At 72.2% G+C, this 98,698-nt stretch carries 96 protein-coding genes and 1 riboswitch (1 of these 97 only partly in view); of the genes, 48 read left to right on the forward strand and 48 right to left on the reverse strand.

Features of this window, described 5'->3' with window-relative positions; genetic code table 11:
* Positions 1–258 carry the beginning of a response regulator gene (locus J2Z30_RS25925; protein WP_044580121.1) on the reverse strand. 435 nt of this gene lie to the left of the window's left edge, so 258 of the gene's 693 nt are visible here — the first part of the coding sequence; the start codon lies at positions 256–258; its stop codon lies off the left edge, out of view.
* On the reverse strand, positions 255–1,940 hold the full coding sequence (locus J2Z30_RS25930; RefSeq protein WP_044580122.1) for a sensor histidine kinase: 1,686 nt from the start codon (positions 1,938–1,940) through the stop codon (positions 255–257). The genes J2Z30_RS25925 and J2Z30_RS25930 overlap by 4 nt, the downstream gene beginning before the upstream one ends.
* Positions 1,941–2,180: 240 nt before the next feature.
* Between J2Z30_RS25930 and J2Z30_RS25935 the strand changes: the two genes are divergently transcribed.
* The 4 genes from J2Z30_RS25935 (at position 2,181) to J2Z30_RS51035 (ending at position 5,785) form a co-directional block, all read left to right on the forward strand.
* Positions 2,181–2,993, forward strand: a complete 813-nt coding sequence (locus J2Z30_RS25935; RefSeq protein WP_044580123.1) for an ABC transporter ATP-binding protein — start codon at positions 2,181–2,183, stop codon at positions 2,991–2,993.
* Positions 2,986–3,861, forward strand: coding sequence for an ABC transporter permease (locus J2Z30_RS25940; protein WP_044580124.1), 876 nt, complete (start codon positions 2,986–2,988; stop codon positions 3,859–3,861). The genes J2Z30_RS25935 and J2Z30_RS25940 overlap by 8 nt, the downstream gene beginning before the upstream one ends.
* An 80-nt stretch (positions 3,862–3,941) precedes the next feature.
* Positions 3,942–4,973, forward strand: coding sequence for an ABC transporter substrate-binding protein (locus J2Z30_RS25945; RefSeq protein ID WP_044580125.1), 1,032 nt, complete (start codon positions 3,942–3,944; stop codon positions 4,971–4,973).
* A 266-nt stretch (positions 4,974–5,239) separates the two neighbouring features.
* A complete protein-coding gene (locus tag J2Z30_RS51035; RefSeq protein WP_044580126.1) occupies positions 5,240–5,785 on the forward strand; it encodes a calcium-binding protein in 546 nt (181 codons plus the stop codon).
* Between the two features lie 72 nt (positions 5,786–5,857).
* Here J2Z30_RS51035 and J2Z30_RS25955 read toward each other — a convergent pair whose 3' ends face one another.
* The gene (locus tag J2Z30_RS25955; protein ID WP_044580127.1) at positions 5,858–7,063 is read right to left on the reverse strand and encodes a PucR family transcriptional regulator; all 1,206 of its coding nucleotides are present in this window, start codon (positions 7,061–7,063) and stop codon (positions 5,858–5,860) included.
* A 243-nt stretch (positions 7,064–7,306) separates the two neighbouring features.
* Positions 7,307–8,416 (reverse strand): MGDG synthase family glycosyltransferase, encoded by a 1,110-nt coding sequence (locus tag J2Z30_RS25960; RefSeq protein ID WP_044580128.1) that lies wholly within the window; start codon positions 8,414–8,416, stop codon positions 7,307–7,309.
* Between the two features lie 135 nt (positions 8,417–8,551).
* Here J2Z30_RS25960 and J2Z30_RS25965 point away from each other — a divergent pair, with 135 nt between their 5' ends.
* Genes J2Z30_RS25965 through J2Z30_RS25975 form a run of 3 tightly spaced genes read left to right on the forward strand, consistent with a single transcriptional unit; the run spans position 8,552 to position 11,058 of the window.
* Positions 8,552–9,370 (forward strand): SDR family NAD(P)-dependent oxidoreductase, encoded by an 819-nt coding sequence (locus J2Z30_RS25965; protein WP_052701854.1) that lies wholly within the window; start codon positions 8,552–8,554, stop codon positions 9,368–9,370.
* A 6-nt stretch (positions 9,371–9,376) separates the two neighbouring features.
* Positions 9,377–10,330 carry a DMT family transporter gene (locus J2Z30_RS25970; RefSeq protein ID WP_044580129.1) on the forward strand — a complete coding sequence of 318 codons (954 nt, stop codon included), beginning with the start codon at positions 9,377–9,379 and terminating at the stop codon, positions 10,328–10,330.
* Positions 10,327–11,058, forward strand: a complete 732-nt coding sequence (locus J2Z30_RS25975) for a polysaccharide deacetylase family protein (RefSeq protein WP_044580130.1) — start codon at positions 10,327–10,329, stop codon at positions 11,056–11,058. The genes J2Z30_RS25970 and J2Z30_RS25975 overlap by 4 nt, the downstream gene beginning before the upstream one ends.
* Before the next feature lie 2 nt (positions 11,059–11,060).
* On the opposite strand, the gene J2Z30_RS25980 is transcribed toward J2Z30_RS25975, so the two are convergent.
* Positions 11,061–12,533: a class II fumarate hydratase gene (locus tag J2Z30_RS25980; RefSeq protein ID WP_044580131.1), complete on the reverse strand. Its 1,473-nt coding sequence runs from the start codon at positions 12,531–12,533 to the stop codon at positions 11,061–11,063.
* A 237-nt stretch (positions 12,534–12,770) separates the two neighbouring features.
* Positions 12,771–13,721 carry an anti-sigma factor RsbA family regulatory protein gene (locus tag J2Z30_RS25985; protein ID WP_044580132.1) on the reverse strand — a complete coding sequence of 317 codons (951 nt, stop codon included), beginning with the start codon at positions 13,719–13,721 and terminating at the stop codon, positions 12,771–12,773.
* 152 nt (positions 13,722–13,873) lie between these two features.
* Between J2Z30_RS25985 and J2Z30_RS25990 the strand changes: the two genes are divergently transcribed.
* The 3 genes from J2Z30_RS25990 (at position 13,874) to J2Z30_RS26000 (ending at position 16,186) form a co-directional block, all read left to right on the forward strand.
* Complete coding sequence (locus J2Z30_RS25990; RefSeq protein ID WP_044580133.1) at positions 13,874–14,755, forward strand: alpha/beta fold hydrolase; 882 nt, start codon at positions 13,874–13,876, stop codon at positions 14,753–14,755.
* A gap of 221 nt (positions 14,756–14,976) precedes the next feature.
* Complete coding sequence (locus tag J2Z30_RS25995) at positions 14,977–15,300, forward strand: hypothetical protein (RefSeq protein WP_044580134.1); 324 nt, start codon at positions 14,977–14,979, stop codon at positions 15,298–15,300.
* A gap of 52 nt (positions 15,301–15,352) precedes the next feature.
* Positions 15,353–16,186, forward strand: a complete 834-nt coding sequence (locus tag J2Z30_RS26000) for an SAM-dependent methyltransferase (RefSeq protein ID WP_052701856.1) — start codon at positions 15,353–15,355, stop codon at positions 16,184–16,186.
* Between the two features lie 89 nt (positions 16,187–16,275).
* On the opposite strand, the gene J2Z30_RS51040 is transcribed toward J2Z30_RS26000, so the two are convergent.
* The 3 genes from J2Z30_RS51040 to J2Z30_RS26015 form a co-directional block, all read right to left on the reverse strand.
* Positions 16,276–19,053, reverse strand: coding sequence for an AfsR/SARP family transcriptional regulator (locus J2Z30_RS51040; RefSeq protein WP_044580135.1), 2,778 nt, complete (start codon positions 19,051–19,053; stop codon positions 16,276–16,278).
* Positions 19,054–19,221: 168 nt separating this feature from the next.
* On the reverse strand, positions 19,222–20,157 hold the full coding sequence (locus J2Z30_RS26010) for a TauD/TfdA dioxygenase family protein (protein WP_107073436.1): 936 nt from the start codon (positions 20,155–20,157) through the stop codon (positions 19,222–19,224).
* Positions 20,158–20,558: 401 nt separating this feature from the next.
* Positions 20,559–21,452 carry a LysR family transcriptional regulator gene (locus J2Z30_RS26015; RefSeq protein ID WP_044580136.1) on the reverse strand — a complete coding sequence of 298 codons (894 nt, stop codon included), beginning with the start codon at positions 21,450–21,452 and terminating at the stop codon, positions 20,559–20,561.
* Positions 21,453–21,540: 88 nt separating this feature from the next.
* Here J2Z30_RS26015 and J2Z30_RS26020 point away from each other — a divergent pair, with 88 nt between their 5' ends.
* From J2Z30_RS26020 to J2Z30_RS26045, 6 genes are all read left to right on the forward strand, one after another.
* Positions 21,541–21,966: a YybH family protein gene (locus J2Z30_RS26020; RefSeq protein WP_044580137.1), complete on the forward strand. Its 426-nt coding sequence runs from the start codon at positions 21,541–21,543 to the stop codon at positions 21,964–21,966.
* Positions 21,966–23,156 carry a flavin-dependent oxidoreductase gene (locus J2Z30_RS26025; protein WP_044580138.1) on the forward strand — a complete coding sequence of 397 codons (1,191 nt, stop codon included), beginning with the start codon at positions 21,966–21,968 and terminating at the stop codon, positions 23,154–23,156. The genes J2Z30_RS26020 and J2Z30_RS26025 overlap by 1 nt, the downstream gene beginning before the upstream one ends.
* Positions 23,157–23,359: 203 nt before the next feature.
* On the forward strand, positions 23,360–24,502 hold the full coding sequence (locus J2Z30_RS26030; protein ID WP_044580139.1) for an inorganic phosphate transporter: 1,143 nt from the start codon (positions 23,360–23,362) through the stop codon (positions 24,500–24,502).
* A 199-nt stretch (positions 24,503–24,701) separates the two neighbouring features.
* A complete protein-coding gene (locus J2Z30_RS26035) occupies positions 24,702–24,941 on the forward strand; it encodes a hypothetical protein (RefSeq protein ID WP_044580140.1) in 240 nt (79 codons plus the stop codon).
* Positions 24,942–25,019: 78 nt separating this feature from the next.
* On the forward strand, positions 25,020–25,859 hold the full coding sequence (locus tag J2Z30_RS26040) for a pentapeptide repeat-containing protein (RefSeq protein ID WP_044580141.1): 840 nt from the start codon (positions 25,020–25,022) through the stop codon (positions 25,857–25,859).
* A 39-nt stretch (positions 25,860–25,898) separates the two neighbouring features.
* Entirely contained in the window at positions 25,899–27,074 is a 1,176-nt protein-coding gene (locus tag J2Z30_RS26045; protein WP_044580142.1) for a damage-control phosphatase ARMT1 family protein, read from the forward strand.
* Between the two features lie 79 nt (positions 27,075–27,153).
* Here the strand turns inward: J2Z30_RS26045 and J2Z30_RS26050 are convergent, their stop codons facing one another.
* From J2Z30_RS26050 to J2Z30_RS26060, 3 genes are all read right to left on the reverse strand, one after another.
* Entirely contained in the window at positions 27,154–27,417 is a 264-nt protein-coding gene (locus tag J2Z30_RS26050; protein WP_044580143.1) for a hypothetical protein, read from the reverse strand.
* A 207-nt stretch (positions 27,418–27,624) separates the two neighbouring features.
* Positions 27,625–27,888 carry a hypothetical protein gene (locus J2Z30_RS26055; protein ID WP_052701858.1) on the reverse strand — a complete coding sequence of 88 codons (264 nt, stop codon included), beginning with the start codon at positions 27,886–27,888 and terminating at the stop codon, positions 27,625–27,627.
* A gap of 125 nt (positions 27,889–28,013) precedes the next feature.
* Positions 28,014–29,024, reverse strand: a complete 1,011-nt coding sequence (locus J2Z30_RS26060) for a hypothetical protein (protein ID WP_209468844.1) — start codon at positions 29,022–29,024, stop codon at positions 28,014–28,016.
* 383 nt (positions 29,025–29,407) lie between these two features.
* On the opposite strand from J2Z30_RS26060, the gene J2Z30_RS26065 reads away from it, so the two are divergent.
* Positions 29,408–30,076: a pentapeptide repeat-containing protein gene (locus tag J2Z30_RS26065; RefSeq protein WP_044580145.1), complete on the forward strand. Its 669-nt coding sequence runs from the start codon at positions 29,408–29,410 to the stop codon at positions 30,074–30,076.
* 27 nt (positions 30,077–30,103) lie between these two features.
* Here the strand turns inward: J2Z30_RS26065 and J2Z30_RS26070 are convergent, their stop codons facing one another.
* The 3 genes from J2Z30_RS26070 to J2Z30_RS26080 form a co-directional block, all read right to left on the reverse strand.
* Positions 30,104–30,865: an ArsR/SmtB family transcription factor gene (locus tag J2Z30_RS26070; protein WP_044580146.1), complete on the reverse strand. Its 762-nt coding sequence runs from the start codon at positions 30,863–30,865 to the stop codon at positions 30,104–30,106.
* Between the two features lie 87 nt (positions 30,866–30,952).
* Positions 30,953–31,459, reverse strand: coding sequence for a mycothiol transferase (locus J2Z30_RS26075; RefSeq protein WP_044580147.1), 507 nt, complete (start codon positions 31,457–31,459; stop codon positions 30,953–30,955).
* A gap of 87 nt (positions 31,460–31,546) precedes the next feature.
* Entirely contained in the window at positions 31,547–32,368 is an 822-nt protein-coding gene (locus J2Z30_RS26080; protein WP_044580148.1) for a maleylpyruvate isomerase family mycothiol-dependent enzyme, read from the reverse strand.
* A gap of 220 nt (positions 32,369–32,588) precedes the next feature.
* Here J2Z30_RS26080 and J2Z30_RS26085 point away from each other — a divergent pair, with 220 nt between their 5' ends.
* The 6 genes from J2Z30_RS26085 to J2Z30_RS26110 all read left to right on the forward strand — a co-directional run bounded on the left by J2Z30_RS26085 (position 32,589) and on the right by J2Z30_RS26110 (position 38,460).
* Entirely contained in the window at positions 32,589–33,320 is a 732-nt protein-coding gene (locus J2Z30_RS26085; RefSeq protein WP_044580149.1) for a dienelactone hydrolase family protein, read from the forward strand.
* A 29-nt stretch (positions 33,321–33,349) separates the two neighbouring features.
* The gene (locus J2Z30_RS26090; protein WP_209468845.1) at positions 33,350–34,333 is read left to right on the forward strand and encodes an ABC transporter substrate-binding protein; all 984 of its coding nucleotides are present in this window, start codon (positions 33,350–33,352) and stop codon (positions 34,331–34,333) included.
* Entirely contained in the window at positions 34,330–35,139 is an 810-nt protein-coding gene (locus tag J2Z30_RS26095; protein WP_044580151.1) for an ABC transporter permease, read from the forward strand. Before J2Z30_RS26090 ends, J2Z30_RS26095 begins: the two co-directional genes overlap by 4 nt.
* Complete coding sequence (locus tag J2Z30_RS26100; protein WP_044580152.1) at positions 35,136–35,960, forward strand: ABC transporter permease; 825 nt, start codon at positions 35,136–35,138, stop codon at positions 35,958–35,960. Before J2Z30_RS26095 ends, J2Z30_RS26100 begins: the two co-directional genes overlap by 4 nt.
* A gap of 81 nt (positions 35,961–36,041) precedes the next feature.
* Positions 36,042–37,676: a benzoylformate decarboxylase gene (gene mdlC, locus J2Z30_RS26105; protein ID WP_044580153.1), complete on the forward strand. Its 1,635-nt coding sequence runs from the start codon at positions 36,042–36,044 to the stop codon at positions 37,674–37,676.
* A 7-nt stretch (positions 37,677–37,683) separates the two neighbouring features.
* Positions 37,684–38,460 carry an ABC transporter ATP-binding protein gene (locus J2Z30_RS26110; RefSeq protein WP_044580154.1) on the forward strand — a complete coding sequence of 259 codons (777 nt, stop codon included), beginning with the start codon at positions 37,684–37,686 and terminating at the stop codon, positions 38,458–38,460.
* Here J2Z30_RS26110 and J2Z30_RS26115 read toward each other — a convergent pair.
* On the reverse strand, positions 38,457–41,150 hold the full coding sequence (locus J2Z30_RS26115) for a carbohydrate-binding protein (protein ID WP_044580155.1): 2,694 nt from the start codon (positions 41,148–41,150) through the stop codon (positions 38,457–38,459). The two genes, J2Z30_RS26110 and J2Z30_RS26115, sit on opposite strands and share 4 nt — an antisense overlap.
* 290 nt (positions 41,151–41,440) lie before the next feature.
* A complete protein-coding gene (locus J2Z30_RS26120; protein ID WP_044580156.1) occupies positions 41,441–41,656 on the reverse strand; it encodes a DeoR/GlpR family DNA-binding transcription regulator in 216 nt (71 codons plus the stop codon).
* A gap of 66 nt (positions 41,657–41,722) precedes the next feature.
* Here J2Z30_RS26120 and J2Z30_RS26125 point away from each other — a divergent pair, with 66 nt between their 5' ends.
* The 4 genes from J2Z30_RS26125 (at position 41,723) to J2Z30_RS26140 (ending at position 44,392) form a co-directional block, all read left to right on the forward strand.
* A complete protein-coding gene (locus tag J2Z30_RS26125) occupies positions 41,723–42,130 on the forward strand; it encodes a hypothetical protein (protein WP_107073437.1) in 408 nt (135 codons plus the stop codon).
* A 167-nt stretch (positions 42,131–42,297) separates the two neighbouring features.
* The gene (locus J2Z30_RS26130; RefSeq protein ID WP_044582473.1) at positions 42,298–42,915 is read left to right on the forward strand and encodes a TetR/AcrR family transcriptional regulator; all 618 of its coding nucleotides are present in this window, start codon (positions 42,298–42,300) and stop codon (positions 42,913–42,915) included.
* Positions 42,912–43,115: a ferredoxin gene (locus J2Z30_RS26135; protein WP_044580157.1), complete on the forward strand. Its 204-nt coding sequence runs from the start codon at positions 42,912–42,914 to the stop codon at positions 43,113–43,115. The genes J2Z30_RS26130 and J2Z30_RS26135 overlap by 4 nt, the downstream gene beginning before the upstream one ends.
* A gap of 41 nt (positions 43,116–43,156) precedes the next feature.
* Positions 43,157–44,392: a cytochrome P450 gene (locus J2Z30_RS26140; RefSeq protein WP_044580158.1), complete on the forward strand. Its 1,236-nt coding sequence runs from the start codon at positions 43,157–43,159 to the stop codon at positions 44,390–44,392.
* Here J2Z30_RS26140 and J2Z30_RS26145 read toward each other — a convergent pair.
* The 3 genes from J2Z30_RS26145 to J2Z30_RS26155 are packed head-to-tail and all read right to left on the reverse strand — an operon-like array spanning position 44,359 to position 46,753.
* Positions 44,359–44,661 carry a non-oxidative hydroxyarylic acid decarboxylases subunit D gene (locus tag J2Z30_RS26145; RefSeq protein WP_044580159.1) on the reverse strand — a complete coding sequence of 101 codons (303 nt, stop codon included), beginning with the start codon at positions 44,659–44,661 and terminating at the stop codon, positions 44,359–44,361. The two genes, J2Z30_RS26140 and J2Z30_RS26145, sit on opposite strands and share 34 nt — an antisense overlap.
* Before the next feature lie 42 nt (positions 44,662–44,703).
* The gene (locus tag J2Z30_RS26150; protein ID WP_044580160.1) at positions 44,704–46,128 is read right to left on the reverse strand and encodes a non-oxidative hydroxyarylic acid decarboxylases subunit C; all 1,425 of its coding nucleotides are present in this window, start codon (positions 46,126–46,128) and stop codon (positions 44,704–44,706) included.
* A gap of 31 nt (positions 46,129–46,159) precedes the next feature.
* Positions 46,160–46,753 (reverse strand): non-oxidative hydroxyarylic acid decarboxylases subunit B, encoded by a 594-nt coding sequence (locus J2Z30_RS26155; protein ID WP_044580161.1) that lies wholly within the window; start codon positions 46,751–46,753, stop codon positions 46,160–46,162.
* Positions 46,754–46,904: 151 nt separating this feature from the next.
* Here J2Z30_RS26155 and J2Z30_RS26160 point away from each other — a divergent pair, with 151 nt between their 5' ends.
* Positions 46,905–47,795 carry a helix-turn-helix transcriptional regulator gene (locus J2Z30_RS26160; RefSeq protein WP_044580162.1) on the forward strand — a complete coding sequence of 297 codons (891 nt, stop codon included), beginning with the start codon at positions 46,905–46,907 and terminating at the stop codon, positions 47,793–47,795.
* 120 nt (positions 47,796–47,915) lie between these two features.
* Here J2Z30_RS26160 and J2Z30_RS26165 read toward each other — a convergent pair whose 3' ends face one another.
* Positions 47,916–49,976 carry a phosphocholine-specific phospholipase C gene (locus tag J2Z30_RS26165; RefSeq protein WP_044580163.1) on the reverse strand — a complete coding sequence of 687 codons (2,061 nt, stop codon included), beginning with the start codon at positions 49,974–49,976 and terminating at the stop codon, positions 47,916–47,918.
* Between the two features lie 391 nt (positions 49,977–50,367).
* On the opposite strand from J2Z30_RS26165, the gene J2Z30_RS26170 reads away from it, so the two are divergent.
* The gene (locus J2Z30_RS26170) at positions 50,368–51,174 is read left to right on the forward strand and encodes a SigB/SigF/SigG family RNA polymerase sigma factor (protein ID WP_044580164.1); all 807 of its coding nucleotides are present in this window, start codon (positions 50,368–50,370) and stop codon (positions 51,172–51,174) included.
* Positions 51,175–51,273: 99 nt separating this feature from the next.
* Here the strand turns inward: J2Z30_RS26170 and J2Z30_RS26175 are convergent, their stop codons facing one another.
* A complete protein-coding gene (locus J2Z30_RS26175) occupies positions 51,274–51,672 on the reverse strand; it encodes a TraR/DksA family transcriptional regulator (protein ID WP_044580165.1) in 399 nt (132 codons plus the stop codon).
* An 85-nt stretch (positions 51,673–51,757) separates the two neighbouring features.
* Here J2Z30_RS26175 and J2Z30_RS26180 point away from each other — a divergent pair, with 85 nt between their 5' ends.
* On the forward strand, positions 51,758–52,870 hold the full coding sequence (locus tag J2Z30_RS26180) for a CapA family protein (RefSeq protein WP_044580166.1): 1,113 nt from the start codon (positions 51,758–51,760) through the stop codon (positions 52,868–52,870).
* A 228-nt stretch (positions 52,871–53,098) separates the two neighbouring features.
* On the opposite strand, the gene J2Z30_RS26185 is transcribed toward J2Z30_RS26180, so the two are convergent.
* Genes J2Z30_RS26185 through J2Z30_RS26205 form a run of 5 tightly spaced genes read right to left on the reverse strand, consistent with a single transcriptional unit; the run spans position 53,099 to position 58,289 of the window.
* The gene (locus tag J2Z30_RS26185) at positions 53,099–54,106 is read right to left on the reverse strand and encodes a lysylphosphatidylglycerol synthase transmembrane domain-containing protein (RefSeq protein WP_078957160.1); all 1,008 of its coding nucleotides are present in this window, start codon (positions 54,104–54,106) and stop codon (positions 53,099–53,101) included.
* 21 nt (positions 54,107–54,127) lie between these two features.
* Positions 54,128–55,345, reverse strand: a complete 1,218-nt coding sequence (locus J2Z30_RS26190) for a glycosyltransferase 87 family protein (protein WP_044580167.1) — start codon at positions 55,343–55,345, stop codon at positions 54,128–54,130.
* A complete protein-coding gene (gene mptB, locus J2Z30_RS26195; RefSeq protein WP_209468846.1) occupies positions 55,342–56,832 on the reverse strand; it encodes a polyprenol phosphomannose-dependent alpha 1,6 mannosyltransferase MptB in 1,491 nt (496 codons plus the stop codon). The genes J2Z30_RS26190 and mptB overlap by 4 nt, the downstream gene beginning before the upstream one ends.
* A 21-nt stretch (positions 56,833–56,853) precedes the next feature.
* Positions 56,854–58,095, reverse strand: a complete 1,242-nt coding sequence (locus J2Z30_RS26200; RefSeq protein WP_209468847.1) for an NAD(P)/FAD-dependent oxidoreductase — start codon at positions 58,093–58,095, stop codon at positions 56,854–56,856.
* Positions 58,092–58,289 (reverse strand): ferredoxin, encoded by a 198-nt coding sequence (locus J2Z30_RS26205; protein WP_020874380.1) that lies wholly within the window; start codon positions 58,287–58,289, stop codon positions 58,092–58,094. The genes J2Z30_RS26200 and J2Z30_RS26205 overlap by 4 nt, the downstream gene beginning before the upstream one ends.
* A gap of 349 nt (positions 58,290–58,638) precedes the next feature.
* On the opposite strand from J2Z30_RS26205, the gene J2Z30_RS26210 reads away from it, so the two are divergent.
* Positions 58,639–60,567 carry an FUSC family protein gene (locus tag J2Z30_RS26210; RefSeq protein WP_044580168.1) on the forward strand — a complete coding sequence of 643 codons (1,929 nt, stop codon included), beginning with the start codon at positions 58,639–58,641 and terminating at the stop codon, positions 60,565–60,567.
* Positions 60,568–60,724: 157 nt separating this feature from the next.
* On the opposite strand, the gene J2Z30_RS26215 is transcribed toward J2Z30_RS26210, so the two are convergent.
* The 4 genes from J2Z30_RS26215 to J2Z30_RS26230 form a co-directional block, all read right to left on the reverse strand.
* Positions 60,725–60,883: a hypothetical protein gene (locus J2Z30_RS26215; RefSeq protein WP_209468848.1), complete on the reverse strand. Its 159-nt coding sequence runs from the start codon at positions 60,881–60,883 to the stop codon at positions 60,725–60,727.
* A gap of 153 nt (positions 60,884–61,036) precedes the next feature.
* Positions 61,037–62,554 carry an AlkA N-terminal domain-containing protein gene (locus J2Z30_RS26220; RefSeq protein WP_044580169.1) on the reverse strand — a complete coding sequence of 506 codons (1,518 nt, stop codon included), beginning with the start codon at positions 62,552–62,554 and terminating at the stop codon, positions 61,037–61,039.
* A 141-nt stretch (positions 62,555–62,695) separates the two neighbouring features.
* The gene (locus J2Z30_RS26225; RefSeq protein WP_044580170.1) at positions 62,696–63,709 is read right to left on the reverse strand and encodes an ADP-ribosylation family protein; all 1,014 of its coding nucleotides are present in this window, start codon (positions 63,707–63,709) and stop codon (positions 62,696–62,698) included.
* A 313-nt stretch (positions 63,710–64,022) separates the two neighbouring features.
* Entirely contained in the window at positions 64,023–64,901 is an 879-nt protein-coding gene (locus tag J2Z30_RS26230; protein ID WP_281062755.1) for a bifunctional 5,10-methylenetetrahydrofolate dehydrogenase/5,10-methenyltetrahydrofolate cyclohydrolase, read from the reverse strand.
* Positions 64,902–64,923: 22 nt separating this feature from the next.
* Positions 64,924–65,010: riboswitch (ZMP/ZTP riboswitch) on the reverse strand.
* A 166-nt stretch (positions 65,011–65,176) separates the two neighbouring features.
* Here J2Z30_RS26230 and J2Z30_RS26235 point away from each other — a divergent pair.
* Complete coding sequence (locus tag J2Z30_RS26235) at positions 65,177–65,413, forward strand: hypothetical protein (protein WP_044580172.1); 237 nt, start codon at positions 65,177–65,179, stop codon at positions 65,411–65,413.
* Here J2Z30_RS26235 and J2Z30_RS26240 read toward each other — a convergent pair.
* The gene (locus tag J2Z30_RS26240) at positions 65,410–66,453 is read right to left on the reverse strand and encodes a LysR family transcriptional regulator (RefSeq protein WP_078957161.1); all 1,044 of its coding nucleotides are present in this window, start codon (positions 66,451–66,453) and stop codon (positions 65,410–65,412) included. The two genes, J2Z30_RS26235 and J2Z30_RS26240, sit on opposite strands and share 4 nt — an antisense overlap.
* Before the next feature lie 112 nt (positions 66,454–66,565).
* Here J2Z30_RS26240 and J2Z30_RS26245 point away from each other — a divergent pair, with 112 nt between their 5' ends.
* Genes J2Z30_RS26245 through J2Z30_RS51045 form a run of 3 tightly spaced genes read left to right on the forward strand, consistent with a single transcriptional unit; the run spans position 66,566 to position 68,585 of the window.
* Complete coding sequence (locus tag J2Z30_RS26245) at positions 66,566–67,690, forward strand: diaminopropionate ammonia-lyase (protein ID WP_044580173.1); 1,125 nt, start codon at positions 66,566–66,568, stop codon at positions 67,688–67,690.
* 33 nt (positions 67,691–67,723) lie between these two features.
* Positions 67,724–68,470, forward strand: a complete 747-nt coding sequence (locus J2Z30_RS26250) for a peptidase dimerization domain-containing protein (protein ID WP_209468849.1) — start codon at positions 67,724–67,726, stop codon at positions 68,468–68,470.
* A complete protein-coding gene (locus tag J2Z30_RS51045; RefSeq protein WP_281062756.1) occupies positions 68,451–68,585 on the forward strand; it encodes a hypothetical protein in 135 nt (44 codons plus the stop codon). The genes J2Z30_RS26250 and J2Z30_RS51045 overlap by 20 nt, the downstream gene beginning before the upstream one ends.
* A gap of 12 nt (positions 68,586–68,597) precedes the next feature.
* On the opposite strand, the gene J2Z30_RS26255 is transcribed toward J2Z30_RS51045, so the two are convergent.
* A complete protein-coding gene (locus tag J2Z30_RS26255) occupies positions 68,598–69,338 on the reverse strand; it encodes a type 1 glutamine amidotransferase domain-containing protein (RefSeq protein WP_044580175.1) in 741 nt (246 codons plus the stop codon).
* Between the two features lie 81 nt (positions 69,339–69,419).
* Complete coding sequence (locus J2Z30_RS26260) at positions 69,420–70,247, reverse strand: endonuclease I family protein (protein ID WP_044580176.1); 828 nt, start codon at positions 70,245–70,247, stop codon at positions 69,420–69,422.
* Positions 70,248–70,473: 226 nt separating this feature from the next.
* Between J2Z30_RS26260 and J2Z30_RS26265 the strand changes: the two genes are divergently transcribed.
* Positions 70,474–71,187, forward strand: coding sequence for a ribonuclease H family protein (locus J2Z30_RS26265; RefSeq protein WP_044580177.1), 714 nt, complete (start codon positions 70,474–70,476; stop codon positions 71,185–71,187).
* 13 nt (positions 71,188–71,200) lie between these two features.
* Here J2Z30_RS26265 and J2Z30_RS26270 read toward each other — a convergent pair whose 3' ends face one another.
* On the reverse strand, positions 71,201–72,031 hold the full coding sequence (locus J2Z30_RS26270) for a maleylpyruvate isomerase family mycothiol-dependent enzyme (protein WP_044580178.1): 831 nt from the start codon (positions 72,029–72,031) through the stop codon (positions 71,201–71,203).
* Between the two features lie 85 nt (positions 72,032–72,116).
* A complete protein-coding gene (locus J2Z30_RS26275) occupies positions 72,117–73,079 on the reverse strand; it encodes a zinc-dependent alcohol dehydrogenase family protein (RefSeq protein ID WP_044580179.1) in 963 nt (320 codons plus the stop codon).
* Positions 73,080–73,264: 185 nt separating this feature from the next.
* Between J2Z30_RS26275 and J2Z30_RS26280 the strand changes: the two genes are divergently transcribed.
* Positions 73,265–73,927 carry a TetR/AcrR family transcriptional regulator gene (locus J2Z30_RS26280; RefSeq protein WP_209468850.1) on the forward strand — a complete coding sequence of 221 codons (663 nt, stop codon included), beginning with the start codon at positions 73,265–73,267 and terminating at the stop codon, positions 73,925–73,927.
* Positions 73,928–74,008: 81 nt separating this feature from the next.
* Positions 74,009–74,917 carry a squalene/phytoene synthase family protein gene (locus J2Z30_RS26285; protein WP_044580181.1) on the forward strand — a complete coding sequence of 303 codons (909 nt, stop codon included), beginning with the start codon at positions 74,009–74,011 and terminating at the stop codon, positions 74,915–74,917.
* A gap of 43 nt (positions 74,918–74,960) precedes the next feature.
* On the opposite strand, the gene J2Z30_RS26290 is transcribed toward J2Z30_RS26285, so the two are convergent.
* Positions 74,961–75,611, reverse strand: a complete 651-nt coding sequence (locus J2Z30_RS26290; RefSeq protein WP_044580182.1) for a hypothetical protein — start codon at positions 75,609–75,611, stop codon at positions 74,961–74,963.
* Positions 75,612–75,938: 327 nt separating this feature from the next.
* Between J2Z30_RS26290 and J2Z30_RS26295 the strand changes: the two genes are divergently transcribed.
* Positions 75,939–77,048 carry a zinc-binding dehydrogenase gene (locus J2Z30_RS26295; RefSeq protein ID WP_078957162.1) on the forward strand — a complete coding sequence of 370 codons (1,110 nt, stop codon included), beginning with the start codon at positions 75,939–75,941 and terminating at the stop codon, positions 77,046–77,048.
* Positions 77,049–77,297: 249 nt separating this feature from the next.
* Here J2Z30_RS26295 and J2Z30_RS26300 read toward each other — a convergent pair whose 3' ends face one another.
* Complete coding sequence (locus J2Z30_RS26300; RefSeq protein WP_044580183.1) at positions 77,298–78,098, reverse strand: aminoglycoside adenylyltransferase domain-containing protein; 801 nt, start codon at positions 78,096–78,098, stop codon at positions 77,298–77,300.
* Between the two features lie 42 nt (positions 78,099–78,140).
* Positions 78,141–78,305: a hypothetical protein gene (locus J2Z30_RS26305; RefSeq protein ID WP_209468851.1), complete on the reverse strand. Its 165-nt coding sequence runs from the start codon at positions 78,303–78,305 to the stop codon at positions 78,141–78,143.
* A gap of 112 nt (positions 78,306–78,417) precedes the next feature.
* On the opposite strand from J2Z30_RS26305, the gene J2Z30_RS26310 reads away from it, so the two are divergent.
* Positions 78,418–79,794 (forward strand): MFS transporter, encoded by a 1,377-nt coding sequence (locus J2Z30_RS26310; RefSeq protein ID WP_245388466.1) that lies wholly within the window; start codon positions 78,418–78,420, stop codon positions 79,792–79,794.
* Positions 79,795–79,816: 22 nt separating this feature from the next.
* Here J2Z30_RS26310 and J2Z30_RS26315 read toward each other — a convergent pair whose 3' ends face one another.
* Genes J2Z30_RS26315 through J2Z30_RS26335 form a run of 5 tightly spaced genes read right to left on the reverse strand, consistent with a single transcriptional unit; the run spans position 79,817 to position 84,963 of the window.
* Positions 79,817–80,323, reverse strand: coding sequence for a hypothetical protein (locus tag J2Z30_RS26315; protein WP_044580184.1), 507 nt, complete (start codon positions 80,321–80,323; stop codon positions 79,817–79,819).
* Between the two features lie 29 nt (positions 80,324–80,352).
* Entirely contained in the window at positions 80,353–81,120 is a 768-nt protein-coding gene (locus J2Z30_RS26320; protein WP_044580185.1) for a hypothetical protein, read from the reverse strand.
* Between the two features lie 52 nt (positions 81,121–81,172).
* Positions 81,173–83,404 (reverse strand): xanthine dehydrogenase family protein molybdopterin-binding subunit, encoded by a 2,232-nt coding sequence (locus J2Z30_RS26325; protein ID WP_044580186.1) that lies wholly within the window; start codon positions 83,402–83,404, stop codon positions 81,173–81,175.
* Positions 83,405–83,413: 9 nt separating this feature from the next.
* Positions 83,414–84,397 (reverse strand): FAD binding domain-containing protein, encoded by a 984-nt coding sequence (locus J2Z30_RS26330; protein WP_044580187.1) that lies wholly within the window; start codon positions 84,395–84,397, stop codon positions 83,414–83,416.
* Positions 84,394–84,963 (reverse strand): 2Fe-2S iron-sulfur cluster-binding protein, encoded by a 570-nt coding sequence (locus J2Z30_RS26335; protein WP_044580188.1) that lies wholly within the window; start codon positions 84,961–84,963, stop codon positions 84,394–84,396. The genes J2Z30_RS26330 and J2Z30_RS26335 overlap by 4 nt, the downstream gene beginning before the upstream one ends.
* A 314-nt stretch (positions 84,964–85,277) precedes the next feature.
* Between J2Z30_RS26335 and J2Z30_RS26340 the strand changes: the two genes are divergently transcribed.
* The 5 genes from J2Z30_RS26340 (at position 85,278) to J2Z30_RS26360 (ending at position 91,654) form a co-directional block, all read left to right on the forward strand.
* A complete protein-coding gene (locus tag J2Z30_RS26340) occupies positions 85,278–87,827 on the forward strand; it encodes an ATP-dependent Clp protease ATP-binding subunit (protein WP_044580189.1) in 2,550 nt (849 codons plus the stop codon).
* Positions 87,828–88,124: 297 nt separating this feature from the next.
* Positions 88,125–88,301 (forward strand): DUF6480 family protein, encoded by a 177-nt coding sequence (locus tag J2Z30_RS51410; protein ID WP_191062898.1) that lies wholly within the window; start codon positions 88,125–88,127, stop codon positions 88,299–88,301.
* 104 nt (positions 88,302–88,405) lie between these two features.
* Complete coding sequence (locus J2Z30_RS26350; RefSeq protein WP_044582480.1) at positions 88,406–88,921, forward strand: DUF6328 family protein; 516 nt, start codon at positions 88,406–88,408, stop codon at positions 88,919–88,921.
* Positions 88,922–89,066: 145 nt separating this feature from the next.
* Complete coding sequence (locus J2Z30_RS26355; RefSeq protein ID WP_044580190.1) at positions 89,067–90,545, forward strand: aminotransferase class I/II-fold pyridoxal phosphate-dependent enzyme; 1,479 nt, start codon at positions 89,067–89,069, stop codon at positions 90,543–90,545.
* Positions 90,546–90,622: 77 nt separating this feature from the next.
* On the forward strand, positions 90,623–91,654 hold the full coding sequence (locus J2Z30_RS26360; protein WP_372453302.1) for an iron-containing redox enzyme family protein: 1,032 nt from the start codon (positions 90,623–90,625) through the stop codon (positions 91,652–91,654).
* Here J2Z30_RS26360 and J2Z30_RS26365 read toward each other — a convergent pair.
* Positions 91,634–93,175, reverse strand: a complete 1,542-nt coding sequence (locus J2Z30_RS26365; protein WP_052701861.1) for an MFS transporter — start codon at positions 93,173–93,175, stop codon at positions 91,634–91,636. The genes J2Z30_RS26360 and J2Z30_RS26365 overlap by 21 nt on opposite strands.
* Positions 93,176–93,265: 90 nt before the next feature.
* On the opposite strand from J2Z30_RS26365, the gene J2Z30_RS26370 reads away from it, so the two are divergent.
* Together J2Z30_RS26370 and J2Z30_RS26375 are read left to right on the forward strand one after the other, a co-directional pair.
* Positions 93,266–94,018: a TetR/AcrR family transcriptional regulator gene (locus tag J2Z30_RS26370; protein ID WP_078957163.1), complete on the forward strand. Its 753-nt coding sequence runs from the start codon at positions 93,266–93,268 to the stop codon at positions 94,016–94,018.
* Positions 94,015–95,067, forward strand: a complete 1,053-nt coding sequence (locus tag J2Z30_RS26375) for an acyl-CoA dehydrogenase family protein (RefSeq protein ID WP_044580193.1) — start codon at positions 94,015–94,017, stop codon at positions 95,065–95,067. The genes J2Z30_RS26370 and J2Z30_RS26375 overlap by 4 nt, the downstream gene beginning before the upstream one ends.
* A gap of 8 nt (positions 95,068–95,075) precedes the next feature.
* Here J2Z30_RS26375 and J2Z30_RS26380 read toward each other — a convergent pair whose 3' ends face one another.
* The 3 genes from J2Z30_RS26380 to J2Z30_RS26390 all read right to left on the reverse strand — a co-directional run bounded on the left by J2Z30_RS26380 (position 95,076) and on the right by J2Z30_RS26390 (position 97,377).
* A complete protein-coding gene (locus J2Z30_RS26380; protein ID WP_052701863.1) occupies positions 95,076–95,600 on the reverse strand; it encodes a hypothetical protein in 525 nt (174 codons plus the stop codon).
* A gap of 104 nt (positions 95,601–95,704) precedes the next feature.
* Positions 95,705–96,571 carry a sugar phosphate isomerase/epimerase family protein gene (locus J2Z30_RS26385; RefSeq protein WP_044580195.1) on the reverse strand — a complete coding sequence of 289 codons (867 nt, stop codon included), beginning with the start codon at positions 96,569–96,571 and terminating at the stop codon, positions 95,705–95,707.
* Positions 96,568–97,377 (reverse strand): TIM barrel protein, encoded by an 810-nt coding sequence (locus J2Z30_RS26390; RefSeq protein WP_078957164.1) that lies wholly within the window; start codon positions 97,375–97,377, stop codon positions 96,568–96,570. The genes J2Z30_RS26385 and J2Z30_RS26390 overlap by 4 nt, the downstream gene beginning before the upstream one ends.
* Positions 97,378–97,595: 218 nt before the next feature.
* On the opposite strand from J2Z30_RS26390, the gene J2Z30_RS26395 reads away from it, so the two are divergent.
* Complete coding sequence (locus tag J2Z30_RS26395; RefSeq protein ID WP_044580196.1) at positions 97,596–98,591, forward strand: LacI family DNA-binding transcriptional regulator; 996 nt, start codon at positions 97,596–97,598, stop codon at positions 98,589–98,591.
* Positions 98,592–98,698 lie beyond the last annotated feature (107 nt).

Below are 98,698 nucleotides of genomic sequence, written 5' to 3' on the forward strand. Positions count from 1 at the left end.
GTCACACGCCGCCGTCACCATGATGACGTCGGCGTGGTGGCCGAGCTGGCGCATCCGGCGCACCAGGGTCAGCCCGGTCTCGTCCGGCAGGTAGTGGTCGAGCAGAACGAGGTCGACCGGGTTGCGTTCGAGGGTCGCGAGGGCCTGGGCGGCGGTATGGGCGCGGGCGGTCACCCGGTAGCCGGGCACCTGGGCCACATACGCAGCGTTGATCTCGGCGACGTGGAAGTCGTCGTCCACGACAAGAACGTCGATCATCGTGACTCTCCTGCTGCGGTGAACTCATGAATGGGTGTGTCGTCCCCGGTGAGGGCCTCGGGCAGGACGACGGTGAACACCGCCCCGCCACCCGCCCGAGCGGTGACCCGGGCCATCCCTCCGTATCGCTCGGCCAGCCGCCGTACCAGGGCCAGTCCGATGCCCCGGCCGCGCGGCGACACCGCGGCGGACCCGTCGTGGGCGTCGGGGCCGTCCGGGGAGCCGGGAGGGGCGGGCCGTTTGGTGGACCAGCCCTCGGTGAAGATCTGTTCGCGCATCCCCGGTGGCACCCCCGGACCGGTGTCGCTCACCCGCAGCACGGCGGTGGTGCCCTCGGCCCTCAGTTCGACCTCGACGAGCGGGGTGGGCGAGCGGTGTGCGGCCACCGCGTCCAGCGCGTTGTCGATGAGGTTGCCGAGCACGGTCACCAGATCGCGCGGATCGACCACCCGCCCCGGCAGCAGGGTCGCGGGGGAGATCCGCAGGGCGACCCCGCGCTCGGCCACGATGGCCGACTTGCCGACCAGCAGCGCCGACAGCATGGGATCGTGCACCCGTTCGGAGATCTGCTCGGCCGAGGCGCGCCGGGCGTTGGTCAGCTCGGCCACGAACTGCGCCGCCCGCTCGTGCAGTCCGAGCTCCAGCAGCCCCAGCAGAGTGTGCAGCCGGTTGGCGTGTTCGTGGTCCTGGGCGCGCAGCGCGTCCAGCAGCCCGCGGGTGCTGTCCAGCTCGCGGCCCAGCAACTCCAGCTCGGTGCGGTCCCGCAGCGTCGCCACCGCCCCGCCGTCCTTGGTCGGCATGCGGTTGGCCACCAGCACCCGGCCGCCGCTGACGGTCAGCAGATCCGCCCCGTCCACCCGCCCCGCCAGCACATCGGTGGTGCGGCCAGGGGGCAGTGACTCCTCCAGGGTGCGGCCGGTGGCGTCCGGATGGATCCCCAGCAGCCGTCCGGCCTCGTCGTTGACCAGGCGGATCCGGCCCCGCCGGTCGAAGGCCACCACCCCTTCGCGGATGCCGTGCAGCATCGCCTCCCGCTCGTCGAGCAGCGCCGAGATGTCCGCGAACGCCACACCGTGGGTACGGCGGCGCAGTTGGCGCGAGACGGCGATCGCCGCGAGGACACCCACCGCGAGCGCCGCCCCCGCGTACAGCAGCAGCCGGGGGACCGCCGCCAGCAGCTGGTCGCGCACGCTGCCGTAGCCGATGCCCACCGACACCGCCCCGATGATCCGTCCGTCCCTGGCCCGCAGCGGCACCTTGGCGCGGGCCGAGCGGCCGAGCGTCCCCACGTCGATCTGCAGGACCTCCCGGCCGGAGAGCGCCTCGCGCGGATCGGTGGAGACGTGTTCGCCGATCCGGGCGGTGGTGGTGTGCGACCAGCGCACCCCCCGGGAGTCCATCACCACGATGTACAGCGCCCCGGTGGACCGGCGGATCCGCTCCGCCGCCCGCTGCACCGGACCCGACGGGGTGGGCTTCGTGGCGGCGAGGTCCCGGGCGATGTCCGGATCGGCCGCGGTGGTCTGGGCGATGGCGAGCGCCTGGTGCATCGCCTGGTTGTCGATCTCGGAGCTGAGCGGGGCCAGGAAGAGCGCGGTCGCCAGCACCATCACTCCGGCGGTGATGGACAGCTGCGCGGCGAGTACCTGACCGGAGACGCGCCGGGGCCATCGGATACGCATGATGGGCCCCCTGTCTCCCGTCTCGGGGTCCCGTGTGGTCCCGAACGCGAGCGGTAGTGCTTCGTCCGTTTATGGTGCTGTGAAGGCACCGTAAAGGCGCCCGGGGCGTATGCCCAGTCTCCGTAGCGTTTTCGTTGCGCGGGCGCGAGCAAAACGAGCAGAACGCGGTTTGTGAGCGCAAGGGCGCGTTGTGCTCACAAGACTGCCGCTGTGGCGCGGGTCACTCCTACTCTCCCGGCCATGAGCAGCCACACCAGCCCCGCCATCGAGCTGCGGGGAACGAGCAAGGCGTTCCGGACTCCGTCCGGGGCCCTCCACACCGCGGTCAGGGATCTGGACCTGACCGTCGGGCACGGTGAGTTCGTCGCCGTCGTCGGGCCCACCGGCTGCGGCAAGTCCACGACACTGACGCTGGTCAGTGGGTTGGAGGAGCCCACCGAGGGCGATGTGCTGGTGGCCGGTGAGCCGGTCCGCGGCATCGCATCCAACGTCGGCTTCGTCTTCCAGCAGGACGCGGTGTTCCCCTGGCGCAGCGTGCTGTCGAATGTGATGGCCGGCCCGCGCTTCCGCGGTGTGCCCAAGGCGGAGGCGAAGGAGCGGGCCCGTGAGTGGCTGGCCCGGGTCGGCCTCTCCTCCTTCGAGGACCGCTATCCGCACCAGCTGTCGGGCGGCCAGCGCAAGCGCGTGGCGCTCGCGTCCACCTTCGTCAACGACCCCGAGATCCTGCTGATGGACGAGCCGTTCTCGGCGCTCGACGTCCAGACCCGCGCGCTGATGTCGGACGAACTCCTGGAGCTGTGGGCGGGGACCGGCGCGTGCGTCGTCTTCGTCACCCACGACCTGGAGGAATCCATCGCCCTGGCCGACAAGGTCGTGGTGATGACGGCCGGACCGGCCACCGTCAAGGAGGTCTTCGAGATCGATCTGCCCCGGCCCCGCAAGGTGGAGTCGGTGCGGCTGGAGCCGCGGTTCGTGGAGATCTACCGGGAGATCTGGTCCTCGCTCGGCGAAGAGGTCCGCATCACCCGCGAGAGGGGTGCCGTCGATGCCTGAGACCATCTCCGCCAAGGCCGCCCCAGCACTCGGCAAAACACCCGGTACGAACCGCTCCAGGGCTCGGGCGCGCGCCGCCCGCAAGCGCGCCGTCCTCGTCCAGAGCACCCGCGCCCTGGTGCTCGTCGGCGTCATCGGGCTGTGGGAATGGATGTCCCGCGCCGCCGTCATCGACCCCTTCAACTTCTCGATGCCCTCGAAGATCTGGGAGCAGCTCAAGCAGTGGGCGCTGCACGGCACCGCGCAGGGCTCGCTGTGGGAGCAGATCTGGTACACGCTCTACGAGGCGCTCCTGGGCTGGGGCATCGGCGTCGTGGCCGGTGTGGTCCTGGGGATCGCGTTCGGCCGGATCGCCTTCCTCGCCGATGTGCTCGGCCCGTACATCAAGGTGCTCAACGCGCTGCCGCGCATCGTCCTCGCGCCCATCTTCCTCATCTGGTTCGGCCTCGGCCCGGCCTCGAAGGTGGCCTCGGCCGTCGTCCTGGTCTTCTTCCCCGTCTTCTTCAACGCCTTCCAGGGCGCCCGGGAGGTCGACCGCAATCTGGTGGCCAACTCCCGGATCCTCGGCGCGAGCAACCGTCAGGTGACCCTCCAGGTGGTGATTCCCTCCGCCACCTCATGGATCTTCACCAGCCTCCATGTCAGCTTCGGCTTCGCCCTCATCGGCGCCATCGTCGGCGAGTACATCGGCGCCACCAAGGGGCTCGGCCTGCTGGTGTCCTCCTCGCAGGGCACCTTCAACGCCGCCGGTGTGTACGCCGCCATGGTGATCCTCGCCGTGGTGGCCCTGCTCGCCGAGGGGCTGCTGACCTTCCTGGAGAAGCGGCTCTTCCGCTGGAAGCCCGCCCAGCCCGGCGAGGACCGCTGAGCCCCGCCTCCTTCTTCCCGGCTCCCGCCGAGCCCGCCCTCCCTCTCCCCGCTCATCACCGTTCACAAGGACGTGACCTCATGCGCAGCAGTGCCAAGTTCTCCGCGGCCGCCGTCGCCGCGGCGCTCGCTCTGACCACCCTCACCGCCTGCGGCGGCGACTCCAGCGCCTCCGGCGGCGAGGACGGCAAGGTCAAGATCATGGTGGGTGGCCTGGACAAGGTCATCTACATGCCCGCGATGCTCACCCAGCGGCTCGGCTACTTCAAGGCGGAGGGCCTCAAGGTTCAACTGCTCACCGAGCCCGCCGGGGTGCAGGCCACCACCTCGCTGGTCGCGGGCGATGTCCAGGGCGTCGTCGGCTTCTACGACCACACCCTCGATCTGCAGGTCAAGGGCAAGCAGGTGGAGTCCGTGGTCCAGCTCGCCCAGGCCCCCGGCGAGGTCGAGGTGGTCTCCAACAAGGCGGCGGGTGAGCTGAAGTCGCCCGAGGACTTCAAGGGCAAGAAGCTCGGTGTCACCGGGCTGGGCTCGTCCACGGACTTCCTGACGAAGTACCTCGCGGTCGACAGCGGCGTGCAGACCAGCGAGTTCACCCCGGTGGCGGTCGGAGCGGGGCAGACCTTCATCTCGGCCCTCAAGCAGGGCTCCATCCAGGGCGGTATGACCACTGATCCGACGGTCGCCCAGATCGTGGAGCAGAAGATCGGCAAGGTCCTGATCGACATGCGCACACCGGAGGGTTCCAAGCAGGCCCTCGGTGGCCTGTACCCCTCCTCCTCGCTCTACATGAACACCGACTGGGCGAACGGCCACAAGGACACGGTGCAGAAGCTGGCCAACGCCTTCGTGAAGACCCTGAAGTGGATGTCCACCCACTCGGCCGAGGACATCGCCGCCAAGATGCCGAGCGACTACGCGCAGGGCGGCGCCAAGCTCTACGCGGAGGCCATCAAGAGCACCCTGCCGATGTTCACCAAGGACGGGGTGATGCCGGCGGACGGCCCGGCGACCGTCGAGCGCGTCCTCAAGGCGTTCAACCCCAACCTGAAGAACGCCACGGTGGATCTGAAGAAGACCTACACCACCGAGTTCGTCAAGAAGGCGGGCTAGTCCAGGGAGCATCCGGCGGATCTTGACGCCTGTGGCGGGCTGCTCCCCGCCCTTTCCCGCTGCCAGGGGCTTCGCCCCTGGACCCCCGGGTCCGGGGCGGAGCCCCATCCGCCGGACACCGGTAGGTCCCGGGGCCGGTTGCGCGGATTGACAGTCCCGCGCCCGTGGCGGGCGGTGTTTTCTCCCTGGTTCACGAAGACGTGCCGGGTGGCCGGGCGCAAGGCTGTGCGATGTCACTCCGCATCCCTTCCGAGGAGGAACACCGCATGACCCGACACGGAAGCAGACGCGTCACCGCGCTGCTGGCCTGTACCGCGGCCCTCACCGGTGCCGCCCTCAGCACCGGTGGGGCCGCTCAGGCGGCGGCCCCGGCGAAGGCGCCGACGGCGACCACCTGCACCGACCCCAAGACCGGCGTCCCGCTCACCGCCACGATCGAGGGGGACAGGAACGCCAATGCCATCTGGGGCACACCGGGCAGTGTCGTCAACGCCTTCTCCGGGGACGACTGGGTCTTCTCCGACCTGATCAGCACCTCCGCCGTGGTCTGCCTCGGCGACGGCTCGGACAACTTCAACCCCAGCGACCCGACCAATGTGTCGGTGGGGACGTACTTCGGCGTGAGCGGTCAGAACGGCAACGACAACATCACGGGGGGCACCGGCAACGACTACCTCTTCGGCGACAGCCCCGACAACGCGTCCCACTCCGGCAACGACACCCTGATCGGCGGCCCCGGCTACGACGTGGCCAACGGCGGCCCGGGGATCGACCGGTGTGACGCCGAGGTCGAGATCAACTGCGAGCTCTGAGGACGGGCGGCGGGGGGCCTCGTAGGCCGCCGGGGATTCCCGGGCGGCCTACGTCCCGTCGGCGGACCCGGCTCACGCCGTCCAGGCGCCGGAGGCGGCCCTGGCGACCACGGTGCTCAGGATGCGTACGCCACGGGCGGATCCGGGGTCGACGTCGGTGAGCCGCCGCACCCGCTGGAGACGGTAGTCCAGGGTCCGCGGATGGATGTTCAGCGCGGCGGCGGTGTTCCTGCGGTGCATGTCATGGGCGTAGTACGTCTCCAGGGTGGCGAGCAGCTCGGGGCCCCGGGCGAGGGTCCGGGCCATGCCGGACAGCCAGGTGTCGATGTCGCGGTCCTCGGCGACGGCCAGTTCGACGAAGACATCGGCCAGGGTGTGCGGGCGGCGGGGCACGGGCTGGAGCGGGGCCGCCAGACTGATGCGCCGGGCGCGGGCGTACGCATCGGCCAGCGCACGGACGCGGCCCGTACTGCTGCCGACCGCGCAGGGCCGCGCCACCGCCTCGCCCGCGTCGCGGACGAAGGCGAGCGCCCGGTCCCGGGCCGGCCAACCGCGGCCCGGCCGGGCCGTATCAGAGGCGTGGTCCTGGTCGGCGGGCACCAGGGCCACCAGCTCCTCCGCCCGGGGCCAGGCGATCGGCATCCGGTGGTGGGTCAGGAGGGCTTCGACGATCCCCTCGCGCCCTCCGGCGGCCGGGGCGGGCCGTCCGGGGACGCGGACGACCACCACCTCGTACGACGCGGCCGGGCTCATGCCGACGGCGCGGGCGAGGCCCGGGGCCAGGGTGTCGTCGGCGAGGAGGGCCGTGGTGAGGGCGCGCACCCGGGCGACGAAGGGGAGGCGGCGCTTCTGCTCCGCCGCATGGCCGCGGGTGTAGGCGTCGATGCCACGGGTGCCCTGTGCGGTGAACCAGACCATGACCCGCATCAGTTCATCGGTGTTCTCCGGGCCGGCCGCCTCCTGGATCTCCCGGAGCATGAGGTTGGTGTGCAGTCCGAGGACCCGCCGCCGGGACGCGGCGGACATCCCCGTCCTGGCCCGCGACGCGCCCATCGACGCGATGTGGTCGAGGTCCTCCTGGGTGAGGGGGGCTCCCTCGGGGGCTAATTCCAGGGTGCGGCGTCTGAGCCAGACCGCGTAGTCCAGCGCCTCGGCCCGTCGCCGGCCGTCGTGCTCCACGAACCGGTACTCGGGGATCTGCTGTCCGTAGACCTCCACTTCGTGGTGCGCGTCGTCCAGGGTGCGCCGGGCCAGTTCGGCGAAGAGATGACTTCCCATCGGGCGGTGCCTCCGTCAGTCGTTCGGAAACTCCCGCGGGGCCGCACGGGGACAACTCACGCGCGGGGGCGGTGCTCCACGAGGCGTTCCCGAGGTCGGATGGGTCGGGGCCGAGCATGCCACCACTCGCCGTCGGCCGGTCGGCACGGGCGGCATCGCGTGTGCGGAATTTCACCTCGCGGCCGTCCGGGCGACTCACCTCGAGGCGGTCTGGGCGACCCACCTCGAGGCGGTCCGGGCGGCTCACCTCGCGGCCGTCCGGGCGACCGCGTCGGTCAGCCGGACGGCGGCGTCGTCGGCGAACAGCCGGCGGCCCGCCGCGATACGGCGCTCCCGCCACGCGGAGGGCTCGGTGAGCGCGTCGAGCAGCCGCACCAGCTCCCACGAGTCCCGCGCGTGGTCCGAGAGCCCCAGCGCGGCCATCCGCCGGACGCCCTCGCGGCCATGGCCCGGGATGGGGCGGTAGCCGATCACGGGCACCCCGGTGGCCAGCGCCTCCAGCGCGGTCTGACCGGCCGCGTTGTCCACCACGGCCCGTACGGCGGCCAGCAGACCCGGCATGTCCGGCTCCCAGCCGAGGGCCGCCACCTCCGGGCGGCGCGACAGCTCGGCGCGCAGCCGTTCGTCCCGGCCGCACAGCACCACCGGCAGATACCCCGCCCCGGACACCAACCGCGCGGTGTCCGCCACGCGTGTGCCCGCGCCCCACGCCCCCACGGACAGCAGCACCGGCGGCCTCCCGGGCGCGAGCGCGCCCAGGAGCCGCCGCCACCGCGCCGCCCCCCGAGCCGGGCCGAAGAAGCGCGCCGCCACCACCGGTCCGGTGGCCACCGACGGGCGGCCCAGCGCCCGGCGCACCGTGTCCGCGGCGTCCGGGGTGACACACAGATGCAGATCGTTGCCCGGGTGCAGCCACTGGCGGTGCACCGCGAAATCGGTCACCACGACCGCGCTGGGCACCCCCAGGGCCCCGCGCGCCCGCAGCCTGCCGGTCAGCTGCGCGGCCAGATGGAACACCGGGACGACGACGTCCGGCCGCTCCCGTTCCACCAGCGCCAGCAGCCGGTCCTCGGCGAGCGCGGCCAGCGGGGCACTGCCCGGCCGGGGGCCCTTGCCGGGGCGGAAGAACGCCCGGTAGATGCCCTCGTACAGCAGCGGGGCGCGGCGGATGGTCGTCCGATAGAACGAACGCAGCCCCGCCCCGATGCGGTGCGGCAACAACTCCAGCACATCCACCCGGCCCGCCCCCTGACCCCGGTCCTCCAGCCTGCGGACAAGCTCGGCGGCGACCGCGTCATGTCCGGCTCCCATTCCGGCGCTGACAACGAGAAAGCGTGCCGACGGCGGGTGCATGACCACCTCCGATGGTGCGAGGCGCGGCTCCTCATGGCTCACTGGAGGTATCCGCTCCGCATGCCGTCAAACCGCGCGCTCGACGGCCGGTGACCCAGGACCAGCGGCCGGTCGGCGGCGAGACAGGGAGATGCCATGATCCGCCCCCTCCCGGACACACCCCTGGATCACGGCCGGATGCGGGACACCGGGCATCCGGCAGACACCGGGACGCGGGTCGCGCTGGTGACCGGCGCCTCCTCGGGCATCGGGGCCGCCATCGCCGACCGGATCGCGGCCGAGGGCGGATGGCGGCTGCTGGTCAGCGGCCGCCACCGGGAACGGCTCGACCGCGTGGCCGCCAGGACGTCGGCCCTCGCCCTCCCCGTCGACCTGGCCGCGCCGGAGGGCCCGGAGGTGCTCTTCCGAGACGCCCTCCGGGCCGCCGGACGGGTGGATCTGCTGGTCGCGGGGGCGGGCGTGGGCTGGGCGGGACCCTTCGCCACCATGCCGCCCGCCGCCATCGACCAGGTGGTCCGCGTCGATCTGCTCGCCGCGATGCGCCTGGTCCGCATGGTCGTCCCCCGGATGGAGGCCGAGCGGCGCGGGCACATCGTGCTGATCGGTTCGGTGGCCGGGACCGTCGGGGTGCGCGGCGAGGCGGTGTACTCCGCGGCCAAGGCCGCGCTCGGCGTCTTCGCCGACGCCCTCCGCCACGAGCTGGGCCGGGCCGGTGTGCGCGTCACCCATGTGGTCCCCGGCGTGGTGGACACCCCGTTCTTCGCCCGGCGCGGCGCCCCGTACACCCGTCGGCTGCCCCGCCCGCTGCCGCCCGAGCGGATCGCCGACGCGGTCTGGGACGCGGTCGAGCGCGGGCGGGACGAGGTGTACGTACCGGCCTGGATGCGGCTGCCGGCGGTGGTCCGGGCCCTGGCACCCCGGCTGTACCACCGGTTGGCCACACGCTTCGGGTGACCCCCGATGAGCGCCCTGACCGTCGTACTGGCCCTGCTGTCCGCCCTGGGCAACGGCGCGGCCTCGGTACTGCAGCGGCGGGCCGCGATGGACCAGGTCCGGGAGGAGCGGGGCGACGGCGGTCCGATGCGGAACCTGCTGCGGCTGGCGCGGCTGCTGCGCCGCCCGTTCTGGCTGGCCGGTCTCGCCGCGATGATGGTGTCCGCGGTGGCGCAGGTGGGCGCGCTGGCGGTCGGGAGGCTCTCGGTGGTCCAGCCGCTGCTGGTCAGCGAGCTGCTGTTCACCCTGGTGGTCGGCAGTCTGGTGTTCCGCCACCGCCCGGACGGCCGGACCTGGCTGTCGTTCGTGATGCTCGCCGCCGGGCTCGCGCTCTTCCTGGTGGCGGCCGACCCCTCCAGCGGCTCGCCCACCGCACGCAACGGCCGCTGGGTGCCCGTGAGCGTGGTGGTGGCCATCGCCGTGGGCGTCCTGATCGCGGTGGCCCGGGTGCTGCGTGGGGCCGCGCGCGCCGTCGCCCTGGGCAGCGCCACCGCCGCCTGCTTCGCCTGCACCGCGGCGCTGATCAAGGAGCTGACCGGGCGGTTCGCCGGTGGGGTGGTGGCGGTGCTCACCGACTGGCCGCTGTACGCGGTGTGCGCCGTGGGGCTGCTGAGCTTCCTGCTGCTGCAGAGCACCCTGCGCGCGGGCACTCTGGCCGCCTCGCAGCCCGCGCTCACCCTCGGCGACGCCCTGGTCAGCATCGCGCTGGGCTGGGTGCTGTTCGGCGAGCGCGTCGAGCTGGGGCTGCGCATCGTGCCCGAGGTGGCCGGGATCCTGCTGATGGCGGCCGGAATCGTGGGCCTGACCCGCTCGCCCGCCATGTGCGGCGGCTGGGACCAGGCCGTCCCCGAACCGCCGCGGAACGCGGGGACACCACTCCCCGGAGGACGGAGCGGCCCCGGCGGCGGGGGAACACCATGAGCGTGCGCCACCGCGCCGGACTCCTGGTGCGCGACGCCGCGCTGCTCGCGGCGGCCGCGCACCTCGCCCCCGCCGGTACCTGGCCGGCCGGGCCCCGGCGCGCCCTGTTCCCCGCCCTGGCGGGCCGTGGCCGGCGCGACCATGTGGCCCTCACCTTCGACGACGGACCCGATCCACGCACCACCCCGCGCTTCCTCCAGGTGCTCGACGAGCTCGGTGTCCGCGCCACCTTCTTCGTCCTGGGGGACGGCGTGACGCGCTTCCCGCACACCACCCTGGAGATCGTCCGCCGGGGCCATGAACTCGCCGTCCACGGCTGGACCCACAGCCGCCCCTGGCTGCCCACGGTGTACCGGGACGCCCACGAGGTGGCCCGAGCAGCCCGCGCGATCCGGCTGGCCACCGGCGCGGTGCCGCGGTGGTACCGGCCGCCGTACGGCATCCTCACCGGCGGCCGCTGGCTGGCGGCGGTCCGGGCCGGACTCACCCCGGTCCTCTGGTCGGCCTGGGGGCGCGACTGGACCGCGGACGCCACCCCGGCATCGGTGGCCGCCGCCGTACGGCGCGATCTGCGCGGCGGGGCCACCGTTCTGCTGCACGACACCGACCGCGCCGCGGCCATGGGCTGCTGGCGCGCCACGCTGGCCGCGCTGCCCGTGGTGGTGGCGGAGTGCCGGGACGCGGGTCTGCAGGTGGGGCCGCTGGCCGAGCACGGGATACGCCGATGAGCTCAGCCGTCGCGCAGGCGGGCCATCTTCCGGGGGTCCACGATCCGGTCGAAGTCCTCGGCGCCGATGTGGCCGCTGGCGATGGCCGCCTCGCGCAAGGTGGTTCCCTCGGCGGCGGCCTTACGGGCGATCTCGGCGGCCTTGTCGTGGCCGATCCGCGGGGACAGCGCGGTGACCAGCATCAGCGAGTGGGCCAGATACTCGTCGATCCGCTCGCGGTTCAGCTCGATGCCCTCGACGCAGTACGCGCGCAGCTTCTCGCAGGCGTCGGCGAGGATGCGGGCGGAGTGCAGGAAGTCTCTGATGACCAGCGGCCGTGCCGCGTTGAGCTGGAAGTTGCCCCGGGTGCCCGCGTGTGCGACGGCGGCGTCGTCGGAGAGCACCTGGGTGCACACCATCATCATGGCCTCGCACTGCGTCGGGTTGACCTTGCCGGGCATGCTGGAGCTGCCGGGCTCGTTCGCGGGCAGCGTCAGCTCCCCGATCCCGCCGTGCGGGCCGGAGGCGAGCCAGCGGATATCGTCGGCGATCTTCATCAGGGGGACGGCGAGCCCCCGCAGCCCGGCGGAGGCGGCCACCATGGCGTCCACACCGCTCTGCGCCGCGAAGGAGTTGGACGCCACCTTGAACGGATGGCCGGTGGCCACGGCGATCTCCCGGGCCACCGCCGGTCCGAAGCCCTCGGGGGCGCCCAGCCCGGTGCCGACCGCCGTGCCGCCGATGGCGAGCTGGTACAGATCCGGCAGCGTGGCCCGCAGCCGCTCCAGCGCGTCGGAGAGCTGGGCGGCGTAGCCGGACCACTCCTGCCCCACGGAGAGCGGGACCGCGTCCCGCAGATGGGTGCGGCCGGTCTTGACGATGTCGTACCAGGTCCGGGACTTGGCGGCGAGGGCCTCCTGGAGCAGGCTGACCCGCGGCAGCAGCGGGTCGTGCAGGACGCGCACCGCGGCGATGTGCATGGCCGTGGGGAAGGTGTCGTTGGAGGACTGGCCCAGATTGACGTGGTCATTGGGGTGCACCGGCTCCTTGCTGCCCACGACGCCGCCGACCAGCTGGATCGCGCGATTGCTGATGACCTCGTTGACGTTCATGTTGGTCTGGGTGCCGGAGCCGGCCTGCCATACGTACAGCGGGAAGTGGTCGTCCAGCGCGCCGGAGACCACCTCGTCGGCCACATGCGCGATCAGATCCGCCTGCCACCCCGCCAGCCGCCCCTCCCGGCCGTTGACCAGCGCGGCGGCCTTCTTCACATAGCCGTACGCGTGGTAGACCGCCTTGGGCATACGGTCGTCACCGATCGCGAAGTGGACCAGGGCCCGCTGGGTCTGGGCGCCCCAGTACCGGTCGGCCGGGACCTCGACGGTCCCCAGCGCGTCCGTCTCGCGCCGGGCGCCGGTCGCGTCGATGCGGGTGGGCAGGTCCCGCCGCACCCTCGGGGTGCCCCGGGCGCCCCGGCGCCGGTGGGGCGTGTTCATCGGGTGCTCTCCCTGACGGATGGCAGCCCATCCATACGCACACTCCGCATCACGGCTGTGGCCCTCCCCGCCAGTGTCGCTCCGCACCGCCCCGGCCGCATCCGGCCGGGGCGGGCGGCCGTACTCGGGCCGATACGTGCGTCGGGTGGGAGTCGGCCATCGCCGTGGCACGGGGCCATCGCCGTGACCCGGCCTCGGCCGTCGGGGGATCCCCCAGGGGCGTCAGATCCAGGGGCGTCAGATCCGGGTGCGCAGCCGGATGAGGGTGCCGTCCGCGTCGGCCTGCATCTGCACCACGTCGCACAGCATGCGGACGCCCCACAGCCCGAACCCGGGCTCGGAGTCGGCCGGCGGGGCGAAGCCCCACAGCGCGTCCGGGTACCAGTGGCCGGGCCCGGAGATCTCGCAGACCAGATCGCCGTCGTGGACCCAGGTGCCCAGCCGCGCCGGGGCCCCGCCGTGCCGGATCGCGGTGGTGGACACCTCGCTCACGGCCGCGACCATGTTGCGTAGCGCGTCATGGCCCATGCCGTGCCGGCTCGCCCGCTCGGCCACGAAGGTGCGCACGGCGTCCAGGTCGGTCGAGACGATCGACACGGACTCGGCCGTGCGCGGGGCGGACGGCAGGGGGCGCCGGTCGCAGGTGGCGCTGAACGGGCCGGGGTCGGTGTAGGCGTCGCTCTTCTCCGGCCCGTGGCCGTCGATGATCTCGGGGTGGGTCTGGCGCGCGTAGGCGATGATCTCCGGGTGCAGCAGACGCCGGTCGTAGCAGCAGATGGCGCGGGCGCCGGAGTGGGCGAAGGCCGCGTTGACGATCGACTCGTAGCGTGCCCACTCCACCACCTCGAGCGGGGTGCGGCCCTGCCACACCGGTTCGGCGATCACCCGGACCCGGCGCGGCTTCTCGGCCTTCACGAAGGAGTCATAGGCGGCGATGGTCTTGACCGGGTGCTGGTACCAGCTGAGCGCCTCCTCGAACTGCACCGCCTTGGCGTCCTGCCCGAGCGCGTCCCGCAGCGCGTCGATGTTGGAGGTGGCCGCGACGACGGCCACGGCGTCGTCCGCCTCCAGGCCCTCGCGGAGGAACGGGACGCAGATATCGACCACTTCATCCTCGTCGCGGTAGAGGAATCCGCGGTGCATCATCGCATCGCGGTGGTCCGCGACGGGGCTGCTCGGGCTGGTCATCGGGCCTCCCTGGGGCTCGGCCGGCGAAAACACGCGGTGCGTCATCGAATTTCCGGACGGTATAGCGCAGTCTGCCACTTCCCCGGCCCGGTGCGCAGCCCGTTCCGGCCATACATGGACGGCATCCTGACGGTGCATTAGCATCCTCGGGCGTGACAGAGCTGAAGAACATCAACGCAAATGGACTTGATTTCGGGTATTTCGAAGCGGGCCCGGCCGACGCCCCATTGGCGCTCTGCTTGCACGGCTTCCCGGACTCCGCGCACTCCTGGCGCCATCTGCTTCCCGCGCTCGCGGACGCGGGCTACCACGCCGTGGCGCCCTTCATGAGGGGCTACGCGCCCAGCGGTATACCCGCCGACGGCGCCTACCAGGCGGGTGCGATCGCCGCGGACGCCAACGCGCTCCACGAGGCGTTCGGCGGCGACGGCGACGCCGTGCTCATCGGCCACGACTGGGGCGCCATCGCCGCGTACGGCGCCACCGGCAGCGCCCCCGAGCGCTGGCGGCGCGCGGTCACGATGTCGGTGCCCCCGCTGGGCGGGGTGCTGGCCGACTTCTTCAACTATGACTACGGCCAGTTCAAGCGTTCCTTCTACATCTTCCTGTTCCAGACGCCGCTGGCCGAGGCCGGTGCGGCGGCGCACGACATGGCCCTGATCGACGGTCTGTGGCGCGACTGGTCGCCCGGGTACAAGGACGCCGCCGAGGACATCGCGCACGTCAAGGAGAGCCTGCGGGACCCGGACCACCTCGCCGCCGCGATCGGCTACTACCGGGCGCTGTTCGACCCCTCGCGCCATGTGGAGGCGTACGCGGCCGAGCAGGAGGCCATCACCCGGACCGGGGAGGTCCCCATCCTCTATCTGCACGGCACCGACGACGGCTGCATCGGCGCCGATGTCGTCCAGGGGGCCCGGGACCACCTGCCCGCGGGCTCGCGGATGGAACTGGTCGACGGCACCGGGCACTTCCTCCACCTGGAGCGGCCCGAGCGGATCAACCGGGAGGTCCTGGCCTGGCTCGGCGGGTGACCGGGCGGCCCTGGGCGCGTGCCATGCCGCCATATGGCGTGTGACCAGGGCCTTTTTCAACGCGGAACGCGATGCGGCCGCGGCGGGACCCCGACCGGGGCGGACCCGGTCGAGCCGCCGCGGCCGTCGCTTTACCGCCGGTATACCGCCGCTGATCCGCCCTCTTCCATGCTGGACGCATCGCTACAGCCGCCCGGTAGGGACGCGTCTGGAGAGGGCCTGTGAACGTCGACCAGCAGCATCAGCCTCATGTCGGGGACGAACCCCTCTACGCCTGGAGCACCTTTCAGCTCTGCGGCGGGGTGGAGGGGTCCGGCCCGAGCGGCACCTGCCGGGCCGAACGCACCGCCCGTGCCTGTCTCGAAGCGGCACTCCAGGCCACCGCGGCCCACTCCAAGGCGTACTCCTGGGGCCAGCTCAGCCGGGTGTCCGCGGATGTCGAGCTGCCCTTCCATCTGTGGGCGCGAGATCCGGTCGCCTGGGCCGAGCCGGGGCCGAGGAAGACGGTCACGTGGCGTCCGGGCGCGGCTCCGCACCCGCAGTGATCCGGAACCGTCGGTGGTGAGGCGAGGCAGTGCTAGTGGTAAGGGAATCACGATGAAGAGCAGCGGACCCGGCATCGGGCTCAGGACGAGGGAGTGGCGGCCGGCCGACCACGGCCGTCTTGCGGTCAGCGAGGCGAACCCGGCCAGGGTCTACAACTATCTCGTCGGCGGCAAGGACAATTACCTCGCCGATTACGAGCAGGCTCAGCGATTTCTCGGTGTCGCACCGGAAGTCCGCGACACCGCGCTCTCCAATCGGAGATTTCTGCACCGTGCCGTCCGTCATCTCGCCGCCAATGGAATCAGCCAATTCCTGGATATCGGCGCGGGATTGCCGGCGACCCCGAATGTGCATGAAATCGCCCAGGCCGTGAATCCCCGGGTCCGGGTGGTCTACGCCGACAACGACCCCATCGTGGCGAGCCACGGCCAGGCCCGGCTCTCCGTCTCCGGCACCACGATGGTCAAGGCCGACATCCGCTCGCCCGAGGATCTCCTGGGCCATGAGGAGCTGCGGCGGCTGCTCGACCCCGCACAGCCGGTCGCGATCCTGCTGACGCTCGTCCTCGACTACATAGAGGACCTGGCGAACCCCGTCGGCATCGTCCGCCGGCTCATGGACTGGGCCGCGCCGGGCAGCTGTCTGGTCCTCTCGCACGCCACCGGTGACTTCACGCTCGACACCGACCGGGACTGGGAGGTCATCAGCTTCGAGGGCCCGGTGTCCCTGGTCGCCCGCGACCACGCCGGGATCATGGAGTTCTTCGCCGGGCTCGACCTGCTCGCCCCGGGCCTGGTGCAACTGCCCTCGTGGCGTCCGGGCATCGGCGCCGAATCCGATCCGACCCGGGTGTGGGCCTACGGCGGGGTGGCCCGCAAGCCGTAGCCCCGGCAGCCCCTTCACCCTTCGCCCTTCACCCGACGTCCGCCCCGGACCCCCGTGCCCTGCCCCCGGCCCCCGCCCCGGACCCCGCCTCAGCGCGGGCCGGGGCCGATCTGCAGGGTCATACAGGCGGGGAAGAGCCCGCTCCAGGTGTGCCCGCGCCAACTCTCGTACGTACCGGGGCGCTTCCATACGGGCAGGGCCTGGTCCATATGGGCCCGGCCCTCGGGGAACCTGCCCTGTTCCATATAGGTGATCCCGATCTCGTAGAGGGCGAAGCCCTCATGGTGGATGTTGCCCGTGCGGCGGGCGTACTCCAGGCTCTCCTTGAAACAGGTCAGGGCGTCCTCGGGGCGGCCCAGGCCGCGGTGGGCCCGGCCGAGGTTGCCCAGGCCGACCACCTCGGCCGGCAGATCCCCGGCCTCCCGGGCGAGGGCGAGCTGCCGCTCCTGCACCGTGATGGCCTCCTCGTACAGGCCCAGTTCGCACAGCGCGTCCGCGAGATTGCACGCGGTGCGCAGCTCGCCCTCCCGATGGTCCAGTTCGCGCCAGATCTCCAGCGCCGACTCCAGGGTGGTCCGTACCTCGTCATAGCTGTGCTGCAGCCAGTACGCGGCGGAGAGGCCGTCCAGCGCCCATGCCTCGCTCTCCGGGTCGTCCAGGCGGCGGGCGGTCTCGACGGCCAGCTCGTTGACCGTCTGGAGATCCTGGGCGTGGGCCCGGGGGAAGAGGAACCACTGGAGCGCCCGCGCCAGCCGCAGCCCCAGGCGCGCGATCACCTCGGGCTGGGCGGGCCCGGCCGCGTGGACGACGGCGGCCAGCAGATTGGGCAGCTCGTCCTTCAGCCAGCTCTCCGCCTCGTCCTGGCCGCTCAGCGGCACCGCCGGGTCCTCGGCCGGGTGCCGGGGCCAGGGGCGGAGCGGGTCGAGCAGGGTGACCGCCTGCTGGGCGGTGGCCGCGTAGCAGGACAGCGCCCGCTCCAGCGCCGCCGAGCGCTCCGCCTCGGGCTCCTCCTGCTCCGCCTGCTCCGACGCGAACAGCCGCAGCAGATCGTGCATGTGGTAGCGGACGGAGTCCCGGCTTTCCAGGAGCTGGGCGTCGACCAGCCGCTCCAGCGCGTTCTCGGTGCGGTCGGCGGGCAGGTCCAGCAGCGCGGCGGCCACCGGCAGGCTCACATCTTGCCCGTGCACCACACTGAGCAGCCGGAAGGCGCGGACCGCGTCCAGGTCGTCGGAGCGGCGGCCGAGCCGGAAGCCCTCGTAGCTCACCTGGAAGCTGACACGGACGGCCAGATCGCCGAAGCGCAACTCGTCCAGCCGGCCCCGGGCGTCGGTCAGCTTGGTCACCAGGGTGCGCAGCGGCCACGCGGGGCGGGCGGCCAGCCGGGCACCGGCGATCCGCAGTGCCAGCGGCAGCCAGCCGCACAGCCGGGTGATCTCCTCCGCCTCGGCGGGCTCGGCCCGCACCCGCTCCGCGCCGACGACCCGCTCCAGCAGCGCCACCGCCTGGTCCTGCGGGAGCACATCCAGATGCAGATGGGTGGCGCCCTCCAGGGTGGTCAGCATTTCGCGGCTGGTGACCAGCGCGGCGCAGCCCGGCCCGCCGGGGATCAGCGGCCGCACCTGGTCCACACTTGCGGCGTTGTCGAGGATCACCAGCAGTCTCCGGCCCGCCGCCAGTGAACGGAACTGCGCGGACGCCTCGTCGGTGTCGCTCGGCACGTTGGAGCCGTCCACGCCGAGGGCGCGCAGAAACCGGCCGAGCACCTCACCGGGGTCCAGGGCCGACTGTCCGGCGGTCGCCCCGTACAGATCCACATAGAGCTGGCCGTCGGGGAAGCGGTCGGCGAGCCGGTGCGCGGCGTGGATGGCCAGGGTCGACTTGCCGACCCCGCCGGTGCCGTCGATGGCCGCGAGCACCACCGACCGGCCGCCCTCGCCCGCCTCCGGGTCCCCGGCCGCGTCCATCAGCGCCTGGATCACCGCGACCTCGCCGTGGCGGCCGGTGAACGCGGGACTGGCGGGCGGCAGTTGGCGGGGCCCCCGGTTGGCCTTGTGGGCAGCGGCGGCGGGGTCGGGCCGGTCCGCCCCCGGGACGGGCGCGGCCATCAGGGAGGCGTCGGCGTTCAGGATCCGCTCGTGGAGGTCGCGCAGCGGCGGGGTCGGCTCGACCCCGAGTTCCTCGCTCAGCAGCCGGTGCAGATCGCGGTAGGCGGCCAGGGCGTCGGCCTGCCGCCCGGACCGGTACAGCGCCAGCATCAGCCGGCCGCGCAGCTCCTCGCGGAACGGATACTCGGCGGTCAGCGCCTCCAGCTCGCCCAGGACGGCCGTATGGCGCCCGCATCGCAGGTCCGCGTCGATCCGGGCGTCCACGGCCTGCAGCCGGCACTCCTCGAGCCGGGTGGCCTCCGCCGTCACCGCCGGGGTCGGGGGCACATCGGCGAACGGGGTGCCGCGCCACATCGCCAACGCCTCGCGCAGCCGCTCCGCCGCGGTCTCGGGCGCCTCCCGGTCGAGCGCCCGCCGCCCCTCCTCGACCAGCTGCTCGAAGCGGTGGGCGTCGAACTCGGCGGCCTCCACCGCCAGCCGGTAGCCCTGTGCCTTGTAGCCCTGTTTCTCGGTGATCAGGGTCTGCCCGGCCTCGTCGCCCAGGGTCTGGCGGAGCCGGGAGACATAGGTCTGCAGCAGCTTGGTGGCGCTCCGGGGCGCCCGGTCCTCGCCCCAGAGCTCGTCCAGGAGCCGTTCGGTGGAGACGGTCTGGTTGGCGTGGCACAGCAGCACCGCGAGCAGCGTCCGCCACTTGGCCGGCCCCAGGGAGGCCCACCCCTCGCCGGCGCGCAGCTCAAGCGCCCCCAGGACCCGGTATCGCACCCGTCCCCTTCCATCGGCTCGCCAACTGACCACTCCGCAATGGTTATACCTCCGATGTGGCCGCTGCCGTGCATCGTTCCATCCGCCGGGAACAAGCCCGCGCCGGGTACCGGCTCGTGCGGATGGCCGAAAATCGCCGCACCAGGGGTCGTGGCGGAACGGCCGAGGTCAGAACGGCCGGTCGCCCTCGATGGCGACGCGTTCGGCGACCCGGCGGTGCGGGGCGTAGTCGTTGACCGCGTAGTGCTGTGTGGCGCGGTTGTCCCAGAACGCGATGTCGCCCGGCTGCCAGTGGAAGCGCACCTGGTACTCGGGGACATGCGCCTGCCGGCACAGGAAGCTCAGTAGCCGGTCGCTCTCCTCGCGCTCCATCCCGGTGATCCGGGTGGTGAAGGAGGTGTTGACGAACAGCGTCCGCCGGCCGGTCTCCGGATGGGTGCGCACCACCGGGTGCTCCACCGGCGGGAACATCTTCTGGAACGGGGCCAGCCGCTCCGGTCCGTAGAAGCGGACGAAGCCGGGGATGACGTCGTGGACGGCGGTGGCGCCGTCGATGCGCTCCTTCACCTCCGCCGGGAGGTTGTCGTACGCCGCCGCCATGTCGGCCCACATGGTGTCCCCGCCCACCGGCGGCACCTCGCGCAGCTGGAGCACGGCGCCGAGCGCGGGCCGGGTGCGGAAGGTGACGTCGGTGTGCCAGACGTTCTCGAAGGTCGGCGTGGCGCCGGAGGCCTTGTCGAAGCGGACCACATCCTCGCTTGACCCGGCGGCGAGCAGCGGATTGGTCTCCAGCTCGCCCCAGTGCCGGGCGAATCCGCGCTGCTGCTCCGAGGTGAGGTGCTGACCGCGGAAGAAGAGCACCTTCCACTCCAGCAGGGCGCGGTTCAGCTCCTCGCGCAGCGCGGGCTCCAGCGGCCGGGACAGGTTCAGGCCGCGGATCTCGGCGCCGATGACGCGTCCGAGGGGCACGATCTCGAACCGCTCGTACGGACGCTCCTCCCACCCCTCGGGCAGCCGCCGCAGAACGCGCGCGCCCTCGTACATGCCGTCCGGCGGGATGGTGGCCTCGCGCAGAGCCGTGGGTGGAGTGTCGACGACGGTCATGGCGTCTCCTCATGCGTGACAGCGGACAGGGGGCAGGCGGGGGGTGGGGAGGTGCCCTCGTGCCGCGGGGGAGACCACGGGAGTGTCGTCCTGAACGTCGCGATGTCCGGATCGTCAGGGGGATGACCGGCGATCGCGAGAGGAATGACCGGCGTGGCTTCGGGGGCGCGGGGGCGGTGGCCGCGGGATGCGGAGAGTCCCGGTTAGAGGCCCGAGCGCTCACACCCGGTCCGGTCCGGGGCGCGTAGAAGTCCCGTCGCGTCGAACCGGTGCCTGATCATGAGCGCAATTGTGGGATCCGCCCTGGTGTGCTGTCAACGGGGAGTGCGGTGTGCGGGTACGGAAGACGTGTGCTCACCCGGCGGCGCGCTCAGGAGACGTGTGCTCACCCGGCGGCGCGCTCAGGTGGCCGAGGTGGCCGCCAGGGCGGTCCGGGCGCGCTCGACCAGGGCCCGGCCGGCCGGACCGCTCGGGCCGTCCGCCCGCCAGGCGAAGGCCAGCCGCCCCCGCAGGGCCGGCCGGTCGATGCGGACCGACCGCAGCCGGTCCGCCCGCGCCTCGGCGAACGCGCCGGGCAGGATCGCCGCGCCCAGCCCCCGCTCGGCGAGCTGCGCCAACACCTCCGGATCGCTGGCCTCGAAGGCGATGTGCGGGGTGAAACCGGCGGCCGCGCACGCCTCGTCGATCCGGGTGCGCAGCCCCGTACCGCGCGGCAGGCTGATCAGCGCACGGCCCCGCAGGGTGTCCAGCGAGATGGCCGAGTGCACGGCGAGCTCATGGTCGGGGCCGACCGCGGCCACGATCGGCTGATCCGTGATCACTTCCAGCTCGACCCCGGCCGGGGTCGTGGCGCCCACGCTGACGATCGCCGCGTCGAGCCGTCCCGTGCGCAGACCCTCCAGCAGCTCGTCCGAAGTGGCCTCGGTGAGGGTGATCTCCACCGCCGGATGGGCGTCGTGGAACTCCGCCAGCAGCCCCGGCAGATCCACGCTGTGCGAGGTGACCGTCCCGACCGCCACATGCCCGCGCAGCAGCCCGGTCAGCTCGTCCACCGCGAGCCGGGCGCCCTCCACCGCCGCGAGCGCGGCCCGCGCGTACGGGAGCACCGCCGCGCCCGCCTCGGTCAGCCGCACCGAGCGGCCCGAGCGGTCCAGCAGCTGCTCGCCCAGCTCGCGCTCCAGCCGGCGGATCTGTGCGCTGACGCCCGGCTGGGCCACATGCACCTTCGCCGCGGCCCGGGTGAAGTTCCGTTCCTCGGCCACCGCCACGAAGTACTCAAGCTGCCGTAGCTCCATAAGCAATGATTCTAGCAACCAGACCAATCATCTCTTGGACTTCTGCTCGCGCTCGCCGGAGGGTGGAGGCGGAGACAAGGAGTCGACCATGACCGAGACCCGTGCCCGCGCCACCACCCCCGAGGATCTGGCCCGGCTGTTCGTGGAGCGTGCCAACGCCGGGGACGCCGAGGGGCTGGCCGAGCTCTACGAGCCCGACGCGGTGCTCGCCTACCCGCCGGGTGCCACGACCGTCGGCCGCGAGGCGATCCGCGCCGTCTGCGAACGGATGCTGGCGCACGCCCCGCGCCCCTTCCAGGTGGAGGAGGCGCTGCCGACCGTCCGCTACGGCGATCTGGCCCTCACCTCGACCCGCCCCGCCGACAACACCGGCGGCCGGGTGCAGGTGGCCCGCCGCCAGCCGGACGGCACCTGGCTGCGCATCATCGACCGCCCCGAGATCCGCCCCGAGATCCGCCCCGAGATCCGCCCCGAGATCCGCTCCGGGGCCCGCCCCGAGGCCGGAGCCGAGTGATGCGTGTGCTGATCGCCGGGGGCGGGATCGGCGGACCGGCCACCGCCCTGAGCCTGCACGCCGCCGGGGTCGAGACGGCGGTCGTCGAGAGCGCCCGCGAGGTCCGGCCGCTCGGCGTCGGGATCAATCTGCTGCCGCACGCCGTGCGCGAGCTCATCGAACTCGGCCTCGGCGACGAGCTCGCCGCCATCGGCGTGGCCACCGCCGAGAACGTGTACTGCGACCGGTTCGGCACGCGGCTCTTCACCGAGCCGCGTGGCCTGGCCCAGGGCTACCGCTGGCCGCAGTACTCGGTCCACCGCGGGGAGCTCCAGCGGCTGCTCCTCGCGGCGGTCCGCGAGCGCCTGGGCGCGGACGCGGTCCGCACGGGGGCGCGGGTGGTGGGATTCGACGACTCGGGGCAGCGGGACAGTGTGCGCGTACGCGTCCTCGACCGGGCGACGGGGACGGTCGGGGAGACGGCCGCGCGGGCGCTGATCGGCGCCGATGGGCTGCACTCCGCGGTCCGCGCCGCGCTGCACCCAAGGGACGGCACGCTGCTGTGGTCGGGCATCCGGATGTGGCGGGGCACCACACGAGCCGAGCCATTTCTGACCGGGCGCTCAATGGTGATCGTGCGCGACGGGGACGCCGAGCTGGTCGCGTATCCGATCGGTGGCGGCCGGGTCAATTGGGTCTGCCAGGTGCGGATGTCCGAGCCGGGGCCGCTCACCGGCGAAGCGGTCTGGAACCGGGCGGGGCGGCTCGCCGATGTGCTGCCGTACTTCGAGGACTGGCGGCTCGGCTGGCTCGATGTGCCCGGTCTGCTGACCGGCTGCGACGAGATCCTCGAATACCCGATGGTCGACCGGGAGCCGCTGCCGTGGTGGGGGAGTGGCCGGGTGACCCTGCTCGGCGACGCCGCACATCCGATGTATCCGGTGGGGGCCAACGGCGCGTCCCAGGCCGTCGTGGACGCCCGCGTCCTCGCCCGTGAGTTCGCGCGGGCGGACGATGTGCCCACCGCGCTGTCCCGCTACGAGACCGAGCGCCGCGCGGCGACGGCGGCCGTCGTACGGGCGAACCGGGCCATGAACCGGGCCGGTGCGCGGACCCCCGAGGAGCTCGCCCGCGTCACCGACACCTACCGGGACACCACGGGAGGCGATGTGCGCAACGTCAACGCCCGCCCCTCCCTGAGCTGCCGGTGAGCCTCCGACCGGCGGGGAGCGGTACGGCACCGGAGCCCGGCGGGGCCGTATTCCACGGCGCCGATCCGGCCCGGCCGTTGGGCCGGACATCAGCGTTGGCGCCCGTCTGACACCGCGCTTAGCGTGGACATCAGACAGCGGTCTTCACGAGACGGTCCGACGCGATCGATGTGCCGGACCACTCCTGGTGCGGGAGGTCGGGAATGGACTCCGTCTCCTTCCTTCTGGTGGCCGTCATCCTCACGGCACTGGCCTTCGACTTCACCAACGGCTTCCACGACACGGCCAATTCGATGGCCACGTCCATCGCCACGGGGGCGCTGTCGCCCCGGCTCGCCGTCCTCGTCGCCGCGGTGCTCAATCTGGCCGGGGCGTTCCTCTCCACGGAAGTGGCCAAGACGATCTCCAACGGCATCGTCGACGACGTCAAGGTCTCCCCGGTCATGATTTTCGCGGGGCTGATCGGGGCGATCCTGTGGAACATGATCACCTGGCTCGCCGGGCTGCCGTCGAGCTCCTCGCACGCCCTGTTCGGCGGGCTGATCGGCGCGGTGTGGGTGGGCGCCGGGGAATCCGCGGTGCGCTTCACCGCGATCGTCCGGAAGATCGTGATTCCGGCGGTCGCCTCACCGGTGGTGGCCTGTGTGGTGGCCATGCTGGCGACCTATCTCGCGTATGTGATCACCCATCGCGCGGCCGCCCCCGCGGCGCGGAAGGGCTTCCGCGCGGGCCAGGTGGGATCCGCGTCCCTGGTGGCCCTCGCCCACGGCACCAACGACGCCCAGAAGACGATGGGGGTCATCACCCTCACCCTCATCGCCGGTGGTGTGCTCGGCCATGGCTCCGGGCCGCCGTGGTGGGTGGTGCTCAGCGCCGGTCTGGCGATCTCACTCGGCACCTATGCCGGCGGGTGGCGGGTCATCCGGACCATGGGCAAGGGGCTGACCGACATCCAGCCCCCGCAGGGCTTCGCCGCCGAGACCAGCGCCACCGCGGTGATCCTGGCCTCCTCGCACCTGGGCTTCCCGCTGTCCACCACCCAGGTGTGCACGGGCAGCATCCTGGGCGCCGGGCTCGGCCGCCGGCTGGCCCATGTGCGCTGGGGGATCGCCGGACGGATCGCGGTGTCCTGGCTGCTGACCCTGCCCGCGGCGGCGGCCGTGGGAGGGGTGGCGGCCTGGGTGGCGGGCCAGGGCAACACGGGGGTGGCCCTCGTGGCGGGCGTCGCCGTCGCGGCGGCGGTCGGCTTCTACGTGCTCTCGCGCCGGCGCCCGGTGAACCCGGACAACGTCAACGAGCCGGGTGCCCCCGAGCCCGCCGGGCGCACCCTGGACACGACCGTCTGACCCGGCTAGGGGGCTTCTGATGGATTTCCGTGGAGGAAGGAGCGGCGTTCGGTGCGTGCTCTCGGCGTGCCGGGCGGGAGCCCTCGTAGCGGAGCTACTAGGGGTTTTGTCCGGTGCGGCGAGAGGGCGTGCCGGGCGTCGCGACGCCGCGGAGATCCATCAGAAGCCCCCTAGGACCCCCGAGAAGGAGGTGATCCGTATGGGCACCACCTGGGGCACGATCGGCGGGGTCTTCGGGGTCAGCCTCGGGGTCACCGTCCTGGTGGTCGTGTTGTTCTCCCTCGGCGTCACCGCCTGGGCCCGCGCCGGTGGCGGCACCCCGCGCCACGGGGCTCGCCGCGGCCGCCTCGACACGGTGGCGGCGGCCGCGGCGGTGGTGTGCTTCGCCGCGTGCCTGGCGATCGCCGCCTACGGAATCGAGCTGATCATTCCCGGCTGACTCCACTTGCGACAATGGAACGCCACCGAGCACCGCCCCGCACCGCGGTGCTCTTGTCCACGCGGGAGACCACGCACCGTGTCAGATACGACCGAACCCCCCTCCGCCGGCCCGGCCGCGCACCGCCCCGCCCTGCGGGCCGACTGCGCCAACTGCTTCGGGCTGTGCTGTGTCGCCCTGCCCTTCGCGGCCTCCACGGACTTCGCGATCAGAAAGGACGCGGGCGAGCCCTGCCGCAACCTCCGGGCCGACTTCCGCTGCGGAATCCACTCCCGGCTGCGCGAGGAGGGCTTCCCGGGCTGCACGGTCTACGACTGCTTCGGCGCCGGGCAGAAGGTCTCCCGGCTCACCTTCGGGGGCCGCGACTGGCGGCGGCACCCCGGGACGGCCTCCGAGATGTTCGCCGCCTTCCCCGTCATGCGCCACCTGCACGAACTGCTCTGGTACCTCACCGAGGCGCTGGCCCTGCCGCCCGCCCGGCCCGTCCACGGTGCGTTGCGCGAGGCGCTGCGGGAGACCGAGCGCCTCACCCTCGGCAGCGCCTCCGAGCTGAGGGAGCTCGATGTGGCGGCCCACCGCGACCGGGTCAATCAGCTGCTGCTGCGCACGAGCGAGCTGGTGCGGGCCCGGATCCCGGGCAAGAAGAAGAACCGCAGGGGCGCCGATCTCATCGGCGCCGACCTGAGCGGAGCCGATCTGCGGGGCGCCAACCTCCGTGGCGCCTGTCTCATCGCGGCGAATCTCACCCGGGCCGATCTGACGGCGGCCGATCTGATCGGAGCCGACTTCCGGGACGCCGACCTGAGCGCGGCCGACCTGCGGGGGGCCGTCTTCCTCACCCAGGCCCAGCTGAACGCGGCCAAGGGCGACTCCGCCACCCGGCTGCCGCCGTCCCTCACCCGCCCCGCGCACTGGTGACCCCGCCGCGCCACCGCGCGGTGTGCGACCCTGGCTGCCATGTCCGACACCGTCGACGCGCCCGTTGTCCGCAGCGATGAGCCCGGATCGTTCGCCCGGAGCGTGCTGGCCGAGCGCCACCCCGCACTGATCGAGAAGGTGCGCGACGCCTTCCCGTACGGCCCCGGGCAGCACCGCGCCCTCGACGCGCTGCGCGACAACGCCGCCGAGGGCACCATCGCCCCGCTCCCGCCCACCGCGTACGACCACGACCGGTGGGCGGTGTGGGGCCGGGAGCACTTCGGCCGGTCCTGGTTCGACGTCCCGTTCCTGTGGGCGGAGAGCTACTTCTACCGCCGACTCCTGGAGGCCGTGGGCTACTTCGCGGACGGCCCCTGGCGGGGCGTCGACCCGTTCCGCCCCTTCAAACAGGCCGAGCTGGACACCCCCGAGGCCGAGGCCGAACTGGCCACGCTCGACGACATCCTGCGCGAGCCCGCCGGGGAACAGGCGGCCGCGCTGGTGCACGGCTCACTCTGGGGCAACCGCGCGGACCTGGGCTTCCGCATCTCCTCATCGGCCGCGGACGCGCCTGGCGCCGACACTCCGCCGCTGGTCGCGGACGACTCGGAGGCGCTGTGGTCGCTGCTGCCCGTCGGCGCCCCCGCCACGCTGTGCGTGGTGGCGGACAACGCCGGGCGGGAGCTGCTCCCTGACCTCGTCCTCATCGACCATGTGCTCCACCACGGGCGCGCCGAGCGGGTGGTGCTCCAGGTGAAGCCGTATCCGTACTACGTATCCGACGCCACCACCGAGGATGTCGTCGACTGTCTGCGCCGTCTGGTGCGGGCGGAGGGCGCCGCGGCCGGGACCGGCGGACGGCTGTGGGCCGCCATGGGCGACGGGCGGCTCACGGTGCGGGCGCACGACTTCTTCCGCGCCCCGCTGCCGTACGAGCAGATGCCCGGCGATCTGCGGAGCGAGTTCGCCGGGGCCACGCTCACCGTCTTCAAGGGCGATCTGAACTACCGCCGCCTCGTCGGCGACCGGCTGTGGCCCCCGACCACCTCCTTCGCGGACCGCACCGGGTACTTCCCCGGCCCGGTGGCCGCGCTGCGCACCCTGAAGTCGGATGTCGTCGTCGGGCTCGACGGGCGGACCGTGGCCGCGCTGGACGCGCATGAGAACCACTGGCGCACCAGCGGCGCCCATGCGCTGATCCAGGTACGGCGGTGAGGCGGCGCTCCCCTCGCCCCTGAGGGGTGAGGGGAGCGTGCTGCTTCAGCGACTGTGGCGGCCAGGGTTCCGTTGGAGGTTATCCGCCGATGTTGTTCAGGCAGGTGCTGCCGATCTTGATGTCACCGCTCGGGCCTAGCGCGCCGGTGGAGAACGCCTGCCCGTTACGGGTGTCACAGTCGTTCTTCTGGAAGATGAAGGTGGAGATGTCGACGCTGGTGGGGACTTCGGAGCTTCTGTCGGAGCCGCCGCCGTAGGCGTTGGCGGCTGTGGCGCCGGTGCCGAGAAGCGTCAGGGTGCCGGCGGTCGCGGCCAGCAGGGCGGCCTTCTTCGCGATGTGCATGGATTCCTCCGTGTCGGTTCGCAGTGCGAGATATCTGACGATCAGATTTAACGGAGGGATGCAGGAGAAAGTCGGGTAAGCGCACCGGGAAGTGACCCGTTCGGTGCACCACGTCATCCGGTCGAAAGAGACGTGCTCCCCCCACCGCTGCGAGGTGAGGGGAGCGCGCCGAGTCGGCGACCCCGTTCGCCGGGGTTCCGTCGGAGGTTATCCGCCGATGTTGTTGAGGCAGGTGCTGCCGATGTTGACGTCACCGCTCGGGGCGGCACCGCCGATGGAGTAGGCGCCCCCGTTGAGGGTGTCACAGTCGTTGCTCTGGAAGATGAAGCTGGACAGGTTGATGCTGCTGGGGACGTCGGCGCTCCTGTCGGAGCCGCCGCCGTAGCCCTGGGCGGTTGCGGTGCCGGTGCCGAGGAGCGCCAGGGCGCCCGCGGTCGCGGCCAGCAGGACGGCCTTCTTCGCGATCTGCATGGATTCCTCCGTGTTGGGTCGCGGAGTGAGATATCTGACCATGAGATTTAACGGGTGAAAACCGGAGAAAGCGCGGTAAGCGCACCGTGGAGTGACCCGTCCGGCCTACGCGATCCGCCCCGGTGTCAGTTGAGGCGGATGCCCACGGAGTAGGCCGTGATCGTGCTCGGGTCGGACACATGGTGGTCCTTGGCGGCCGCGCTGTAGCTCGGCGTCTGCGTGGTGGCCGGTTCGAGCTTCCAGAGCAGATTGCCGCTGCCCCGGTAGTGCACCTCCGCGCCGCCTCCGGTGAGCGCGAAACCGGGCTCCACGGACGCCACGGCGGCCGGGTGCGGGGACTGGCCGGAGTCGGCCCGGGTGAAGCTGTTGGACACGAAACCCACCGGGAGGAAGCGCCGGAGACCGATGGCGAACACCCGGAGGTTGGCGGGGTCGGAGACCAGATGGTCCTTCGACCGGGCCTTCCAGGAGGTCTCGGTCGAGGGGAAGGAGGCGGTGGCGAGATTGCCGCCGCCGTGCCAGTCCACCCGGAACCCGCCGCCGACGAGGACGTACTCATTCGACGACGGAAGATTGGCCTCGGCCTCCGGATGCGGGGCCAGTCCGCTGTCCGCACGCGATACGTACACCGATCGCAGCAGCTCGTCCCGGCTCATTCCGGCGATCTTCAGACCGATGACGTACGAGACCAGCTCATGCGCCTGCGCGTCGATGTGGTCCTTCGAGCTGACGGTCCAGCCCGACAGGTCGTCCGTGGGATACGACGCGGTCAGCAACGCCCCATTGGGGTACTCCACCGCGGTGGCCCCGCCGCCGATGGCGACCATGTCCCCGTCGCCGACCAGGATCGTCTCATCGGTCCAGTGCTGCTGAGCGGGATTGCCCCGGTGCGAGAACACCGAGACGGTCACCAGCCCCGAAGCGTCCTTGAAGGTGTTGAGCCGCGTCCCCACCGAGCTCAGCACCCTTCTTGGCCGCCGCACCCCTCCTGGCCGTCGCGCCGCCGGCGTGGCAGCGGCGGCGGTCGTGACCCCGCCGCCCACCGCTCCCACGGCGGCCGCGCCCGCCACGGCCGTAGCCGCCCTCAGCATGTCCCTTCGGCTGCGCATCACCCGCGTCGACCTGCCTTCCGTCATCCATGCGCCTGACCCGGCGTCAGGGCGAGCAGAAAACTAGCCTGGTCACCGAACACAGGGATATTCCCTGAAATGACGGATTGACAGTGCATTGCGCTGTGGGCTAGTGGATCGTGGCCGACTCCCGGCTCGGCCGCTACCTGGAAGAAACCCCTCCGGTGCGGGTGCCGACCCGGGCCCGGAGGCCGCTCCCGGGCCGGTCGAGGAGGGTGGCAGGGCGGCAGGTTGTCCTGTTCGGCGCGGTTGAACGACATGCCACTCGGCCAATCTTCGGTTCCCGGCGGTCGGTGGCCGTCCCCGCCATGGCCTCGGCGGGGTTGTCGGTCGCGGATGGCAGTATCGGCCTCGTACGCGGTCCGCACCCCAGGAAAGTGAGCCCTCGCATGGTGCCGTCCCCCCGTGAACTCGCCGATCTGCCCTTCGCGGACCATCTGCGGCCGTTCGACGGGGACTTGGCGGAAGGAGGCGACTACGACACCGTTCATCTGGACGGCGACGCCTTCGACGGGGCCGTGTGCGACCACGCCCGGTTCCTCGAGTCCGCGTTCTCCTCGGTGACCTTCGCCGGGGGCCGCGGCCGCGGGGCCCGGTTCAATGAGGTGTGGCTGGACGGGGTGCGCTGGGTGGGCACCGACCTTGCGGACACCGACTGGCTGGACGGTGAGCTGGGCGGCTGTGTGCTGGCCGGTCTCGAGATGTTCTCCGCGCGGCTGCACCGGGTGACCTTCCACCGATGCAAGCTGGAATCGGTGAACCTCCGCACCGCCACCCTGCGGAACGTCACCTTCGTGGACTGTCTGCTGCGCGATGTGGACCTCGGCGGCGCGGGGCTGACGGAGGTGGCGTTCCCGGGGTCGGCGCTGGAGGGTGTGCGGTTCGGCAAGGCGCGGATGGCGAAGGTCGATCTGCGAGGTGCCACCCGGCTGGAGATCGCCGACGGTTATGACGCGCTGGGCGGCGCCACCATCGGCAGCGGGCAGTTGACGGAGCTCGCGCCGATGCTCGCCGACGCCTTGGGGATCACGGTCCGGGACGGTGGGGACGCACGGTGAGCCCCCACGTCCCGCGGTGACCGAGGTTCACCGGGGGATCAGCCAGGGCTGCTGCGGCAGCGGGCTCCCCGTCTCGATCAGCGACTTCAGATTGGACAGCACCGCGGCCCAGCCACCGGCCGCCGCGGTCCGCTCGGCCTCGTCGGCCAGGTTCTCATGGGTCACGGTCAGCCGGACGATGTCGCCGTGCGGCTGGATGTCGAAGGTGACCCGGGAGGGCTCGGCGGTGGCATCGGCGTCGGGCGCGGACCAGGTGGTCACCAGCCGGGTGGGCGGTGAGCTCTCCACGACCGTGCCGACGACATCGGCGGTGCCGGTGCCGTCCGTCCGCTGATGCTCCCACGGGGAGCCGACCTGCCAGTCCGACACATTGCTGTGGCCCCAGTACTCGGCCGTGAGGTCGGCGTCGGTCAGCGCGTGCCAGACCTTCTCCGGTGTGCTCTCGATGTAGATGACGTACACGAACGCCGGCTTGTCGGCCATCGCTTCCTCCGCTTGTCGCTTCACCAGGCTCAGCGCGCGCAGCCGCGGGCGCTCGAACTTGTCGATCCAGCGGTCCTGGATCTCATTGAGGGGGACGGGGTTGAGGTAGTGGAGTTTTTCGCGGCCCCGCCGGACCGTGCTGACTAGATTGGCGGCCTCGAGGACGGCCAGATGCTGGGTGGCCGACTGGCGGGTCATCTCCAGCCGCCGGCACAGCTCGCCCAGCGTCTGGCCGTTGTGCTCATGCAGCCGGTCCAGCAGATACCGCCGGGTCTGGTCGGCCAGCGCCTTGAAGACCTTGTCCATCTCTGAGCTCACACCGAACGTTATGCAGGTGGTTGCCTGCATGTCAATGCGAGCGATGCGACGGCCCCCGTCCCCGGTGATTTCGCGCTATCGCCTGCGGACCGCGCCGTGGATGAACGCCGCCTGCCCGGCGTGCTGCAGATCGTCCGAGACCACGCTGACCAGCCGGACGCCGAGGGTCACCGCCGGGGTCCACCGCTCGTCCACGATCCGGTCGAGATCGGAGTCGCGCAGGCCGCGCACGAACGCCAGGGTGTTCTCGTGGACGGCGTCGTAGTACCCGGTGAGAAGCTCGGCGTCCGCCCGTACCGCCGCCACGTCCTTGCTCCGGTGGCCGTAGCCGGTGGCCTCGGGCGGGAACGGCAGACCGAACCGCTCGGCCCAGCCCTCGGACGTCCACAGCTGCTCGGTGCCCGCGGCGTCGGCGATGTGGTCGTCCTGGACCCGGGTCAGATGCCACACCAGCCAGGCGATCGAATTGGCCCCGCTGACGAGCCGTACGGCCAACTCGTCCGCCGAGAGCCCGTCCACGGCCGACCGCACCTCCTCGCGTACCCGCTCGAAGGCGTCGGCCAGCAGATCGGCGCTGTTCATTCGCGGCTCCCTCGCTCGTGGTCGGCTCCCGGCCATGGTCGCACCCCGCGGCCCCGGCCGCGGGGTGCCGACTCGCCGGGCCGCGGTTCACACGGGCGGGACGAGGGTGAAGTAGCGGTCGAGCACCGCCTGGTCGCCGGTCACCTTGTCGAGCCGGTCCGCGGGGAGCCGCTGCCACAGGAACAGCATCAGGTCCGACGCGGTCCCGGCCAGCTCGACATCGCCGGACGCCACGTCGGTGTCCTCGTCCGCGGCTCCGGTGGTGAGCCGTACGTCGTCGCCGTCGAAACGGACCGTCCACAGGCCCGGACCGTCGGTCCGGCGGAACCGGAAACGCTCGCCCGCCCCGGCCGGGGCCTCCCGCCACGCCCGCCGGGCCGGGGCCATCACCTCGAAGGTCTGGGCCACGGCGTCCACCGCGAGGCCGGGCTCCACCGGCCGGGCCCGCCCGCCGGCCGCCTGCTCGGCGTCCCAGCGGTGCAGGGCCGCCTCGATGGTCTGCATCCGCAGCCAGAAACCCGCGGTCCGCTCCGCCGACCACGTCCACACCGCCAGCTCCGGATCCTCGCTCCGGAACAGCGCCTCGAGCCGCGCGGCCCCCTCGGCGAACCAGTCGACGAGACTCACCGGCACCGGCCCGTGATGCGGCCCGCCCGTGGGCGCCGGCCAGCCCCCGCGGTCCTCGGGAAGCTCGAAGAGGGTGGCGTCCGTGATGTCCGGCTGCCGGTCGAGCCGCTCCCGGATGACGCGGGCCACCAGGCGGTGCACCCCGCCCAGGTGCAGCACCAGATCCGACATCGTCCAGTCGGGGCAGGAGGGGATCAGCGGCGCGTCCGCCCCGTCGGCGGCGCCACGGGCCGCCTGCTCGAACGCCACGATCTCACGGTGGAAATGGGCTGAATAGTCCATGGGCCGCACTCTGCCAGGCCGCGACCGCCGCTGCCATACACCGCCCGGCCACTCGGTGCGCCTTCGCTGTCAGCAGAGCGAATCGGCCCCCGGCGAAGCGGCACGGGCCCGGCGCACGGCCGCTGTTAGCTTCCCCTCATCCGGCTCGACGCCGACGGACGCCCGGGAACACACACTTCGACGCCCCGGACCCCAGGACCAAGGACAAGGAAGCGCGGCGATGGTGACGACCAGACGCATCGAATACCCCGTGGACGGCACCACCATGGTGGGCCATCTGGCGCTGCCCGGGGGCACGGACCCCCGCCCCGCCGTGCTGATCGCCCATGAGGGCCCCGGCATCACCGACCACCAGCGCGAGCGCGCCGACCGGCTCGCCGAACTCGGCTATGTGGCCTTCGCCCTCGACTACCACGGCGGCGGACGGTTCATCGAGGACCGGGAGGAGATGTTCGCCCGGATCGACGAACTGCTCGCCGACCCCGACCGCATGCGAGCTCTCGCCGGAGCCGGGCTCGCGGTGCTGACCGCCGAACCCCGGACCGACACCTCGCGACTCGCCGCCATCGGCTACTGCCTGGGCGGCACCTTGGCCCTCGAACTCGCCCGGAGCGGCGCGGACCTCAAGGCCGTGGTCGGTTTCCACCCCGGTCTGACGAGCACCCGGCCCGAGGACGCCGCCAACATCACCGGCAGGGTCCTGGTCTGTGTGGGGTCCGAGGACCCGTTCATCCCGGTCGAGCGGCGGCTGGCCTTCGAGGAGGAGATGCGGGCCGCCGGGGTGGACTGGCGCATGCACCTCCACGGCGGCGCACCGCACAGCTTCACCCACCCCGGCCTCGAACCCGATCCCGTGGCCCGCCCGGGGATCGGCTACCACCGGCCCTCCGCCGAGCGGGCCTGGCGGGCCATGCTCGACCTGTTCGACGAGGTGTTCCCGACCATGGTGTGAACAGCGCACGGCCCCTATCGTGAAATGCCATGAGAGACCAACTGCGCTTACCCCCGGCAAAGTTGGCCGCGGCCGCCACGGTCACCGCCGTGCTTCTCGCCGGATGCGGCGGCTCCGACGAGGACTCCGGCGCCGGGGGCGGGCCGGAGAAGAAGACGCTCACGGTCGCCGGACTGCCGCTCGCGGACGTGGCCGCCCTGCACATCGCCATGGACCGCGAGCTCTTCGAGAAGGAAGGGCTGAACGTCCGGGTCCAGCCGGTCCAGCAGAGCGTCCAGGCGCTGCCCGCGCTCGCCCACGGCCAGGTGGACGTCATCGGCGGCGCCAACTTCGTGACGTTCCTCCAGGCCCGTGAGAAGGGCACCCTGGCCACCCGGGTGCTGGCCGAGGGCGCGCGCAACGCCCCGCACATGATGGATGTGCTGGTGCCCGCCGACTCCAAGATCAAGGAGCCGCGGGACCTCGAGGGCAAGAAGGTCGCGGTCAACATCCTCAACAACGTCCAGTCGCTCACCCTCAACGCCACCCTCGGCAAGGCCGGAGCCGGCCGGCCCGACTACCGGCAGGTGCCGTTCCCGCAGATGGGCTCGGTGCTGGAGCGGGGCCAGGTGGACGCCGTGCACGCCGCCGAGCCCTTCGCCACCGCGCTCAAGCGCGAGCTGAAGGCCCGTACGGTGGTCGACGGCAACGCGGCACCCGTCGCCGGACTGCCGCTCAGCGGCTATGTCACCACCGACACCTTCATCGACAAGTACCCCAAGACCGCCGCCGCCTTCCAGCGCGCCATCTCCGCCGCCCAGGCCGTGGCCGCCAAGGACCGTGGCGCCGTGGAGAAGGCGCTGCCCGGCTATACGAAGATCAAGCCGGCGGAGGCCGCCGCCATCGGACTGCCCGGCTACCCGGCCACCTCCAGCGCCGCCCAGTTGAAGCGGCTCATCTCCCTCATGCGGACGCAGAAGCTGCTCACCAAGGACCTCGACCCCGCCGCCGTCCTCTACCAGCGGGCCGAGTGAGCCCCGCGACGGTCAGGCGGAAGCGCGCCGGGCGGGCCAGGAACGCGCTGCTCGGCGCCGTCGGCGTGCTCGTGGCCTTCGCCGCCTGCGAGGCCCTGGGCCGTTCCGGGATGGTGCGGAGCGCCTTCCTGCCGCCCGCCTCCGAGGTGCTGGTACGGGCGGTCGAACTCGGCGGCGACACCGCCTTCCTGAACGGCGTCGGCGCCACCCTCGAGGCATGGGCCACCGGGCTCGCCCTCGCCTGCGCCCTCGCGATCCCCCTGGGGCTGCTGCTGGGCAGTGTGCCGGCGGCCGCGCAGGCCGCGCGGGTGCTGATCGAGTTCCTGCGCCCGGTGCCGTCGGTGGCCCTCATCCCCCTGGTGTCGCTGCTGCTCGGCGCCGGCAGCGAGACCACGGTCGCCCTCGTCGCCTACGCGTGTGTCTGGCCCGTGCTGTTCAACACCGTCTACGGGCTCGGCGAGACCGATCCGCTGGCCAAGGACACGCTGCGCGCCTTCGGCTTCGGGCGGCTCGCCGTCCTCTTGAGGGCCGGTCTGCCCTCGGCCGCCCCGTTCATCGCCGCCGGGGTGCGCATCGCGGCGGCCACCGCCCTGATCCTCGCCGTGGCCAGCGAGATCCTCGCCGGATTCGGCGAGGGTCTTGGCACCTTCATCGCCCAGGCGGGCATGGCCACCGACGGCACCCGCGACGTACTGGCCGGAGTGGTGTGGGCGGGAGCCCTCGGCCTCGTCATCAATCTGGCGCTCACCGCGGTCGAACGGCGGCTGTTCCCCTGGGCGCCCGAGCACCGCGGGAGCGGCGCATGACCGCGCCGGCCACCCCGTTCGGCGCCGCGCGGCGGCTGCCCCGGACCCTCGCGCTGCGGCTCGGCGTCCCGGTGGCGGCGGTGGTCCTGTGGCAACTCGCCGCTCGGGCCCGCGGCAGCGTGTTCTTCCCGACCCCCGCCCGGATCGTCGACCACGGCTATCACCTGTGGTTCTCCGGCCCCGCCGAACGGGCGTTCCTCACCGACGCGGCGGTCCGCGATCTGCTGCCCAGCCTCGGCCGGGTGCTCGCCGGATTCGCCCTCGCCGCGGCCGGTGGCATCGTGCTGGGGCTCGCTCTGGGCCGCTCGCGCACCGTGTACGCGCTGTGCGATCCGGTGCTGCAGTTCGCCCGCGCCGTGCCCCCGCCCGCGCTGGTGCCCGTCTTCGTCGTGGTCTTCGACCTCGGTACGCCGATGCAGCTCGCCTCCATCGTCTTCGGCGCCATCTGGCCCGTACTGATCAACACGGCCGAGGGGGTCCGCGGCATCGACCCGCTGCGGCTGGACGTCGCCGCCACCGTGCGGATGCGGCCAACCGAGCGGATCGTGCTGCTCTATCTGCCCGCCGCGCTTCCGCGCATCTTCGCCGGGCTGCGGCTGAGCCTGTCGCTCTCGCTCATCCTGATGGTGTTCTCGGAGCTGCTGCCCGGCACCGCCGACGGCATAGGCTTCTCGCTCACCGACGCGCAGACCCGCTCCGATCTGCTCACCGTGTGGGCGGTGATGGTGCTGCTCGGCGCGCTCGGGCATCTGCTCAACAGCGCGCTGCTCGCCGTCGAGCGCCTGGCTCTCGGCAGACACCGCGCGGCGCACCGCACCTGACCACCCGTACGCAGGACAGGACACGCCCCCATCCAGCAGACGCAGGACACGCCCCCCACACCCAGCAGAGGAGGTGGCTCCATGGCCGAGCCCACCGCCCACCCCCCGACCACCACGGTCCGCGAGGCGGTGCTGGCACTGTGCCGCGCCACCGGGATGACGACCGTCTTCGGTAACCCCGGCTCCACCGAACTGCGGATGTTCCGCGACTGGCCCGGGGACTTCCGCTATGTGCTCGGCCTGCAGGAGTCCACCGTCGTCGCCATGGCCGCGGGCCACGCCCTGGGCACCGGGCGCGCGGCGCTGGTCAGCCTGCACTCCGCCGGGGGAGTGGGCCACTCCCTGGGGGCGGTGTTCAACGCCTACCGGGACCGGGTGCCGGTGGTGATCATCGCTGGGCAGCAGTCCCGTGCGCTGCTGCCGCTGCGGCCCTTCCTCGGCGCCGACGAACCGGCCCGGTTCCCGCGCCCTTATGTGAAGTTCAGCAGGCAGCCGGAGCGGGCCGCCGATGTGCCCGCCGCGCTCGCCGAGGCCCACCGCGTCGCCATGAGCCACCCCCGGGGCCCGGTCTTCCTCTCCGTACCGGAGGACGACTGGGACCGCTCCGCCGAGCCGGTCGCCCCGCGCACCGTGCACGGCGGCTACACCGCCGACCCCACCGCGCTCACCGGCCTCGCCCGAGCACTCGACGCCTCGGCGCGCCCCGCGCTGGTCGTCGGGCCGGGCGTGGACGACGAGCGCGCCGTACGCGAAGTGGCCGGACTGGCCGAGCGGCTACGGGCCGCGGTGTGGATCAGCCCGCTCTCCGGGCGCTCCGGCTTCGACGAACGCCACCCGCTCTTCCAGGGCTTTCTGCCACCCGTCGCCGACCAGCTGGCGGACCGGCTGGCCGCCCATGACCTGGTGGTCGCGCTCGGCGCCCCGCTGTTCACCTACCACGTGCACAGCGAGGCCCCGCCGCTGGCCGACGGCACCGAGCTGTACCACCTCGACTGCGACCCCGCGCAGGCGGCGTGGCTCCCGGTGGGCACCAGCATCGTCACCACCCTCAGGCCCGCCCTGCGCACCCTCACCGGTCTCGTCCGGTCCGCCGACCGGCCCGCGCCACCGCCGCGGCCCGCCCCCGAGCCGCTGCCGGTCACTTCGACGGGGGAGATCTCCCCCGAGCTGGTGATGGACCTGTTGCGCGAGCGGCTGCCCCGGGACACCGTGCTGGTGGAGGAGACCCCCAGCCACCGCGACGCCCTCCACGCCCGCCTCCCCATCAGCGGCGAGGGGCGCTTCCTCACCACCGGCAGCGGCGCGCTGGGCTGGGGGCTGCCGCTCGCGGTCGGCCGCGCCCTCGCGGACGGCGAACGTGTGGTGTGCGTCGTCGGCGACGGCTCGGCGCTCTACTCGGTGCAGGCCCTGTGGACCGCGGCCCGGCACCGCGCCCCGGTGAGCTACGTCCTGCTCGACAACGGCGGCTACGGCGCGGTCAAGGCGCTGGGCCACCGCATCGGCATCGCACCCGTGCCGGGCACCGACATCGGCGGCGTCGACTTCGCCGCGCTCGCCGGGTCCTTCGGCTGCCCGGCCGAACGGGTGGAGCACCCCGACCACCTCCCCAAGGCCCTCGACCGGGCCCTCGCCCTCGGTCGCGACGACGGCCCCCTGCTGCTCCAGGTCCGGGTCCCCGCCGACGACTCACCGGCGTACGAGCCCTGGGCCCGGTGAGGCGGACATGCTGCGGATCGACCGGCTCAGCCATCGCTACGGCGACGGCCCCGATGTGCTCCAGGACATCGAACTCACCGTCCCCGACGGGCAGTTGCTCACCCTCGTCGGCCCGTCCGGCTGTGGCAAGTCCACCCTGCTGCGCTGTGTCGCGGGGCTGCTCCGCCCCTCCGCCGGGCGGATCACCCTGGACGGGGAGGTGGTGGACGGCGTCCCGGACCGGCTCGGAGTGGTCTTCCAGGACTACGGCCGCTCGCTCTTCCCCTGGCTCTCGGTGCGGGAGAACGTCGCCCTTCCGCTGCGGCGGCGCGGACTGCCCCGCGCGGAACGCCATGCGGCGGCGGTGGCCATGCTGGAGCAGGTGGGCCTGGCCGACGCCGCCCGCCGCCACCCCTGGCAGCTGTCGGGCGGCATGCAGCAGCGTGTCGCGCTCGCCCGCGCCCTGGCCGCCCGGCCCGCGCTGCTGCTGATGGACGAGCCGTTCGGCGCGCTGGACGCCCAGACCCGGGAGGATCTGGAGGATCTGCTGCTGCGGTTGCACCGGGCCGAGGGAATGACGATCGTGCTGGTCACCCATGACATCGACGAGAGTGTCTATGTGGCGGACCGGGTGGTGGTGCTGGCCGCGGGGCCGGGCCGGGTGCGGGCGGACCTGCCGGTGGCGCTGCCCGCCGAACGCGACCAGATCGCCACCCGGGGACTGCCGGAGTTCATCGCGCTGCGGACGGAGGTGGGGCGCGCGGTCCGCCAGGGAGCGGCCACGCCCCCACCTCCTCGCGCCTAACGCAACGTCAGCCAGTCCACGGCGGCCACCCGGTGGCCACCCGTGGCGACGAGGTAGACGTCATGGGAGCCGGTCACCGTACGGGGGAGGCGCACCGAACGCTCCCGCCACTCGTCCGTGCCACCGGTCCCGCGCACCGGAAGCGTGGCCGCCACCGGTCCTTCGGGTGAGTCCAGGCGCAGTCGCAGGGCGCAGTCCCCGCAGCCGCCGGACGCCAGCCGCACCGTCAGCGTGTCCGCGCCCGCGCCGAAGCGCACGCCCCCGAAGCCGATCGCGTCCCCCGTTCCGAGGACCGAGGTGGCCGCCTCGCCGCGCTCGACGCCCCGCACCACCTCGGCGCGCTCCGCCTGCAGGGTGGCGGCCGCGTCGGGACCGTCGGCGTAGAGCCGGACCTCGTTCACCGCCCAGGGGCTCTCGCCCGGCCGCGTCAGTTCGATCCGCAGATAGCGGGCGGTGCGCTGCCCGAAGACCGCGTCCTGGGTGAAGGAGCGGCCGCTGACCCGGGCCACCGGCGTCCCCCAGTGCTCGCCGTCGCGGCTGACCGAGACGGTGAAGCCAGAGGGGTGTCCGGTGGCGTCAAGACCCGCGTCGATCGCCAGCCGGCCGAAGGTCTTCGCGGTGCCGAGATCCACGGTGAGGGATTGACCGGCGGCCTGGGGAGCGTCGCCCTTCCACTGGGTGGTCTGCACCCCGTCCACGGCGGCCGAGGCATCGGCGCCATCCGAGGCGGTCGCCTTCCAGCCGTCGTTGCGGACCCGGGTCTCACAGCCCGCCAGCCGGCAGCCGGACGACCAGATGGGCTCGCCGTACTCGTACGCGCCCTGGTCGGGCCCGTCGCCCCGGACCTCGCCGGTCACCCCGTCGACCTTCTCGCCCGCGTCGATGGCGGGGGAGTCCGCGCGCGGCCAGAGTTCGCCGTTGCGCGCGTCGGTGTAGCGCGGATCGGCCGGCGGCAGCAGGTTGTTCCGTACGACGGGGGCGGGGTCGCCGGGGCCGGAGACCTCCATCGGGGTGAGCGCCACGTCGTTGCTCACATACGTCCCCGTGGCGTCGGTCGCACCGCTCAGCCGGACGGCGGCGGTGGAAATGCCCGTGCCGTACGAGGAGTTGTGGTCGCGGTTGCCGAGGCTGACACTGCTGTGGCCGTTGAAGAAGGTGCCGCGGGTGCCGGTGTTGTACGCCACGTTGTGGTGCAGCAGGAAGTTGCCGGAGGAGTTGTCGATGTAGTAGCCGACCTGGCCGTCCGCGTCATGCACGGTGTTGTGGTCGACGCTGGTCCCCTTGGCGTCCAGGTTGCAGCACACATAGAACGGACTGCCGTCGCGTGAGGTGCGCATCGCCTCGGAGAGGTCGTTGTAGGCGATCCGGTTGTCGTGGAAGGGCACACCGTTCAGCTGCCAGGCGGTGTCGATGCTCGCGCGGCCGGTGCGGCGGATGGTGTTGTGGGTGACGGTCTGGCCGCTGCCGTTGATCTCGACACCGGGGGTGTAGCTGCCCATCCAGCCCACGTCGTGGATGTAGTTGCCGGTGACGGTGTTGCCGCTGCCGCGCAGCAGCACACCCGTGCCCGCGGAATAGCCGATGTCGCTGTCGCGCAGGGTGTTGCCGTGGCCGAGGATCTGGACGCCGGAGTTCAGCACCCGCGAGGCGACGATGTGACCCTCGCCGGGCGGGATGGCCAGTTCGTCGTCGCGTGGCATGGGGAGCGTGGAGAACTCCGAGATGTAGCGGGCCCGGACCCCCTCGACCAGCACACCGGTGCTGTCGGCGCCGGTACGCAGCGAGGTGCCCCACAGCTCGAGGCCGCGGACGGTGACATGCGAGCTGCGCGAGAGGTCCACGCCCCAGCTCTCGTGCTTCGCGGTCACGGTGTGGCCCGCGATACCGCCCTTGGGCGGGACCAGATAGAGGCGGCCCGCGTCCTTGTCGTAGTACCACTCACCGGGCTGGTCCAGCGTGGCCTTGGCGCCGACCAGGTAGTAGTTGCGGTAGTCCTGGTCGCCCATGCACAGCGGGGTGCAGCGGTAGTTGCCGCCCTGGAAATCGAGGGCGCCGTCCGACGTGGCGTTCACGGTGCCGGTCTGCTGGCTCCACGGGTTGGAACCGGCCCACAGATGGACGGTGGCGCCGGTGAAGTCGCCGTCCGGCAGATCCGGGTCGTCGATGTGCTGATCGGTGGAGGAGCGCTCGGCCACCGCCCAGGACGGATTGAGCGGATCGGAGCCTGAGTTGGGCCAGCGGCCCTCCATGGCGCGCTCGCCGTCCAGGAACAGCGCGTTCTCGCTGCGGTCGAGCGGGAGCTTCACATCGGCGGCCACCAGACCGCCGCCCGCGTCCTGCCACCCGGTCACCGCTCGCGTCCCGTCGACGGTGACCGGCCCGTCCCCGTATGCCGCCAGGGTGACCGGGGCGTCGGCGCGGCCCGAGGGCGGGGCGACCCGCTCGCGGTAGTTCCCGCGGTGGATCAGACAGGTGTCCCCGGGCCCGACCTGCTCGGTGCAGCGGCCGATGGTGCGGAACGGATGGCGCGGGCTGCCGCTGTCGCGGTCGGCGCCCCAGGTGGCGACGTGATACGTACGCCCCTGCTGCCCCTGCCCGCCCTGCGCCGTCGCGGTGCCCGGTAATGCCGCGGTGAAGACGGCCATCGCCGCGGCGACGGCCAGGGATATGCGCCTGAGCGTGGGTCTCATCTACCGCCTCCAGTGTTCAGGGTCGACCGAAACCTAGGAGAAACATCGGATGAGGTCAACGGATGGAGGCGAATTCAAGGTCAGGATTGCGGAGATTCTAGGAGACAGATCCGATGTCTGCTTCTGTAAGTCGACTTATTGACAATGGCGCGTCCGCTCGTCGAACGGGCAGGTGCTGGTTGCGGTTGAGGGCGTGGCCGTCCCGCCGGACCCGGTCCAACAGTCAGCCGTCCTCGGGCAGGTACGGGCCGGCGAGCGTGACGCCGGCCCGTACCAGGGCGCGGGCCGGCTCATCGCCCGTCCATCATCTCCTGGATCATCTGGGCCTCCGGGATGTTGGACACCGAAAGCCCCGAGGCGCTGACCCCGCCCACCGCGATGAGGGCGGTGTCCGCGCTCACCCCGGAGGTGTCGGGGAAGCGGATCGGGCCGATGGTGACCAGCGCGGTGGTCCGGCAGCCGCCGCCGAGGACGAACAGATCGCGCAGGGCCTGAACCGGGACCATCCCCGGCACCCGGCTTCGTACGGGCCCATCTGGGCAGCGCCCCACGGCAAGACCGAGGCGTGGTTCGTGGTGGACGCGGCCCCGGGCGCCGACATCCGCATGGGTTCGAGCCGCGCGCCGGCCGCCGTGGACCGCGCGGGTGTGGACGCCGCCGCGCTCGCCCGGCTGCGCGGACCCGGCGCGGGCGTGGCCTCCGGTGCCAGTGTGCTGCCACCGGAGGCCGGGAGCTCCTTCCGGGCCGAGCTGTGCCGGGGCGAGCCGACGGCCGCGCTGGACCCGGGGTTCTCGGTACTGGTGGTCCTCGACGGCGCCGGGACGCTCGGCCATGAGCGGGGACGCCCGCTGCCCGTGAGCGCTGGGCAGACCGTGCTGATTCCGTACGCCGCGGGGCACACCGAGCTGTCCGGGCCGGTGAGCGCCCTGCGCTGCCGCCCGCCCGCGCCCGGCCCGCCCGCGCCCGGCCCGGCGGGCTGATCGCCGTTCTCCCAAGGACCCGGCCTCCCGGCGGGTCCGTCAATCAGTTGCTTTATTTAATTCACGCGTTTTAGAGTGGCCGCGACAGCTCACAGGAACCACGGAGACCGGAGGCCACGGTGACCGACGCACGCACCGTCCGCTCCGCCGGGACCCGCGAGGCCATCATGGCCGCGGCGGAGCGGCTCTACGCCGAGCACGGCCTGGTCGCGGTGTCGAACCGGCAGATCAGCGAGGCGGCCGGACAGGGCAATGTCGCCGCGGTCGGCTATCACTTCGGCACCAGGGCGGATCTGGTGCACGCCATCATGCGCAAACACTCCGAGGCGATCGAGGAGATCCGACAGCGGCTGGTGGAGGAGACCCGCGGCAGCGAGGAGGTCCGGGGCTGGGTCGCCTGCCTGGTGTGCCCCGCCACCGAGCATCTGGCCACCCTGGGCGTCCCTTCCTGGTACGCCCGGTTCGCCGTCCAGGTGATGACCGACCCCGTGCTGCGGGCGATCGTCACCGACGAGGCCCTCACCCGGGAGCCGCTGCGGGAGACCCTCTACGGCCTGGGCGGCTGCCTGGACGCGCTGCCCGCCGAGGTGCGGGCCGAACGCGGCGACATGGCCCGCCAGTTGATCACCCACACCTGTGCCGAACGGGAGCGCGCCCTCGCCGAGGGGACCAGTACGCGCCAGCCGTCCTGGGACGACACGGCCGGCGCGCTCACCGACGCCATCACCGGTCTGCTCCTCGCCCCCGTCACCCGCCGTTCCCCAGCCGAGGAGGCCCGGACATGAAGATCACCGTCGACGAGGAGAGGTGCTGCGGCGCGGGCCAGTGTGTGCTCATCGCGCCCGAGGCGTTCGACCAGCGAGAGGAGGACGGCATCGTCGTGCTGCTCGACGCCGAGCCCGCCGAGGGGCATCACACGGCCGTCCGGGAGGCCGCGAGCGTCTGCCCGGCCACCGCGATCCAGCTGAGCGAGTCTCCGGACTGATCAACGGGGCCCCACCGCCGACCGACCCTCGGAGGAAGACCATGACCACCTCGCCCGTGGCCGACGACGCGTCGGCCGAGATCCCCGCCTTCCCCCAGCCGCGCGCCGCGGTCTGCCCCTTCGACCCGTCCCCGGAGCTGCGCGGGCTGGCGAGCTGGGGCCCGCTGACCCGGGTCCGGTCCTGGAACGACAGCACCCCCTGGGCGGTGACCGGCCACGCCGAGCAGAGGACCCTGCTCTCCGACCCCCGGCTCAGCGCCGACTTCTCCCACCCCGGCTTCCCGAGCCCCGTTCCCCACACGGGCGGCGAACGGCCGTCCACCGACCTGAGCTTCGTCGGCATGGACGATCCGGAGCACGCCCGGCTGCGCCGCATGGTCAGCGGTGCCTTCACCATCAAGCGGGTGGAGGCGATGCGCCCGGTCGTGCAGGAGATGGTGGACGACTTCATCACCCGGATGCTGGCCGGGCCCAAACCGGCCGATCTGGTCCAGGCGCTGGCGCTGCCGCTTCCGTCGCTGGTCATCTCCGAGCTGCTGGGCGTCCCGTACGAGGACCATGAGTTCTTCCAGACCAACAGCAAGGTTCTCGTCTCCGCCGTGGCCACGCCCGAGGAGCGGGCCGCCGCGCACACCAATCTGTACGGGTATCTGGACCAGTTGGTGGGGGAGAAGCTCGCCCGGCCCGGTGACGATCTGCTCTCCGGGCTCGCCCAGCAGATCACGGCGGGCGAGCTGACCCGCCGTGAGGCCGCCGCGATGGGTGTGCTGCTGCTCCTCGGCGGCCACGAGACCACGGCCAACATGATCACCATGGGGACGCTGCTGCTGCTCCAGCACCCCGAACAGCTCGCTCGCGTCCGCGAGGCCGACGACCCCAAGGTGATCGTCTCCGCGGTGGAGGAACTCCTGCGCTACCTCAGCGTCGTCCACCTCGGACGCCGCCGGACGGCACTGGAGGACATCGAGATCGCCGGCCGGACCATCCGGGCCGGTGAGGGGGTGATCCTCCTCGGCGAACTCGCCAACCGGGACCCGGCCGTCTTCCCGGACCCGGACCGGTTGGACATCGGCCGGGACGCCCGCCACCACCAGGCGTTCGGCGTGGGCACCCACCACTGTCTCGGCCAGCCGCTGGCCCGGATGGAGCTCCAGGTGGTCTACCCCACCCTGTTCCGCCGCGTCCCCACCCTGCGGATGGCGGCAGACGTGGCGGACATCCCGTTCAAGTACGACGCGGTGATCTACGGAGTGTACGAACTCCCCGTCACCTGGTAGCCGTTCCGGCCTCGGGCCTTGAGCAGCGGTGGAACGGCCGGGACCTCCGGCGCGGCGCCGATGTCCCCGGGCGTCAGCATGAACTCCTCGGGGTAGGCGTCGCGCCGGGTGCGCCGTGCGGGCTCGCTGGTGCGCCACATGTACAGGCACCGTGCGCACTGGAGCACCTCCCAGACGCCGGGGACGGGGGAGCCGGTGATGTGCTCGATCGTCTCGTGGGCACAGCGCGGGCACAGGGAGGCCGGGCGCGGGGGAGTGGTGTCGGACATCCGAAGTCCTTCCATGAGGTGGGGTCGGGCGGTGTGGTGTGCTCAGCGGGCGGCGGTGAGCTGCCGCAGCCGGGCCAGCCACTCGGCAGTCTCGGGCAGATCGCGCACCTGAGTGCCGTAGTTGCCGCGGTTGTCGGGGGCGACGGGAGTGGTGGCGTCGATGACGAGCTTGTCGGTGATACCGGGCGTGATGGCCTGCGGGGCCAGCTCCAGCACCGACAGATTGGGGATCCGTACCAGATCGCCCGCCGGGTTCATCTTCGTGGACAGCGCCCACATCACCTGGGGGAGGTCGAACGGGTCGACGTCCTCGTCCACCACGATCACGGTGGCGGCGTAGCCGAGGCCGTGCGGTGTGGTCAGCACCCGCATGCCGACGGCCTTGGCGAAGCCGCCGTAGCGCTTCTTGGTGGACACGATGACCACCAGCCCGTGGGTGTACATCGCGTTGACCGCCTGGACCTCGGGGAAGTCGCGGCGCAGCTGCTTGTACAGCGGTACACAGGTGTTGGCGGCGATCAGATAGTCCACCTCGGTCCACGGCATGCCGAGGTAGAGGTGCTCGAAGATGGGGGCCGTGCGGTAGGAGATCCGGTCGATGCGGATGACCGGCATGTTCCGGCCGCCGGAGTAGTGGCCGGTGAACTCGCCGAACGGCCCCTCGATCTCCCGCTTGCGGCCCTCGACGACGCCCTCGATGACCACCTCGCTGCCCCACGGCACCGGCAGCCCGGTGAGCGGGGCCCGGGAGACCGGGGCGGGGGCGCCGCGCAGGGCACCGGCCAGCTCGTACTCGTTCTGCTCGTACTCCATCGGGGTGGAGGCCACGATGGAGATCACCGGCTCATTGCCGAGCGCGATGGCCACGGGCAGATCCTCGCCCCGCTCCTCGGCGGCGTGCAGATGCTGGGCGATGTCATGCATCGGCACCGGCTGGATGGCGAGCGTGCGCCTGCCCTTGACCTCGATGCGGTAGATGCCGACGTTCTGCTTGCCGCTGTGCTCGGGGTCGGCGGGGTCCTTGGAGATCACGGCCGCCTTGTCGATGTAGAAGCCGCCGTCGCCGTCGTTGAGCCGGATCAGCGGAAGCACCCGGAAGATATCGGCGTCCTCGCCCTCCAGGGTGTTCTCGGCCCACACCGGGTTCTCGCGCCACTCGGGAGCGACCGGGAAGGTGTCCCAGCGGCGGATGAACTCCTCCACCTGCTCCTTGGTGCCGGTTTCCTTGGGCAGGCCGAGCGCGAGCGCGTGATTGGCCCAGGAGCCGTGCACATTGAGCGCGATCCGCGCGTCGGTGAAGCCCTTGACGCGGTCGAAGTACAGGGCGGGGGCGTGGCCGCCCAGGCGCGGGGCGGCGTTCGCGGCGGCGGCGATGTCCGGCTCGGGCATCACCTCGTCGTCGATGTGCAGCAGCTGACCCTCCTTCCGGAGGGTGTCGAGGAAGCCGCGGAAGTCGTCGTGGGCCATGGGAACTCCAAGGGGGTGAGGGGTGGGGGAATCAGGCGGCGGTGGGCTTCGGGCCGCGGGCCGCGCGCATGCCTTCCCACCGCTTGGCGGCGGGCGCGGGCAGGTCGAACTGGTCGAGGAGGCGGGCCGTGAGGTGGTCGACGATGTCGTCCACCGACCGGGGGTGGTTGTAGAAGGCGGGCATGGGCGGGACCATCCGCACGCCCATCCGGGAGAGCGCCAGCATGTTCTCGAGGTGGATCTCGCTGAGCGGGGTCTCCCTCGGTACGAGGACGAGCCGGCGCCGCTCCTTGAGGACCACGTCCGCGGCGCGGCCCACCAGCCCGTCCGCGTAGCCGGCGCGGATCCCGGCGAGGGTCTTCATCGAGCACGGCGCGATGATCATGCCGTCGGTGCGGAAGGAGCCGGAGGAGATGGTGGCGCCCTGGTCCTCGGGGGAGTGGGTCACATCGGCGAGCCCGGCCACCTCGCGGGCGGATCGGCCGGTCTCCAGCTCGATCGTGGTGCGTGCCCAGCGGCTGAGCACCAGATGGGTCTCCACCTCGGGCAGTTCGGCCAGCGTCTCCAGCAGCCGGACGCCGAACACGGCACCCGTTGCTCCTGTCATGCCCACGATCAATCGCACGGCGGCGCGCTCCCTCGGCTGCTTCGGATGGAATGCTCTCGGCGAAAGGGGAAGCGGTGACCGCGGGGACTCTTTCGGTCACCCGTTCACCACAACGCACTCCACGCTAGATGCGGACCAGGACACACCAGCCGTACACTGAAGACGCGCTATGGACAGAAACGGACACCGTGATGTCACCGAGGTTCCGTTCCGGCCCTCCGTGGGAGCCCCGCCGGGAGCGGCCGTCCTGGACTTCCCCGGACTCGCCGCCCGCGCCCGGAGCCATGGCCTCGATGTCCACGCCCCGATGCGGCTCGCCTTCCACCAGCTGATCACCGTGCGCTCCGGGACGCTGCGCTGCTCGGTGGACTTCACCGAGCACGAGCTGACCGAGGGCGGCTGGATGTGGGTGCGCCCCGGACAGATCCACCAGTTCCGGTCCGCCCTCGGCGCGGCGGACGGCACCGCCGTGCTCTTCCCGTCCGGCTATCTCGGCGCCGCCACCGCCGCGGTCGCCCGGCTGGACCGGCCCGCGCCCCGGTCCCCGCTGATGATGCCCGAGGGCGCCGACGCCGAGGCCGTCCGTGGCGTCCTGGACCTGCTGGAGCGCGCGTACCGGACGGTGTCCGGGCCGCTGGAGGCGCATGTCGAGGTGGTGCGCCACCTCGTCGCCGTCCTCGTGCTGCGGCTGGCTCATCTGCCCGGCGCCCAGAGCGGGGACACGGCGGGCAGCGAGGCGTTCCGCCGCTTCCAGCAGGCCGTGGAGCGCGACTACGCCCGCACCCACCGGGTGGAGGACTACGCGGACCGGCTGGGCTACAGCGTCCGCACGCTGACCCGGGCCACCCACGCCACCGTGGGATGCGGCGCCAAGCGGTTCATCGACGACCGGGTGCTGCTCGAGGCCAAGCGGCTGCTGGTGCACACCGATCTGTCCGCCACGGCCATCGGCGAGCGGCTGGGCTTCCCGGACGCCACCATCTTCACCAAGTTCTTCCGGCGGCGCTCGGGCGAGACCCCGGCCGGGTTCCGCATCCGCGCCTCGGGCGCGCGGCGCTGACGGCCCGAGCGCCATATGTGATGTTGACGGCCCGAGCGCCACATGTGATGGGGAGAAACGCCGCGCGCCCGCCCGGCGGGGAGCCGGACGGGCGCGTGACGAGGGGCCGGTGGCGGAGGCTCAGTCCGCCGAGAGCGCGGGGTCGCTCATCCCCGCTCGGCCGGTCTCCACATGCCCGGCCAGCCGGCGCAGATAGCCGCTGTCGTGGTCGGAGACCACCGACAGGTCGTACCACTGGTGGCTGCGCCCGGTCCGTGCGGTGTGCGCCACCCGCGCGCCCGGCAGGAGCCGGTAGTCCACCGGCTTCTCCTGGTGGTAGCCGTCCGTGACGGTGAGCCGCACCGTCGCGTTGCCCTGGTTGACGAGGGTCAGCTCGACCTCCCCGGTCGCCCGGTCGTGACGGGCGCTCACCTCGGGGCCTTCGCCGGTGGCGTGGCCGGTGGAGTGGCGCAGGAAACCGGCCGGACCGTGCACCTGGAGGTCATAGGCGCCGTTGTCCGCCGAGGAGCGCTGCCAGTTGCCGGACAGCCGCTTGCCCGCCTCGACGGTGTAGCCCCACGGCCCGCCCTCATGGCTCGCGGAGGTCACGTGGAAGTGCGCGGCGGTGCCCGTGCCGTGGTGGACGAAGTCGACCCGCAGACCGCCGTCGGCGCCGGTCGTGGCATCGGCCGACAGGTCGTACGGCAGCGGCCTGGCAGGGCGCAGCCCGGACTCCTGCCGGGGCAGCGAGGGATTCGCCGGGAGCGCCGGTACGTAGTCCGGGTGCCGCTCGTTGTCCTTGGGCCGGTAGCCGCTGGTGTCCGGCAGGGCCGGGACCTTCACATCGGTCCGGGAGAAGTCGAAGGCCTCGGTCAGGTCGCCGCACACCGCCCGCCGCCACGGCGAGATGTTCGGCTCCTCGACGCCGAAGCGCCGTTCCATGAGCCGGATGACCGAGGTGTGGTCCAGTGTCTGCGAGCACACCCAGCCGCCCTTGCTCCACGGCGACACCACCAGCATCGGCACCCGCTGCCCCAGCCCGTACGGGCCCGCGGGCTGCGCGGAGGAGCCGGGGTACAGCTCCCCGGTGGTGTCCACGGTGGAGGCGCCCCGCTCGGCGGCGGGCGCGTACGGCGGCACCACGTGGTCGAAGAAGCCGTCGTTCTCGTCGTAGGTGATGAGCAGCGCGGTCCTGCTCCACACCTCGGGGTCGGAGGTGAGCGCGTCCAGCACCTGGGCGACGTACCAGGCACCGTAGTTGGCGGGCCAGTTGGGGTGCTCGGTGAAGGCTTCGGGGGCCGCGATCCAGGAGATCTGCGGCAGCTTCCCGGCCTGCACATCGGCGCGCAGGACGTCGAAGAAGCCGTCGCCGTATCTGGCGTCGGTACCGGTGCGGGCCTTGTCGTACAGCGGGTCGCCGGGCTTGGCGTCGCGGTACTGGTTGAAGTACAGCAGCGAGTTGTCGCCGTAGTTGCCGCGGTAGGCGTCGTCGATCCAGCCCCAGCCGCCCTCGGCGTCGAGCCCGTCGCCGATGTCCTGGTAGATCTTCCAGGAGACCCCGGCCTGCTCCAGGCGCTCGGGGTAGGTGGTCCAGCCGTAGCCGGCCTCCGCGTTGTCCAGCACCGGGCCGCCGCCCTTGCCGTCATTCCCGGTGTAACCGGACCACAGGTAGTAGCGGTTGGGGTCCGTGGAGCCGATGAGCGAGCAGTGGTAGGCGTCGCAGATGGTGAAGGCGTCGGCCAGCGCGTAGTGGAACGGAATGTCCTCGCGGGTCAGATACGCCATGGTGGTGGCCGACTTCGACGGGACCCACTTGTCGTACGCGCCGTCGTTGAACGCCACATGGCCGTCGCCCCAGCCGTGCGGCAGATCCTGGAGGAACTGCAGTCCGAGGTCGTTCACCTCGGGACGGAACGGCAGGACCTCCTTGGAGCCGTCGGACTGGTGCCACACCGGCTTGCCGCCCGGCAGCCGCACCGGCCGCGGATCGCCGAATCCCCGTACCCCGCGCAGGGTGCCGAAGTAGTGGTCGAAGGAACGGTTCTCCTGCATCAGTACGACGATGTGCTCGATGTCCCGCAGGCTTCCGGTCCGGCGGTTCGCCGGAATCTCCGCGGCGCGCGCGATGCTGGCGGAGAGCAGGGACATCGCCGTGCCGGTACCGGCGAGTTGCATGAATCTTCGACGGTCTATGGAGGTCATGACGCTCCGGTCTCCTGTGGCGTTCGAAGGGAAGCGGGGGAACCGGTGCAGTCTCTTCCGCCAAGACGGTACGGACAACGGCACTGGGGCGAAACGGCGGGAAAGCCTCCGTAAATCTTGGTCGTGGGCCGAATCCTTGCCGCGGGCCCTCCCGCATGCCCATACGGCCATGAACCGGACCGATGTGACGTACGACGCACCGGATGAACCGGCATCCATGGAGACGAACTCCGTTTCGCCATGCCGAGGAAGGGCACGCGAACAGTGTGCTTCGGACCGGAGGCACGCCATGGGAGCAGCCCGGCTGCGAACGGCGTGTCCACGGTCGCCCGAGTTGTCCGGATTGCCAGAGCCTGTGGTGACACCGACGACAGCCCAAGGGAGACCGCCCATGACGTCCGTACGAGCACACCCCCGAACACACCCCAAGCACGCACACGACGACGCCCCCGACACCTCCGCCGACTTCCGCCGGATCGCCGACCTGCCGGACGGTCAGGAGAGGGAGGCCCTGCGGCAGGATGTCGTCCGGGCCTGGATGCCGATGGCCGAGCGCATCGCCTCACAGTTCCGCAACCGCGGTGAAAGCTCCGAGGATCTGCGGCAGGTGGCCATGGTCGGCCTGGTCAAGGCGGTCAAGCGCTATGAGCCGGACCGGGGTTCGGCCTTCGAGAGCTACGCCGTCCCGACCGTGGTCGGGGAGGTCAAGCGGCACTTCCGCGACCACATGTGGGGCCTGCACGTCCCGCGCCGGGTCCAGGAGCTGCGCAACCGGGTCCGCACCGCCATCCAGGAGCTGACCCGCTCACCGGACGACCGTTCACCCAGCGTCAAGGACATCGCCCGGCACACCGGCATGACCGAGGAGGACGTCCTCGTCGGCATGGAGGCGATCGACAGCTTCCGCACGCTGTCGCTGGACGCCGCACTGCGTGGCGCCGACGACGGCTACGCACTGGTGGACACCCTCGGCGCCACCGAGACCTCCTACGAGCGGGTGGTCCAGCGCGAATCCCTCAAGCCGTGCCTGCGCAGGCTTCCCGAGCGCGAGCGGGAGATCCTCTATCTGCGATTCTTCTGCGACGAGACCCAGAGCCGGATCGCCGATCGGCTCGGCATCTCCCAGATGCATGTCTCCCGGCTCATCAACCGCACCTGCGCCCGCCTGGGCCAGGAGGTCGGCGCCCGTGCCGCGTGACGCCCACGCCCCCGGCGGCCCGTGTGACGCCCACGCCCCCGGCGGCCACGGCCGCGTGCCCGGACGCCGTGAGCGGGGCGCGTCTCATCAGCCGCCCGATCAGCCGCCCGGCCCCGCTCCCCGCTCCCCGGCCCGCTCCTCGGCGCATACGACGCACAGCTCCGCGTGGGGCAGGGCCAGCGCCCGCTCCCGGCCCTGAGGCCGGCCGCACCGCGTGCAGATCCCGAAGGATCCGCCGCGCAGCCGGTCCAGCGCCGCGACGGTCCGCTCCAGCAGGGCCGCGTCCGTCTCCGCTCGCGAGTGCAGCTCCCTGAGCGTCACGGCCTTGGCCCCGGTGTCCGCGGCGTCGAGATCGCAGTCCGCGCGCAGCGCCGACGCGGTCTCCTCGTTCCGGGCGAGCCGCGACCGCAGCCGGTCCGCCTGCTCCGACAGCCGGACCGCGGCCTCCTCCAGGTCCCCGGGCCGCAGCGGGCTCTCACCCGTCTCCGCTCTGTTCATCCGCCGCACCTCCCTGTGCGTCCGCCCCTCCGGGTCCCCACCCCGGCCACGGTCACTCATGGCGACGCACGCCTATCGTTGAGATATGCACGACACGGCGGTGACGCTGTTCCTCTGCGGCGATGTGATGCTCGCCCGCGGTGTCGACCAGATCCTGCCGCATCCGGGCGATCCGGAGCTCCACGAGCCCTACATCCACGACTCCCGGGCCTATGTGGAGCTGGCCGAGGAGGCCAACGGCCCGATTCCGTGCCCGGTGGACTTCTCCTGGCCCTGGGGCGACGCCCTGGCGGTGCTGGACGAGGAGGCGCCCGAGGTACGGGTGCTCAACCTGGAGACGAGCGTCACCCGCAGTGATGAGTTCGCCCCGGGGAAGGACGTCCACTACCGGATGAGCCCGGACAACCTCCCCTGTCTGGCCGCGGTCCGGCCCGATGTCTGCGTCCTGGCCAACAACCATGTGCTCGACGGCGGCCGGCGCGGGCTCGACGAGACGCTCGACTCCCTGGCCGCCGCCGGGCTCCGGGTGGCCGGAGCGGGCCGTGACGCGGCCGCCGCGCGGCGCCCCGCCGTCGTTCCCGCCGGGGACCACCGCCGGGTGCTGGTCTTCTCGTTCGGCGCGGCCTCCAGCGGCATCCCGGATCGGTGGGCCGCGGCCGACAACCGGCCCGGGGTCGACTTCCTGCCCGAGCTGTCCGACGCCCGCGCGTACGCGATCACCGTCCGCGTACGGCAGCTCAAGCGCCCCGGCGACCTCGCCGTCGCCTCGGTCCACTGGGGCGGCAACTGGGGGTACGGCGTCTCACCGGACCAGATCCACTTCGCCCACGCCCTGATCGACGGCGGTGTGGACCTCGTCCACGGCCACTCCTCCCATCACCCCCGCCCCCTCGAGGTGTACCGCGGCAAGCTGGTCCTCTACGGCTGTGGCGACATGGTCGACGACTACGAGGGCATCGGCGGCTATGAGCGGTACCGCGACGATCTGCGGCTGCTCTACTTCCCCGAGCTCGACCCGGACACCGGCCGCCTGGTCAGCCTGCGCATGGTGCCCCTGCGGTCACGGCGGATGCGGCTGGAGCGCACCGGCCACGACGACGCCGCATGGCTGGGCGGAACCCTCGACCGGGTCGGGGCCTTCCTCGGCTCGCACATCGACGTCCGGCCCGACGACGTCCTCACCCTGCGCCGGCCCTGAGAGCCTGTGTCATATCCCCGGCCGGGCGTGCGGCGTCTGGCACGCTCCCCCAGCTACCGCTGGGAGGTGCCCCCTCTCGCCGCGTTGCCGAAACGCCCATGTGGCTCCGCCACGAGGGCGCTCCGGCGCCTTGCGATCGCACGCTCCCCCAGCTACCGCTGGGAGGTGCCCCCTGACGCCGCACGCTGATCCGGCCGGGGATATGACACAGGCTCTGACCCCGCCGGGTCAGACGATCTTCCAGCGCACCAGCCCGCCCAGTACCAGTGCCCCGGGGAGCAGTGGCAGCCACACCGTGATGAAGCGGTACGCCAGCACCGTGGACGTGGCCGACTCGACCGGCGCCCCCGCCGCCACCAGCGCGATGACCAGCGCCGCGTCCACCGAGCCGATACCACCGGGGGCGGGGACGACGGCGGCCACCGCCGTGGCGGCCAGATACGCGAGCATCACATGCGCCGGCCGCACCTCGAGCTCCAGCGCCAGCGCGACCGCCACCAGCCCCGTCGCCTGGAGCAGCGGAAACGCCAGCGAACCACCCCACAGCGCCAGCGCCCTGGACGGCCGCATGTGCAGCGAACGGGCGTCGGCCAGCGCGGTGCGCAGGAACGTCACCACGAGCCGGCGCACCGGACGGATCAGGGCCACCCCGGCCATCAGCACCCCGGCCGCCGCCACCACCCCGGCCACCACCGTCCCGCTCACCGGCTCCGGGAGCAGCGGGCCCAGCCGCAGCGCCTCGGGAAACGCCACGAGCAGCGCCAGCAGCAACCCCACCCGGGCCGTGGCCTCCGCCAGGAAGTACAGGGCGAGCGCAGCCGAGGAGCGGGCGGGCGGCAGCCCGCAGCCCGTCATGAACCGGATGTTGACCGCGCCGGCGCCGATCCCCGACGGCAGCAGATGGTTGGCCGCCCCCGCGGCGAACTGGGTGGCGAACAGCCGCCTGGCCGGCAGCCGCTCCAGCACCGTGCCCTGCCGGGCGAACGACACGGCCACCCAGCCGAGCCCGGTCGTCGCCACCGCCGTCAGCAGCCAGTACGGATTCGCGGTGAACATCTGACGGGCGCCGGAGCCGATCAGCGACCGGTGCTGGACCACCCAGCCGGCCACGACCAGCAGCGGCAGCAGACACAGGATCTGGCGCAGCGGCAGCCGCCGGTGCAGGGGCCGGCGCTCGGTCAGCCCCACGGGCCGGTCCAGGGGCTGCTCCGCGGGGCGTGGAATCGCTTCAGGCATCGGTCCGGACACTCCTGTCGGTCATGGGATACGTGCCGGATACGGCTCTTGGCTCAGCATCGTCGCGGAACGCGCGCCGCGCAGCGGGAGCGCGATCAGCAGGCCGAGGCAGATCCACACATAGGTGTTGCTGCCGAGGAAGCCGTCCACCCCGGTGGAGTCGAACCGCCACAGCCACACCACACTGCTGCACAGCAGCACGTACACCACCGCACCTACCTGGAGCAGCAGCCTGCGCCGGGCCGGTGGCGCGTCCGGCCGCAGCCCGCTGTCGACCAGCACCGCCAGGGCCGGAATCAGCCACACCAGATGGTGCACCCAGGTGATGGGGCTGATCAGACAGGCGGTCACCCCGGTCAGCGCGAAGCCGGCCCGCTCGTCCCCGATGGCCACCGCGGAGCGCACCCGGTACGCCCAGACGGCCAGCACGGCGAGCACTCCGAGCGCCCACACCACCCCGCTCGGCGGCACCGGATCGACCAGCCGGGCCAGCACCCCTTCCCACGACTGGTTGGAGACGTAGGAGAGCACCCCGATCCGGTCGGTGTCCCACAGCGCCTCGGTCCAGTAGACCCGCGAGGCCCCCGGCGCCACCGCCAGGGCCAGCAGGGTGGCGGCCGCCGCGGTGGCCGTGGCGGTCGCGGCGGCGCGCCACCGCCGGGTGATCAGCAGATAGCCGATGAAGATCGCCGGGGTGAGCTTGATGGCGGCGGCGAGCCCGATACCGCAGCCGGCGAACCGGCCGCGCCCCGTGGACAGCAGCCAGGCGTCGAAGAGCACCAGCACCAGCAGCAGCAGATTGACCTGCCCGAAGCTGAAGGTGTCCCGCACCGGCTCCAGCAGGACGAACAGACAGGCCGCCACCACGAAGGCGAACCACTTGTTCCAGCCGTGCCGCCGGACGATCGGCCCGATCAGCCAGGCCAGCAGGGTCGCCGAGGCGGCCACGTTGAGCACCATGCTCAGGGTGATCGCGGCCGGCCAGGTGAACAGGGCCATCGGCAGCATGCACAGCGCCGCGAAGGGCGGATAGGTGAAGCCGTAGTCCGCCCCGTCCGCGCCGGGGATGGTGAAGTCGTAGATGCGGCCGTCCCGCATCCAGTGGCCCACGGCGTCGTAGTAGACGTTGAGGTCGAACCAGTGCCGGTGCAGCGGGACGAAGGCCAGGAACAGCGCCACAGCCACCGTGAGGGCGAGCGCCAGCACCAGCCGTCCGCGTGAGCTGGTGGGCCCCGTCATGCCGAACGCTCCGATCGGTGGCCGCCGGGGACGGCGGGCAGCGCGTCACCGGTGGCGAACCCCGGCGCGTGCCGTACGCACCACAGCGCGCACACCGCCAGCGCACCCCCGCACACGGCGTACGTCAGCTGCCGCGAATCCGGCGCGAACCCATTGGGCAGCACGGCCAGCGTGAGCACCCCGCTCCCGGCCACCACCGCCCTGCGCACCGTTCCGCCCGGACCGGCCGCGGCGATCACGAACAGCCCCCACAGCACGTACCAGGGCCGGATCGCCGGGCCCAGCACGGCCACCGCGATCAGGCTCAGCCCCAGCGCGTACACCGGCCGGGGGCGGGGCGGGCGCAGCCAGGCGGCCCCGATGGCCACGGCGGTGGCCAGCAGCCCCAGACCGTGCCACGCGGGCGCGGCCAGTGGCGCCAGACCGCTGCCGACGGCCTCCAGCAGGGTGCCGGTGGCGCGGCCGAGCGTGCTGGTCAGCGCCCAGTTGTCCGGTGAGGCCGGGGTGGTGAGCGCGGAGATCCAGCCGTAGCCGGTGCCGGTCACGGCCGTCGCCACTCCGGTGGTGGCCAGGGAGAGCGCGGCGGTGGCCGCCACGGCGCCGACGCGGCGCCTGCGGCCCTCCACCCGGCGCGCCCACAGCGTGGCGACCGCCAGCAGCCCCAGTGCCGCCGGGGCCTTGACCAGGGCGGCGAGCGTGACCAGCACCGCGCCACAGGCCGGCCATCGGCCCGTCGCGGCCACCAGCCCGGCCCCGAGCAGCCCGAGCATCACGGCATCATTGTGCGCCCCGCCCACCAGATGCAGCAGCAGGAGCGGGTTGAGGCCGCCCAGCCACAGGGCGGCGCTCGGGTCGGTGCCGCAGCGGCGGGCCAGAACGGGGAGCGCGAGCACCATGAGCGCCACCCCGAGCAGCGCGATCAGCCGCAGTCCGATCACCCCGAGCGACGGCTCTGCGCGCGAGGCGTGGGCGATGGCGGATTCGAAGGCCAGCGAGACCGGGCCGTACGGCGTCGGGGTGTGCTGCCACACCGGCGCCACCTCGTCCGCCAGCGGCCCGCCGAGGCGGATGGGGCCGTGGGTGTAGACGTCGATGCGGGCGTGCACCATCGCGCCCTGGGCGAGGTAGCTGTACACATCCCGGCTGAACAGCGGCGGGCCGGGCAGCAGGGGAGCCGCCCAGGTGGCGAGCGTGATCAGCAGGGAACGGGGGCCGGGCGGCTTCGGCCCGCGCACCTCGCGCCCCAGCAGCCACCACGCCGCGATCAGCAGCACCAGCCCGAAATAGGTGCTGATCAGACCGAGCGCCTCGCTTCCGGAGTCAGGGGTGAGGGCGTCCCCCACCGGTAGCGCTCCGGCCGTCGCCCCACCCGCTGCCAGGGCCACCGATCCGGCGAGCCCGAGGAGCCGGCAGTGGCCAGGAGCGACGGCGACACGTTGCAGGAGAAGGCGACGGACCAGCACCCGGCCAGCCTCGCGAGAGCGCATGGCCGGAGATTGACGTCGCGGTCACCGGAGACTGGCCGAGAGGTGTCGGCCGGGCCACGCCGCCCGGGGAGCGGGCAGGATCGATGCCCACGGTGCCCGGTCGACCACGAGTTGACGCAGTTTGCGCAGCTCGCACGGGCTGTTCCAGCCGAGCACCCCGACCACCCGGCCCCGGTGTCCATAGGCGACGACGAAGTGGCCGCCCTCGAGCTCGCCGTGGAGCACGGCGAGTTCGGCGTCGGCGGGAAAGATGCCGTACGCCTGGATATGGGCGTCGTACTGATCGGTCCAGAAGTATGGCACCGGGGCGAACGGCTGGTTCTCGCCGAGCACATTGTGGGCGACGGCCCGCGCCTGTTCCGTGGCGTTCAGCCGGTGTTCCAGCCGCATCCGGCAGCCGAAGTGGTTGTTGTGCCACGAGGCGACATCACCGGCCGCGTAGACGCCGGGCGCCGCGCGGCAGGTGGGATCGCATTCGACGCCGTTGCGCAGCTCGAGACCGGATCCGGCCAGCCAGCCGATCGCCGGGGCGGCACCGATGGCGACCACCACGACATCGGCGTCCAGCAGTGTGCCGTCGGTGAGTTCGAGACCGGTCACCCGCCCGCCGGATTCGAAGAACCGCCGCACCCCGGTGCCACAGCGGATGGACACCCCGTTCTTCTTGTGCAACTGCCCGACCAGAGCGGCTATCCGGTCACCGAACTGCCGTCGCATCGGCACCGGCCGGGGGTCGATCATGGTGACGTCCAGCCGCATCCGGCGGGCCGCCGCGGCGGCCTCCGAGCCGAGGAAGCCCGCGCCGACCACCGCCACCTTCACATCGGGTTCGCGGCGCAGATCGGCGCGCAGGGCGAGGGCGTCGTCGAGGGTGCGCAGCAGATGCACCCCGGCCAGATGATGGGCGCCGGGCAGGCTGTTGGGGGTGACACCGGTGGCGATGACCAGGGCGTCGTAGGAGACGCCGGCGCCGCCGTCCAGCATCACCCGGCGGGCGGCCGTGTCCAGACCGGTGGCGGATCTGCCGAACAGCAGCCGCGCGTCGAGGGCGGACAGCTCCTCGTTGGTGCGCAGCTTGATCCGGTCCGGCTCCCAGGTGCCCGCCAGGATCTGCTTGGACAACGGCGGCCGGTTGTAGGGAGTGTGGGGCTCGTCGCCGATGAGGGTGAGCCTTCCCTCGTACCCCTCGGTGCGCAGTGTGACGGCCGCGGTGAGACCCGCGACCGAGGCACCCACGATCACGACGTTCCGCGGTGTGCTCACTGGTCGGCCAGGGCGATCGCCAGGGCGGGGCAGACGGCGGCCGCGTGACGGACGTCGTCGTGCAGCTCCGCCGGCGGGCGGTCGTCGAGGAGTACGGCGACACCGTCCTCGTCCCGCTGGTCGAACACGTCCTGGGCGGCGAGGACGCACTGCCCCGAGGCGACGCATTTGTCCTGATGCAAGGTCACCTGCATGGCGTTCTCCGGCGCTGGGGATCAACGGAAGGCGGTTACCAGACGAATGTTCGGTAACGGGCGGAAGGGAGGCTAGTTCTCCCGCGTACCCAGCACAACACGCTCCGCAAGAAGCTGGCCACGGAGCGAGACATATGAGCCTGGCATGTGCGCCCCGAACAGGCCGACCGGCCGGTCTGGGAAGACAGTGCAAAAGACCAGGTCACACCCGGGTCCACGGGCTGGCGACCGCTTTCGCGGGGGATGGGGCATCAGCGGCTCACATGGCGGAAATACGCAGGTTACGAAAGTTCCGTATTGCTCACGTACGGTTCGAAGAGCCCCACGATTTCCACCTCACGGAGGATCCTTGCGCGCGCTCCGCACACCGCCCGACTGGCTGACGCACCCCCTGCGCGGGGTGCGGGGGCTGCGGGGCCCCGTGCCCTGGGCCGCGGTGGTCCGCGGAGCCCTCGGCGTGGGACCGGTGGTGGCCGTCGGCGTGGCGTCGGGACACACCCCGTTCGGGATGCTCGCCGGGCTGGGGGCGATGTTCGCCCATATCAACGACCGCCCCGCCACCCGCGCCACCCGCGTCGTGCGCATCGGCCTGCCCGCGCTCGCCGGGGCCGTCGGGCTGCTGACCGGGGCCTGGCTGGGCACGCTGGGCCTCGGGATCTGGATCGCGCTCGCCCTCGCCGCCGTCGGGCTGGTCTCCGGCGCGATGAGCGCCATCGGCCCGGTCTGCTCCTCCGCCGGGGTGCAGCTGATGGTGCTCGCCGTGGTCGGCGCGGGCATGCCCCTCCCGGTGGCCCCGCCGGTCCGGGCGGGCCTGCTGCTCATCGGCGCCGCATGGGTGATCGCCATGGCCGCGCTGCTGCCCCGCGTCATCCCCGCACGCCCGGCCGCGCCCTCCGGTGAACGGGAGGCGGTGGCCGCCGTGTACGACGCCCTGGCCGACCTGATGACCGCGGTCGGCACCGACGACGGCCAGGCCGCCCGGCGCAAGCTGACCGCCGCCTACGACGCGGCGTACGAAGCCCTCTACGCCCATCGGCTCCCCCTGCACCGCGTCGACGAGGAGGAGCGGCGGTCGCGCGACCGGCTGGCGGTGGCCGGGGCGCTCAGCGAGGGCGTCCTGACCCTCCTGTGGGAGGACGAACCCGTACCCGAGCGCATCGCGCGCACCCCCGCCCAACTGGCCCGCTCGGTACGGACCGGACTGCCACCGGGCCGACTGCCCGCCCCGGTGCCGGACACCGCGGGCAATGTGGCCATGCACCGGGCCGTGCTGCTCGCCGCGCGGGTCTTCGACGGCGAACCGGCGCCGCCCGTCGGCGCGGTGGTCCCCGGCCACCGGCAGCGGCTGCGCCGCGCGCTCGGTCCGGCGGGCCGGGAGTACGCCGCCCGGGTGGCCCTGTGCGTGGGCGTCAGCACCGCCCTCGCCCAGCAACTGCCGGGCGCGCACTGGTACTGGCTCCCCGCCACGGCCGCCTTCCTGGTCAAGCCCGACATGGGCCCACTGGTCTCACGGGCCCTCTCCCGCGCCCTCGGCACCGCCGTGGGCGTGGCCGTCTTCGGCGCCCTCGCCACGCTGCTCGCCCCCGGAGGGGGTGACCCCGGCAGCTGGCCGGTGGCCGTCGCGGCGGTCTGCTCCGCGCTGATCCCCGTCTCCGTACGCCACTTCGCCCTGCAGACCGCCGTGCTCACCCCGCTGCTGCTCTCCCTGGTCTATCTCGGCGGCGACACCGACCCCGGGTTCACCCGGCTCACCGACACGCTGCTGGCCTGCGGTGTGGTGCTGGCCGCCGGGGCGCTGCCCGGTCTCGGCGGCCCGCGCGCCCAGGTGTCGGTGCGGCTGTCGCTCGCGGTCCGCGCCACCCGCGACCACCTCGACCGGGTGCTCACCGCCGAGGCGCCGTACGCCACCCGGCTGCGGCTGCGCCGCGAGGCCTACCGCGCGCTCGCCGACGCCCGCCGCGCGGTGGAGGTGGCCGGTGCCGAACACCCGCCGTTCGGCCGGGACCTGGCGGCCTGGGCGCCGGTGGTGCTGGCCCTGGAGAAGATCGTGGACGCGGTCACGGCCTGCGGCGTACGGCTCGACCAGGGCGCCGCGCAGCCCGATCCCGCCCTCGCCGCCCGGCTGCGGGCCGCGCTGTCCGACCTGGCCGACGCCGTCGCCACCCGCCGCCCCCCGACGGACCTCGTCCTGCCCGCGGGGGCGGCGCTGGGCGACTGCGCGACCATCGCGGATGTCACCGCCGGGCTGCGCACGGTGCGCGACATGGCGGCCCGTTGAGAGCCTGTGTCATATCCCCGGTCGGATCAGCGTGCGGCGTCAGGGGGCACCTCCCAGCGGTAGCTGGGGGAGCGTGCCAGGCGTCGCACGCCCGGCCGGGGATATGACACAGGCTCTGACCTCGCCCACCTCCCCGGCGGCCGCCGACTGACCCCGCTCACCTCCCCGGCGGCGGATTGCCCGGCGCGCGGAGCGGCACACCGTCCTGCCAGTCCCCGGGCAGGGTCTGACCGGGGCGGTTGCAGAACCGGTCGTCCGCGCGGCAGATGTCGTGGTACCGGCCGTCGCCGAGGAAGCCGGAGAAGGTCTCCGGCACCGTGGCCCGCTGCAGCGGCCCGCCGTCGGCCGCCTGGGCCTCCGCTGTATCGCCTGCTTCCCCAGCCTCATGGACTCGTTGTGGCCCGGCTCCCGGGGCCAGTACTGCAACGCGTTCGCGACGTTCGCGGCCAGCGGGTGTCTCTCGACGGGATCACGCGGGCCGGGGCCGCGGGGCGTTCCAGAGGTGGTGCATGGCGTACGAGCGCCAGGGGCGCCAGCCCTCGGAGTCCTCCAGATGGGCCCCGGCGCCGCGGGCCCCGGCCCGTACGGCGACATCCGGCTCCAGCAACACATCGGGGTCGCTCAGCGCCCGCATCCTGATGTAACCGGACGTCCAGGGGCCGATGCCGCGCAGCCCCAGCAGCTCCTTCTCGGTCCGGTCGCGGTCGGCGCCCGCGTCCAGCCGCACGGTGCCGTCCGCGAGCGCGGCTGCGAGCGTGCGCAGCGTGGCACGACGGTTCTCCGGCATCCCGAGCTCGGCGAGCGGCGCCTCGGCCAGGCCCTCCGCGCGCGGGAAGAGATGGGTGAGCCCGCCGTCGGGCCGCTCCAGGGGCTTGCCGTACGCGGCGATCAGCCCATCGCCCAGCACCCGCCCGGCGGCCACCGAGACCTGCTGGCCGAGCACGGCGCGAAGGGCGAGCTCATGCGGGTCGGCGGTGCCCGGCGAACGCAGCCCCGGCCGCGCGGCCACCAGAGGGGCGAGCGCGGCATCGGCGCCGAGGCGCTCGGCGACCGCGTACGGATCGGCGTCCAGGTCGAACAGGCGCCGGATCCGCTGGATGGCGGTGGTCAGATCGCGCAGCTCGGTCAGGCGCAGCCGGCACTCCAGCCAGCCGTCGCCGGGCCGTTCGTCGACCTCGACGATGGCGCAGGCGTGGGGCAGCCGCAGGGTGCGGCGGTAGGTCCGGGCGCCCGGCGCGCCCACCATCTCCTCCAGGCCGGTGAGGGCACGCCGGGCGAGATAGTCGAAGACCTGCGTGGTGTCGTACGGGCCGCGGTAGGCGAGCCGCAGCGGCACCCCGGCCGTTCCGCCGTTGGTCCCGCCGTTGGTCCCGCCGTTGGTCCCCAGCACCCCACCGGGCGCCCCCGCGGGCCCGGACCGGGAGGGCTTCTCCGGCCGGGCGGCGCGCAGTTCGGTGGGGGTGGCGGCGTAGATCTCGCGCAGGGTGTCATTGAACTGCCGGACGCTGGAGAACCCGGCCGCGAACGCGATCTCCGAGGCCCGCAGCGCGGTGGTCTGCAGCAGGATCCGTGCGGTGTGGGCGCGCTGGGCGCGGGCGAGCGCCACCGGCCCGGCGCCGAGCTCGGCGGTCAGCTGCCGCTGCACCTGCCGGGCGCTGTACCCGAGCCGCGAGGCGAGCCCGGACACCCCCTCCCGGTCCACCACCCCGTCCCCGATCATCCGCATGGCGCGGCCGACGGCGTCGGCGCGCGCGTTCCAGTCGGCGGAGCCGGGCACGGCATCCGGCCGACAGCGGCGGCAGGCCCGGAACCCCGCGCCCTGCGCGGCGGCCGAGGTCGGGAAGAACCGGACGTTCTTGCGCCGGGGCGTGGTGGCGGGGCAGCTCGGCCGGCAGTAGATCCCGGTCGTGGCGACACCGAAGAAGAACTCGCCGTCGAACCGCGCGTCGCGGCTGCACACCGCCTCGTACCTGCTGTCGTCGCTCATCACACCTCCACTGTGCGCCCTGGGCGGGAGGCGTGCTGGCGGGAATCGGACATGGCGCTGACTGCTCCGTGCGGCTCCGTCCCCAGGCCCCGGGGCCTGGGGACGGAGCCCCAGCGGGGAGGGAGCAGCCCGCCGCAGGCGTCACGATCCGTCGGACATCGATCCGTCGGACATCCCCTGGTGGGAGCCGAGGACGATGACGTTGGGCAGGTCGCGGTGGTCGTGATGAGCCTGGGCGATCCCCGCGAGGGAGGACCGGCCCAGCGCCTGGTAGGCGCCGACCAGCAGCTCGTTCGCCAGCGACTCCCTGACGGGGTCACCGGCCGACGCCCAGTGCAGGTCGCGGCCCAGCGCCAGCGCCTCGGCCGGGTCGCCGTGCGCGAGGCGCCGCCGGGCGTCCTCCGCGAGCCTGGCCGGACCCGCGGGGTCGTCGAGCAAGGGGTACCGGGCCTGGGCGAACCGGAAGCCACCGGGCGCGCGGTGCACGGGCCGCTCCGGCGCGGCCGCGCCGGTCACGAGCGCACCGGCACCGTCCAGGGTGGCGACCCGCGCGGGGTCGGCCGGCCCGGCCGCGCTGTCGTACGCGCGCACATAGCCGGCGCCGGTCTCGTCGCGGTCCCCCGTCTCCAGCCCGGTCAGCGCCTCGCGCAGCAGTTCCAGCCCGTGACGCCGAGCGGCCAGGTGGTCCGCGTCCCCGTCGTCGTCGGCGAGGTCGCGCCAGTGGCGTTCGATCAGCACGCGTATCGCCTCCAGCGGCGTGCGCGCGCCCGTGTCGATGTCGCCGCCGTCATGGGTGTAGTAGGAGGCCACTCCGTCACAGGTCGATCCGTCGTCGGACCACAACCCGTAGTGCAGCCCGTCCGACCCGCCGTGCAGAAAGGTCAGGAACTCGGGCGGATCGCGGTAGTAGCGTCCGTGCGCCCGCGCGTCGATATCCGGCCGGGCGGACAGTCCGGGGTCGTCGAACAGATCGGAGATACCGACCGGAGCCACGTCCATGTCCGCGAGCGCCCGCCGCTCGGCCGCCCCGAGCCCCTGGAGGAAGACATGGAACCGGAAGAAGGAGTGCGGCAGTTGGAGCCCCCACTCACGCCGGACGCGGCCCTCCGCCGCCGCCCACCGCTCCCCGCCCTGCCGCCGCCGCTCATCGTCCATGCGTCATTCCTCGCTCGTTCCCCGGCACCCCGTGGTCCACGGACCCGAGACCGGAGGCTAGCGGACACGATGGTGCGCGAGTCGGAACGCCGATGGTAAATTCGGCAGGGTGACTGCCGGGTCGGCCATGGGCCACGCACGAGTGAGGCGCCCGGCCTCGGCGTGAGCCCGAGGCGGGCCAGAGGCCCGCCCCGCCACAACATGGAGATCATTACCCGGCCCTACATCCGCCCCTAGCCACCCGCCCTGGCACCATTTCAACGACGGCCCGGCGCGGTCTGGCAGGACACCGCCCGGCGCGGCGGCTGACCGCTCAGCGATCCGCCCGTACACCGGTCAGACCCGTCTGCCGCCGGGCGGCGTCCACGGTCTGTGCCAGCAGGACGGCGATGGTCATGGGCCCCACCCCGCCCGGCACCGGGGTGATCAGCCGGGCTCGCTCATGCGCGGAATCGAAGTCGACGTCGCCGACATTGCCGGGGTTGTATCCGGCATCGATCACCACGGCGCCCGGCTTGATGTCCTCGCCACGGATGAGCCGGGGCCGGCCCACCGCCGCCACGACGACATCCGCTTCCCGGAGCACCGCGCCCAGGTCGGCGGTCCTGGAGTGGCAATACGTCACCGTGGCGTCCCGGGCCAGCAGGAGCATCCCCACGGGCTTGCCCAGGATCGGGCTACGGCCCACCACTACGGCGCGCCGCCCCGCGAGCTCGACCCGGTACTCGTCCAGGAGGCGCATGATCCCTCCCGGAGTGCACGACGCGAACCCCGGCAACCCGAAGCTCATCGCCCCGAAGGAGCTCATGGTGACGCCGTCGACATCCTTCTCGGGAGCGATGGCCTCGAACGCCGCCCGCTCATCGATATGAGCCCCGACGGGATGCTGCAGCAGGATGCCGTGCACTTCGGGGTCCCGGGACAGAGCGCCGAGGGTGTCGACCAACTCCGAGGTCGTCGTGGCGGCAGGCAAGGCGACGAACCGTGATGCGATCCCCGCCTTGGCGCAACGGGCACGCTTCATACGGACATACGTGGCCGAGGCCGGATCCTCGCCCACCAGCACCGTTGCCAGACAGGGGGTGATTCCCGTACGTCGAGCGATGTCCGAAGCGTGGCCCGCCGCGTCCGCCACGATGCGCCGGGCGAGACCGGCGCCATCCATGAGCTGGGCCGTCTGTGTCGAGGACAAGGTCGCCTCCCAGGCGTTATCGACAACTCGCCCAGGCGCACGGCATAGACCCGATCGTCAGACCGCTCCCCGGTGGTGCTCCACCTCAGCGCCAGTCACGGCCCGGACACCACTGTAGGACACCCCGGACGGCCTTTGCCGGGCGTTCCTCTCCCCTTTTCCCGCCGCCGTCCATCAGGCGTTTTCCCGCGGACGAGCGAATGCCACCCCTGGCCGGACCGTGATCCGATGCCCCCTAGACTGTCTCGCAATCCTCACGTTGATCGGAGCACGACATGCGTCGCCTTGCCCTTGCCCTCCTGGCATGTTCAGCCCTCACTCTCGCCGGGTGCGCGCAGGACTTCGACCGGGGCCCTGATGGGACAGTCAGCGACAAGGTCAAGGACGGGAAGAAGTTCTACCTGGTCGTCGATCCGGCCAAGGGCGGCGAGGAGAAGAAGTTCCGGGTCAGCAAGTACGACTACCACGACTGCAACCGTGGCTCGAAGTACCCCAAGTGCGTTGACGACTAAGGGCGATTGAGCTTGCGCGTACTCATCGTCGGCCCCGGCCGTCCGCGGTCGGGGCCGACGGTGCTTTTGCGGTCGGGGCCGACCATGCTTTGGTTTCGGACGTCGGCCGGGGTGGCCACGTCCGTGGCCGTCTGCCGCAGCGCGTGGCGGCAGGCCGCGATCGCTGGGTGCCGGCCGCGGCCCCGGCGTACCGCGGTGAAGACACGGCGGGTGCGTTGCCCGCGGGGGAGTTGTCGCACGGCGACGGTCGGGGGCGCTCCGTTCCATACGAGGCGGGGGAGCAGGGCGGCGGCGTGGCCCCGCTCGACGAGGCGGAGATGGATCAGGAGGTCCGTGGTCTCGAACCGTACATCGGGTTCGAAACCGGCGTTCCGGCACAGGGTCATGGCCCAGTGGCGGGCGGCCGTGCCCTCGGGCTCCATGGCCCAGGGACGACCGGCGAGCGAGCGCAACGACGCCATGGGACCGCCCTTGGGGCCGGGCCCGGTGCCGCTCCGCCCACCGGCCGGCGCGGGCAGTGCGAGGTGGAGGGGGTCATCGAGTAGGTCTTCCTGCTCCAGACCGGGCGGCCGGGGATGGGGATTTCCCGGGTACTCCTCGGCGACGACAAGGTCGAAATCGCGGGCCTGAAGCGCGGGGAGGGCCGTTTCCGGTGGCATCTGTGTGATGTGCACCCGGAGGCCGGGATGACGGTCGCGCAGCAGGCTCAGCATGCCGGGCACCAGGGCGAGGGTGGCCGTCTGGAACGAGGCGATGCGCAGGGTGCCGGTCAGATCGGTGAGGGAGGTGGCGATGTCCGCCTCGGCGTGTTCCAAGCGCTCCAGCACCGCCTCGGTATGGGCGACGAGGATCTCCGCCTGCTCGGTGAGCCGCACCCGCCGGCCCACCGGCTCCAGCAGCCGGACACCGACCTCCGCCTCCAGCTGGGACAGCTGCTGGGAGACGGACGAGGGGCTGTAGGAGAGGGCGGCGGCGACGGCCGCGAGGGTGCCGCGGTGCTTGAGTTCACGCAGCAGACGCAGTCGGTGCAGGTCGAACACGGGGGTCCCGCTCTCCTTGCTGTGAAGGGCTCGCCATTCGTCGGTCCTGCCGACGAATATAGATGGGAAACATTCGCTGGACCGATGGGAGTGCGGGCCGCACGCTGGCTACGTGCCTGTATACGTTTCCTCCACCGCCGAGCCGCCATGGTTCACCCGCCCCGCCGCCGTCCGGGCCTGGACCTGTGCGCCCGCCCCCACCGAGGTACGGGATTTCCACGCCGCCCTGTCCGGTTACGCCCCCACCCCGCTCACCGAACTCCCGTCGGTGGCCGCTGAGCTGGGGGTCGGGCGGGTCTTCGTCAAGGACGAGTCGTGCCGTCTGGGCCTGCCCGCCTTCAAGGCCCTGGGCGTGTCCTGGGCCGTGCACCGCGCCCTCGCCGCGCGGGCCGCGCGTGGCGATGCCACAGCGCCTGTCACCCTGGTGAGCGCCACCGACGGCAACCATGGCCGCGCCGTGGCCCGGACGGCGCGACTGCTCGGCCACCGCGCCCGGATCTTCGTCCCGCGAGGTGTCCATCCGGAGGCCGTGGCGGCCATCGCCGCGGAGGGGGCGGAGGTCTCCCAGGTCGCGGGAGCGTACGACGAGACCGTGCGCCAGGCGGCCGAGACGGCCGCCGTACCGGGCGCGCTCCTGGTCCAGGACACCGCCTGGCCGGGGTATGAACAGATACCGGGCTGGATCGTCGAGGGCTACTCCACCCTCTGCGCCGAAGTCGACGAGCAACTCGCGGCCGCCGGAGCGGGGACGCCCGGCCTCATCGCCATCCCGGTGGGCGTCGGTTCGCTGGCCCAGGCCGTCGTGACCCACTACCGCAGTCGCCCCGCCGGGCCGCCCACGGCGCTGCTGTCGGTGGAACCCACGGCCGCCCCGTGTGTCCTCGAAAGCCTCATGCGTGGCGAACCGGTCGGCGTCACCACTGGCGAGACCATCATGGCCGGACTGAACTGCGGCACTCCCTCCAGCATCGCCTGGCCCCATCTGCGCGACGGGCTCGACGCGGCCATCGCCATCCCCGACGCCGCGAGTGCCCGTGCGGCGGGTGACCTCGCCCGGTTCGGCATCTCCAGCGGCCCCTGCGGCGCCGCCTCGCTCGCCGGGCTGCGCGCCGCGCTCACCGGCGACGGCGCCGACGGGCGCCGCGCCGCACTGAACCTCGGCCCCTCCTCAACCGTGGTGCTGCTGAGCACGGAGGGCAGCACCGCCAACCCCGCCACCACCACCGCGGACAGCTGATACGAGCGCACCGGGCTGCGCGGGGTGAACCGGTTGGCCCTCACCGACGCCGACGCCGCCGGGCGGCGTCAGGTCATCGCGTGGATGGAGCAGGCGGGGCTGACGGTACGGATCGACCGGATGGGCAACGTCTACGGGCGCCGCGAAGGCACCGACCCCACGGCGGCCCCCGTACTGACCGGGTCGCATATCGACAGCGTGGCCACCGCCGGTGCCTTCGACGGCTGTCTCGGTGTCCTGTGCGGCATCGAAGTCGCGCGGACCCTCGACGAGCGTCACGGCCCCGCCGATGTACGTCTCGAGCCGCCGTACGCCTACGTCGAGTGCCACATCGAACAGGGCCCCGTGCTCGCCGAGAACGATGTCCAGGTCGGCGTCGTCACCGGCGTTCAGGGCATCTCCTGGCAGGAGATCACCATCCACGGCCGCGCCGCCCACGCCGGTACCACCCCGACCCATCTGCGCGCCGACGCCGGCCTCGCCGCCGCCCGGATCGGCGTCCATCTGCGGTCCATAGTGGACTCGGGCGCTTACGGCGAACTGCGCGCCACCGTCGGCCACTTGGCCGTCCACCCGGGCCTGACCAACATCGTCCCGGCCCGTGCCGAGCTCACCGTCGACCTGCGCAACCCGGACGATGCCCGGATGGCCCGCGCCGAGGAGGACCTCGCGGCCTTCCTGCGCACCCTGGAGGACGGCACACCGGGGCTCACGCTCACCACCCGGCGCATGGCCAAGACCGCGTACGTGCCCTACGGCGATGGTCTTCGTACGTGGTGAGTACGACGGCATCAGCCATAACCCCCGTGAGTACTCCACCCCCGAAGCGTGCACCCACGGCGTCAACGTCCTGGCCACCACCCTTCTCCGGCTGGCCACGCGAGGCCCGTCCTGATGGGCGTGCCGGTCAGGTGAGCATCGTGGCGAAGCGCCGCGCGAAGAGATAGGCGTCGCCGGGCCAGCGGGCGGAGAGGTAGTTGCCGTCCTGGACGACGAACGCGGGGGTGTCATCGGTGGCCGTGCCACGGCGCCGCAGCTCAATGGGCCCGCGTTCGAACTGGGCGGGGTCGTCCAGGGCGGCGGCGACCTCGTTCTCGACGTAGGCCGGGTAGGTGCGGTAATAGCGGCCACGGCGCCAGGCCGTGAGGTAGTACGCGGTCCGCTCCATGTAGCCGGGCAGACAGGTGGTGCGCCGGTCGGCGAGGACACTGCGGCCGGTTGCCGGGTCGCGGGTGCGGGCCAGGGCGAGGACGCCATGGCATATGGCGCCCACCGGGCGGTCCAGCCGCCAGAACTCCGCGATCTTCTCGCGCAGGAGGTCGGAGCCGAGGTACTGGCGCATCCCGGGGGCGTGGCCGCCGGGCAGGATCAGCCCGTCGTACGCCTCGGGCCGGAGGTCCGCCCACGCCACGGGGTGGCGGAAGGCGGCCTCGCCGGTCAGCTGCTCGTAGAACTCCTTGGGCTCGGGCTCCGTGCCGAGTTGCCCGAAGAGCACTCCGGTGAGCAGCAGCGGATCGGCGGCGGGTGGACCGTCGCCGTGTTCGGTGGCGAACACCACCTCATGGCCGAGGTCGGTCAGCAGCTTCCAGGGCACGGCCACCTCGGTGACGTCGAAGTCCCGGTCGGGCAGGGGGAGGAGGATACGCACGAGGACTGCCTACCACAGGACCGGCGCCCCTGCCCCGGCGCGTCTTCGTGCCGGGGCGGGGGATCAGGGTCGGGAGCCGGATCACTTCCAGATGGAGTCGACCCACTCCGGGTGGTCGATGAACGGGTTCCGGTTGTGCTGGAAGCTGTCGTAGATGACCTCGTTGCGGTTCTTCTCGAAGTCGTCGGGCGGGTCCTCGGCGCTCCACTTCTTCAGTACGGAGAGACGGCCGATGTTGGGCGCGGAACCGTTGTCGACCTTGTCGTTGGGCTCCAGGTCGGGGAAGCCGTCGTCTCCGTCGTAACGGACGGCCATGTAGAGGATCATCCGGGCGATATCGCCCTTGACCTGGTCACGCGGTTCGAAGGAGTCGTCGTCGGTGCGGTTGCCCGGGGCGTCGGGCACCTCCTCGCCGCCGTTGTCGAAGTCCTTGTTGCCGCGGGTGCTGTTCACCTTCACATTGGCCGGGCGCAGATGGTGCAGATCGGTGCCGGGCCCAGTGGCCGTGCCGAAGTCGCCGTGCGACTTCGCCCAGACGTGCTCGCGGTTCCAGTCGTCGGGGTCGCCGCCGCTCGCGTCCTTGGCCTGGGAGCGGCCGGAGTAGAGGAGGATGACGTTCGACGGGTTGTCCGGGTCCTCGTCCGTGGACTTCAGCCCGTCCCACACCTCGTCGTAGGACAGCTTGGTCTGCTCGCTGATGATCGTGTGCAGCGCCGCCTTCAGCTCCGGGCCGCTTTTGCCCGTCGCGTCCTGGTAGTAGTCGTCGGGCGCCTGCACGGCCGTGGGCCGGGTGGTGTCCGCCGTGGCCGGTGTGTTGGCGGCGGCGACCGAAGGGGCGGCCACACCGGCCACGGCCACGACGGCCAGCAGAGGAAGGCGCCGTGACCGGCGCGCGCGATGAGTGGACATGATGTGGGGGGTGTCCTCTCCGAGACGAGTACCCGGGCCGCCAACTGGCGCCGCGGGTACGGACGTTCAAGGCACAAGCTCTCGGAGACTCGCATGTGTGACGCCCGAACGCGTGTACGTGATGTGCCCGTTCCGCGTGAATCCGGTGAACGCCCTGGGGTCGCGAAGAGGGCCGGCCGACGGGTCTGCTGTCGGGCCGGATCAGCGGAGCTGGCAGTATCTGCGTATGGCTGAACAGATCATCGCCGCGTGTGACGGGGCATCGAAGGGAAACCCCGGGCCCGCGGCCTGGGCATGGGTCATCGCGGGCACCGACGGCGAGGTGGAGCGCTGGGAGGCCGGGCCGCTGGGCACCGCGACCAACAATGTCGCCGAGCTGACCGCGCTGCGAGAGCTGCTGGAGTCCACCGACGCGGGCGTACCGCTGGAGGTGCGCATGGACTCCCAGTACGCGATGAAGGCGGTCACCACATGGCTGCCCGGGTGGCGGAAGAAGGGGTGGAAGACCGCCTCGGGGTCGCCGGTGGCCAACCGCGAGCTCGTGATGCGCATCGACGAGCTGCTGGGCGGCCGTACGGTGGAGTTCGTCTACGTTCCGGCGCACCAGGTCGACGGCGACCCGTTCAACGCGGCCGCCGACCGGGCGGCCAGCCACACGGCCCGTACCCAGCAGCCCGTGGGCACCTCGCTCGGCTCCGCCCTGCCGCCGCCCGAGGCCCGGACGGCGACACGCTCGGCCGGTCGTGGTGGCACGGCGCACCCGCGCACGGCGGCGGCACAGGGGCAGGGGAGGGGCACCGGCTCGAAGAGGAGCACCGGCTCCAAGGGGTCCATCAAGGCGAAGTTCCCCGGCCGGTGCCGTTGCGGTACGCCCTACGCCAAGGGCGAGAGCATCAGCAAGAACTCCGACGGCTGGGGCCATCCGTCCTGCGCCACCTGAGCCACGGGGTGGATCAGGGCGGGGAGAAGAGCGCGGGGAAGCGGGGTGCCAGCCAGGGCTTGCGGCCCCATGTGAGGACGCGGCCCCTGGCGACGGCGCCCCACGGTCCGAGGCGGCCCAGCGCCATGAGGAGGAAGGCCACGGGCTCGGTGAGGATGGTGCAGTCCGGGCGGCTAGGCGGTCGCGGTGTGACGGTCACCGCACCGTCGGTGAAGGTGGCGCCGAAGCAGGCGCCACCCCTCAGATGGATGGCGTAGCGGGCGGTGAGCCCGGCGGCGGCGGTGGTGTCGAGCACCCGTGGCATGGCCGTGGTGAGGAAGGGCAGGGTCAGCTCGACCCGGGCCCGGTTGAGCATATGCGGGCTGCCCAGCGCACGGGCGAGGTCATAGCCGTGGCCGAGCATATGGGTCAGCAGATACGACCCCAGTACCTCCAGGCTCATGGGGCCCATCGGCGTTACCAGTTCGCCGTGTGAGGCGTGTGACGCGGGCCGGGACGCCGACTGGAGGAAGGCGTCGGCCTGCTCCACGATCATGGCGGCCAGCGGCTCGGCCCGGCGCTCGGTGAACGCGGCGAGCGCGCGCTGGTTCGCCTCCGCCAGCCCCTGCGGTGTGCCGTCCCCGTAGCCGCGTTCCTTCCCGTCCGCGAGGTGTGCCATCAGCTCATTGGCCTGTGCCAGATGCGCCGCCGCCTCCCCGACCGTCCACCGCGACCCGGGCACCGGAGCCCCGGTGCCGGATGCGCCGCGCAGCGTGGCGGCGATGTCGGCCGCGGTGGCGCGTATCGCCTCGTCCAGGCCCGTGGGCCACGTGCCACCGTCGCGCTGCCCGTTCACCGATTCCACGCGTCCTCCCTGCGTCTGGCCGGGAAGATCCCCCGGGGCACGTACGGTGCCACGTGTCCCACGGTCGCCGGTATCGCATCGCGGGTTACGGTGTCAGTACGATCCTGCCGAACACCTCACCAGTGTCCATCTTCCGGTGCGCCAGTACGGCTTGCTCCAACGGCAGCAGCTCGTGCACCACCGTACGCAGTTCGCCGCGGCTCGCGGCGGCGAACTGCTCGGTCCGCACGGCACGTCGATCGGGCTCGGCCACGGTGGCGGCGCTGAAGGCGGCGAACGACATCGACTTCTGGAACGCCGCCATCATCGTCATACCGAAGTCCTCCGGTGGCATGCCTCCGACCGCGCCGACGGCCACCATGCGACCGTTCGGGTTGAGCTTGGCGAAGAAGGACGGCATGTCCGCACCGGCGATGATGTCGATGATGACGTCGTAGCCGGAGGGAGCGTCGCCGCCCCCCGCACCGGAGCGGTCCAGCACATGGGTGGCGCCGAGGTTGCGCAGCCGATCGCCACGCTCGGCCGACGACGTCGTGACCGCCACCGCCCCGGCACCGCCACGCGCCGCGAGCTGGACCGTCATGATGCCGAGGCTGCCTGCCGCGCCCCGCACCAGTACCGACTCGCCGGGAGCGAAGTGGGCATGGGACAGGCCGAAGTGGGCCACGATGCCGGAGCTCCCCAGCGTCACCGCGTCGACAGCGGAGAGACCCGCGGGGAGGGGGAGGATCTCCTCGACCGCGGCGATCGCCTGTTCGACATAGCCGCCGTTCACGCCGGTGAAGGCCCACACGCGCTGACCGACCCATGACGTATCGACTCCGTCGCCGACCGCGGTCACGGTGCCCGCCACCTCGCTGCCGGGGATATGGCCTTCCTTGAAGCCGTAGCCGGCGAGGGTCCCGCGGCGGATCACGGCGTCGGAGCCGCCGACACCGATCGCCTCATTGGCGATCAGCACGTGTCCGGCGGCGGGAGCCGGGACGGGGAGGTCGATCACCGCCAGACCTTCGGGAGGCCCGAACGCCTGGATCGCGACTGCCTTCAAGGTCGTCTCCTTGCTCTGGGATGGATGGGGCCGGTGGGATCCACGGAATCGGTGAGATCGACGGGATCGGTGAGATCGATGGAATCGGTGAGATCGACGGGATCGGTGAGATCGGCGGGACCGATCGGAACCAACCCGAGGGACGCTAACGGACGCCCCCGTCCACTTTGGCTAAAGTGAGAGCGGTGACCGACCGTTTGCCTCACACCCTGCGCTCCGATGCCTCGGACAACCGGGAGCGCATCCTCGACGCGGCCCGCGCGCTGTTCGCCACCGAAGGGCTGAAGGCTCCGATGCGGGAGATCGCCCGGCACGCCGGGGTCGGCCCCGCCACGCTGTACCGCCGTTTCCCGACCAAGCAGATGCTGGCCACCGAAGCCTTCACGGACGAGATGCGCGCATGCCGCGCCATCGTCGACGAGGGGCGTGCCGAGCCGGATCCGTGGCGCGGCTTCTGCCTCGTGATCGAGAAGACCTGTGAGCTGCACGCCCGCAGCCGGGGCTTCACCGAAGCCTTCATGTCGACCTTCCCCGATGCGATGGACTTCGTCGCGGAGCGCGAATACGCGCTGAGGTCGATCGCCGAACTGGCCCACCGCGCCAAGGACACCGGCCATCTGCGCCCCGACTTCGTCCTGGACGACCTGGTCCTGATGCTCATGGCGAACAGGGGCATCCACACCACGTCGAAGGCCGCCCGGGTCGCGGCATCCCGGCGTTTCGCCGCGCTCGTGATCCAGGCATTCCAAGCCTCGCCGCAGCACTCACCGCTGCCGCCGGTGGCACGCTTGGCACCCGCGGCACCCGCGGCACCCGCGGCACCCGCGGCACCAGGCAAGATCACATGAAGACACGACTCGGGGCCGACCGGCCCGCGCAGTGTGCCGGCGGTCGGCCGCCGGAAGACCGAGGAAACCGGAGGGGCGGGCATGGGCCTGTGGGACAGGGCGCTGGATGCCGCGGGGGTCAGCGATCCCCAGCTGCGCGAGGACTACACGCAGCAGCGGAAACTGGTCGCGGGCTACCGGCGCAGCTCCTACCTCGCCGTGCGCCTGCTGCTGCCTCCGCCGCTGCTGCCCCATGTGATCGCGGCGACCGCCTTCATGCACCGCACCGACACCCTCCTCGACAGCGGCCCCGTCGCGGAGCGCGCCGGGGCCTGCGCGCAGTGGGTGAAGGAGGTACGTGACGGTCTGGCCGGTGGCGAAAGCGACCACGCCGCCGTACGGCCGCTGCTGCACACCGTCTCGGCGCACCCTAGGATGCGCGGCCGGGTCGAGGACTTCCTCGACGCGGCCGCCATGGAGCTGGAGTTCACCGGATTCGCCACCGAAGCGGACTACCAGCGCTACGTCGACGCCTATGCCCTCCCGGCGTTCATGCTGATCGCGGGCCTGATCGCCGGGGAGGACCCCGCGACGGGCCACCGCGAGGCATGCCGTATGTACATCGACGGCAGCCAGCGCCTCGACTTCGTCAACGACCTGGCCGAAGACCTCGCCGACGGGCGCCTGAATCTGGTGCGGGAGACACTCGACGCTCACGGTGTCACCCGCACCGACCTGGAGAACGCCCGGGACACCCCCGCCATCCGGAGCCTTCTGGCGCACCTGCTCGGAGAGGCCCGCGAGTCTCTGTCCAACAGCCGAAACCTGGTCGGCCTCGCACCGCCCGAGGGCCGCCCGCTCTTCCGCGCCATGATCGAGATCGAGCTCCTCACGGCCACGGCAGCCGCCACCAAGGGCCCCGGCCTCCTCCGCACCCCCGCCCGTCCGCCCCTACCGGCCACCGCGCGGGTACTGCTCCGGGAGCGCCGCCGCACCCGTCACCTGCGTTGAACGCCACACCTCGTCGTCCGCGGCGCTTCAGGAAGCGCGCGCCTCAGGAAGCGCGCGCCTCGCTGGGCTCGCCCGCGTCCGCGCCCGCATCGGAGGCCGCATCCGTGGTGACAGCCGAATAGAAGACGGACCTCTTCTGCCTGGTGCGGTGTGCTTGCCCCTTGGCGACAAGCGATTCGAGAGTGCCGCGCACGACCGTGGGCTTGATCTCGCGCTCCGGAAGAGCCTGGCTCAGCGCCGCGGTCACCTCGGCCGCGGAGCGGGGCTCACCGTGCTGGGCGAGATCATCACGCACCAGCTCCCGAAGCGTGGGCACCCCCGATTCCCGCACCCGCTGACGATTCGAACGGCTCCCGCCCGACTCCGCCCGCTTCCGCTTGCCACCGGCCGCGGCGGCCTTCTTCCTCGCCTTGCGCGCGGCGGACAGCGCCGCGACCTCTCGCTTCGCCGACGAACCAGCCGCGGAGCCACTGACGCCCCCCTTCTCCGTCCCGCCATCGGTGGCATCGCCACCAAGGGTCTGCCGCATGCTGAACAGCAGCCCCCGGTTGTCTTCCAGCATCGCCAACTGCTCTTGCAGTGCCGCGATTTCGGAGCTGAGACGTTCGTGCTCGGCGGAGTTGCGTTCCAGATCGGCCGCGACCTGGGCCGCGTACTGGGACTTCAGGCTGGCGCTCTTGGCAGGAGTGTCCACTACGAGCTCCCTCACTGGGCACGTTGCACGTTGGTGCTGGATGGTACATGCGGGCGAATGCCACGTGGGGCTGATCCCGCCGCTGAGCTGGGTCCGTGACCACTCGCCGACCACACTCTGAGGCTCCGTCAGCCTTCTGTGGTCCGCTCTCTTCGGCCGTTTCGCCCTGTGGACTTCGAGCTTCGGGCGGCAGGACGCGGACCGGGCAGCGGCACACGGCGTGTGCCGCATAGGGCAGACTGCGTGCGGCATCATGATCACTCGCCGTTCCCACATTGGCTCGGTGATCGGCGTGCCAACCGGCCAAGCACGTGAAAGGGACCACGGATGACCTTGGACGCACGACCGATACCCACCGGCACGGACGCAACGGCGGGCGCGGTGGCGGACGGCCTCCCGGCCACGATGCGCGCCGCGCGGTTCGACACGGCAGCGGGCACGTTGAAGGTCGAGGATGTGCCGGTGCCCCGGCCGGGAGTGGGCGAGGTCGTGGTCAAGGTGGCCGCGTGTGGCATCTGCCAGTCGGACCTGAGCCAGCTCGACGGCCATATCCCACCCCGGCTGCCGGTGGTCACCCCCGGACACGAGGCGTCGGGCGTGGTGGCGGCGGTCGGCGACGGCGCCGGGCACTGGAGGGCGGGCGACCGGGTGGTCCTGGGCGCGGGGAAGGCCTGCGGTACGTGCCCCGCCTGCCGGTTCGGCGGTGGCACGAACACCTGTGAGGACCTCCAGGTGATGGCCTTCCACTACGACGGGGCCTGGGCCGAGTACGTCCTGACCGACGCCACCACGCTCATCGCCGTGCCCGACGCCGTACCCCTGGAACACGCCGCCGTGCTCGCCGACGCCGTCTCCACCCCGTACGGCGCCATCGACACCGCCCGGCTGCGGTCCGCCGAATCCGTGGGCATCTGGGGGCTGGGCGGGCTGGGCACCCATCTCGTGCAGCTCACCCGCATCTGCGGAGCCTCCCCGATCGTCGCCCTCGACCCCCTCCCCGCCGCCCGCGAGCGCGCCCTCGCCCTGGGCGCCGACTTCGCGCTCGACCCGGCGGACGGTGACACCAAGGCCAGGCTGAAGGAGATCACGGCAGGCAAGGGCCTGGACGTCGCCTTCGACTGCGTCGGCCGTACGCCCTCCTTCACCCAGGCGGAACGTGCCCTCGGCCACCGGGGCCGCCTGGTGCTCGTCGGCATCTCGCCCGACCCTCTGGCCGTGGGCCCGGAGCTCCACTTCGTGCGCAACCGCCACACCGTGATCGGACACACCGGGTACCGCATGGAGCATCTGGAGGATCTGGTCGAGCTGACCGCCCGGGGCCGTCTGGACATCTCCGGGTCGGTCAGCGCGGTCCTGCCCCTGGAGGAAGTGAACGAGGGCATCCGCCGATTGCGTGAGCGGGAGGGCAACCCGATTCGCATCCTGCTGCGGCCCTGAGAGCCTGTGTCATATCCCCGGCCGGGCGTGCGACGCCTGGCACGCTCCCCCAGCTACCGCTGGGAGGTGCCCCTTCTCGCCGCGTTACCGAAACGCCCAAGTGGCTCCGCCACGAGGGCGCTCCGGCGCCTTGCGATCGCACGCCCCAGACGCCGCACGCTGATCCGACCGGGGATATGACACAGGCTCTGAGCGCGAGTCCCAGGCCAACGGCCGGGCTCTGCCGTGGCCGAAGGCCGCGGATCCCGCTCAGGTCCCGGCCGCCCGGGTGGTCTGATCGACCCGTGCGCGTACCCAGGCCAGGAAGGTCCGTACCTCGGTGGCGGGCAGCGGGATCGCGGAGGAGCGGGGGCGCTCGAAGCTGCGCACCGCGGCCTCGACGAGCGGCCGGAACTCCTCCTCGGCCAGGGCGACTTCCCGCGCCGCCACGCGCTTGGCCAGCCAGCGGCCCGTACGGCAGAACACCACCGAGCGGCAGCCGTTGAGCACACGGTTGTCCGCGAGGTGACCTTCGCCGTCGCTGTGCTCGCGGACGGAGGCCCGGATCGCGGTGAGCAGATCCGGGCGGTCCGGTGCGGCGATCACCTCCCGAACCGGGCGGCCGAACAGCGTCAGCCCGGTCTGGTGGGCGACGGAGCGGTCGATGACATACCAGAACGCCGGGGACCGCGCCGCGTCGAGGTCGGCCCGGTTCGGCAGCAGCGGGCCGGTGTTGAGGTTCAGCAGGTACCCGGCCGCACCGGAGGGGCGGCCGACGAAATCCGTTCCGTAGACCACCAGTTCCAGCCCCGCCGCCGGGCAGGGCAGATGCGGGTGGGCGAGGGCCCCCGCCAGGTCGTGCAGGGCCGATCCGGGCAGCGACGGCTCCACGACGACCGTCACATCGATGTCGCTGCGCCCATGCCGGTAGTCCCCGAGCGCGAGGGAACCGACCGCGAGGACACTCACCAGATGGGGCCCGCACACCGTGCGGGTGCGCCGGACGAGTTCTTCCAGATAGGGCCGCAGTTCGGTGGGGACGGACCGCGGGTCCTCGCGTGTGTGGGCCACGTGCCCAGTATCCCTGGTGCGAGGTGCGCGCACGGCCTTGGCTCAGCCCGCCGTGTCCGGGAGCCGCGCAGAGGTGTCGGCGAAGGCCGCCAGATCCAGTCCGGCGTCGTCGAGCGCGGCGGCGGCCACACCGCGGGCGATCTGAGCGAGCCAGTCGGGCTGCTCCTGTCCACCGGAGCGGTGCGCGGCATCGCAGGCCCTGTCCATTCGGCAGGGAGCATTCGATTCCCGCTATATGGATCATTCATCCCCTATTGTGCCTTTTGTTGTAGAGCCCTCGTGAGCGGGATGGAGTCGGGACGTGGCCTTCGTGTCCGGCATGGGGTCCCTGGTACCGCTGCTGGCCGTGTGTGCCGGGTACTTCATGGTCATCCTGGACGTCACGGTCATCAACGTGGCCGTGCCCGTGATCGGCCGGGAGCTGTCGGCTTCGCTCACCGGCATCCAGTGGATCACCGACGGGTACACCCTGGTCTTCGCCGGTTTCCTGCTGACCGGCGGAGCGCTGGGGGACAGGCTGGGAAACCGCCGGATCTTCTGCACCGGCGTGGTGGTGTTCACCGTGTCCTCGGCCGCGTGCGCCTTCGCGCCGAGTGCCCCCTTCCTCGTCGCCGCCCGGGTGGTGGAGGGCCTCGGCGCGGCGTTGATCGTGCCCGGCTCGCTGGCCCTTCTCCAGCAGGCGTATCCGGCTCCGGACGCCCGCTCGCGGGCCTTCGGGGTATGGGGCTCCATCGCCGGGATCGCGGCCTCGGCGGGGCCGCTGCTGGGCGGGCTGCTGGTCTCCACCGTGGGCTGGCGGTGGGTGTTCCTCATCAATCTGCCCGTCGGTGTCGCCTGTCTGGTGCTGACGCTGCGTCGCGTGGCCCCCTCCGACCGGCTCACCACCCGGCCTCTGGACTGGCCGGCGCAGTGCGCGGTCGTGGCGGCGGTGGCCTTGCTGACCTCCGCGCTCAACGAGGCGGGCCGGCGCGGATGGTCCGATCCCGCCGTTCTGGCCGGGGTGGGCCTGTCCGTGCTGGCCGCCACGGCGTTCGTGGTGCGCGAGCGACTGGCCCGCTTTCCCGCCCTGCCCACGAGCCTGCTGCGCTCGCGAGCGCTGGGCGGCGGAGCCGTCATCGGCCTGCTGTTCAATTTCGGCTTCTACGGCATGGTGTTCACCGCCAGCCTGGACTTCCAGCACCAGCGCGGCTACAGCGCCCTGGTCACCGGCCTGGCGCTGTTCCCCGCGGTGGCGATGACCATGTTCGCGTCCATCCTCTCCGGGCGGCTGGCCCGCACGACCGGCGATCGTCCGCTGGTGTGCACCGGCATGCTGCTGGCGGCCCTGGGACTGGCGGGCTGGGTCGTGGCGGGAGCCGAACCCGCCTACCCGCTGCTGGTGGTCCCGATGATGGCGGCGGGATTCGGCACCTCCTTCGCGCTCACCGGCTCCGCCTCCACCGTCATGGGCGCCGCGCCCCCGGCGTACGCGGGGACCGCCTCCGCGCTGTTCAACACCACCCGTCAACTCGGCAGTGCCACCGGCGTGGCGCTCGGTGGCACCCTGCTCGCCACGGCCACCGACTACGGCGAGGGGCTGCGCACCAGCATGGCCATCGGCGCCCTCGCCTATCTGACCGCCGCGGGTCTGGCATGGTTCTGCGTACCGCCCGAGCCCGGGAGCGAGGCACCTGACGCGGAGGCCCACGCGGGCTGATCGAGGCGTGCGCGGTGGGCCGTCACGGGACGTCGCCCGCGGCGTCGGGCTCCCACGCGTACACGGCGGTGACGGCCTCGACGAAGGCGCTGTGCCGCTCCTCGATCAGGCTCGCCATCCAGGACTCGATCGGCTGACCCTCATCGAGGACACGTTGCACATTGATGAAGGTGACCGACAACTCACGGGCCGCGTTCCGGACCGCCTCCGGGCCTACCACTTTGACCCGCAATTCGGCCGAGTGGAACCGCTGCTTCGCGACCTCTGTGGCCGCTGCCTCCGCCGTGGGCAGGACCAGGGCACCCTCGTATGCGTGGATGGTGCCCAGGATCAACTGATAGGCGTCGTGGCGGGCCTGCATGAGCCACCGCTCCGACTCCGCCCGCGCCTGGTCCCTCACCTGCTCGCGCGCCGCCTCCACCGTCTTCTCGCCGCCGATACGCGCCGCCCGCGCCGAGAAGCCGCCACCGATGAGGGCGCCGACGAGTGCCGCCACGCTGGCGAAGAACGCCGCGAGTCCTTGGTCCATAAGGTCTCTCCCCCCGCCTCACCGACTTACTACTCGGCTCCCCCGGCAAAGCCATAATGCAGCCCGCGGCCCGGGACCGGCAGTCCCGCGGGCAGCCGGGAACCGGAAAGTCCGGGCACGGCGACGGCGTCCCAGTCCACGCCACCGTCCGCGAGGTGCGGGCCGAGGCCGACCGAGCCCACCTCCGCGCCGTCCGCATAGGCGGTCAGGGTGGGTTCGCCACCGATGCCGCCCTGGGACAGGGTGAACCACTTGTCGCAGGCCCAGCGGATCTCAGCGGCGTCGGACGCGACGATGGTCGCGCTGTGACGCACCGAGCCGCTCCATGCCTCGTCCTCCATGACATAGAAGCTGTACGCGCACTCCGCCACGGGCTTGTCACCGACACCGAGGAGCACGGCCAACTCGTCCAGCCCGGCCCCCGCGTGGCGGGTGGGACCCGCCGCACGTATCCGGGCGTACAGCTTCTCCGCCTCGATGTGCCGCCGTTCGACGGTGCCCTCGTCCTCCCCGTACCACTTCATCACGTCGGGGTTCATGTCCAGACACGCCTCCCAGTAGGAGATCTGCTGGGCAAGGCGCCCGGTCAGCAGGGCCAGAGCCTCGACATCGTCGGGGTGCGCCGCCACGGCGGCGCGCAGCCAGGGCTCTTCGGGCCAGGTCGGTTCGCCGTCCCCGGGCTCGGTCGGGTCCGCCGCCGTCAGGCACAGCAATCGCCCCACCCGCAGCGCGGCTTGGGCATCGCCCGCGGCCGCCGCGCTCCGCAGCCGTACGAGGGTCTCGTCGGTGATCGTCATGGGACGACGCTACGCCCCGCCACCGCGCGGTGAACGGGCTGTGCCCAGCGGGTCAGACCATGGCCGGCAGTCCGGGCAACAGCTTCTCGATCGTGATGGGGAAGTCCCGCACGCGCACTCCGGTGGCGTTGAACACCGCGTTGGCCACCGCCGCACCGGATCCGCAGATGCCCACCTCACCGATGCCCTTCGCGCCGAGGGGATTGGCCTTGTCGTCGTACCCCTCCAGGACGACGGCGTCGATGTCGGCGGGGATGTCGCCGTGGACCGGCACCAGATACCCCGCGAAGTCCCGGTTGACGAAGGCGCCGGATCGCGGGTCGACGACGGCCTCTTCCTCGAGGGCCGCGCCGACGCCCCAGATCATGCCGCCGATCAGCTGCGAGCGGGCCGTCTTCGGGTTGAACACACGGCCCACCGAGAACACGCTGAGCATCCGCCGCAGACGGGTCTCGGCGGTGTCCGCGTCGACGCCCACTTCGGCGAAATGGGCCCCATAGGTGTTGATCGAGTAGTCCGAGTAGTTCGGATCGTCGCCCATGAAGCGGGTCTGGCCCTCCGCCTCCACACCGTCGGGATGGTGGCGCGCGACGATCTCGCGCAGCGCCTCGGACGCGCCGCCGATGGCCACGTCGCCGTCGGAGAACACCGCCGCTGAGGGGTCCTGGCCGTGCAGCGGGGAGCGTGTGTCGCCGAGGGCCGCGTCCAGCAGCTTGGTGCGCAGGGCCGCGCACGCCCGGTGCACCGCGGTGGACGAATTGGTGGCGCCCCACGAGCCGCCGGACCCCCAGCTGGAGGGATGATCCGAACGCCCGAGGTCGATCCGCACCCGTTCCAGCGGGAGGCCGAGTCCCTCGGCACCGACCTGGGTGAGGATGGTGTAGGTGCCCGTGCCGATATCGGTCATGTCGGTCTGGATGACGGCGGTGCCGTCCGGCTCCAACCGCACCCGCACCGTCGTCGGCCCCTGGAAGTGCCCCCGGATGGCGGCCGACATGCCGTAGCCGATCAGCCACCGTCCCTCGCGCACACTCGCGGGCGTGGCCGGGCGGTTCTCCCAGCCGAACCGGCGCGCGCCTTCGCGCAGGCACTCCACCAGGTGCCGGTCGCTGTACGGCACGTTCCGCTCGGGATCTACGGTGGGCTCGTTGCGGATCCGCAGCTCGACCGGGTCCATCCCGAGCGCATCGGCCAGCTCGTCCATCGCCGACTCGACCGAGAGCATGCCCGGTGCCTCGCCCGGCGCGCGGACGTCCGTCCCGCGCGGCAGGTCGAGCGCCGTCAGCCGGTGGCTGGTCAGCCGGTGGGGCGCGGCGTAGAGACTGCGGACGGTGGCGGCGGTCTGCTCGGCGTACTCGACGTCGGGGTTGGTGTGCATGGTGACGTCGTGGGCGATCGCGGCCAGCCGTCCATCGTGCCCCGCGCCCAGCCGGACCCGCTGGCTCGACGTGGGGCGCATGCCCACGAGCTGGAAGACCTGCTGGCGGGTCAGCGTGACCTTGACCGGCCGGCCCAGCGCGCGGGCGGCCATCGCCGCCAGGATCGTCTCGGAGTGGATGCCCAGCTTGGAGCCGAAGCCGCCGCCGACGAAGGGGGTGACGATATGCACCCGCTCCGGGTCCATCATCAGCGTGCCGGCGACCGAGTCCCGCGCCGCGTCGGTGATCTGGCAGCTGACGTAGACGACCAGGTCATCGTCGCCGTGCGGTGCCACCATGGACGCGTTCGGTTCGATCGGCATCGAGAACTCGTACGGGGTCGTGTACTGCTGGTCGACCTTGACCTCCGCCCCGGCGAACCCGGCGTCGAAATCGCCGACCGCGGTGTCGGTGGGGAGACCGGCGTTGACCGTCTTCGGGATGTAGGTGTCGTCCTCGAACTCGCCGAAGTCGAAACGGCCCCGCCCGGCGCGGTATTCGACCTCGACCAGGTCGGCCGCGTCCCGGGCCTGCTCGAAGGTCTCGGCGACGACCAATGCCACCGGCTCGCCGTAGAAGTGGATGTCCGGCCCGGTCAACATTGGCTGGGCGCGCCAGTATTCGAAGGGAATGGACTCGTCGCGGGGGCCTTGCGCCGGGGCGTTGAGGTAGGTCATCACCAACTGGACCCCGGGCGCGCCTTCCGCGTCCTCGGTGTCGATCCGGGTGATGCGGCCCTTGCCGATCGTCGCGCCGACGATGAAGCCGTAGAGCGGCTGACCGGCCTCCCAGTGCTCGTAGGCGTAGGCGGCCCGGCCGGTGGCCTTCAGCGGGCCGTCGACGCGGTTCACAGCTTGCCCGATCATCTCGCCTCCTCAGCTCGCCCCGGCCGCCTGCGCCAGCGTGCGGCAGAGCGTGCGCTTGGCCAGCTCGATCTTGAAGTCGTTGTCACCCCGCCCGACCGCGCCGCGCAGCGCCGCCTCGGCGGCGGCGCGATAGGTGTCCATCCTGGCCGGATGGTCGGTCAGCGCGTCCTCCGCCTCGACGGACCGCCACGGCTTGTGTGCCACACCGCCGAACGCCACCCGCGCCTCTCGGATCGTTCCCCGGTCGGCCGAGACGACGGCCGCCACCGAGACCAGCGCGAACTCGTACGACGCCCGGTCGCGCACCTTGCGGTAGATCTGCCGGCCCGGCAGGGGCGGGGGCAGCAGAACGCCCGTGATCATCTCGTCGTCACCCAGCACGTTCTCGATATGCGGCGTATCGCCCGGCAGCCGGTAGAAGTCCGTGATGGCGACGCGCCGTACCGACCCATCGGCCCGGAGCAGCTCGATCTCCGCGTCGAGCGCGGTCATCGCGACGGCCATGTCCGAGGGGTGGGTGGCGATGCAGGACTCGCTCGCGCCGAGGATCGCGTGGATCCGGTTGAACCCGCCGATCGCCGCGCACCCCGATCCGGGGTCGCGCTTGTTGCAGCCCGCGGCCGTGTCGTAGAAGTAGGGACAGCGCGTGCGCTGCACCAGATTTCCCCCGGTGGACGCCTTGTTGCGCAGCTGCCCCGAGGCGCCCGACACCAGCGCCTCCGACAGCACCGGATAGCGGGTGCGCACGCGGGGATCGGCGGCCACATCGGAGTTCCGCGCCTGGGCGCCGATGCGCAGTCCACCGTCCGGCAGCTCCTCGATGTCCCGCAGCGGGAGCCGGCTGATGTCCACCAGATGGCTCGGATATTCGATGTCGAGCTTCATCAGGTCGAGCAGATTGGTGCCGCCGCTGATGAACTTCGCGCCCGGCTGGGCCGCCGCGGCGACGGCGGCCCGTGTGTCCGTCGCCCGCTCGTAGGTGAAGGACCTCATGTGGCGCCTCCCTCCGCGCTGCCGCGGATGGCCGCGACGATGTTCGGATAGGCGGCGCACCGGCAGATGTTGCCGCTCATCCGCTCGCGGATCTCGTCATCGGTCAACGCGACCCGGGACGAGGACACGTCGGTGGTGACATGGCTGGGCCAGCCCGCCCTCACCTCGGCGAGCATGCCGACGGCCGAACAGATCTGGCCGGGGGTGCAGTAGCCGCACTGGAAGCCGTCGCACTCGACGAAGGCCCGTTGCATGGGGTGCAGATGGTCGGGGTCGCCGAGGCCCTCGATCGTCATGATCTCGTCGTCCTCGTGCATCACGGCGAGTGTCAGGCAGGAGAGGACGCGCCGGCCGTTGATCAGCACCGTACAGGCGCCGCACTGCCCGTGATCACACCCCTTCTTGGTCCCGCTCAGGCGCAGATGTTCACGCAGCGCGTCGAGCAGCGAGGTCCGTGGATCCACCGCGAGCTGCCGCACCTGATCGTTGATGTTCAGCTTGATCGCCGAGGGTGGGGCCGTCTCGACCTGGCTCCGCCTCATGGCGTGCGTATCCGAAGCGCTCATCACGGCCCGCCTTCCTCGCTAGGTGCAGGTGTCACCCCGGATGTGCGGCGCGACTGCCGGGCACGCTCCCTGGCTCCAGGCTCTCGCAAGAAGGCGGACGTCGCACCGCGAGAACCCTGGTGACGGTGTGTTTTCCGGCGATGACTGAGCGTGTGCCGGTGTCGTCGTATGCCGTGGCCGCCCGCGTCCCGGCGACCGCAGGTGTAGCAGGTGTAATGGGGCGCCTCCCGGGCACCCGCGCCCGGAAAGGATCACGCCTGTCAAGAGAGCGGGCCCGGTCCGGACACCTGGCCGGGACCGCGGAACGGAAGGCCATGAGCAGCGGCTTCATGGGTCCGGGGGACTTCGGTCCAGACCCGTTCGAGGAATTCATGGCACGATTCCTCGGCGGCGGACCGCGCCCCGGCCTCCGCCATATCGACATCGGGCGCCTGATGAGCGACCCTGCCCGGCAACTCGTCGCCGACGCGGCCACCTACGCCGCCGAGCACGGCAGTGCCGATCTGGACACCAAGCATCTGCTGCGTGCGGCGCTGGCCACCGAGCCGACCCGGGGGCTGCTGGCGGGGGCGGGCGCCGACACCGACACGCTGGCCGCGGAGATCGACCGGATGAGCGGCGAGGGCCCGCGGCGCACCCAGCTGTCCGTCACCCCCGCGGTCAAGCGCGCTCTGCTGGAGGCGCATGAACTGGCCCGTGCGAACGGCGCCTCCTACATCGGCCCCGAGCATGTGCTCGGGGCGCTGGCCGCCAACCACGACTCCACGGCCGGCCGCATCCTCAACTCCCTGCCCTTCGACCCCGCGGCGGGCCGGGGCGGACCGCAGAGCGCACCGGGCCGGCCGTCGGTCAGCGGGGCGGCCGGGCAGCAGCCCGGCCGACAGCAGAACACGCCCACCCTCGACAAGTTCAGTCGCGATCTGACCGACCTCGCCCACGCGGGGCGGATCGACCCGGTCATCGGCCGCGAACAGGAGATCGAGCAGACCGTCGAGGTGCTGTCCCGCCGGGGCAAGAACAACCCCGTACTGATCGGCGACGCCGGTGTCGGCAAGACCGCCATCGTCGAAGGGCTCGCCCAGCGCGTCGCCGAGGGAGACGTCCCCGACATCCTCCTGGGCCGCCGGGTGGTCGCCCTGGACATGTCCGCGGTCGTCGCCGGCACCCGCTACCGAGGTGACTTCGAGGAGCGGCTGAGCGGCATCATCGACGAGATCCGCACCCACTCCGAGGAGCTGATCGTCTTCATCGACGAGCTGCACACCGTGGTCGGCGCGGGCGCGAGCGGCGCCGAGGGCGGTTCCATGGACGCGGGCAACATGCTCAAGCCCGCCCTGGCCCGTGGCGAACTCCATGTCATCGGCGCCACCACACTGGAGGAGTACCGCCGCCACATCGAGAAGGACGCGGCGCTGGCCCGGCGCTTCCAGCACATCCTGGTGCCGGAGCCCTCCGCCGCCGACGCGGTGGAGATCCTGCGCGGTCTGCGCGACCGCTACGAGGCCCATCACCAGGTCCGCTTCACCGATGAGGCGCTGCTCGCCGCCGTGGAGCTGTCCGACCGCTACCTCACCGACCGGTTCCTGCCCGACAAGGCCATCGACCTGGTGGACCAGGCCGGCGCCCGGGTGCGGCTGCGCTCGCGCACCAAGGGCACCGACACCCGCACCCTGGAACGCGAGGTCGAGCAGCTGACCCGGGACAAGGACCAGGCGGTGGCCGCGGAGGAGTACGAGCGGGCCACCGAACTGCGCGACCGCATCGGCGAGTTGAACCGCCGCATCGGGGCCGACGGCGGCACCGAGCCCGACGACGGGCAGGGCCTGGAGGTCACCGCCGAGGACATCGCCGAAGTGGTCTCCCGCCAGACCGGGATCCCGGTCAGCAGCCTCACCAAGGAGGAGAAGCAGCGCCTGCTCGGCCTGGAGGAACACCTGTCCGAGCGGGTCATCGGACAGGACGAGGCCGTGGGAGCCGCCGCCGAGGCGGTGCTGCGCTCCCGCGCCGGTCTCGCCGACCCCGGCCGCCCCATCGGCAGTTTCCTCTTCCTCGGCCCGACCGGCGTCGGCAAGACCGAACTCGCGCGGGCGCTGGCCGAGGCGCTGTTCGGCAGCGAGGATCTGATGGTCCGGCTGGACATGAGCGAGTACCAGGAGCGGCACACCGTCAGCCGGCTGGTCGGCGCCCCACCCGGATACGTCGGCCACGAGGAGGCCGGGCAGCTCACCGAGGCGGTGCGCCGCTGCCCCTACGCGCTGCTCCTGTTCGACGAGATCGAGAAGGCGCATCCGGACGTGTTCAACACACTGCTCCAGGTGCTCGACGACGGCCGGCTCACCGACGCCCACGGCCGTACGGTGGACTTCCGCAACACGGTCGTCGTGATGACCAGCAACCTCGGCTCCGAGGCCATCGGCGGGCGCGGCGCCCTCGGCTTCGGGACCGCGGACGCCGAGACGGACGAGCAGGCCCGGCGCGAGCGCGTCCTGCGACCGCTGCGCGAGCACTTCCGCCCCGAGTTCCTCAACCGCGTCGACGAGGTCGTGGTCTTCCGGCAGCTCACGGACGAGCATCTGCGCCGGATCACCGATCTGCTGCTGGAGGAGACCCGCCGCCGGCTGCACGCCCAGGACGTCACCGTGGAGTTCGCCCCGGAAGCCGTCGACTGGATCGCGCGGCGCGGCCACGAACCCGCGTACGGTGCCCGGCCGCTGCGCCGCACCATCCAGCGGGAGGTGGACAACCGTCTGTCGCGGCTGCTGCTGGACGGCGAGATCTCGTCCGGTGACCGGGCCCGGGTGGAGGTCGCGGACGGACAGCTGGTGTTCCACACCGCCACCTCCTCGAACGACAGGCGACTGTGACGCTCACGGTGTGCCGCGAACGCCGGGCCGTGCCCGGCTACTCTTCCGCCGTATGGTGGGAAGAGTCCACCGGGGACGAGGCCTCGAACGGGGTGGCGGACCGGGGGAGCCGGCGCGCCGCGGGCGGAAAGGAGCGCATCGGACATGGACCAGCAGAACCCTCCGCACCCTGACCGCACTCCCGGGCCTGCCGGATCTCCCGGGTCTCCCGGAAGTCCTGCGACTCCCGGATCTCCCGGATCTCCCGGATCTCCCGGATCTCCCGGATCTCCCGGATCCCCCGTACTTCGGCCGAGCGTGGGCGTGCCCCCGGGCGAGACCCCACCGGCCGAGGGCGGCCTGTCGGAAGCGGGCCCCCGCGAGACGTACAACCCCACGAAGGGCTGGTCGAAGGGGCCCACGATCGTCATTTGGCTCTTTGTGGCGCTGTTCGTGACCTTCTGCATCGCGTTCGCGGTCGCCGTACTGGGGTGACCTGAGGCGGCGGGCCGTGGCATGCCTCGACGTATCGGACGAGGTTGCGTTCGCCTTTCGGAGTGGCTGGGAACACGGAGGTGGACGCGGAGGAGGCCACGCTGATGCACGACGACCACGAAGCGCCGGGAAACGGCGGCCGTGAGGCTCGGTCCGGCCGTGTGGAGAGCCGCGAGGAGCGGGCCGACCGCAAGTGGGCCGAGTTGCTCCAGGAGGTGAGGGTGACGCAGACGGGCGTGCAGATTCTGTTCGCGTTCCTGCTCACGGTCGCCTTCACCCCGCGCTTCCACGACCTGGGCCAGGTGGACCGGGCCATCTACGTCGTGACCGTCCTTCTGGGGGCGGCGGCCACCGGCGCGTTGATCGCACCTGTTTCCTTGCACCGGATCGTCACCGGACGCCGGCTGAAGCCGGAAACGGTGGACTGGGCCTCCCGCTTCACCGTGGCCGGGCTGGTGCTGTTGCTGTGCACGGTGGCGTCGGCGCTGCTGCTGATCCTGCGTGTCGTCGTGGCCGATGGCACCGCGTTCTGGCTGGCGGTCGCGGCCCTGCTCTGGTTCGTGATCTGCTGGTTCGTTCCCGCGGCGTGGCTTTTCCACCGCTCGCGCAAGGAGGGCTGAGAAGCGCCGAGGAGCGCTTGAGGAGCACCGAGCAACGCCGAGCAACGCCTGAGCCGCTGGCAGACCGCTGGAGGGCCGCTTCGTCCGGCACGCCCCACCTGGCCTCGCACGGTTTTCTCCGCAGGTGGAAGGGCACTCGGCCGCCATGGATCACACACAGGCTCCGATTCTGGAGGCCCTGGCTCGCTACCACGAGCGTGGGGCCCTCCCGTTCACTCCCCCCGGGCACAAGCAGGGCAGGGGCGCTGACCCGGAGGTCGTCAAGGTTCTGGGGGAGGAGGTGTTCCGCGCCGACCTCCTCGCCTTCGGCGGCCTTGACGACCGGCTGGGGTCGGGCCGTGTGCTGGAGCGGGCGGAGGAGCTGATGGCGGACGCGGTACGCGCCGAGCACACCTTCTTCTCGACCTGCGGCAGCTCGCTCTCCGTCAAGGCGGCGATGCTGGCGGTGGCAGGCCCGCACGAGACCCTGCTGGTGGGCCGGGACGCGCACAAATCGGTGGTCTCCGGCCTGATCATCTCCGGTGTCCGGCCGATCTGGGTGGAACCCGAATGGGACGGTGCCCGCCATATCGCGCATCCGCCGTCGGCCGCGTCGTTCGAGCGGGCATTCGACGATCACCCGGAGGCCAGGGGAGCCCTGGTGACCAGCCCCACTCCGTACGGGTCCTGCGCCGACCTGGCGGGGATCGCCGAGGTCTGCCATCGGCGTGGCCGTCCGCTGATCGTCGACGAGGCGTGGGGAGCGCATCTGCCGTTCTGCTCCCAGTTGCCGAGCTGGGCCATGGACGCGGGTGCCGACGTCTGCGTGACCAGCATCCACAAGATGGGCAGCGGCCTGGAGCAGGGCTCGGTGTTCCATCTCCGGGGCGACCTGATCGAGCCGGCCGTTTTGAAGTCCTGCGCCGGTCTGCTCGGCACCACGAGTCCGTCCGTGCTCCTCTACGGGGGAATGGACGGGTGGCGTCGGCAGATGGCGCTGCACGGCGAGGAACTGCTCGGCGCGGCCCTGCGCCGGGCGCATGCGGTGCGCGACGAGATCGCGGCCATCGACGGACTGCACGTGGACGGGCCCGCGGACTACGTGGGCCCCGGCCTGGGCAGTGACTTCGATCCGTTTCCGGTCGTCATCGACCTGGCCGGTCTCGGGGTCAGTGGCTACCGCGCGGCCGACTGGCTCCGGGGACATCATGACGTCAACGCCCATCTGGCCGACCACCGGCGGATCAGCACCCAGCTCACCCACGCCGACGACCCCTCGACGACCGGAGCGCTGCTGACGGCGCTGCGCGAGCTGGCCGACCACGCGGAGGATCTGCGGCCCGCCCCCGAGGTGGCCGTACCGACGCCGGACGAGTTGCGGATGGAACAGTCCTGTCTGCCGCGGGACGCCTACTTCGGCGCCACGGAGGATCTGCCCGTGGCCCGTGCGGCAGGCCGGGTGGCGGCCGAGATGATCACCCCCTACCCGCCGGGCATACCGGCCGTGCTGCCCGGCGAGGTGCTGAAGCAGCCGGTCCTGGACTATCTGCGCTCCGGGCTGAAGGCCGGGATGAACCTCCCCGACACGGCCGACCCCGGACTGGACACCATCCGCGTCCTGGTCAAGGGGACCGGAGCCGACTGACGCGCAGGCACCGACCGATGTACAGGTGCGGCGAAGCCGGAGCCACCACGACAGAGGCGGACGGAGCAGAAGGAACGGTGAGTGACACGCACCCCGCGACGACGACCCGGCCGATGCCCTTGCCCACGGCGCGGGGAGAGGTGTCCGGCGCGCTCGTCGACGCCCTCGTACACGAGCCCGGCGGGGCGACGCTGCCCGGCGGGGCGACGCTGCCCGGCGGCCGGCCGCTCCGGGCGGCCGATCCGTACGGCGACGATCTGCAGCTCGCGCTGTACGTGTGCTACGAACTCCACTATCAGGGCTTCTCCGGTGTGGACGACGCATGGGAGTGGGATCCCGAGCTGCTCCGGACGCGGCAGGCGCTGGAGCGGCGCTTCCTGGACGCGCTGCGCTCCGATGCCACCACGCACGACGACCCGGACGCCGCCGTGTCCGGGCTGCTGGTGGAGCCCGCCGACGGGACGGGCGTGTCGCACTTTCTCCGGGACGAGGGCGAGCTGTGGCAGATGCGCGAGTACATCGCGCATCGGTCGCTCTACCAGCTCAAGGAGGCCGACCCGCATGTGTGGGTCCTGCCACGGCTGCGGGGCCGGGCCAAGGCGGCGATGGCGGCCGTGGAGTACGACGAGTTCGGGGCCGGACACGGGGACCGGGTGCACGCGGAGCTGTTCGCCGCTCTGATGGCCGACCTGGGTCTGGACCCGATGTACAACCACTACCTGGACGCCACGTCGGCGCGGATGCTGGCGGTGGTCAACATGATGTCGCTGCTGGGACTGCACAGAGCGCTCCGCGGCGCCCTGGTGGGCCACTTCGCCACCGTCGAGATCACCTCCTCACCCGCCTCCGACCGGCTGGCCCAGGCCCTGCGACGGCTGGGCGCGGGCGAGGCGGCGGTGTTCTTCTACACCGAACACGTCGAGGCCGACGCCGTACACGAGCAGGTCGTACGCCATGGGGTGATCGACGACCTCCTGAAGCACGAACCCGGGCTCGCCGCGGACGTGGCGTTCGGCGTCGATGCCACCGTGTTCCTGGAAGACCGCTTCGCCGATGAAATCCTGGACACCTGGCGGAAGGGCCGGTCCTCACTCCGCGTCCCGCTGTGACCCCGGCTGCCCCACCTCCTCGGACTCCGGCGCGGGTGCCACCGCCCGGGTGGTGCGGCCCGGCAGGGCGAGCAGTGCCACGGCCGCGCCGGTCAGGGCGGCCGCCACGCCGACGCCCATCGTGACGGACTGGGCGTCGGTGAAGGCCGAGCGGGCCGCCTCGGTCAGTGCCCCGCCGTCCGCGCGGTCCCGGGCGTGCGACAGGGTGGCGCCGAGCGAGGACATCGCGTCCTCGGGCAGACCGTCCGGCAGCCTGCCCCGGTAGACGGTGGCGAGCAGGCCGCCCAGCCCGGCCACGCCCAGGGCGATGCCGAGTTGCTGGTGGGTGTCGTTGAGCGCGGAGCCCATACCGGCCCGCTCCGGCGGCACCGCCCCTAGCACCGTGCTGGTCGCCGAGGGCCCCGCGATACCGGATCCGAGGCCCGCCAGCCCCAGCCCGATGGACACCGCCGCGGAGCCGCTGCTCTCGGAGAGCGAGGCCAGCACCGCGAATCCGGCCGCGGTGACGGTGAATCCGGCGACGATGCAGGCCCGCGCCCCGAATCCGGCCGGGGCCCGGCCGCCCACCGCCGAACCCGCGACGACCCCCACCGCGAGTGGCACCGCGGCGAGCCCGGTCTCGAACGCGCTGTAGCCGAGGACCAGTTGCAGATACTGGCTCAGCACGAAGAGGGTGCTGCCGGTGGCGATCGTCATCACCGCCACCGCGAAACCCGCCCCGGAGAACCGCCGGTCGCGGTAGAGCCGCAGATCGACCATCGGCGTCGCGGAGCGGCGCTGCCGTACGCCGAAGCCGACCAGCGCCACCACCGCCACCGCCGCCCCGGCCACCACCCCGGGCGCGGTGTACCCGTGTGCCGGGGCCTCGATCAGGGCCCACACCAGGCCGGTCATGCCCGCGGTGACCAGGACGGTGCCGTACGGATCCAGCCCCGGGCCTCCGGCCGCCCGGGTCTCGGGCACCAGCCGTACGACCCCGAACAGGGCCACCGCCACCACGGGGACGTTGATCAGGAAGACCCCCGCCCAGCTCCACGCGTCCACCAGGGCGCCACCGAGCAGGGGTCCCGCCGCCATGCCGACGGAGGCGACCGCGCTCCACACCGCGAAGGCCCGCGGGCGCTCCCGCTCGGGGAAGACCGCAACGAGCACCGCGAGCGTCGCGGGCATCACCAGCGCCGCGCCCACCCCCATGAGCGCCCGCGCCGCGATCAGCCACCACACCGAAGGGGCCGCCGCGGCCAGCGCCGACGCCGCTCCGAAGACCAGCAGTCCCATGACGAGGACGCGCCGCCTGCCGTAGCGGTCGGAGAGCACCCCCGCGGTGATGAGGAGCCCGGCGAAGACCACGACATAGGCGTCGATCACCGCTTGGAGCTGGTCTGTCGAGGCGTCGAAGGCATCGCCGACGGCGGGCACCGCGACATGCAGAACGGTGTTGTCGATGACGATCACGAGCAGGGCGGCACACAGGGCCACCAGGATCGCCCACCGGCGCGGATGGCCTTCCTCGTCGCTCATGACTCTCCCTCGTTCTCCTACAGTGTTGGATTGCATCCAGCACTGTAGGAGCGGTGGAGCGGTGACCGCAACGAGGTAGGCTGCGGGCTCGTGAGCGCGAAGCCGGACGGGAACAAGGGAACGGACCCGGACCAGGGGAGGAAGGTGCTGGACAACGCACCGGGAGCGGTGTGGTTCCGCGCCGGGAAGACCTCCCGCCCACGGCCTCAGCTGTCCCATGAGCGCATCACCGCCACCGCCGTCGAGCTGCTGGACCGCGACGGTGTGCGGAAGCTGAGCATGCGCCGGCTCGCCGAGCGGCTCGGCGCCCACGCGACCAGCCTCTACTGGCACGTGGCCACCAAGGACGACGTCCTGGACCTCGCTCTCGACGCGGTCTTCGCCGAACTCGACCTCCCCGAGCGGCACAGCGCCTCATGGCAGGAGGACATCGAGGCGTTCATGACCGGACTGCGCTCGGTCCTGCTGCGCCACCCATGGGCCGGTGCCCTGGCCAACTCCCGCCCCCTCATGGGGCCCAACGCCCTGCGCTGCTCGGAGTTCGCCTACACCGCGCTCACCACCGGCGGCTTCGAAGGGGTCCACCTGTCATCCGCCGCGGCCACCATCACCCACTTCGTGATCGGCTCCGCCTCCTCCGAAGCCGTGTGGCAGCAGCGCTCCGACGAGGTGGCGACCCGTTCGGCCGTGGACGCCCACATCCGCGCCCACATCGACGAATACCCCACCCTCGCCGGCCACTTCCCGCTCCTGGAAGAGGACGACTGGGACTCCCACTTCCACCGCGGTATGCGCCTGCTGCTGGCCGGTCTGGCGTCCCCCGACGCTCAGGAGCGGTCATGACCGCCCCGGCCACGACGCTGATCGGGGCGGCCCGGCGCCTCGCCCGCGAGGTGCTGGCGCCCGGTGCCGAGGCCGCCGACCGCGAGGGCGTCTCCCCGGCCGCGATCGGCGAGGTGAAGAGGTCCGGGGTGCTCGGGGTGAGTGGCCCGGCGGCGTACGGCGGGGCGCAGGCGCCGGACGCGGTGGCCCGCGAGATCGCCGAAATCCTGGCCGGGGCGTGCTGCTCCACCTACTTCGTCCAGGCCCAGCACCACAGCCCGGTCAGGATGCTCGCCGCCGCCGACTCCCCGGCGCGCGAGCGGCTGCTGCGGCCGCTGTGCGACGGCACGCTGCTGTCCGGTATCGCCTTCTCCCATCTGCGGGCCTTCCCTCGCACACCGGTGCGGGTCACCCGGGTCCCGGGCGGCCGGCGCTTCGACGGCCGGGTGCCGTGGTACACCGGCTGGGGCCTGAACGATGTGATGCTGCTCGCCGGGGTCACCGACGAGGGCGAGGCGCTGTTCGCCGTCGCGGACGCCCGTGAGCAGCCCGGTCTGCGGCCCACGCCGCGGCTCGAGCTCGCCGCGCTGACCGGCACCCGCACGGTCGGCCTGGAGCTGGACGGCCTGGTGGTGCCCGAGGAGGCGGTGGTCTGGAGCCGCCCCTACGAGGAGTGGGCGGTCGCGGACCGGCCGAAGAACACCAACCCCAACCCGGCCGTGTTCGGCGTGGCCGGCGCCGCCCTGGAGCTGCTGGACGCCGCCGGGGACGCGGAGGCGAAGGAGACGGCGCAGGTGCTGGGCGAGCGGCTGCGCGAGGTGCGCCGGGAGGCGTACGCGCTGGTGGACGAGGTTCCCCCGGGCGAGCGCCTGGCGGACCGGCTCGTGGTGAAGACCCGGGCCTACGACGTGCTGCGCGCCACCACCACCGCGGCGATCGTGGCGGGCGGCGGCCGGGCCCTCGGCCTCGGCAGCCCCGCCCAGCGGCTGGCCCGGGAGGGCCTGTTCCTGGCGGTGCAGGGGCAGACCGCGGACGTCCGCAGCGCGCATCTGCGGGCCCTGCGCGGCTGACCCGCCGTCTACTCCAGGCCGGAGGCGCCAAGGATCCCCCGGGTGGCCGTGTCGTCGAGGTTCCGGCCCAGCAGCCGCAGGATCTCCGCGCCGTGCCGCAAGGTGCCCGCTTCGAGGGAGCGCCGGGCACCGGTGTCCAGCTCGTGCCACAGCAGCGGATCCGCGACCAGGACGCCCAGGTCGAGCGTCACCCGGTGGCCGTAGACGTCCCACAGGAGCAGATGAGTGGCGATCCGGCCGTCCCGCCACACCCCGACCAGGGCGTCGATGCGCACCCGGCGGACGCGTACGAGGCCCCGTACCGTCAGCCGGCCACCGCCCGCCGTCACCCGCGGTGGCCGCAGCGCCGTGAACGCCGCCACCGCGAGCAGGGCCCACAGATCGGCCCGCGCCACGGTGAGCCCGCCCGAGGCCCAGTCGAGCACCGTCGTCACCCCGGCGAACGCCAGCGCGAGCCACACCGCCCACCGCGCGTCCGCCCGCCGTCGGCGGCCACGGGGCGTCCGGGCGGGCCGGCCCATCAACCGTTCCATACCGGCACGCTAGGCCGGGCGCGGGGCGGGGGAGCGCACCCTGACGCTCCTCTTACGCCGTCCTCACCACCTTTGACGGGATTCTTGCGCCCGGCCGCCCTGTCTCATGCCGCGAGCTCCTTGCGGATGCGGTTCAGCATGAAGGCGGAGGACTCCCGCGCCCGTTCCTCCCAGGCGAAGACGCAGGATGTGGCGACACCGTCGAAGTTCAGCTCGCGGAGGGTGCCGAAGAAGGTGTCCCAGTCGACCTCGCCCTGGCCGATGTCCAGATGCTGATGGACGCGGGCCGGGGCGCCGGGCGGGTTGAGGATGTAACGCAGCCCGGAGGAGCCCTTGTGGTTGAAGGAGTCCGCGATGTGCACATGCTGGAGCTTGTCGCCCGCGTAAGCCATCATCGCCGCGATGTCCGCCGTCGGCTCGGCGCCGGAGAGGTGGAAGGTGTGCGGAGCGCAGTAGAGGTAGTTCACCCAGGGCTTGTTGATGGCGCGGACCAGGTTGACCGCGGGGGTGTTCTCCTCGCAGAAGTCGTCCGGGTGGGCCTCGAGGTTGAGGGCGATGCCCTCGCGTTCGAAGAGCGGCAGCAGCTCCTCCAGCGAGCGCCAGAAGGCGGCCTCGCTCTCGGCGGCGCGCTCGGGGCGGCCGTTGAACTCCGAGTTCATCAGCGGGCATTCGAGGTCGGCGGTGATCTCGATCATCCGCTTCCAGTAGCGGACGGCGGTCTGCCGCTCGGTCTCGTCGGGTGAGGACCACTTGTACAGCGGCAGCACGGAGGAGAGCTGGACCCCGTGCGTGCGCAGGGCCCGCTTCAGCTCCGCTACGCGCTCGTCGTCCGCCCGCGGGTGGCGGAAGAACGGCATGAAGTCGTCGCGCGGGGACAACTCGATGTATTCGTAGCCGAGTTCGGCGACCGTGCGCACCATCTCATCGAGCGGCAGCGCGCGGAGCATATAGGGGTCGAGTGCGATTTTCACGAGGTGGCTCCGTAGAACGCGGGTCGGGGCTTCATATCGACGGTGATGACCTGGCCGCCCGACCCGCCCCGCTTCACGGCCTCGCCGAAGGAGAGGTTCTCGGCGGCCACCTGGGCGAGCACGGTGGGGTCCATCTGCTTGATGTGGACGTAGCCGACGCGCTTGCCGAAGCGGCGGATCAGATCGAGGTTGTCACCGCCGCCGTAGGCCACGTGTCCGGTGTCCAGACAGAGGTTGGCGTACCGGCCGTCGGACTCGTTCAGCAGCCGTTCGATCTCGGGCTGGGTCTGGAGGTGGCTGTCGGCGTGCGGGTGGATCACCAGACGTATGCCGTACTCGTCCAGCAGGAGCTTGCCCAGCCGGTCGGCCGACCGGCCGAAGCCCGCCCACTGCTCGGCGGTCAGCTCGGGCGGCTCGGTGTGGTCACCGGTCTCGTCCCGGAACATGGGCGGGATCAGGACCAGGTGGTGTGCCCCCGTGGCGGCGGTCAGCTCGGCCACTTTACGCACATGGGCGAGCAACTCGTCCCAGGCGTCGGGGCGGTGCAGCGCTCCGAACGCGGTGCCGCCGGATACCCGCAGACCGCGCGCGTCCAGCTCGGCCTTCAGCCGCCGCGGGTCGGTGGGCAGGTAGCCGTACGGGCCGAGCTCCAGCCACTGGTAGCCGGCCGCGGCCAGTTCGTCGAGGAAGCGGGCGTACGCCACCTGGTGCTCGTCCTCGGGGAACCAGACGCCCCAGGAGTCGGGGGCGGAGCCCAGGCACAGATTGCCCGCGGTGGTGCGGAGAGGGGATGGCGCCGTTGCCATGGCGTTGTCCTTCTGCGGAGGGGGAGGACGGGGTCGCGGATCGGGGAGAACGGGGTTTGCTGGCGCGCTCTACTAGCGCGCTCTAGTCGAGTACGATGACCGCTGTCCGAATGTCATGTCAATAGCTTGTTGCCGGGGGATTTCGCGACTGCCCCGTAAGGTTGGGCCGCGTCGGAGGGTGGTCACAGGTGGAAACATCGGGCAGGCAGCGGCCCACCATGGCGGACGTCGCCGAGAAGGCGGGCGTGTCCCGGGCACTGGTCTCGATCGTCTTCCGCGATCAGCCGGGGGCGAGCCCGCAGACCCGCGACCGGGTGCTGCGCGTCGCCGACGAGATCGGCTACCGGCCCGACAGCGCGGCCCGGCTGCTGGCCCGTGGCCGCAGCCGCACGCTCGGCGTGATGTTCACCGTGCGCCAGCCCTTCCACGCCGACCTCGTCGAGGGCATCTACCCCGAGGCCGAGCGGCTCGGCTACGACGTCCTGCTCTCCGCGACGGCCCAGGGGCGTGGCGAGGACAAGGCCGTCGAGGCGCTGCTCGGCCACCGCTGTGAGGCGGTGATCCTGCTCGGCACCGACGCACAGCCCGTGGACATCGACGCACTGGGACACCGCACGGTCGCCGTCTCCGTAGGCCGCCGGGTGCCCCACGCCCGCGTCGACAGCGTGCACACGGCCGAGGGCAAGGGCGTACGGCAGGCCATGGAGCACCTCGTCGAACTGGGCCACCGCGGGATCGTGCACATCGACGGCGGCCGCGGACCGGGCTCGGTCGAGCGCCGCCGCGCCTACCGGGCCGCGATGCGCCGCCATGGTCTGGAGCGGGAGCTACGGGTGATCCCGGGTGAGCACACCGAGCAGTCGGGCATCGACGCGGGGCGGTCGCTGCTGGCCGAGCGCGACCACGGCCGGCCCCTGCCGACGGCGGTCCTCGCGGGCAACGACCGCTGTGCGATGGGGCTGTTGATGACCCTGGCGCAGGCGGGCGTCGAGGTTCCGCGCGATCTGTCGGTCGTGGGCTACGACGACAGCCACCTCTCCCATCTGATGCCGATCGGCCTGACCACGGTCCGCCAGGACGCGGTGCTCATGGCCGAGTGCGCGGTGCGGTTCGCCGTGGAGCGGCTGGAGAACGCGGTCTCGGAGCCGAGGGAGGCGGTGCTGGCCCCCAAGCTGACGGTACGGGGCACCAGCGGACCGCCCCCGGGTGGGTGAACGCGAGGCGGGCTAGGCCGTGTTTTGAAGGTCGGCTCTGTTCCTCGTCCCGCATCGTGATGATCTCGGTGTGGGACGAGGGGATCTTTCTGACGGGCAGTGGGCTG

Source organism: Streptomyces iranensis, assembly GCF_017874715.1.
Taxonomy (GTDB): Bacteria; Actinomycetota; Actinomycetes; order Streptomycetales; family Streptomycetaceae; genus Streptomyces; species Streptomyces iranensis.

Bases quoted from the DNA above. Each gene is read 5' to 3' on its own strand.
- J2Z30_RS25980 (WP_044580131.1), bottom strand. From the start codon at position 12,533: ATGAACACGCCCCACCGGCGCCGGGGCGCCCGGGGCACCCCGAGGGTG.
- J2Z30_RS26395 (WP_044580196.1), top strand. From the start codon at position 97,596: ATGGCGGACGTCGCCGAGAAGGCGGGCGTGTCCCGGGCACTGGTCTCG.
- J2Z30_RS26390 (WP_078957164.1), bottom strand. From the start codon at position 97,377: ATGGCAACGGCGCCATCCCCTCTCCGCACCACCGCGGGCAATCTGTGC.
- J2Z30_RS25975 (WP_044580130.1), top strand. From the start codon at position 10,327: ATGAGCGTGCGCCACCGCGCCGGACTCCTGGTGCGCGACGCCGCGCTG.
- J2Z30_RS26205 (WP_020874380.1), bottom strand. From the start codon at position 58,289: ATGCAGGTGACCTTGCATCAGGACAAATGCGTCGCCTCGGGGCAGTGC.
- J2Z30_RS25960 (WP_044580128.1), bottom strand. From the start codon at position 8,416: ATGCACCCGCCGTCGGCACGCTTTCTCGTTGTCAGCGCCGGAATGGGA.
- J2Z30_RS26025 (WP_044580138.1), top strand. From the start codon at position 21,966: ATGCGTGTGCTGATCGCCGGGGGCGGGATCGGCGGACCGGCCACCGCC.
- J2Z30_RS25985 (WP_044580132.1), bottom strand. From the start codon at position 13,721: ATGACCAGCCCGAGCAGCCCCGTCGCGGACCACCGCGATGCGATGATG.
- J2Z30_RS26310 (WP_245388466.1), top strand. From the start codon at position 78,418: ATGGGGTCCCTGGTACCGCTGCTGGCCGTGTGTGCCGGGTACTTCATG.
- J2Z30_RS26150 (WP_044580160.1), bottom strand. From the start codon at position 46,128: ATGGCCCACGACGACTTCCGCGGCTTCCTCGACACCCTCCGGAAGGAG.
- J2Z30_RS26135 (WP_044580157.1), top strand. From the start codon at position 42,912: ATGAAGATCACCGTCGACGAGGAGAGGTGCTGCGGCGCGGGCCAGTGT.
- J2Z30_RS26260 (WP_044580176.1), bottom strand. From the start codon at position 70,247: ATGTCCACTCATCGCGCGCGCCGGTCACGGCGCCTTCCTCTGCTGGCC.
- J2Z30_RS25955 (WP_044580127.1), bottom strand. From the start codon at position 7,063: ATGGGAAGTCATCTCTTCGCCGAACTGGCCCGGCGCACCCTGGACGAC.
- J2Z30_RS26330 (WP_044580187.1), bottom strand. From the start codon at position 84,397: ATGAGGTCCTTCACCTACGAGCGGGCGACGGACACACGGGCCGCCGTC.
- J2Z30_RS26375 (WP_044580193.1), top strand. From the start codon at position 94,015: ATGACCGCCCCGGCCACGACGCTGATCGGGGCGGCCCGGCGCCTCGCC.
- J2Z30_RS26020 (WP_044580137.1), top strand. From the start codon at position 21,541: ATGACCGAGACCCGTGCCCGCGCCACCACCCCCGAGGATCTGGCCCGG.
- mptB (WP_209468846.1), bottom strand. From the start codon at position 56,832: ATGCGCTCTCGCGAGGCTGGCCGGGTGCTGGTCCGTCGCCTTCTCCTG.
- J2Z30_RS25930 (WP_044580122.1), bottom strand. From the start codon at position 1,940: ATGCGTATCCGATGGCCCCGGCGCGTCTCCGGTCAGGTACTCGCCGCG.
- J2Z30_RS26015 (WP_044580136.1), bottom strand. From the start codon at position 21,452: ATGGAGCTACGGCAGCTTGAGTACTTCGTGGCGGTGGCCGAGGAACGG.
- J2Z30_RS26220 (WP_044580169.1), bottom strand. From the start codon at position 62,554: ATGAGCGACGACAGCAGGTACGAGGCGGTGTGCAGCCGCGACGCGCGG.
- J2Z30_RS26305 (WP_209468851.1), bottom strand. From the start codon at position 78,305: ATGGACAGGGCCTGCGATGCCGCGCACCGCTCCGGTGGACAGGAGCAG.
- J2Z30_RS25940 (WP_044580124.1), top strand. From the start codon at position 2,986: ATGCCTGAGACCATCTCCGCCAAGGCCGCCCCAGCACTCGGCAAAACA.
- J2Z30_RS26320 (WP_044580185.1), bottom strand. From the start codon at position 81,120: ATGACGATCACCGACGAGACCCTCGTACGGCTGCGGAGCGCGGCGGCC.
- J2Z30_RS51035 (WP_044580126.1), top strand. From the start codon at position 5,240: ATGACCCGACACGGAAGCAGACGCGTCACCGCGCTGCTGGCCTGTACC.
- J2Z30_RS26265 (WP_044580177.1), top strand. From the start codon at position 70,474: ATGGCTGAACAGATCATCGCCGCGTGTGACGGGGCATCGAAGGGAAAC.
- J2Z30_RS26355 (WP_044580190.1), top strand. From the start codon at position 89,067: ATGGATCACACACAGGCTCCGATTCTGGAGGCCCTGGCTCGCTACCAC.
- J2Z30_RS26380 (WP_052701863.1), bottom strand. From the start codon at position 95,600: ATGGAACGGTTGATGGGCCGGCCCGCCCGGACGCCCCGTGGCCGCCGA.
- J2Z30_RS26115 (WP_044580155.1), bottom strand. From the start codon at position 41,150: ATGAGACCCACGCTCAGGCGCATATCCCTGGCCGTCGCCGCGGCGATG.
- J2Z30_RS26365 (WP_052701861.1), bottom strand. From the start codon at position 93,175: ATGAGCGACGAGGAAGGCCATCCGCGCCGGTGGGCGATCCTGGTGGCC.
- J2Z30_RS26170 (WP_044580164.1), top strand. From the start codon at position 50,368: ATGACGTCCGTACGAGCACACCCCCGAACACACCCCAAGCACGCACAC.
- J2Z30_RS26080 (WP_044580148.1), bottom strand. From the start codon at position 32,368: ATGGACTATTCAGCCCATTTCCACCGTGAGATCGTGGCGTTCGAGCAG.
- J2Z30_RS26145 (WP_044580159.1), bottom strand. From the start codon at position 44,661: ATGTCCGACACCACTCCCCCGCGCCCGGCCTCCCTGTGCCCGCGCTGT.
- J2Z30_RS26130 (WP_044582473.1), top strand. From the start codon at position 42,298: ATGGCCGCGGCGGAGCGGCTCTACGCCGAGCACGGCCTGGTCGCGGTG.
- J2Z30_RS51045 (WP_281062756.1), top strand. From the start codon at position 68,451: ATGGTCTTCGTACGTGGTGAGTACGACGGCATCAGCCATAACCCCCGT.
- J2Z30_RS26000 (WP_052701856.1), top strand. From the start codon at position 15,353: ATGAAGAGCAGCGGACCCGGCATCGGGCTCAGGACGAGGGAGTGGCGG.
- J2Z30_RS26185 (WP_078957160.1), bottom strand. From the start codon at position 54,106: ATGCCTGAAGCGATTCCACGCCCCGCGGAGCAGCCCCTGGACCGGCCC.
- J2Z30_RS26085 (WP_044580149.1), top strand. From the start codon at position 32,589: ATGGTGACGACCAGACGCATCGAATACCCCGTGGACGGCACCACCATG.
- J2Z30_RS26035 (WP_044580140.1), top strand. From the start codon at position 24,702: ATGGGCACCACCTGGGGCACGATCGGCGGGGTCTTCGGGGTCAGCCTC.
- J2Z30_RS26060 (WP_209468844.1), bottom strand. From the start codon at position 29,024: ATGACGGAAGGCAGGTCGACGCGGGTGATGCGCAGCCGAAGGGACATG.
- J2Z30_RS26100 (WP_044580152.1), top strand. From the start codon at position 35,136: ATGACCGCGCCGGCCACCCCGTTCGGCGCCGCGCGGCGGCTGCCCCGG.
- J2Z30_RS26070 (WP_044580146.1), bottom strand. From the start codon at position 30,865: ATGGACAAGGTCTTCAAGGCGCTGGCCGACCAGACCCGGCGGTATCTG.
- J2Z30_RS26225 (WP_044580170.1), bottom strand. From the start codon at position 63,709: ATGGACGATGAGCGGCGGCGGCAGGGCGGGGAGCGGTGGGCGGCGGCG.
- J2Z30_RS26140 (WP_044580158.1), top strand. From the start codon at position 43,157: ATGACCACCTCGCCCGTGGCCGACGACGCGTCGGCCGAGATCCCCGCC.
- J2Z30_RS26065 (WP_044580145.1), top strand. From the start codon at position 29,408: ATGGTGCCGTCCCCCCGTGAACTCGCCGATCTGCCCTTCGCGGACCAT.
- J2Z30_RS26340 (WP_044580189.1), top strand. From the start codon at position 85,278: ATGAGCAGCGGCTTCATGGGTCCGGGGGACTTCGGTCCAGACCCGTTC.
- J2Z30_RS26350 (WP_044582480.1), top strand. From the start codon at position 88,406: ATGCACGACGACCACGAAGCGCCGGGAAACGGCGGCCGTGAGGCTCGG.
- J2Z30_RS26315 (WP_044580184.1), bottom strand. From the start codon at position 80,323: ATGGACCAAGGACTCGCGGCGTTCTTCGCCAGCGTGGCGGCACTCGTC.
- J2Z30_RS26010 (WP_107073436.1), bottom strand. From the start codon at position 20,157: ATGACCGTCGTCGACACTCCACCCACGGCTCTGCGCGAGGCCACCATC.
- J2Z30_RS26175 (WP_044580165.1), bottom strand. From the start codon at position 51,672: ATGAACAGAGCGGAGACGGGTGAGAGCCCGCTGCGGCCCGGGGACCTG.
- J2Z30_RS26045 (WP_044580142.1), top strand. From the start codon at position 25,899: ATGTCCGACACCGTCGACGCGCCCGTTGTCCGCAGCGATGAGCCCGGA.
- J2Z30_RS26055 (WP_052701858.1), bottom strand. From the start codon at position 27,888: ATGCAGATCGCGAAGAAGGCCGTCCTGCTGGCCGCGACCGCGGGCGCC.
- J2Z30_RS26050 (WP_044580143.1), bottom strand. From the start codon at position 27,417: ATGCACATCGCGAAGAAGGCCGCCCTGCTGGCCGCGACCGCCGGCACC.
- J2Z30_RS26075 (WP_044580147.1), bottom strand. From the start codon at position 31,459: ATGAACAGCGCCGATCTGCTGGCCGACGCCTTCGAGCGGGTACGCGAG.
- J2Z30_RS25965 (WP_052701854.1), top strand. From the start codon at position 8,552: ATGATCCGCCCCCTCCCGGACACACCCCTGGATCACGGCCGGATGCGG.
- J2Z30_RS26335 (WP_044580188.1), bottom strand. From the start codon at position 84,963: ATGAGCGCTTCGGATACGCACGCCATGAGGCGGAGCCAGGTCGAGACG.
- J2Z30_RS26285 (WP_044580181.1), top strand. From the start codon at position 74,009: ATGGGCCTGTGGGACAGGGCGCTGGATGCCGCGGGGGTCAGCGATCCC.
- J2Z30_RS25945 (WP_044580125.1), top strand. From the start codon at position 3,942: ATGCGCAGCAGTGCCAAGTTCTCCGCGGCCGCCGTCGCCGCGGCGCTC.
- J2Z30_RS26180 (WP_044580166.1), top strand. From the start codon at position 51,758: ATGCACGACACGGCGGTGACGCTGTTCCTCTGCGGCGATGTGATGCTC.
- J2Z30_RS26190 (WP_044580167.1), bottom strand. From the start codon at position 55,345: ATGACGGGGCCCACCAGCTCACGCGGACGGCTGGTGCTGGCGCTCGCC.
- J2Z30_RS26090 (WP_209468845.1), top strand. From the start codon at position 33,350: ATGAGAGACCAACTGCGCTTACCCCCGGCAAAGTTGGCCGCGGCCGCC.
- mdlC (WP_044580153.1), top strand. From the start codon at position 36,042: ATGGCCGAGCCCACCGCCCACCCCCCGACCACCACGGTCCGCGAGGCG.
- J2Z30_RS26030 (WP_044580139.1), top strand. From the start codon at position 23,360: ATGGACTCCGTCTCCTTCCTTCTGGTGGCCGTCATCCTCACGGCACTG.
- J2Z30_RS26120 (WP_044580156.1), bottom strand. From the start codon at position 41,656: ATGGTCCCGGTTCAGGCCCTGCGCGATCTGTTCGTCCTCGGCGGCGGC.
- J2Z30_RS26325 (WP_044580186.1), bottom strand. From the start codon at position 83,404: ATGATCGGGCAAGCTGTGAACCGCGTCGACGGCCCGCTGAAGGCCACC.
- J2Z30_RS26235 (WP_044580172.1), top strand. From the start codon at position 65,177: ATGCGTCGCCTTGCCCTTGCCCTCCTGGCATGTTCAGCCCTCACTCTC.
- J2Z30_RS26110 (WP_044580154.1), top strand. From the start codon at position 37,684: ATGCTGCGGATCGACCGGCTCAGCCATCGCTACGGCGACGGCCCCGAT.
- J2Z30_RS25970 (WP_044580129.1), top strand. From the start codon at position 9,377: ATGAGCGCCCTGACCGTCGTACTGGCCCTGCTGTCCGCCCTGGGCAAC.
- J2Z30_RS26160 (WP_044580162.1), top strand. From the start codon at position 46,905: ATGGACAGAAACGGACACCGTGATGTCACCGAGGTTCCGTTCCGGCCC.
- J2Z30_RS25935 (WP_044580123.1), top strand. From the start codon at position 2,181: ATGAGCAGCCACACCAGCCCCGCCATCGAGCTGCGGGGAACGAGCAAG.
- J2Z30_RS26295 (WP_078957162.1), top strand. From the start codon at position 75,939: ATGACCTTGGACGCACGACCGATACCCACCGGCACGGACGCAACGGCG.
- J2Z30_RS26165 (WP_044580163.1), bottom strand. From the start codon at position 49,976: ATGACCTCCATAGACCGTCGAAGATTCATGCAACTCGCCGGTACCGGC.